Consider the following 111,209-nt stretch of genomic DNA (forward strand, 5'->3'; position numbering starts at 1 on the left):
ATATACCGGGTAACCAGTATCCCCCGGTGTGAAATAATATTTTTCATGATATTGCGGGCCATCTGGAATATGATTTTTCCTCGTTGTTCCCAAGTGTTTGCCTGTTTCATCAAAAACCGCTGTACTATTAAAATAAACTCCTTTAGCTGCCCATTCATAAAACGGAACAATTAACACAATTTCTAGTTCTCTAGCAAGTTCCTGCATTTCTGTAATGGCTTCATGTTTATGAGAAATCGCTAACTGATAATGATCCACCGACACGGTCTGGGCAAAATATTGTGCATGATAAAGCTCCTGTAAACAAACAATATTGGCTCCTTGTGCCGCCGCTTCTCTAACCTTTGCTATCGCCTTTTCAATATTATTTTCTACTCTCTCGTCACACGTTATTTGAACCAATCCAATTTTTACTGTACTCATCGTGAAACCTTCTCAACTTTTTCATGAACAATTTTTCCGTCTACCATGGTAAAGATAACTTTCGTATTTTTAATTTCCACATATGGAACAGCAAATAAATTTCGGTCAAGAACAATAATATCCGCAAGTTTACCAGCTTCAATGGTCCCAAGTTCATGTTCGCGGAATGAACCATATGCCGGTGCAGCCGTATAGGCAAGGAGTGCATCCTTTAGAGCAATTCTCTCCTTCCCTTCCCAAACAACACCTTCATCATCCAATCTGGTAACGGCACGATAGATCCCCGGAAATGGATTCAATTTAACAACTGGATAATCGGTTCCAAAAACCACATTTGTACCATGATCCATCATCGTCTTTAATAAATAGTTATAATTCATTCTTTCCGGTCCAATTAATTCCTGATAAACATCCCTGGTTGTGACATTAATATGCTCCGGCTGAACAGAGGCCATTACACCCAATTGATGAAACCGTTCAATATCATCGGGATGGATCATTTCTACATGCTCAATCGCATGGCGGGAATCCCTGACCCCATTTTCCTTTTGCGCTGCTTCAAATGAATCTAAAGCCAATTGAACTGCCCCATCACCAATACAATGGAACCGAACCCGAAAGCCTTCCTTATCCGCTTCAACTGTCCATGTTTTAATGGTCTCTTCCGGAAAAACAGTACTTCCCCTTGTTTCCGGATTATTCGTATATGGCTCTAATAAATAAGCGGTATAGCTAGTGGTAACGCCATCGGCAAACTGCTTAAAACCGCAGAATTGGACCATATTGCTTTTATATTTTTCTCGTAAACTTTTAGCCAGCACCAGATCACCATTTAAGGGAGCAACAAAATGAACGCGTGTCGTCAGTTTTCCTTCTTTTTCATAGTCAGTAAAGTTTGCAAAAAAATACACAAAATTTTTTGAGAGTTTATCTCTGTATTTTACGATATAAATATTAGAGAGGTGTATTTATGTGGAATTATCAAAAATGTAACAATAGTACCTTTATTCAAAGACTAAAGAGGAAAAAAGAAGATGCATTAGAGTACGTAATTGAACAATACCTTAGTTTAGTAAAAGGTGTTGTATTAAAAACTCTTCCGTACCAGAAAAATTTTGGAATAGTTGAGGAATGTATAAATGACGTGTTCTTAGCTGTTTGGAATAATGCCGACCAATTTGTAGGTAACGAGGAGGATTTTCAAAGATGGATTGCTGTAATAGCCAAATATAAAGCTACCGATCAACTTAGAAAGCTAATAAGAAATCGGGAAGACTGTGCCGCCTACGCAGTTACAAGAGAGTATTTCTACTTTAGAAGAAGAAGAGCAATTTTTAAATTATGTCTCTATTTTAAAAGAAATCGATCGAAACATATTTATTATGAAATACTTACTTGGTTTTAAAAACAATGAGATAGCTGAGAGGCTTAACTTAACAACTCAAGCTGTTGAAAATAGGCTATATCGGGGAAAAGAAAAAATAAGTAAGAACTTTTTAAAGGAGTTCAATACAATATGAAAAAATTATATAAGTTTTTTAATTCAGTAAATCTGTCAGATAAAGACATGGTTGAGGTACCAATTGAACAACCGGAGATAGAAACAACAAAAAATAGAGTGTTGATATCAATCAATAAGCAAAAGGATAAACATTCTCGAATTTTAGTTATACTTGCGACTTCGGCTATCGTTTTACTTTCTTTTTCTATATTAAGTTATGTTAAACCAACAAATGCCAGTAAGATTCCTATCTTGGGTAATTTATTTTCGTTTTTTCAAAGTCCAGAGACAAAAGTGTTAGATAGCTATCACGAGAACGCTACAACATTAAATTTGTCTGTAGAGAGTAACAGTAAAAAAATAAACTTAAATGAAGCTGTATATGATGGAGATATGCTAACTATTTCCTTCAACTTGAAAACTAAAGAAAATTTAGGTGACTATATAACAGGAAATCCCGTAAAAATAAACGGTGTAATAATCAGTAAAGATACTACACTCCTATTAAAAAAGATGGATAAAACTGATTATGCTGGTCTTGTATTTGTAACAGTACCGCATGAATTACAAAAAGAGACTTTAAATGTAGACTGGTCTTTGAAAGAATTATTTAATCCATATAACGAGGTACAATCAAATGGCAAATGGTTCTTTAACTTTTCTATAAACAAAATTAGTTCTCAAAAATTTTCTATTAATGAAATAAAGAACAAGTTTCCTTTGATTATTAATGTTAAATATTTAGAGAAAACACCTATTTCAATGAAACTAAAATATAGTATTAAATTAAGTGATACATCTTTTAAACAACCCAATATTGGTTTTGAAATAACCGATGATTTAGGAAATAAGTACAGCTCATTTTCCAACTCAATTAGTCTTGAGGATGACAATACTTATGATATTAACGAAATATACTCTAAATTAAATGAAAAGGCTAAGAAGTTATACTTTAAACCAGTTGCAAGTGTCTATGATAAGAATGGAAAATTAAATTGGATAAAAATAAATTCTTTTCAATTGGATCTTAAATAAGGTACTCTTCATGGTAAACATTAAAGAAATTTATCTCAAAAAAGGAGTTTATTTATGAAACTCAATCTCAATTTAATATCGCTCATTATTTTACTATTTGCCCTAACTGGTTGTACTATAAAAGATTCAGGAAATACAATAGACAATTCTCCCATTTATACGGGCAGAAAATAAACCATTGGCGTTTTAGGTACTCCTCCAATTGTAAGAGAAAAAAATGTTCAATTTAATGTAATTACCTTCCGTGACTTAGAACAACTTAATTTATCAAAGAAATTTGATGCAATTTTTATCATGAAAGAGAACCTTCGTAAAGCCGCGGAAAGTAAATATGCAAGAATATATAAGAGTGCCGGCATACCATTTTTCTTTATACAGTCTAAAAAATCATATATCCCCTTCATCGATAAAGAAACATCGTATGACAGTTTTCCCGATTCACATTCCAAAGATTATGCAACAGGATATCTTGAATTGAATAAAGAGGGGCGATATTGGGGATACGGATTATACAATAATAAAATAAATGGACCTAATATTAAGGATGTATATTCACGCATTTTTAAAACAATTGACGAAACTAGCAGAACTCTACCTTCTAGTGAATAAAAAGTTTGGGGCCTCACACATATCCCTGTTAAGCAAGTATGAAAGGTTTACAGAAATTTTTGTAATTCAATAGAAACTGCAGTAAAAAAGTATAAAGAGTTAACCTAACACCCGGTCTGAGGAAATTAGTTTTGAAATACAAAAAACCCGAAATAAGGTCAAAATTTGACTTAATTTCCGTTTTTTACTTTTAAGACAAATTTTAGTAAATAATAATATTTTTAATCTCTTTTAATGATAGCACCCCTGTCACTATCCCTTCTAAGCACATATTAATTTTTTAGATTATCCATGTAACAAAACATCCATTATGTTACATTCACTTTTTTCTTCTGAATCTAAAAAAAGCTGTTAAAAGCAACATCCCCTAACCCTGTGGAATACAGTAATACCAAGGTTGCCTAGAAGACAAATGAATTACATTAACTCCTCCTTTAGCATATAGAACATTCAGTTGGAAGAAGGGAGTACTGTCAAGTGCTTTCTTGAAAGTAGCACCTTATCCAACTCCTTGCTGAAGGAGATGTCAATTTTTATTACTGTCTATTTGACAGGGATATGCTTAAAATAAGATGAATTTCTTTTTTATATGGCTATTTTGATTTTGGAATCTCTATGGTAAATGGTGCTAACTTTTTCATACCGATAAAGCTTGAAAAATTAAAGAGCAAAACGGTATTTTCAAGTTTAAAGTTTTCTATTTTTCTTTCTCCGCTTAAGTCGAAAACGGATTGAAAATGCGCAGTATTTTTATCAAGTAAAGTAACCTTGTTCCTTTTCATTCCATGATTTTGCGGTGGAAACCCCGAATCCATCTGATCTAAGTAATCTTTATCGACCAATGTAAATGCATAACCTAAATTATGGGTGATGATTTCTAACTTGCCTTTACTTAACTTCTTCGGCTGACCTAAGAAATAGTAATCCAGAATCAATTTATCCCCATCCTGTTTCACAGAATTTACCTTTATCGCCAAATCTGTTCGCTTACTTTTTAGTGTAAAAGATGGAGTATCTAGTTGCCTTTGCACAAGCGGGTCTTCGATGGACAATTCTGGATATATGGTAAGAGAAGTTGCACCAACTTCCAGTTTATTCATTCTCTTTCGTAATGTTTTGTGGTACCCATCGTTTTCTTTCGATTCCGCTATTATCGTATGGTTATCAAAGTGGTAGACATGTCCTTTGTTATCTACTCCTTTAAAAAAGTAAATCCAATCATCTTTATATTCAGTAGTCGTTTCATATACCAGTGTAGACGAAGCTTTAGCAATTGAGATTTCCTTTAGTCCGATTTTAACTCCTTCTTCCGGATAGTTTTTCTCCTGCTGAATCGACACGGTTTTAAATTTCTTTTGCGAGATGGGAATATCAAACTTCCAGTCCCCTTTCGTACTATTTATATAATGAATCGTTAGAGGCAGTTTGAAGTTTTCTTTAATGGTTTTATAGGGATACTTGAACTGCCAATGAAAATCTAAGCCCTTTCCTTTTGGTTTTAATCCCATTGACATGCCATCTAGCCATGGATCATGGTCCCCTTTATGGTTTTCAAAGTTTACATCAAAACTGACTTCATCTTCTTCATTTTTATTAAATTTTAAGTCCCCTTCTACATGTCCTGTAATCGAAATGGCATTGCCATCAAAATAGGCACTGGTTAGTTTTACAGTTACACCATTCTTGGTAAGGGATTGATTTAATGAGGTAACTAGGTTTTGCTTCGCTAGATTCATTCCCATGGAATCACCAAACTCTTGATAGATCTGTCCAATAAAAGGTGCTTTCGCCAATACTTTATTCATACTGGGATTCACAAAGCCGGAGCCAATGGTCATTCCGATTAAAGCTGCCGCCGCAACTCCGCTGAAGATTGCTTTCTTTTTTGAGGAAAATGAACTTTTGTTGGTCTTTTTCATTCCGCTCTCGATTGCTTGAAAAACTTTCTCTTTTGGTACATAAATCTGATCAACTGCACCCTTAAATTCCTGCTTTTCCATGACTTTTCTCCTCCCCGTTGAAATACTTTTTTAAAGTGGCTTTCCCTCTACTTAAATAGGTTTTCACGGTTCCCTCAGGAATTTCCATTATACTGCTAATCGTTTTAATCGAATAATCGTGGTAGTAAAATAGAATAATAGCAGTTCGATAGTTTTCCTGCAGCTGACCAACCGCCTCTATAAGCTGCAAGGAATTATCTTGATTACTTTTTTCGGCCAGACTTTCATTCTCCAACTGTTCATCTGTAATAGGAACTACCTGATTTCGCTTTTTTAAAATTTGACCCGCACAGCGAATGACAATTCTCGTGAACCAGGTCATAAAATACTCTGGATTTTTCAACGTGTGAATGGAAATAAAAGCTTGATAGGTTGCCTCTTGAACGACGTCTAAGGCGTCCGTTTCATTATGTACATACAGAAATGATGTCCGATAGATTTGTTCATAGTGCTGCTTGATTAAGATTTCAAAAGCCTTTTTGTTGCCGTTAATGGCTTTTTTAATGACCTTCTGTTCTTTTGTTTCCAACTCGAATCAACTCCTTTCATTTATTAGTGGAAAATATAGGAGGAAAAAGTTTCAAAAATTTTAAATAGAAAAAAGAAACAGGTTTCTACCCTGTTTCTACTATATATACATGTTATTCGATTTCCTCTTCATCCAAAAATCTTACCATTTCCAAGTGCTCCCCATAATTTGAAAATTTATTACCATTTAAATCATCAGGGAAAACCACATTATTTTTCGAATTAAAGGGTAACCAGCCAAAATTGAGCGGTTCATTGCTAAAGAGGTAATTTGCTTGTTTCACTGACTCTTGTTCCATCATTGAATTCAATACCGTTACCCATTCCTTAGGGATTTGCAGGACCCCATAATGTTTAGCATCTAATGAAACTTTCTTCTCCATTTGAATCTTTGGAAAATAGTTTTGTTTTCCTAATGTAACTAAAAATCGCCTGTCTCTTAACAAATAAAATTTTCCATAACTTAGTTTACTTCTCGGACCAATATTCCAAATGAAATAAAACGTTTCTGGGTCATCTAAATGAAGTTTCAATAATTGTGGTTCTCCTCCAGTGTTAACCGATTCAAGCTTCCATTTTCGGTTTTTCCATTCCCAGAAACTAGTACTGTATCTACCTGTTTTTGATATAAACGGAACAAATGTATGTTTTTCATCTATAAAGATTGTGTCTTGAATCTTGCTAGCCGCCGCTTCCGGGAATAGATGATTAATCCTAGCAATTAAGTGATTTTTGTTTGGGAATGGACTGGGATTCGAATCATAATGCCCATAGACCATAACGGATAGTATAACTATGACTGCTAAACTGGCGGCAAGCAATAAGCTTCTTTTCAACAACTTTACTTCCCTCCTTGTAACAAAGAATACTTGGAGCGAAAATAAAGCTGCTCTTGTGGTGTAATGATTAATAATCCTTTACCATCATTTTCAACATAAACCAATGCCTTCAGACCGCTGCCAAATTTCGGTGCGGTACCAATAAGCTGATAGGGATATCGTTCATATTTTTTTTTTGAATCCATGATGGAATAATACCATTGTTCACTATAAATATTTTCTTGCTTCATTGATGCAAGCTGTATTTGCAAATTTTCCTTATTAAGTGAATCATCATTTGCCGGTGAATAGATTTTCATAATCGAAGCATGGTCAATATTCGAAATAAATGTTGAGACGTTGTTTTGAGGATACAATGCCTGCTGAACAAGGCCCGACCCCAGAGATATAAGTAAAAAAATAAAATTGGCCCAAAACCCTAGCCAAGCAAATGGGCGATAGGTCTGCCAGCTATCTCTTCTTAATATCCAGTATAAAATCGACACACCAAGCGGCAGGATTGGAAACTTAATCAATGTACCATACATATTCCAATTTATCGAAAATGAAAAAATACCGATAAAAATGACAAAAATCGCCTTCCACGTCGTTGGTTTAACACGATGTTTTTTATAAATCTGATAGGCAATTATTCCAATAATGATCCAAGCAAAAGCTCCCATTATAAAACCTGCAAGTGTAAAAGTAAAATCAAAATGAAAAATACGAAAGCACCTCCCCTTATATAGAAAGGAATATTTTAACATATAATTAAAACTACAATACCATATAATTCTCCTAGCAATCTATAAAAAAATAAGTGTCCCAAAATTACCCTCGGGACACCGTTAGAGTCTTATTTCCGCAATTTATCAATTTCATCTGCCACAAATTGCACCTGCGTTCCCACGATGACTTGGATGCTTTGCGGTCCAATTACAATCACACCTGGAATACCTGTCGCTTTAATCTTGTTTTGATCTACAGCATTCATATCTTTTACTTCAACTCTTAACCGGGTCACACAATTTTCTACAGAAGTAACATTTGCGTCTCCGCCGAGTCCTTCATATATTTTAGCAGCAAGGTCGGCGAATTTACTTCCGTTTGTAAGGGTCCCCAATGCGTCTTCATCTAATTCCTCTTCTCTTCCAGGAGTCATTAAGTTAAATTTTACGATAATGAAACGGAACAAGAAATAATAGATCACTGCAAAAACTAACCCCTGAACCAGCAGCATGTATGGTTGATTGGCGATCGGAATTTTTAGGCTTAAAACAAAGTCAATCAACCCGGCGCTAAAGCCAAATCCGGCGGTCCAATGGAATAATGCTGCAACAGCAAGAGAAATACCTGTTAAAACAGCATGAACTAAATAAAGGACTGGTGCAACAAACATAAAGGCAAATTCTACCGGTTCTGTAACTCCAGTAAAAAAGGAAGCGAAGCCTGCTGCCATCATTAAAGAGGCAACCTGTTTCTTATGTTTCGTTTTGGCAGTATGATACATCGCAAGCCCTGCTGCAGGCAGCCCAAACATCATCACCGGGAAGAAACCCGCTTGATACATACCGGTAACACCTTTCACACCTTTACTAGCCCAGAAGTTTCCGATATCGTTGATCCCTGCAATATCGAACCAGAAAACCATATTTAAGGCATGATGCAATCCTAGTGGAATTAATAATCGGTTGAAGAAACCATATAGACCTGCGCCAAGGGCACCTAATTTACTAATCCCTTCTCCGAAAGAAACCAATCCGGTAAAGATTACAGGCCAGACAAAGAATAAGATGAGGGAAACCACTAACATGGCAAGTGAAGTCATAATTGGCACAAGCCGTTTACCGCTAAAGAAGGCAAAAGCATCAGGTAATTTCACATGACTAAAACGATTGTACATGCTTGAAGCAGCTAGACCGGAGAGTATCCCCACAAAGGCATTTCCGATTTTTCCAAAAGCAGGGTCGACTTTTGCCGCATCAATACCTTGCAGCATCGCAACAGAGTCACTTGAAAGCAAAGTGGTCACGACCAAGTAAGCAACCAACCCGCTCAGTGCCGCCGAACCATCCCGCTCCTTTGCCATTCCTAATGCAACACCGACGGCAAACAGAATAGGGATATTCCCGATGATTGAACCCCCTGCCTTAATTAAGAAAGCTGCAATGGGACTCCCGGATCCCCAGCCGGTCGGGTCAATCCAGTAGCCAATCCCCATTAGGATGGCTGCTGCCGGCAATACTGCAACTGGCAACATTAAAGAACGACCAATTCTCTGCAGATATTTCTTCATGTTAATTCCTCTTGTTAAAAGATTCTAGAAGCCTAACAACCCATTAACATCAAAAAGTACTTTAACAATAAGAATGAATAATGCCCTTTAACTATTAGATTACCCTTGGTTCTATCTCCGCCACAGACCACCCCCTTAATTGACATGGCTTAAGATCAAATCATAATTTTTACTATTTTATTACCTCATTCTATTTAAAATACATATTTAGCCAAATTCATAGTTTGCGAGAAAAAAATAAGGCAAAGTGACTACAACTGCTCACTTTGCCTTCTGCAATGAATTCTGAAGTTTTTTAAACAGAAAAGGATAGCTGCACACCCATGCCTATCCTTTTTAATATTAAAACATTTGAATGATTTTCCTTGCAGAATCTACCCCGTTTTCAATACAGTCCGGGATTCCAACTCCATAGTAGGAACAACCGGCAAGGATGATACCTGGGTAATCTGCTGCCATTTTGCTTTCAAGTGCTTCGACACTTTTCGGATGAGTAATCAAATAATTCGGCATTTGATCGGTCCATTTAGTGATTTCACTCGAAACTGGTTTTGCGTGAATTCCAAGGCTTTTGCGAAGATCGCCAAGGGCAACCTCGAGCAGTTCTTCTTTATCCATTTTCTCTAAAGAGGTAAATGAAGGATGGCTGCTTTTGTAAAAGAGTCTGACAAGCAGGTTTCCGGATTTTGAGGTATGTTCCCATTTCCGGCTTGTCCACGTACAAGCGTTGCAGGACAATTCATCCGTATTCGCGGTGATAAAACCCGTTCCATCTTCGGGAAGTACGCTGTCAGGCACATCAAAGCCAAGATACGCACTAATCAACGAACTATTTTTCAACCCTAAAAATTTGCTTTGAAGTTCCTGATCAATGATTAACGACTCAGCGGCCGTGTTCGGAATACTTAGCACGATGTAATCCGCTTCGATGATTTCCCCATTGTTTAGAAACATTTGATAACGGCTGCCCTCTTTTTCAATTTTATTGACTCTTGTATTTTTAAAAATTTCAGTTTCATCCAGCTTTTTCTCATACGCGTCAATAAACGAACCTAAACCATTTTTAAAAGAAAGAAACTTCCTTTCCCCACCTTTAAATTTCTGTTTATTGGCTTCGAGTCCTTTTATGATGCTTCCGTATTTTTCCTTATAATCGATCAAATATGGGAGGGTAGATTTGATCGTTAAGTCACTGAGCTTTCCGGAATAGACGCCGGAGAGAACAGGCGCAATTTGTTTTTCAACCAATTCCGTCCCTAGAAAATGCTGCAGAAAGGAACCGATGGAATCATTTTTAGTGAACGTTTCATTTTTTGTATAAAAATCCTTCAGTGCTGCTACTTTTCCTTCAGGAGAAACGAGGGTGCTCTTCGCCAGTGATTCAATGCTTGCCGGAATTCCAAAAACAGCATCCTCTGGAATAAGCTTCAATTCTCCATCCGTGTATATATAGGAACGGCCTGTGGCATTGTAAACAACTTCTTTTTCTAAACCAAGTTCCTCAATCACAGTTATTGTTTCCATTTTACGCTCCACAATGGAATCCGCTCCCGTTTCGATCACAAATCTATTTTGTTTTACTGTTCGGATTTTCCCGCCCAGCTGATTGGAGGCTTCAGCCAGAACCAGCCTGATATCTGCCCCATTCGCTTTCTTCCATTTTTGTAATTCATACATAACCGATAACCCCGTAATACCGCCACCGATCACTACAACTGTTTTCACTGCTGCCACCTCTTGTGTAATTCCATATTTAGTCCTTTAGAGTTTACCATACCCTATAATTATTATTTTGGCTAAAAAAAGAAAAAACGGGCTTTCCCAAAAGGGTATCCCGTTTTACCAGATTGAGGTTCAATTATACGACTTCATTGATCCCCTCTTTGTTTTCTATATTTTTATAGGCTAGTTTACTATTTTTATAACCAAACAAGAAATAGAATATCAAACCGATTATTAACCAGACACCAAATCCAATCCAAGCTATTTTTGACAAATTAGTCATTAAGTAACCGCATAACAGTACGGATAGAATAGGTACCACAGGTACAAATGGTACTTTAAATCCACGCGGTAAATTGGAATGGGTTTTTCGAAGAACAATAATCCCTATTGATACGACAATATACGCAAAAAATGTTCCGATATTAACTAATTCCGCCAACTTATTCAAGGGAATAAATCCTCCAAACAGAGAAACCAACAATCCAGTTACCCAAGTGTTGGCCACCGGGGTTTTACTCATCGGATTTACTTTAGACATAGTTTTAGGCAGTAATCCGTCTCGGCTCATGGCAAAGAAAAGGCGTGTTTGAGAATATAGTAATACTAATAATACGGTTGTAATACCTGTAATGGCTCCAATGGAAATAAATCCGGCTGCCCAATCCTGGTGAATAAAGTTTAAGGCGAATGCTACCGGGTTTTTCACATCTAGTTGTGTATAGGGAACAATACCGGTTAAAATCAACGACACAACGATATAAAGCACGGTGCAAACTGCAAGCGAAGCAATGATGCCGATTGGCATGGTCCGCTGTGGATTCTTCACTTCTTCCGCTGCTGTAGCTACTGAATCAAAACCGAGATAAGCAAAAAATACCGTAGCTGCTCCTGATGCAACACCTGTAAAACCAAAGGGCATGAAGGGTGTCCAGTTGCTCGGTTTTACGTACCAAACACCAACAGCGATAAATAGTAAAACAACCGCAAGCTTTACAATTACCATGATGTTATTGATTCGCAAAGATTCACGTATACCACGGGAAAGCAAAAAGGTAAGTAACATCACAATAGCAACGGCTGGAATGTCAATATATGTTCCTTTTTCCGGATTGTAAGCACTAGAAATGGCTGTAGGCAAATGAATACCAAACCCGTCTAACAAACCTTGGAAATATCCCGACCAACCGCTTGCTACCGCTGAAGCAGCCAACCCATACTCTAATACGAGTGACCAGCCTAGAATCCAAGCAATCATTTCACCAAAAGTAACATAGCTATAAGTGTAAGCACTACCGGAAAGGGGGACCGTTGAGGCGAACTCCGCATAGCAAAGAGCGGCAAATACGCAAGCAAGCCCAGAAAGAATAAAGGATAAAATCAGTGCGGGGCCTGCATGCTCGGCAGCAGCAACCCCTGTCAATACGAAAATTCCCGTACCAATTATACACCCGATGCCCAGCATCGTTAAATCCATGGGACCAATCACTTTGTCTAGCGCCCCATCTTTTTTTTGAGAATGTTCAAGCATATCAGAAACAGATTTTTTACGAATTAAGTTCATCTTATTCCCCCACAATTAGAAATTAACTATGATTTGATTCCATTACCCTTTTTAGTGCAGAGATAAAAGCCCGGTTCTCTTCTTCTGTTCCAATCGATACACGAATGGTTTCTGGATATCCAAGTAGAACACCCGATCTTACAATAATTCCTTGTTTCAAAAGAGACTGAAATAGCTCATCTCCTGAACGGTTTATCTTTACCATCAGAAAATTTCCTTGGGAAGGAAAATAATCTAACCCCATCTTTTCGAGTTCATTCTCCAAATATTTTCTTCCTTCATCATTCTTTCGCTTGCATGTCTCAACGAAATCTAAGTCGTCCAATGAAGCAATAGCAGCCACTTGAGCCAAACGGTTTGTATTAAAAGGTTCTTTTACTTTGACAAGCTCTTGAACAATGGCCGGATGCATCATTCCATACCCGATTCTTAATGCAGCCAATCCATAAATCTTAGAGAATGTCCGCAGAATAATGAGATTTGGAAAATCATCTACTAACGGTACAGTTTGTAAATAATCTTTGTCCGTGACGTACTCATAATAAGCCTCATCAATAATAAGCAAAATATTTTTTGGAACTTTTTCAATAAACGCGCGTAACGCCCCAGCAGAAACAATCGTTCCCGTTGGGTTGTTCGGATTACAGATAAAAATCATTCTTGTATTCGTTGTAATTGCCTCTAACATCCCTTCCAAATCATGAAAACCATTGATTAATGGAACCTTAACCGGCTTACCGCCCTCAATTAATACATTTGTTTCATAACGTGGAAAAGTAACGTCAGCCATAATTACTTCATCACCGGGTCTAATATAACTCCGGGTCAATAAACGGATAATTTCATCCGAGCCATTTCCTACTAGAATCCTCTTCCTATCTATTTTTAATTGATGTGCTAACTTTTCTGTTAAAGCCGGTGCCATACCTTCCGGATAAAGACCTGCTTGATGGATCTCTTCCATCATTGCTTTTTTCGCCTTGATTGAACATTCGTAAGGGTTTTCATTGGAAGCCATTTTGATGATTTTATCTAAACCTAATTCGCGCTGAACTTCTTCTATTGGCTTACCTGGAACATAAACACCCAGATTCTCTATTTCTTTTCGAGTGGGAATTTTATCAATCATAATCATGGATTTACCTTCCTTTCATAACGAATTACTTAACCTGCTCTACCAATTGAAAACTACCTGAAATTTTATTCAGGTAACCAGCTGCTCATATAATCTGTATCTTCCAGCTCATGTGACTTTTTCACAACATAAAGCGGCCTGAATGTATCTACCATGACAGCAAGTTCTTGTGTTTCTTTTTTACCAATACTCGCTTCAATTTTGCCTGGATGTGGTCCGTGCGGCAGACCGCTTGGATGAAGAGTAATAGAACCCTCTTCAATACCACGCCGGCTCATGAAGTCACCGTCTATATAATAAAGTACTTCATCACTATCTACATTACTATGTACATAAGGAGCAGGGATGGCTTCTGGATGATAGTCAAATAGCCGGGGTACAAATGAGCAAATTACAAAATTATGGCCTTCAAATGTCTGGTGAACGGGAGGCGGCTGATGAACGCGCCCTGTTATCGGTTCAAAATCATGAATGCTGAAGGCGTAAGGATAAAGATAACCATCCCACCCGACCGCATCTAATGGATGAAAATCATACGTGTAGGATGTGATCATCCCTTGAGCCCGTACTCGTATTTCGAATTCTCCTTTTTCATCCTTCGGCTCTAATCTTTCCGGAGTCCGAATATCGCGCTCACAAAAAGGTGAATGTTCAAGCAGTTGGCCAAATTCATTCCGATAGCGCTTTGGTGTTACGATAGAGGAACCTGATTCAAGGATAAAAAAGCGGGCTTCTTCTGATTCTAAAACAACACGATAGGTTGTCCCAATCGGAATCACCAGGTAGTCACCAGGACCAAAGCTTAATTCTCCAAATATACTTTCAATTTTTCCTTCTCCCTCATGAACAAATAACAATTCATCGCCTTCACCATTTCGATAAAAATAATCCATTTGACGATTAGGACGTGCAACACCTAGCGCTACATCCTCATTTGCCAGGAAAATTTCACGGGCTTCTAGAAAGTCTCCACCTGCTTTTGTATTCCATGTACGAAAATGACGGTGTTGTAACGCTCCCTTTTCTTCAAATTCATAGCGTACATCACGGATTTTTTCTGCCTTTTTTACTTGGGTTGGCTGATTGATGTGATAAATAAGTGACTGAATACTGGAGAAACCCTTTGTGCCCATCAATTGTTCGTAATACAAGTTGCCGTCTTCTTGACGGAACTGTGTATGACGTTTATGAGGAATGCGACCCATTTTAGCATAATATGTCATCGTCTAAACTCCTTTTGATTTGTTTGATTTTTTGATAGGCTTTTAGATTTTTACGGGTTGAGTGCCTAATATCTTGGCTTCAGAAAAAGCCGGCAAAATTTTTCCGGATACTTCACCAAAACCAATTCGATAGCCCTCTCCTTGACACCAGCCGCTAATCGTTATGGTGTCTCCATCTTCTATCCAGCTTCGTTCACTGCCATCTTCGAGTTGGAGTGGTTCTGTACCACGCCAGGCAAGTTCAAGGAGGCTGCCTCGTTCCTCACGATTAGGACCGCTGATGGTTCCTGAAGCTTGCAGGTCACCCGGGCGGATGTTACATCCAGTGATAGTATGATGCGCCACCTGCTGGGCAATGGACCAATACATATTGTCAAAGTTGGTTTTTGTAATCCTTGTTGGCTTTTCTGCGTTTTCTGGAGTTAAATAAACTTCAAGATCGATATTAAATGCACCATCCTTTGTTTGTTTTAGGTATGGTAACGGCTCTGGTTCTTGTTTTGGACCTTTAGTGCGAAAAGGTTCAAGTGCTTCTAACGGTACAACCCATGGCGAGATGGATGTGGCAAAATTTTTGGCAAGGAAGGGGCCAAGCGGCTGGTACTCCCAGGCTTGAATATCGCGTGCACTCCAGTCATTCATAAGAACGAGCCCAAATACATGATCTTCAGCTTGATGAACTGGAATGGGTTCACCCTGGGTGTTGCCAGGTCCGATAAACCAGCCTATTTCAAGTTCAAAATCAAGCTGGGTAGATGGTCCGAACACTGGATACTCTGAATCTTTTGGTTTTCGCTGACCTAAAGGGCGGCGAATAGGAGTCCCACTAGGAACGATAGAACTGGATCTTCCATGATACCCGATTGGCAAGTGTGTCCAATTTTTCATGAGAGCGCTTTCTTTGCCTCTAAAAATTGTTCCTACATTTGTTGCATGCTCTTTGGAAGCATAAAAATCTGTATAGTCTCCAATGTCAACCGGAAGAAGCATTTCTACATCAGTTAAAAAGTGAAACGCTTTTGAACGAAGATCTAGATTATCACGTAAATCCGGTGTATTTTCATCCAACAGGTATTGCAGTTTTTTTCGCACAGCAGTCCAGACTGGACGGCCTATTTCTAAGAAAGGATTAAGTGTAGAAGCGGAAAATATTTTCTTTGCTTCTGCGCCTGTACCATTTAATAAACCAGCCTCATCGATTACTGATAAGTCAAGAACATAATCACCAATGGCTGTACCAATTCGAGGGTTTTGACTATTCTTTTGAAAAATACCATATGGTAAGTTTTGAATCGGGAAATGTGAATCTGGCTTTGTTTTGATAAAGGAATGTTTCATGGTGTTTCCTCCCCCTGAAATATATTCAACTCTCCCAGTTCTTCCCGGGGCTCATCAAAGCTGCAGCTGCCGTACGACGCAGCAAAGAAATTACGGGCGTCGTTGATTTCAGACGAACTGACGGTAAATTGACGCCAGGAGAGTGTGTCTTTTGTAAATGAAAAATTTGCTTTATTTTCGTCAAGCAGTATAGCTTGAATGGTTTCTGTTTTAACAGAGCGGCAATAAGCCATAATGGAAGCAGTAAATACATTCACAAAACCATGCATGAATGTTTCTACTTCTTCTCGGTACTGGCGTATCGGATGATGCAGACCGGCTGTGAATTTTAACGCCAGACCTCGTTTCTGGCATTCATAAATCATGAATGCTGCATGGTTGGCGGAAGGAAATAAATTTGCGGTTGTCCCGCCCATTCGAATCTTGGCACCAAAACGTTTCACAGACTTTTGATTTATCGTCTGGATGGTGTCCAAAGTTTTTAAAATCTGGTCATTCGTCCCAGTTATTTCACAATATACGGGATAATTCTCTGTTTGTTTTTCAAGTTTCTCAAGGAATGCAGGATCAACATCTAAAGAATGCGGAACTTCAATGGCTTCTATGGTTCCAGCGGTTTGAAAGGTTTCTAGAAAGCATTGTATTGCTTCTAAATCTGCTTCCAATTCCCCGGATTTAGTTAAAATAACAGACAACCGGAGAGGAAATGGATCATTAAATTTTGCTGCAAACGGTTCGAGCTCCTCCAAACGAGATGCGGGAATCACAAACGGGCCAAGCATCCAGCTGTCCAATTCGTGGATATATGAATGATAGTTTAAGATTGCTTTAGAAAGAGGAAGGGCTGCCGGTGGGAACAGTCCCGCATAATCAATAAGCTCTGTCATAAAATGACTGATTGCATTCTCTTTCCATTTTAAATTTACTTTTGCAAGCATATCTAACACCTCCTATTCCAGAGGCCATACTGGTTAGATACCGGTATGGCCATTTCACTTAAATATTTCCGCGAAGTTCCTGCTCACGTTCAATGGATTCAAATAGAGCTTTAAAGTTTCCATCACCGAAACCAAGCGCACCTTTTCGCTGAATAATTTCGATAAATAACGTAGGTCTGTCAACGAGCGGTTTAGTGAAAATTTGAAGCAAATAACCTTCATCATCACGGTCTACTAAAATATTAAGTTCTTGTAGTCGTTTTACATCTTCATCAATATCACCAACGCGATTTGCAAGCTCTTCATAATAAGTACTAGGAGTATTCAAGAACTCAACGCCATTCTCTCTTAGTGCAGCAACTGTACCAATAATATCGTTCGTTAAAAGGGCAAGATGCTGAACACCCGGTCCATTATAGTAATCGAGGTATTCTTGAATCTGAGATTTCCGTTTTCCATCGGCAGGTTCATTAATAGGGAACTTAATACGTCCTGTTCCATTCATCATTACTTTTGACATTAGAGCAGAGTATTCTGTTGAAATGTTTTCATCATCAAAATGTTTAAGTACCGCAAAGTCGAATACCTGTTCATAATAATTTACCCATTCTTCCATTACTTCTACATTACCAACCAGGTGGTCTACACCGATTAAACCTGTAGACTTTGCTCTAAAGCTGTCCTCACGCAATTCATAGCCCGGCATAAATACGCCTTTATAGTCAATCGGTTCAACAAGCGTGTGAATCGTATCACCGTATGTACCGATGATTGCTTTTTTCACTTTACCATATTGGTCTTCTTCCACCCATGGTTCCCTTATAGCAATACCACCGCGTTCAATCGCACCAGCATATGTTTTTTCTAAATCTTTTACTAGAAGGGCGATATCTTTTACACCTTCGCCATGTTTTTTAATAAATTGGGCGATTTCCGTACTATCTGATAATGTACCTGTTAAAACTAATCGAATCGCACCTTGTTCAAGAACATAAGAAACACGATCGCGGGAACCTGTTTCAAGTCCTCTATACGCAACAAGTTTGAAACCAAAGGCTTTTGCATAATAATAAGCAGCTTGCTTTGCATTTCCAGTATAGATTTCTACGTAATGAACATTCTTCACCGGAAATAATTCCTCTTTTTTTGTTTTAGGTCTTGCAATCATTTGTTCTGCCATCTTTACCTCTCCTTTTCGTTTAACAAATTGAATTTTCTAAATTTACTGCCTGTTATGTTTAATATCGTATTAAAAATATAAACACTGTGCAAACATGTGTTTTAACGCGTTTGATCTTTGATGTTTTAATAGTTTATCGCGGTACAGCTTGCTTGCGTTTAGGGGTATTCTTGCATGGTTTTCTTTAACTACTTAAAATGGTGCCAATAAAGAAAAGGAGAGGAAACATGAAGATTAACATAAAGTTTTGTCCTTGTAATTTTGAAGACGAGCTGGAGATGACAAAAGAAAAGTTAAGGAATCGCAGCGATCTGGAGGTAATCGAAGAGAGATGCTTGTTGTATTGCGGGCAATGTTTAGTTCAGCCATTTGCCCTTGTTAACGGTGAAAACATTGTGGCAGAGGAACCCGTTCGTCTTTATGAGAAAATTGATTATTATGTTTCGAAGATTAAACAAGAGATTAAGAATCCATCGTTAATTTAAATAGACTATTTACACTTTATTGCGGTAAATGGTCAATGTTTTAAAGAGTAACCGCGGTTAAGAAAATGTTTGCTGAATAGTCTAATTTATTATACAATTTTAGAAAAAATACAAATTTCACCAATAGAATATAAACGAGTAAAGAATTTTTTCAGATTGTAAAAAGCAATGGAGGTAACCATGTATATAAAAAAACTACCTGAGGATACCGTAAAACAGTTATTTAATGCTATCCTTTCTTTACAGACAAAAGAAGAGTGCATGGCTTTTTTTGATGATTTATGTACTATGAATGAAATGAAGGCTTTTATGCAAAGATTAGCTGTTGCAAAAATGATAAGGCAAGGTGCGACCTATATAGATGTTCAGATTGCGACTGGAGCCTCATCGTCTACTATAACTAGAGTTAAGAAGCTATTAGATTATGGTAATGATGGCTATTCATTAGTATTTGATCGTATAGAGACTTCTCTGAAGTCTTAAATGGGGTCACTTTAGCACCTGTAGTTTTATAACTACTCTTTGTGAAAGAGCAGGATTCACTCCTATAAATAATTTTGAGGTGGATTCGAGTTTATTAGCAGAAATAAAAAAGGGAATTGCATCACCGCAATCCCTTCGTTAATTAAAGCTCTGTTTGTTCAAGGTATTCGTTTTTTAATTAGTACAAATTAATCGACCCTACATTTCCCTTCAGGGTCTTAGACAGCACAAAAAGCCGCCATTTTTGGCAGCTGGAAGCTATCTAAAATCTATTTTTCAAGTGGAAATTCCATTCGAAATCCCTTTATTCCCAGGATCCCGTATTTAATTTGACCATTGTTTCAGAACTTGTTCTTTTGCTATACGATAAACTTCTTCTTCTGTTTGATCTTTGGTAGCTATTACGTTGGTTTGATAAACTTTATCTTTATATGTTACATAGATTGTATACTTGTACATTTTGACCTATCTCCTTTACATGATAATGATTCTGATTTTTTCTTTCACTTCTCTTAATCCATTTAAATTTAGTGATTCCTATAAATGTTTTTTAACTATTTTATATTTTACAAATAAAACGAAAATGATTAAAGCTAAAAAAAAGGTCAAGATTTGACAAGTTCTCAACTTTTTTAAAAAAGAATATATTCCCTAGCAACGGTATTGACTGGCAAAGTCAATAAAATCAACAAACTTTTTATGATTCTAATCACTAATGTATGATTGTTACACCATTTAAAATGCAGAAAATTGTCGAAATATTTATACTAAAAAAGACCCGCTCCTTATATCCATCTTGAATTTCTTTAGTTTTAATCCTTTAAACTAAAAATCCCAAAGTTAAAAAAACACCTTAGATTTGTGAAGAATTACTTATTTCCATTTTAAATCTGTCATATTTAAGAAAATTTTACATCTCTAATATAGAGGTGTTTTATTTATGAGAAAAAAGCTTATTTGGTCATTTATTGTTTTGATCCTGGTTGTTTCTATCTATAATCTCATCATCAGAACAAGAACGGTCACTTATATGGGTGAAAATAAAAATTGGTTCATTAAAATTAACGCTAAATTAGTTGGACTTAATAGAAGTTATAGTATTGAAGTTAAATATAAAGGAAAAGCAACTATACAAAATGCAGATTTTAATATTCATCCACGCCATTATGATCTAGGCTTTCACTCGTTTAATAAAAATGGTTATTATTGGGTGTGTAAGGATGACTGTGGGTATTATGATAAAGATTCTAAACTTCTCTTTTTTATAGTTTGGAAGGAAAAGAATGATACAGAAGAAAAAATGAATTTTATTGACTTAAGGAAGATTAACAATTAAAAGAGTAGAGCTATCATATAAAACCAGCGGGTGGTAACCTTAATAAATGACTTGACTGTCAAATGAGCTTCAGATTATCCGAAGCTCATTTTTATGTTGACTAACTAAACTTTGCTGTTATGCATTTTTTGAATCTGAATTTCAATTCTTTCACTTAGAAAAGTTGAACCAAGGATCAGAATTCCGCCAATAATTTGCAGGAGGTCCATGCCCTCGCCTAAGAAAATTGCCGCGAAAATCACCGCTGAAATAGGATCGATATAGCTTAATACAGCAATCCTTTGACCCTTTAGTTCTTTGATGGAGGTAAAGTAAAGGAAATAAGCAATCCCCGTATGGATGATCCCAATAATGAAAATAAAGATAATCGATTGTGAAGTTAGTTCGGTAAGATTCAGATTTTCCCTCATCATGACATATGGAAATAGAATGATAGAGGCCACAAGTAACTGAACAAGCGTTGTTTCAAAACCGGACAAGTTTTTTATAAATTTATTGATTAAAACCACACTCGCATAAAAAGCTGCGGCTGACAAGCCATATAAGATTCCCGTTAAGTGATGATAATTGCCATCCCCACTGTCGCCGCCAATATTCACCACTAGGAATAATCCAATCATTGCGGCTATGATGCAGCCAACCTTTGCAGGGGTTAACCTTTCTTTTAAAACCAACGGCGATAGTGCCATAACAAAAACCGGTGCAAAATAATAGCTTAATGTTGCATTTGATACGGTCGTATACCGATAAGATTGAAACAAAAGAATCCAATTAAAGCCGACTGCCACTCCGGAAAGAATTAAAAGGACAAGATTATTTTTTACTGCCTGTATTGAAGGTTTTTGTTTTGCAATCATAAAGAAAAAAATTAGAAATACACTTCCAATGATTCCTCGTAAAAGAGCAATTTCACTTGAGGATAGATGAATGTTTTTCACAAAAATGCCAATGCTCCCCCAAATAAGCATCGCAGTTATATTTTTTAATTGACCTTTCACAGTATACCCCTTCCTGGCATCACGATTAAAGTAATAATTTAAGAATATTCTAATATTTGGAAGGTTTCAAGATTTAATTTTCCTTTAGCCGGTAGATGAGAAATCGCTCATTCGGATTGTTCTGGTAAAAATCCGGAAGAATAATTTCTTCTTGAAGTTCAAAAGGTGTTTGATTGTCGAGATAATAAATATAATTCTCCGATGGATAATATAAAACTAAATCGATTTCACGAGATGATTTTTCTGCTGAAACTAAGATATTGTTTACGATTTTTATAAAGATTTGAATCGTAAAGGGATTAAAGAAATAAAAACAATTGTCTAAAGGGTTAATCAGATACTCTTCAGCAAAACAGCATTGAAACTGAATTTTTTCTGTCCGGAGCTTTGCTTTTTGCAAATAATACTCTCGATTGGCAATTGCTTCGTGATATAATACCTCGTTCATTTCTATTCCAATTACCGTTGGATGAAATAAATGATGGGTATAAAAAAGAAGCCTCCCTTTTCCACAACCAAAGTCTACAACCCGATCACTGCTTTTCAATTTATATTGTTCAAATAATGTTTCTAGCGCCTGATAAGGCGTTGGCTCGTAGCGATGATAATGAAACGATTTCGTGGGAGCCATTTGGTCCCCGCCAGTTTTAATATTCAGTTGTTTGTCATATAGATGTTCTTTCATGGTTTACTCCTAAAGATGTTATTAGTGCCTTGGCCCCCAAAGCATGACAAATACTCCAATTAAACAAATCACTGCCCCGATCCAATCATATGTATCAGGAGTTTTTTTATCAACACTCCAGCCCCACAGAACAGAAAGTATTATAAATACACCGCCATAAGCAGCATACACTCTCCCAAATGTAGGAAACTTCTGGAGCGTAGGGATAATTCCATAAAAAATTAACACGATGCCGCCGATAACCCCGTACCAAAACGGCTTTCCGTCGCGGAGCCATAGCCAAATAAGATAACCTCCGCCAATTTCTGCCAGCCCTGCTAAAATGAATAACATAATGGTATAAATATCAATTCCCCCTAAAAATCTTGTGCTAAAATAATAGAGATAATTTTCAATGAGAACGGTGGGATATTTATTTTAAAAGATAAAATCAAAAGCCTCCCAACATCACCAGGAGTCTATCTCATGAAAGATTCCCACGGCAATATTATATATGTTGGCAAGGCAAAAAACCTAAAACGCCGTGTTCAATCCTACTTCCAAAATTCAAATTCCCATTCACAAAAAATTGTAAAACTAAAAAATAACATAAAGGATTTTGACTATATCCTTACAGATACTGAATTTGAAGCTTTTATGCTTGAATGTCATTTAATCAAGGAAATAAAGCCATTTTTTAATCGAAAAATGAAAAATCCGCAAGCTTATACCTATATAGTGATTAAAACGGATGGAAAAGTTCCGAAGATTGAAGTTACCAAGGACATCATTTTAAATAAAGACTATTTATATTTCGGACCTTACATCAACAAATCCACTGTAGAAAAAGCAATCCTAAGTTTAAAAGAATTTAATCAAATACTTTGTACGAATCCAAATAAAAAGAATGCACCCTGCCTGAATTATTCATTGGGTTTATGTAATGGCATTTGTCTAGGCCATCCCACAGCAATCGAACAATACCATAACAGCATAAGAAACATAATTGCTTTATTAAATGGTACGGATATGAGCATTCTTGAAGAAATGAAGGAAAAAATGGTTCAGGCTTCGGCAAACTTGGATTTTAAAATGGCATCAAAATATCGAGACTTTATTGAATCCATTACCTTTATTATGAATAAGGAAAAAGTGATTGAATTTACGGAATCAAATAAAAATATAGCCGTGATTGAATATTTAAACGATCGCTCATTTAAACTTTTTCTCATTAAAGGAAATAAAGTTCTTTACAGTAAGAAATATCGTTTTACACGTATAAAAGAGATGTGTTCATTCATTAAAAAGGACATTTTGACTTGTTTTAAAAATGAAGATTTGGATGAAGCCTATAAAGTCAGTAAGGATGCGCTTGATGAAGCTCAGATTATTTACAGTTATTTGAAAAGCAGTCAGTGTAACTATTTCATTATTCCTAATAACTCCAATGTTTTCAAAAATGGTGAACTTGATCGTGCATTATTAGAATTATTACTTAAAAATGAAAATCACTTTTTATAGACAGTTTTTCTCCTAATCAAGGAGTTTTGTCTATAAACTCCACTTTTATAGACAGTTCTCCGCTTATCCAAGGACTTTTGTCTATAAACTCCACTTTTATAGACAGTTCTCCGCCTATCCATCTGACTTTTGTCTATAAACTCCACTTTTATAGACAGTTCTCCGCCTATCCATCTGACTTTTGTCTATAAAATCCACTTTTATAGACAGTTCTCCACTTATCCATCTGACTTTTGTCTATAAACTCTACTTTTATAGACAGTTCTCCGCTTATCCATCTGACTTTTGTCTATAAACTCCACTTTTATAGACAGTTCTCCGCCTATCCATCTGACTTTTGTCTATAAACTCCACTTTTATAGACAGTTCTCCGCTTATCCATCTGACATTGTCTATAAAATACACTTTTATAGACAGTTCTCCGCTTATCCATCTGACTTTTGTCTATTAAACTCCACTTTTATAGACAGTTCTCCTTCATCCATCTGACTTTTGTCTATAAACTCCACTTTTATAGACGGTTTTTACCAATCCAAGGAATTTTTGACTAAAGCTGCCTAAATTCTGTTTAGCAGCTCTCTAATCCCATCCACTAAATCAAATGGCATGACCCCATAATGGGATAAGGTTTTTGCTTTTTCTTCCCCGGCTCTTGCATGTAAATAGCTTGCCGCAATCATTGCATCTAATGGTAAAGCTCCTTGGGCGAGAAATGAGGAAATCAGCCCCGTCAGCACATCCCCGCTTCCGCCCTTTCCTAGAGCATCATGGCCGTAAGGATTGATGTAAACTTCCCCATCGGGACTAGCAATAATCGTTCGATGTCCCTTTAAAAGCAAGTATACTTGGAATTTTTTCGCAAAACTTTTAGCAGTTTCAATCCGATCCGCTTCTACTCCTTTTACTGGTCTATTTATTAAATTAGCCATTTCCCCCGGATGCGGAGTCAAAATCACATTTCCTTTATAAACACGAACAAGCTCCAATTGGTCCCGGAGTAAATAAAGGGCATCTGCATCCACTATAATCGGTTGGTCGGTTAACGCTCCCATCAAAGACTTAATCCATTCTTCTCCACCAGTAAATCTGCTTATTCCTGGTCCGATTGCAACACTATCAAATTGCTCCAGCCGAGGTCGAAGCTCATCAACGGCAGCAATGGCAAAATGGCCATCTTCATCCGGTAATGGCACTAATAACGATTCAGGATTTTGAGTAGCTGCCATTGGATAAATGCTTTCCGGAATGGCTAACGTAACCAATCCTGCACCCGAATGCAGCACAGCTTTTGCCGAAAAAATCGGTGCCCCCACATAATGTCGAGACCCTCCAAGAACAAGTGCATGTCCAAATGTTCCTTTATGGCCATTCTTCGGACGAACTGGCACTGCAGCTTTAGCTAACGATTCCGTAATCAGCCTTGGTAGCTCTAGTCCTAAATCTTCAACAATCGAAGGTGGCACAGAAATATCAGCAGCCTTCCATTCCCCAACATACAAAGGACCATCCTGCAAAAAAAAGCCCTTTTTCGGAAAAACAAAAGTAATTGTTTTTTCAGCCTTAATCGCGACTCCTTCGACCTTACCGGTATCACTGCTCACCCCCGAAGGGATATCGACCGAAATCACCATTATCTCTAATTCATTAACCGTAGAAATAATTTGATTAAACGGTTCTCGAACAGGACCGTTCACCCCGGTCCCCAAAATCGCATCTACAATAATGTTTGCTTGAGCTAATTCTAATCGAAGAGCCTCTACCGTATTTTCATGAAAATAGAAAATAGGAAGCTTCCGATTTATGTACACATCAAAGTGAACCTTTGCATCCCCTTTTAACTTATCAGGTTTTACCAATAAACAGAGCAGCGTCTTTAACCCTAAATCAAACAGTCTTCGGGCAATCACAAAACCGTCTCCCCCATTATTCCCCCCGCCTGCAAGGATGATAATTCTAGGATTTTTACAGGAGGTGCTTGCAACGATTTCCTCGACCACTCTTGCTCCGGCATTTTCCATCAAGACAACACCAGGTAACCCAATCTTTTCCATTGTAAATTGGTCCATTTGCTGCATTTCCTTTTGCCCTGCGATGAACATTTTTAACACGCCCTTTTTTAGCTGGTAAGAAAGTATAAGTGCAACTACACCTCATGAACCGCCCTATGGGGTTCGCCAATCGGCGAGTTTTCTTTATCATTATAAGAAATTCTAACAATCGATGCATCGTCTCTTTTTTTTACAGCAGATTTACATCTAATTAACTATTCCTTAGTATTTTCAACTTAGAATATAGATAAAGATATAAATCCCTACAACAGTTTTCTCACCAAACTTTTCAAATGGAGGCGATACAATGCAAAATTTACTAAATGGTATATTCGAATTGTTTCTGGTCATTTGTTTTGGTAAGATTTTTTATTACTCCTTTTTTGTCCCTCGAAAAAAGGAATTCTAATGCAGAAAAAATTAAATAGGATTTGGCTTTTTTTTTTTTGCAAAAAAATAAAACACCCTCCTATCTTAAGAGAGTGTATTTTTGGGATTACAAAGAATCGATTCATTGTATTAAGTTGACTAAAGGTAGGATAGCATATTTTCAAATACCTCACCCCAGTTTTTCGCTTTAGCAACCTGCTTGCGAATAACCATATTCCTTTCTTGATTCTTCCAAACTTCTAACTTTTCACATTGATTGATAAATTCACTTGGATGATTGTCTTCTATATAGGTATATACGGAATCTTGAGCATATTTTTTGGTAGAAGGCAAATTAATCCCTACAACAGGTTTACCTGCTGCCAGAAATTCAAATAATTTTAACGGGAATACGGCCTGATTGTATTGGGAGGGTTTATAAGGCATGATCCCGATATCAATTAAGTTCATATATTTCGGAACTTCAACCGGAGAAACGCTGCCGGTCCATAAAACGTTCTGTTCCGTTAATAACTTTTTAAAATCAGAATCTTGATTCGTTCCATCCGGACCAACGAACAAAAACAGCCACTCCGGTTTTTTTCTTGCCACTTTTTGGATTAGCTCAAAATCAAGCTTAGGTTTAATTCCTCCGATAAATCCCAAAACGGTGCCATTAAAGTTTTCCGGAAGAACATTTTCAACTTGAGTATGTTCGTTCGCGAATAGATTGAATTCAACCCCATTTTCAAATGTAAAAACTTTTTGAGGCGAATCTGTTTTTTCTAAAATTTGGTCTCGTAAATATTCAGAAGTGCAAAAGATGGTATCTGCCTTCTGAATAATCCGATTTTCTGCTTTTGCAATAATGTTCTGTCTAAGAGTAGATACGAATGAATTTTTCCCGTTCATGGGTGAAGCCCATAAATCACTGCAATCATATATAACCCTGTCCCATGAAAAGAGATCTGAAAGTAATGGGAATCCCGGAAAGGTATACCAAAGATTGATGGTATACTGTCCTTGGAATTTTTTTAAATAGGAAAGGAAAGGGGACAGTTTTGATTTATAGAATCCATCCATATAGCGTCCAAACCGAAACATCTTATTTGGTAACAAATCTTGTATCGACCATTGTCCTATCCCGTTTGGCAGTGTTTTAGCAGTAACATCCTTACGAATTGGGCTTGGACAAAGCCAAATCACTTCTCTCGTATCTGGTTGTTGCTGCAAAAATTCCGCAAGTCGATGCCTGCGATAACGGAGCCCATCATTTTCCCATTCCCCTGTGGCTACTATAATATGTATATTTTTCATCTGTCCCATCCCTTTTTAGATTCTCTTAACTACTGCATGATAGGCATAATGAGAGAAACACCAAAATGCTTTTAAAATATTTAATTTCTCAATCTTGCGATACACAAACCAGTTCATCTTGGCTGCTTTCCATTTGTTTTTTGAAATGGAAGGATTTCCAATTCGGTAATCAGCCAAATTTTCATTTAATCCATAGGCGCTAAATCCCTTTTTTAAAATCGCTAGCCACATCGCCAAATCCTGCCTTGTTCGAATATTAGGCATTTGAATTTGTCCAACCTTTTTTCGGTCAACCATCACAGTTAAACAACCAATAATTGTATTCTTTAACATATCATCATAGGTAATTTTTTCTGGTGCTGATACGTATTTATTCAAAAGAACACCATCATTACTAATAAATTCGTACCCCGTAAAAGTGAAAGCATAGTCATTTTTCTGCATAAAGGTTAGTTGACGCTCTAATTTATCTGGCTTCCAACAATCATCACTATCTAAAAAGGCAACATACCTTGCTTGTGCCTGCTGTAAGGCAAGATTTCTGGCAATCGCGGCACCACCATTTTCTTTCGAAAAAATGACTCGTATTCTTTCATCTTCCTCAGCATACCGTTTTAATATGTCCGGTGTATTGTCAGTTGAGCAATCATCTACAATAATCAATTCCCAATTCTGAAAAGTCTGCTTCAAAACAGAATCGATCGTTTTATCGATAAATTTACGCGCATTATACGAAGGGGTAATAATCGAAATGATTGGTTGCTTTTGAACCATAAAGGTCTTCCTCCTTTTATACTGACTTTTCCCGAACCAGTTCAGGAATCAAAACCCAAGCACAAGCAAGAGTAATTCCGATTAAAATTCCCGCTACCGCCCGTTCTTTTGAGTTGAGAGCTTTATTGTCCGTCATTACTTCATTTGGATCTGTAGATTGTAGTAATGTCGACGGTTCAATTTTTAAAAGAGTTGTTTTCAGTTCATAAATAAATCGCTGTTGATCAACTTTTGTATCTTCGCTGACCTTTTCTTGACTTAAATTATTAATGGAATCTTGAATAATTTTCTTTTTCTCTTGAAAACTTAATTGATCCATCTTTAAAAATGCCGTTGAAATTTCATTCATTACCTCCATTGCATTTTCCTTTGGAGAATCAGTATAAGAAAGTTTAATGATTTTATCCGATATAGCCGTTAATTGTAATTTGCTTAAAATCTCAGCTCGCTTCTCTTCCGATAGATCTGGTAAATTTTCTTGATAGAAAGGAGCGTTGGTTAATAAAATCATTACGTTTTTAGAATTATTCAAATCATCATTTTCATAACTCCCTAATGAAAGCGTCGTTTCGGCAGTATACGTGGATGCTTCTTTCCCAACAGGAAGAAACCAGCCCACCAAGCCGAGAACAATTGGAACTGCTATTAAAATTAAAAAATATTTTTTACTTCTTGCCGCAAGTCTATTAACGATTAATTCCATTTCAAAGCGTACTCCTTAGCTTATTTTCATCCAAATTTCTATTTTTGTTCTTATATACATTCACCGTAGCAATTACAAACCCCAGGAAAACCCAATGGAAATAAAGGTTACTCACGGAGCTCGGACTAATACTGGAAATAAGGAAGGCAATTTGCCCAATCATACATGCTTCAACGATTCCCTTTTCCTTCCCATCCTTCGTTTTTCTGAAGGCTTTATATAGACAATAAAATAGATAAACATAGGTAAAGAGGTAACCTAAAAATATAATCATTCCAAAGTTCCCCAAAATTTCCACAAGCCAATTATGCACTTCAACAACATGGTTGGTTTCGTAAATGGCTTCATTTTTCAAGTAGTACGGAATATTGCCCGCCCCTACACCAAATCCAAATGTATCTAATAAAAAGTGGAAGGCATTTTTCAATAAATTCAGCCTTACTACATTCGATGAATGGCCATCATTTGCTGCAAATATATTTGACACCTTGTCGAAAAAAATCACGGAACAAAGAGCCATTGCAACCAAACCGATGATAAATGTCACCTTCTTTAAAAAGGAAGGCAAGTGGATAAATAAATAGAAAATCAAACCTACGAAAACACCAAGTAAACTAGCTCGTGATTCAGTTAAATAAATGATGTAAACACATAACAATCCAAGCAATATTGTCGAGGTCTTGATCCACACATTGCGGCTATTTTTGGCTGCCGCTACATAAAATGAGAATGAAATAGTTAGAAACGTAGCAAAGTCGTTTTGATTAAAAAACACCGCTGTTGGATAAGACAACTTATATTCAGGCCCTCCATAAAGCGTTGAACTTGGGAGCTGAATATGTGTAAAATGATTGACTAAGCCAATACACAGCAGAATCATTGTCATGAATAACCATATTCCATAGAATAGTAGCAATCTGGATATTTTTGTGAACGTAACTACTGCCAAAAAAACAAATAAGATACCAGTCCCGAGCAGCAATAAATACTTAATCCCATCTACGTATGATTTCGCCCATAAAAGAGAAACGGTTCCGTAGACAAGCCAAAACATCAAAAAGTGCAGAACTTCTTTTACTTTTATTTGCTTCCAATATTGAGAGAAATTCTGTTCTTTTACAACGGACACAAGAAAGAGAGCCGCTGCAGAAATCAATATCAATCGATATAAAAACAAACTAAAAAAACCAAAATGAATACTTAATACAGACTGATTGAGAAAGGTGGTCATTACCAATAAAAACATCACACCACAAAACAGCCGGTTCGTTTCTACATAAGGTCTTACCATTAGGAAAGCTGGCGTACCAACTCTTTGTGCAACACTGTGATTACCTTCCATAAAACCTTTTTCTCCCTTTTATCTCGATCTATTTTAAAATTGGGATTCGTTTATTCTTAAAAGAATATTGAATCGTCTCTTTTAAACCATGATTAAGTTCAAAAGAAGCCTCCCAATTTAACAGAGATTTGGATAGCTCATTTGAAAGGACACTATCCCGGATATCCCCTTGACGCACTTGCTTATAAATGGGCTGCACCTTAGAACCAGCAGCCTCCTTCATCATTTGAAACAGAGTATTAATAGAGATCGACGTCCCTGATGAAACATTCACGCAAATATTTTCTTTTACCGTTAATGCTTTTACATTTGCAGCAGCTACATCTTTTACGTAAATAAAGTCTCTGGTTTGCTCTCCATCCCCATAGATGATGGGTGAGACATTGTCAGTTAAGCGATCTGAAAAGATGGCTACTACCCCGCCTTCGCCTTTTGCATCCTGTCTAGGTCCATAAACGTTGCTATAGCGCAAGATGCTATATGGCAAACCGTGGAGTTTATTTGCCAATTTCAAATAATGCTCTACGGTCAATTTTGTAAGCCCATAAGGTGATTCTGGACTTGTTGGGTGGTCAATGGAAACAGGCAATTCAATTGGATTTCCATACACAGCGGCAGAAGACGCAAAAACTATTCTTTTAACATTCGCTTTAATCGCAGCCTCAATCATATACAAAGAGCCTTTCACATTAATATTTTCATCATATAGAGGATTGTTTACAGATTCTGCTACACTGACCTGGGCTGCTTGATGAATTATATAGTCAGGACTTAGGGACATAATTAAGTCCACAACATTAGGATTCGTAATATCGTAATGATATAGATCGATAGGTAGGTTTTCGATATTCTCGTTACGGCCTGTCGAAAAATTATCGATGACGATCACTTGAAACTCTTTTTGAATTAATTCCTCTACTATATGGGAACCAATAAATCCAGCCCCGCCTGTTACTAGTACTTTTTTCATTTTGAAGAACCTCCTAAATTGCCTTTGACGCGGCAGATTTCTGTCGAATTGCTGGTCTCCCAACTGAAAGATAAGTGAAACCCTGATCTCTCATCGTCTCCAAATCAAAGACATTTCGTCCATCTACAATAAGCGGCTGTTTCATTAGTTCCTTTACTTTTCCTAAATCTAATTCTTTTACATCTTGCCAGTCTGTTAAAATGACACAAGCATCAGCATTTTTAATCGTTTCATACACATCTTCTGAATAGGAACACTGATATCCAAGCTGCTTTTTCGTTTCTTTTATCGCTATTGGATCAAAAGCCCGGACATTTGCTCCTTGTATTGCTAAATAAGGAATAATATCCAATGCCGGTGATGACCTTATATCGTCCGTGTTTGGTTTGAAAGCTAATCCAAGAATACTAATGGTTTTTCCTTTTAAAGATCCTATTGCATTCTCCAGCTTTTTCACTAATTGAACCCGTTGTCCCTCATTGGTTTCAATAACAGACTTAATTAAATTAAATTCATATCCACACTCTTTGGCGATATGTAGAAGTGCTGCAGTATCTTTTGGAAAACAAGAACCGCCAAATCCCACTCCTGCTTGTAAAAATTTACTGCCAACCCGGCTGTCTAAACCAATTCCTTCGGAAATCTTAGTCACATCAGCACCGACACGTTCACAAATATTGGCGATATCATTAATAAAGGATATCTTTGTAGCTAAAAAAGCATTGGCCGCATATTTAATTAATTCCGCTGTTTCCAAGGAGGCTCTTACGATATTGGATGTAAAGGGCTGGTGTAGCTCCGAAATGATTTGAAACGCCTTTTCGCTACTTGCGCCAATTACCGCCCGCTCCATATTCATGGAATCCTTAATAGCAACACCTTCACGTAAAAATTCAGGATTAGATACAATATCGAAAGGAACCTGATCATAGGTATTTTCTTGGATGATGGATTTTATCAGTTTTCCGGTACCAACAGGTACTGTGCTTTTCGTAACAATTACTTTGTAGCCATTTAAATTTTCCCCAATGCTTTTGGCCACCTGTTTTATATAAGTTAAGTCAGCTTTCCCAGAGGATGTCATTGGGGTTCCGACAGCAATATAAATCACTTCGGCCTCTTGAATCGCTTGCGTTATATCATAAGTAAAATGAAGGGTGCCTCTCCGTACATTTTTATCGACAAGTTCTTTTAATCCAGGCTCATAAATCGGCATAACCCCTTGGAGAAGATCATTAATTTTTGATTGATTAATATCGCAGCAGGTTACCTCATTTCCAACGTCTGCAAAACATGTTCCCGATACAAGACCTACATAGCCAGTACCAATCACCGTAATTTTTTTCAATTATCATCGATCCCTTCTTTAATTTAATAGGCTTCTATAATTCTCTTTCAGTTGAACAGCGTTCGTATGAGAATAGTAATTTTTTTGCACCTGTTCATAGAGATCCCGCAGAATTCTTGGTGTATAGAGGTTTCTATTTAAAATATCCTGAATTCGCTGTACAAGACTCGATACAGACTTCGGTTCGATTAATAAATCCCGGTGTTCACCAAATAAATCTGGGACACCGCCCACAGCTGTACAAATAACGGGAATCTTTAAGGCAATGGCTTCAAGTACAACGGTCGGCATCCCTTCCGTATAAGATGGAAGAGCAAACACATCGCTCGCAAACAAGTAATCTCTCACCCTCATATTGTCAACCTGCCCCGTAATGAAAAGCCTGCTATTGAATTCCGGGTTCTTGCTTAATTTTTCTTTAGCGGGTCCATCGCCAACAAACAAAATAGCAATCTCATTTGATAGGAAGTCTAATGCTCGGGCAAGTTCAAAAACTCCCTTTGCTTCTGTTAACCTGCCAACAAACGTGATAATCTTTTTATCTTCAGGGAGCCCAAGCTGTCGTCTCATTTGTTGACCAGTCTGGTCCGGCTGTTGAAATTGTGAAAGATCAATTCCAATTGGAAGGACAAGGCTTTCCCTTCCAGCAAGTTCTATTGTTTTCCTTTGTAAATCACCCGCAACGGCTACAACGGAATCGGCTGTCCGAACGGATTGGAGAAATGCTTTTTTAGAAAAAGAACTGTAAAAGGGATATACGTTTACATCACTGCCATGCAGCGTTAACATCCATGGCAGCTTTTTTTCCGCCGCAACGATTCTTGCCGCACCGCCCGAAGGCATTGCAAAATGTGCATGAATTAAATCAGGCGCAAGTTCATAATCAATCAAAGTTTTCATGATTACTGCCGCAATCCGCTTATCCGGCTGAGCCCATCTGAGCTGGCCAGGAAGCGCTAAATAATAGGGACGGTATACCATAACTCCCTTTCTCTCATATTTAGAAGGGATATCTTGATTCACTTTATCTACATTCCGAAAAGGCCGGATGAATGCTGGACTGCGCGGTACTGGGCATATCACGGTGACATCCACTCCTAATCGGTGTAATGCCTGAACCTGTGTTTCATGAAAGACTCCACTACCGGGCTGACTATCACTTGGATATGCACTTGTGATCCATAAAACCTTCATCATCATCGTCCTCTAGCTTGTTTTTTTATGAACCTTGAAAAATAATTTGGATATACTTTAAGCAATAGCAGCAAGTATAATGCAGCACTAAAGCTCACTGAGATTGTTAACGGCCAAATTGCTGATGTTTGAAAATACCAAGTGCTAAGTGCTTTCGTAAAATACGCAAACATGGTTATTAAGAGTGATAAGAGAAATGGTACGAAAATGGTCTTCAGATAATGCTTCCATCGTAGCTTTATTAACCAAGTTAGTAACCATCTACCTATTAAGAAATTCACGATACTCACCATTACATAGGTCCAAGCTACTACCTTTAGATTGTCCGATGCTACTGCGAGAAATAAAGATGTACCATAAAGGAACAGCACGCCAAAATCCCAATAAAATGCAATATTGGCCTTTCCTTTTGCAAGAATAATAGAGCCATTCGGATTCATTAAAACTCTCAGAATGCCAACGATGGACATGATTTGCAAAATCGGTACGGCTTCCATCCATTTTTGACCGAAGATGGATGGGATAAAGACATTCGAAACAGCAGTCAAGCCCATTAAAAGTGGAAAAGAAACAAGACTTAAAAGCTTCGTCATGTGTAAGAACCCATCATTTAAAGCAGCTTGGTTTTGCTGATTTTTCGAAAAAACAGGAAAGGCCACTCTTGTAATAATTGGATTAATTTTCAGGACAGGGATGGTAACGATTTGATAGACTAGGTTATATATCCCCAGCGCTTCTGCCCCCATAAATCGTCCGATTAATATAACATCTATATTTGAGCCAATCCGATTGACGATTCTCGATAATAGTTGAAAAGCTCCAAATGAAATAAAGCTTCTGCATGCTGAAAAATCAAATACAAAGGAAGGACGCCATACCCGTTGATAACAGATAAAGTAAAGAATCCCTTTTAACCCATAAAGCACTACTTGTGAAAGACAATAGGCATAAATGGGAGTTATCGTAAGAATGAGTATCACCAAAGTAAAAAAAGAGATTAGAGTTGCCGCTGCCTCAATCACACCGAGCGTGTTAAAACGTAATTCTTTTTGTAGTAAGTATTGGCTTTGTTGTCCGATTGGAGCGATTAAAAACATGATCGCGATAATCCGAATTAGATCAGTTAATTCCTGTCGATGAAAGTACATCGCAATAAAAGGACTAGAAAGTACTAAGATAAAAAACAGTCCAATTCCAGCCATCATATTTAGCCAAAATAAGGTCGATAAGGTCCTATTTGGTACTTCTTCTTTTTGAATAACGGCTGACCCAAGACCTAAATCCAACACAATTTGTGCAAACATAACAATGGTTGTGATCATTCCGACTAATCCAAATTGCGAAATGCTCATGATTTTTCCAAGTAATGCAAACTGGATGATTTGTAAAAATGTAATGAGCAGTGTTGATATTCCCGTCCACTTTATTCCCTTATGTAGTTGATCTCTAATGGCTGCCATTTGTCTTCCCTACCTTCGTTAACGCGCACCTTCACCTGTTAGAATCACTTTAAAAGTTTTCAAAATAATTTTAAGTTCAAGGGAAAATGAGAGATTCTGAATGTATTTCAAGTCATATTGAAGTTTTTCTCCCGGAGAAATATCGTATCCTCCACTAATTTGCGCAAGGCCTGTCAGACCCGGTTTTACTAGCAGTCGATTCGAAAATCCACTGATTTCGCTCTCAAATTTTTCTGCAAAACAAGGTCTTTCCGGTCTTGGACCGATGATGGACATATCGCCTTTTATGACAGAAATGAATTGTGGAAGTTCATCGATCCGCGTTTTTCGAATAAATGTCCCAACTTTTGTGATGCGCGGATCATTGACCTCAGCCCACTTAGCTCCCTCTTTTTCAGCATCATTTCTCATTGAACGCAGTTTTATCAGATTGAACCGTTTCCCATTTTTCCCCATCCTCTCCTGGACATAAAATGGTGAACCCGGTGTTTCAAGGACGATAAGGATTGAAAATATAACAACAAGCGGAAACGCGAGAAATATCCCTATAGTCCCGAAGAGAACGTCGAAAGCTCTTTTTAAAAAAAGATATTGCTCCGCCTGTTTTGATAAATAGAGTTTAGAGGTTTGGGTAATAGTGTAATCATGGTAAAGATTAAAGCTCCTTTGAGTATTCACAAACAAACCCACCTTAATAAGATTATTTAATTCGTTAAGCGGCCCGATATGAAAGATTATAGGGAGAGAATTTGGAGGTATCGTTGAGTTGGTGTAAATAATTGATGAACAATTGTGAATCTTCATTAAGATTGTTAACTTTTTGTAAAGAGATTTACAAAAAGTAGGGAAAAATACCGATATAAAACATAAAATCCGACCTTTTCAAAAGTCGGAATTTTAATTAAGCATATTTAGCTAACTTTTGTTCTTTGACCACATTAGAATAATGTATTAATAAATTTCCAAAAATCGTTTCCCAGTTTTGGGATAATGCAAAATTTCTTCCCTCCCATCCCATTTGAATACGTAAACTATCATGATGTAACAATTCCTGAATAGATTTGGTAAATTCCCCCACGTTACCAGGTGTGCATAGGTAACCTGTAACACCTGGTTTTATAATATTTTTCACCCCGCCTGCATTGGCTCCGATTACAGGCGTTCCACTGGCTAATGCTTCAAGTACGACATTTCCAAACGTTTCGGTTGGAGAAGGAAAGACAAACAGATCCGAAACGGAATAGATTTCTGCTAAATGTTCTCCTGTTAAGAACCCTGTAAATTTCATATTTATTGGTGCTTTTTCTTGAAGTTCTTCCCTTAACGGACCGTCACCAATTACGAACCACTCAATATTTTCGTTTATTTCAGCCGGTATAGATTTAGAAATAGCTAGCAGTGTATTTACGTCTTTCTCAGGCGCTAACCTGCCAACAAAGGTCAAGAGATATTTTTTTGAAAGTCTATATTTCTCACGAATAGTCTTTTTATCATAAAAAGGCTGAAAAATTTTGCAATCTACTCCCCTTGGCCATATTTCTAGATTTGTAAAACCATGTTGTTTAAGTTGGGAAAATGTTTCTTTTGAGGGAACGAACACTTTGGCACAAGTATGATGAAACCAATTCATGTATTTCCAGAGGAACTTAGAAAGAAATTGAAGGTCATAATAGTTTAAATATTGATCGAAATCAGTATGATAGGATCCAACAAGTGGTATGTTTAACTTCTTTGCAAAATAAACCCCAGAAAGGCCAAGACTAAATGGGGTAGTAACATGGATTAAATCCGGAGAAAACTTTAATAATTCTGCTTTGATGTGCAGAAGATTCGGAAAAGCTACACGGCACTCAGGATATAAGAAAAAGGATAGGCTTTTAAAACGATGAATATGGCTGGCAGCATAGTCTTCATTGTCAGATTCAGGAGCAAAGATTTTAAAAGTGATGTTTTTGGCTTCTAAATATTCAGTGAATCTTTTTAAGGTTCGAGCCACCCCATTAATGTCCGGATAAAAGGTATCAGTGAAAATGGCTATTTTCATATATTCCCTCCTCATCATACTTTCAAAAACAGAGTATATAGAAACAAAGAATACCAGTTAAACTTCCAAGGATGCCGCCAGCAATTACGTCTGAAGGATAGTGTAGACCCAAGTAAATTCTAGATACTCCTACACAAATCCCTAAAGGAATAAGGGCAAGAGCTAACTGTGGAATAAATAATATATAGGGGATGACAACGGCAAATATCGCAGTTGTATGCCCCGAAGGAAAAGAATGGTCTTGTAATGGGTTATCAGGAAACTTTGTTTTTTCGATCATTAAATAGGGTCTTTTTCGTGGGAACATCTGCTTCACAATTTGAACAGGTATGTGACTTGCTGATAACGCAACTGCACTTGAAATAGCAATCAGTCTTGTCTCTCTTGGTAATAAAATCAAAAGGAGAAAAGTAGAAATGATGGTAAATTTCGCTCCGCCAAGATGTGTAATGGAACGAAAAAAAAGATTTAATAGCTTTTTATCAAAATGACGATTTACCTTTTGAAATATTCTACATTCGAATCCATAAAACACATGCAACATTCTACTCATAATCAATTCCCCTTTTTATCGGTTATCATTCTATCTCTACTCTACTGGTTAACATTAAAGCGCATATTTCATCATTTCTGCACTTATGATGTCCGTGATGATGGTCGGGATTTTTAATGGCTCATAAATTTGTTTTATCATCGATGCAGCCTCTTGTTTTTCAGCGCCAATGATGATTCGCTCCCCATAGAAAAAATCGTTAATAGCAGTACCCTTCCGCAAAAACTCCGGATTGGAAACTACGTCACAACAAAGATTAGGAGGTTTGCTTCTATCAATAATTTTGTTAACTAAATCATTCGTTCCTATAGGGACGGTGCTTATGATACATACAACCACATTATTTTCGATAAAATGGGCAATCGTATTTGAAACTACATGGATGTTTCTTAAATCAACAGAATCGTCTTGTTTATTTTTTGTTCCGACTGCAATAAAAATGACTTCAGCATCTGAATAAGCTTGATAAGGGCTCATTGTAAAATGTAGATTTCCGTTATTAAGATTTTTTTCTAAAAGAGGAGCAAGCCCAGGCTCATTAATTGGAGTACGACCGTTTTGAAGCAAGTCAATTTTCTTTTTTCGTATGTCTATGCATGTCACCTGATGTTCTAATTCAGCTAAACCAGCGCTAGTTACTAATCCAACTAATCCTGCTCCTGCAACGGTAATTTTCATCCAATCCCTCCACACGTTTATTTATCTTTATTGTATTTGATTTATGTGGATTTTTTCTAAACCAGGTGTAAAAGGATTGTAAATAAAATGTAAATAAATTGGATGAAAAAAATCCCTGAATTTTGTATTTCAGGGATTAAACAATTCCTATACTTCACTTGTATAATTTACTGATTCAAGAAATTAATTGCTCCTCTTTTTTATACGATACAGAAGAACTTTTTCGCAGTTGATGTAACCAGCGATAGCAAATTGGAATCATAAATAAACTGATAAAAGTCGAACTAATCATTCCTCCTACAACGACAATTCCAAGCGTTTGCGAGATGACTGAATCTAATCTCGACGATAGTGCAAGTGGAAACAGAGTTAAAACCGTTGTGAGTGCCGTTGTCAGGATTGGTCTAACGCGAGATAGTGTTCCTTGTACAATCGCTTCTTCTAGTTTCATCCCACTTGCCATGTTCCTTTCGATTTTATCTACAAGGACAATCCCGTTTGTAACGACAATTCCTGTTAGCATCAAGAGTCCCACTAATGCAGCCAGATTCCATTCCAATCCAAAAATAAACATACCAATAACTGAACCAATAAACGCGAATGGAATACAAAATAGTACCGAAAGCGGCGCTTTCCACCCTCGGAAAACAGCACTAATGATTAACAAAACAAGCAAAATGGAAAAGAATAAAGCAAGCGTCATTTCATAAATCATTTCATATACCTGCTGCGGTGCACCTGCAAAAGAATAGTGAACACCCTCTGGCAACGGAGTTTTCTTAAGAGCGTTTTTAACCTCCTTCGTTACTTTTCCAATATCACTGGAAATGATGTTGGCAGTAACCACAGCGTAAGGTTTTCCATCCTTCTCTTCGATCACGGATGAACCTGAAGGGGTAAGGATCGCGAGTTGGTCTAATGTCACTTCATGACCGTCTCTAGTCTGAAATCTCTCCCCACCCATCAAAGAAAAAATATCTTTCCCAGTACTTTTTTGCACATCAGAATGAATCACAATTGGAAATGTATTTTGGTTAATGGAGATTACTCCTTTTGTCCCTTCGGCGGTATATTGCTGGATTCGAGTTAATACATCGTTCAGCTTAACACCATATTTTTCAATCGCCTTACGATTCAGAGTAACCTCATACTGAGTGATCTGATTTTCTGTATCGGCAACTCCTTGTACTGACAGACCCGGTACAAGCTTAAGCTGGTTTCGTATCGTTTGAGCCATCGTTTCCAATGTTTGACTATCCGATCCTGTAAGATTAATCTTTAATTGTGAATCATCACCGGCAATACTTTGATTCGAAACCGTGTAAACTGCTTTGCTCGATAGGGAGTTTAATTGTTTCTGCAAATCCAGCATAAAGGTATTAGCGTCAATATTTTTCTTAACAGTTATCGACAAATTTGCAATATTTAGCTTCTGAATCCATCCTCCTCCTGCATCAAAAACATCATCGGATTGTGGGGTGAAAGATGAACCTAATCCGGAAGAAAATGAAGCTACTTTAGGATTTTTCTCCAATAAAGCCTCCACTCTTTTCACTTCTGTATTTACTTCAGTTAAGGCAGTATTTTGCGACATTTCCACTTGAATTCCCAGTTGACCTGTACGATTAGTCGTTGGTAAAAAATTGACTGGGAGAAAAGCTGCTCCCACAGATGTGAGCAAAAATAATGCCAATGTGATCAGCGCTACTTTCCCCTTTTGTTTGAATACCCATGTAAAAATTTTATTTCCAAATGGTTCTAGATAATCTTTTACGGCGACAGGTTCTCCCCGCCAAAAAAGATGGTATAGAGCCGGAACCACCATGATGGAAACAAACAAGGAAATCACTAATGCGATGACAACCGACCAGGCAAAGCCAGAAAACGCAGCACTCACCATGCCGCCAATAAGGGCAATCGGGAGATAGACCGCAATGGTTGTTGCCGTAGAAGAGACAATCGCAGGAATCATTTCGGCTACAGCGCTCGTTAACAAATGAATGCGATTTTTCTCTTTTGTCTCATATACTTTTCGATTCATGTTATCAAGGACCACAATCGAGTCATCGACCACTCTACCCATTGCAACAATAAGTCCAGATACGGTAAGTAGATTAAGACTAATTCCCATTGTTTTTAATAAACCGGTTGTTGCTAATAAACAGATAGGTAATGAAATAGCAATTAATAGGGTTGAACGGGCTTTACGGAAAAATAGAAAGACACATATGACCGAGAATAAACACCCCAACAAACCTTCTTTAATGAGACCTTTTAAGGATGAATTGACCTGTTCTCCCTGATCAAATTGAATAGCGAGTTGTATATCCTTATTTTTCAATGCCGGAATATCCTTTATTCTGCTTTTAACACGTTCGGATACATCCGTAATATTGGATGAAGGAGTTTTTAAAACATCTAAAAGGACACTGGGTTTCCCGTCCGTTCTTGAAATCGTCTGCAAATTGACAATCGAGTTTGAGATGTCAGCTACAGAAGATAGTGGGACAATTTTGCCTTCTTGAGTATGGATTGGAAGCCGCATCAAGTCTTGCCCCGTCAACCCCCAACCTGAAACTTGAATGGGAATAGAGGTCTGTGCGTTTGACACCTGACCTTCCAGTCCAGTTGTATAATTTTCTTCGAGTGACTGTTTTATGTCCGCAACAGATATGCTTGATTTTTTTAAATCGTCCGTTCGAAGATTAACCGCATAGCCTGCCATTCCGCCACCAGAAACAAGAACATCTTTAACACCGGGAACAGTTTTTAAGCGATTCACAATATCTTCTTGAATGGCTGTTCGGAGTGTATTTTCCGTGATATTGTCAGAAGAACTCATTAGACTTATTCTCATTATTGGAAGAGAATGGGTACTTAGTCGTGTGACTAACGGTTTTTCTACATTGGAAGGGAGTGAAATCCCCTCTAAAACCTTTGATACCTGTTCCTCAGCTTGCTTCATATCAAAATTCATTGGAAAGTTTAGACTGACCAGTGAGCCCCCATTAAAAGAATTTGTCTCAATATCTTGGAGTCCGTCTACTACTCTTACAGCCTGTTGGATTGGCTCCGTAATCTTCGCTTTTACTTGCTGAGCTTGGTAATTTTCTGCACGTACTGTGACCATTAAGGTTGGGTTATTCATTTCAGGGAGGTAATCCCGTTGAATATGTATGGCAGACATCCCACCCCAAACGAGGATGAGGACAATTAAAGTGACAATAAGAACGGCACGTTTTATCGTTTCATCTATGATTCGGTTCATATCAATTTTTTCCGGGCTAAACTTCCGGAAATGTTCCCCCCTTTTTGACTAAAAACTAAAACTCCTAGATTTAAAAAATACAGATTATAACAATAGCTACCCGTTTGGGCAGCTATTGTTAGATTCGGTTTGTATCTATTAATCACGCCACATTAGTCATTGTCAGCAGGTGACGGTGCAAAACTTTCTGGCTGTTCTGCCACTTCGTCTGGTGTGTGAACCTTTTTCTCACCAGGATATGGATGATCAAATCCTTCTGTTGCGTACCAAACCGAATGGTTCAACATGTTTGCGTTCGTATCATCCGGAGACGCATGCCGACCTGTTAATTTGTTCTTGTTTTTATTGGACCATTCTGTCCATTTTTTCGAAAGTTCCTTGGCCTCCGGTGTTACTTTATCTGTATTTGCAAGTGCTGCCGTATTGGAATTCGGCGAACCATTTAAGGTATCAAGCGGAATTTGATTTGCTTCAAAATTGTATGGTGTAAAGTCAGGATTATTGGTAAATATCTCACTCATCGGTTCTGCAGCCGCATCATTTTGGTTCATCGCAGGAAGTCCAAGAATCTGCTCGATACCGCGAACCATGTTGATGACTGTCCAGTAGTGGCTGTCCGTAATGCCTTTTTTCACCCAAGGGCTGATTACATACGCCGGCTCACGATGACCGTCTACATGATCCAACCCATTTTGTGCATCATCCTCTGTAACAAAGATGACGGAATCCTTCCAGTATTTACTGTGGGAAATCAGGTCCACAATTTTACCGACAGCTAAATCATTGTCTGCCACCATGGCTTGTGGTGTTGGAGAACCTGTTGCATTGCCTGCAGTATGGTCATTCGTAATCCACAATGTGTTCAATGCTGGTAAATCATCATTTTTAACATGCTTTTCAAACTGTTGCTTAAAAATTTCAAAACGATACTGGTCCGGGATGTTCATATCAAAGGTTGGAAATGTTTTATGCGTAATCGGTCCAAGCGACGGAATATCATAGGTTACCTGATAGTTTCCAATTGGGACATGAAGGTCGCCTTCCTTCTGACCAAAGAGCTTTAATGCATCGTTGTACCAATCTGTCCAAGTGCCGAATGGTGCTGAACCAACAAAACTAATGGTATCTTCCCCGAAGTTTTCTACGGATACTCCATGTTTAATGGCTTGGTCCCATAGATGTCCTGTAGGTGCATAGGCCATCGGATCTCCAGCACCACCTGGGTAGCTTCGAACATTAGCAGTATCGGTTTCTTTATCTTCATAATCGGTGTTGGTTCCTTGCATAACCCATTGATGTCCACTGGCAGATTGGATGCCGGAAACATAAAAATTATCTAAAAGCGGGAAGGTTTCGGCTAATTTATGGAAGTTTGGAGTGACCGTTCTAGGGAATTGCGTTAAGGCCGGTTCGCCATTTCCCTTGCCTAAATCACCAAGGACTTGGTCATAGGTACGGTTTTCTTTGATAATATAGAATACATGTTTAATAGTAGAAGGCTCACCCACACGTTCAGGCATGGCAACTGGTTTCTTATTATGTCTTGGTTTTGCATTCAAGTCTTTCTGGCCAAACCAATTGTTATTTGCATATACCTGTTTGGTTCCTTTAATGAGATCCTCTTTTGTAGGGAACGGAATTAACGAAAGGGAACCCATTTGTGCATAAGAAGAGTGACCTGTTACTGTAATTCCTTGAATTGATAAATCACGCGTTGGTCCACGGGAACCGATTCCGTCTGCATTCGCAACTACTAGATTCTTATTTTCTTGATCTACTGCTAAATCTACCGGGAACCATGCAGTAGGTAATAGTCCTTGCAGTTCCGGAGTTTTATCAGGTCCCTGCCAATCATAAACGGCAATGGCATTATCCCGGCCCAGGCTGACCATTAACTTGTTATCAATTAACTTGACTGCATTCGGAGCAGCTCCCTTTGCCGCATCCGGGTATGGTTCAATATCAATGGTTTGGACAACGGTTTTTGATTTCGTGTCAATAACAGAAACGGTATCACTATTCGTATTGGTTACAAATATGTACTGACCTGACTGGGTCACCCGCTCTGGCTGGACGCCGACTTCAATATTTTTTTCTACCTTATTGGTTGTAAGGTCAATGACAGAAACAGTTCCTGTAGTAGTAGCACCGGTTTTAGGGTCAACCACCACTTGTGTTCCGGATGAATCCACTGTTGTGTCGCCTGCTTTTGCAATTCTACCTCCTTGGTTTGTTACGTATGCCGTATTCCCGTCTACTAAAACACTTGTAGGTGCATTTTCTACCGGAATTTTAGCCGTTACTGTACCTGTTTGCGGATCGATTACCCCAAGGCTGTTGTCCCGGTTTAATGCTACCAGTAACTGACCTTGTGGTCCTACCGCTAAGTCAAGCGGATTGATATTTCCACCAACAGCCGGTTTTGGAAGATTATAAGTTTTTTGGATTGAAGGCTTACCGTCATCAGCAATGGACATTACGACAACCTTGCCAGTACCGCTCTTAGAACCGGTTGCATAAAGCTGGCTTCCGTCCTTGGAATATGCTAGTCCCCACATAGTAGAAAGCCCAATGGAAAAATCTGTTACAGTCATTTTTCCTGTTGCCAAATCTACCACATTGATGCCTTTTCCACCGTAATTGTTTCTGCCAACGATTGTTACAGCCGTCTTCCCATTTGGATGAATCGCAACAGAAATTGGGTTCCCGCCAAATTCGATTTGTTTTCCCGTAGGCGTAATTAATTGGTTTACAGGGGTCTGAACAGAACCATCTGCCTGTTCCCCTACAAGATTGCTTCCAAATGCCCCATCCTGTGCAGCATAAACACCGGCAGAACTAAGAAGGAAAGCACCTAAGGTCAACCCAGCCAGAAGTCTTTTCTTTTTTCTAAACTTCTTTAACATCATTTTCACTCCAATCTATTTTTGGTACAGAAATAGATTACTCCTAATTTATGAATCTCTTTTTCAGTAATTGTAAATTACAACTAAAGAAATACCATACTTTTGAACTATACTGATATACCTATTTGTAAAGTTTTAATATAGAAATTAACCAATATGTTACATATCTGGAATATCACTATTTTTAGTAAAAAAGAACCCAATCTGGGTTCTTTTTCATCAAGTTCATTTCAAATAGCTAAAATTTGTTTTGTAATTAATTCACTCTTATGGAAACAGAAGTGCTTTTATTACCAGCCTGATCCTTAGCAAAAACTGTCAAACTAGTCCCTTTTTTCTTAGCTTTCATTTTGATTTTGTAATTTCCTTTTGAATCAGCAACTGCTTTACCTAAATAATTTTTTTCATTATATAGAGATACTGTTGAACCCACTTCTGCTTTCCCAGTAACATAAGTAGATTTAGAGGTTACTTTATTGATGGATGGTTTACCAGGAGCTGTCTTATCAACAACTTTAACAATAGTCTCTTTGCTAACATTCCCAGCTTGGTCAGCAGCAGTTACTTTAATTTCTGTTCCTGCCTCTTGTTTAGTGATCGAAAACTTAAAGTTTCCATTTTTATCGGCAGTAGTAGTTTTTAGCTTTTTACCATTAATATAAAGTGTTACAGTTGCATCCGCTTCTGTTTTTCCTGTTACGAGAGGAGAATGGTTTGTAACCATATTAAGGGTTGGAGCCTTAGGTGCAATAAAATCTGGGATATTCGTAAAGGAAGGAAGACCAGAGATATAGCCTACTCCGCCCGTTTTATCGATACCAATTCCTTTTTCCATAGCTTCAATTAATTTTGCTTGATCAACAGCTGTAATCGTTTTTCCTTCTAGTTCATCCCCAGGATGCTGGAAGTTACTCATGATATAAGAGAAACCGTTTCGGTCATCTGCTGCAAAAAGGCCTGTTGATTCCGCCCCAGCAGGGTTAGATAAAATTCTCGTTAGTTCTTTTGTATCAACATCATACGCCCATAAATAGTTATTTGTATGCATTCCGCTATCTTCACCAATAAAAAGTGTTCGCATCGCTGGAGAGTAGCTAAGATTGTCCGGATTGGCAACTTTATCAACATTTGCCGTATTGCCATATGAATCAGCTGATGCCATATCTTCACCAACCATTAATCCAGACATGGAGGCTGCTACATATTTACTTAGGATGATGTTTCCTTCTTTATCTCTTTGTCCGTTCTTTAAATCCAATTGATAGGTTACACCTGATTTAATTTTTGGCAATTTAATATCGTCTACAGGATCACTAGGGTTCGCTTCCATTCCTTTACTTTGATCCGAAATCGCTACGTAAACTTTATTATCCTTTTCATTTAGTGTAACACCTTCCATTTTGTTAAATTCAGATGTCGCACCAAGAATTGCAGCATAACGACGGGATTCTAAAAAGGCAGCTGCTTTTTCCATTCCAGGCTTAACTTTTAAGTACTCCGTTTTGCCATAAGTGTATTGTTTAATGGCCGCAAATCCTTCTTTAGGAGCATCAGAGGTTTCAAAAATATCACTGAATGTAACCCCGCTATCAATGATTGCTTTGATTTCGTTATCTGAAGCATGCCCAAGTTTAATCCATTCTAAGTCACCTGAGCCACCGTTTTCAGTACCAGTTTGATGGAACTTAGCAGCGTATAAAGTTCCTTTTGATAAATCTTCCGCACGGTCCGCCACATACATAAACAGAGTAGTATAGGAACCGTCATCACCAAAGAATGCCGTGCGTTTATCAGGCATCATTTTCATCAATTCATGCGAGAAACGGCCAATGCTATAATGTTTCTCTACTTTCGTTTTGCCATTTTTCTTCACTTTGATTTCTGGAACATACCCATAAAAATAAGGATTAGCTTTAGATGAATCCCCAAAATAAAGTTTCGCAAAGCTTTCCACTTGAGCTCTTGCAGATGATTTAGGATCCGCTTCAAAGGTGCGGGCATCTGGCTCGTATTCTTCTGAACCTAAATGAGTGTTCCATGGTGAAAGAGATCCGTTACAAGGAATCCAAAGTCCATTGACACTGGAGAAGTCAATTTTCTTTACTTCCTTTGCTTTTAATTCACCGGTTTTACTATTTTGATCCAATGTAGTTAAGGACATGGAAGCTGGGACAATTCCGTATGCAGATTTACCTGAAGCATCGAATGTTTGGTATTCATAATGTGTAACCATATAAAGCTTTCCGTTAATCGGATTTAGTAAGCTGTTCGAGTCTGGAGCATCCGAAACGAAATGTTGCGGATTTCCCGGTACACTCGTGTCAACGATTGGGTCTCCATAATAATCGATTGGCGTTCCTGCAGCAATTAGTTCACCATTGTTATCTGCAACTTTATCTTCAGATTTAAATAGTCTTTTATATGACAATGGGAACTTTTTCACTTGACCATTACTGTATTTTACATCTACTGATGCTGTGGTATATGTATCGACCATTTGTTGAATGGTAGTTGGTGCCGGCATTCCGTTAAATTTAACTGAATCAATTTTTACTTGGCTGTTTGCAGCTGCAGCCGCAGGCGTTAGTGCAGGAATCGTTAATGCTAATCCTAAGGCAATTGCCGCGCCTTTTTTTCCAAAAAGCTGTTTCTTCATTTATTTTCTCCCCCTAAGTAAAAAACTTTTTCCTGATAACTCTATTAAATAAGAGTTTTATTAAAGCAGTATTTCTACTTTGTTAAGTCATTTCAAAATTCCATTAAACTTTTGTAAATTCATGGGAATAAAGCAGTAAAACAGGAAATTTCATGATCTGTCATATAAAATGAAAAAGCTGCGGGACCTCTTCCTACCCGCAGCTCTGATCTATCTCTATTTCCTTTCATTCAACTCATCCATCAACTGTTTTGTCCTTTTGGCGTTTCCTTCGGCAAAATTTTCGAGGCGTTCTTTTAATTCATCATCGCCATGAACCCTCTCGGCTGATATTAGATAGGTACGCATTAAATCTTCTTCGATCTCAATGGAATGTTCAAGGACTTCTTCAAGCTTTTCCTTCTCTTCTCCCTTGTCTCTATTAAATAAATTGGCACACATGGGGAAAACCTCCTTTTTCTTTATGGTTCTCCCTAAGTTTCCAGGATATTCATATCCAGTTATGGCTGAACAGCAACCGCAAATTTCTTATAATTATAGGATTTTTCAAACTTGATGCAGACACCCAATATTTGCCCACATTTAATTGATGAGCAGGAACAAATTTGTGAGACCATCCAATCAAGAGATTACAAAAAGCTGAAAACCTTATGAAGGAAGATTTACAGGCCGATTTGGAATTTTGTTTGCACGGATTAAGAAAAGCCTGCTCCCCCGATTAAATTTGAGAGAGCAGGCTTTTTTTATTATTGCAGCACGTTTTTTAATTCCCCAATTGACTCAATTGAAACGACCATTTCATCACCAGATTTTAACCAGTTTTGTTTTTCCTCTGGATATCCTAGGATGACACCATCGGGAGTCCCTGTAAATATAATATCTCCCGGCTTTAATGTCATGTGCTGGGAAATATAACTTACTAAAGTGGCACAATTAAAGATCATATCTCTTGTATTTGCTTTTTGACGAACCTCTCCATTTATTCGGCATTCAATCGTTAGGTTTTTTGGATTGATTTCCTCACTTGTCACAACATATGGACCAATAGGGGCGAACCCGTCTGGACTTTTTCCAAGCAGCCATTGACCGGTTTTGAATTGCCAATCTCTTGCGGAAATATCGTTACCGGCGGTATAACCAAAAACGTAGGATAATGCCTCTTCCTCGGAAACATTTTTAGCTGTCTTGCCGATTATAAGAACAAGTTCTGCCTCATAATCCATTTTTTCTACACCATCCGGTGGAATGGTAACAGGCTCTTGGTGGGCCGCTAGTGTATTGTTGAATTTACTGAATAAAATGGGTGAAGTTGGAACATCCATATTGGACTCTTTTGCGTGATTAATATAGTTTAAACCTATACAAATAATTTTTTCCGGATTGCTTATTGCCGGAGCGTACGTTAAAGCTTCTTCAGAGGTAAATAATTTGGGATTTTGCTCATGTATAGCACGTTCTACTAAACTAGTAACCTTTGCAATCCCTTTATCCGACAGCGCGATTAACTCTTGCAGATTCACAGGAACAGATTGTTCAAAAGTTTGCGCTGCTTCTTTTACATCTAAAATCCCAAAATCCGTTTTCACTCCTAAGCGCATTTCATCGTTTTTCATAAATTGCAGCAGTTTCATGGCAACGTCTCTCCTCGATATCCTTCGATTTTTTTGAATTATCTCATATATTCCATCTTGGAACATCCCGATTTCAAAATCAACTATTATAACCCCCGTATAGACTACCGATTTCTTCAATTCAGTTAACCTATCGTCGCGTAGAGCCCTGATATGCTACCGAACCCCTTGCTTTTTCTTCCTTTCGGTCGCATAGAGACCTGATATGCTACTGAACTCCTCGCTTTTTCTTGCTGTAGGTCGCGTAGAGCCCTGATATGATACCGAACCCCTTGCTTTTTCTTGCTTTCGGTCGCGTAGAGACCTGATATGATACCGAACCCCTTGCTTTTTCTTGCTTTCGGTCGCGTAGAGACCTGATATCTATGTTTCGGTCGCGTAGAACACTGTTAAGCGACCGAACTCCCATGTTTCGGTCGCTTAGAAAATGGCATGCTCAGTTGAGAGACAATCCTACAGGATTTAACTAGCACCTATATTCTGCTCGATTTCATTTAGAATACTCTCGAGTGATGTTACGACACCCTTTTCATCTTTGTAACTAATGTGTTTTGGCTGAAAATGTACAGGAGAGTCGATGCCGGCTGCCGCTGCAACCCGAAATAAACCCTTTCGTAATGTGACAAGATAATTCACAACTCGATATTTCTTTTCATCAATAACAAGTGCCTTTTGCAGGTCGGGATCGGTTGTGGTGACCCCAACAGGACATGTATTGGAATTACATTTCAATGTCTGAATACACCCAACTGTTATCATAAAACCACGGGCAATATTCACTAAATCAGCTCCCATGGCCAGCGCAATGGCAATGCGGTCAGGGGTAAACAGTTTCCCCGATGCAATGATTTTTACCCGCTCGCGAACACCGTATTTGTGAAGAGTTGACACCAAAATCGGCAATGCTGACTTGAGGGGTAAACCTACGCTATCGATCAATTCTTGGTAGGATGCTCCTGTGCCGCCTTCTCCACCATCCACCGTAATAAAATCCGGCCCTTTTCCGGTTTCCTGCATATATTTTGCCAATTGTTCTACACTGTCATTCCCGCCAACAACAATCTTCATCCCAACCGGTTTCCCCGTTGTCTCACGGATTTTTTCAATAAACTCACACATCGAAGGAACATCACTGAACTGATGGAAACGGTTCGGGCTATCTACTGACTTATACGGCTCGACTTTCCGAATTTCAGCAATTTCCGGAGTCACTTTTTCACCATCAATATGACCGCCACGCGTTTTCGCACCTTGGGCTAGTTTAAGTTCAAATGCCTTCACCTGCGGAATTTCACTTTTCCGCTTCAACTCGCCCCAATCCACTCCTCCATCTTTATCACGGATTCCAAAAAGACCGGGGCCAATTTGCATAATAATATCTACGCCGCCTTCTAAATGGTAAGAGGATAAACCGCCTTCACCTGTATTCATCCAGGTCCCTTTCGCCAAGGCAAGACCTTTGGAAAGGGCAGTAACAGCGTTTTTTCCAAGAGCACCATAGCTCATTGCAGACATACCGATTAATCCTTTTAACACAAAAGGCTGCTTACAATTTGAACCTATCACAACTGCATCGTCATCATGCAGTAAATAGGCAACCGCCTCTTCATCCTCCCATTTTTCCTTTCTTTGTGAAAAAAGCGGATCTCTCAATAACAGATACTTTTTTGTGTTCACTTTTGTTTCACGGTCCATTTTTGACTCTTCCGATAATTTCGGAAACATATCATTACGAACATAAAAACCTTCTTCCTCAAAATCACGTTTCGACCCGAAGGCGACAACGTCCCGTTTATACTTGGCACTTTTTACGATATGTTCATATTCATCCCTTGAAAAAGGCTTTCCTTCTGTATCGCCGTTAAACCAATATTGGCGAAACTCCGGACCGACTTTTTCTAAAAAATATCGCATCCGACCTAAAACTGGATAATTCCTTAAAATGGAATGCATCTTTTGATTTCGATCCAACATTAATAAATATAAAAGTAAAATCAAAAGTCCGATCAAAATAACCGCAAAAATAATAAATCCAATAATCGTGAAGATATCCGCAATATTCATCCAAATCCTCCTAGACATGAGTAGAATTCATTATAATTTGCTCCAGATTGGAAAAATTTATGCTTTCCAATGTTATAGGTATTTGACTTTTTATGGTTAATCATGTAAAATGACTGATAGTCAGTCATAATTGGAGGCCGATAAATGGATAATAAAAAAGAAAGAATCATACATGCCGCGATTGATGTTTTTTGCGAAAAGGGAATTGAAAAAACAAAGGTCTCGGATATCGTTAAAAAGGCTGGCATTGCCCAAGGAACATTTTATATCTATTTTTCATCCAAATTATCCGTAATGCCATCCATCGCTCAAGTAATGGTGGATAAAATGATTACTGAGATTAATAAAAAGGTAAATAAAACTGACTCTTTTCTTGATCAATTAAAGAGTGTAATTGAAGCTGTATTTTCGATTACTAAGGATTATCGGGAAATCCATGCGATGGTTTATGCCGGTCTTGCAACCGCAGAATTTCTTCAGGAATGGGAAACCCTCTATTCCCCTTATTATGCATGGATGAGTGAATTTCTGAGTCATGCAAAAGATGCGGGTATTCTTCGTAATACGATTGATCCAGATCAAACGGCTGTTTTACTTATTGGCTTGATTGAAACCGTCGCCGAACAAACTTTTTTATACTCTCATGGAGATCGAGATATGGCGGATATCAAGAAAAAGGAAGTATTGGAGTTTGCGCTCCATGGATTGGGAGTTATAATCTAAACTTTAATGAATGGCTAATTTTTATTAGCCACATTATTTATTACCACAAATGACTGAATGTCAGTCATATCCGAATAAGGAGTGTTATTATGAATAGGTCATGGATTTACGTAATCCTAACCTGTCTATCAGAATTTCTTTGGATCTACGGCTTTCACAATGCAACTACCTGGTGGCATTGGGTTTTCATTGCCGGGTTCATTCTGCTGGATTTTCAATTTCTCGCAAAAGCCTGTGAAAACCTTCCAACTGGAACCGTTTATGCCATTTTTGCAGGAGCCGGTACGGTGGGGACATTCTTAATGGATGTTTTTCTTTTCGATGAAGAAGTCAGCTTCCTAAAAATATTTTTTATCCTCCTTGTTATCGGTGGGGTAGTGGGACTAAAAATTTCTGACAATATCAAATCGGAAGGAGTCGATCAATAATGGGTTGGGTATTTGTATTTATAGCTGCAATGAATGAATTAATCGGTGTCTGGGGGTTGAATCTTTTCAGTAAAAATCGAACTGTTAAAAATGGAATCATCTATATTGGCGGGCTTGCTGCCTCGTTTGCCTTTATATACGCTTCGTTTGAATATTTACCGGCAAGTGTTGCTTATGCCGTATGGACAGGAATCGGCACAGCCGGTACTGTAACCATGAATATGATTTTCTTTGGAGAAAGAAAAAGCCTTCCGCGTATTGCCAGTCTTTTTGCGATTTTGATTGGGGTGACGGGGCTGAAGGTAATCTCATAATGAAAGGGCTGATGTAGAAGTTATTACTTCCATATCAGCCCTTTTTTATTAAGCAATATCTTGCTTTTTATTTAAATCCTCAAGCGGTACACGTTTACCCATTTTAAAAAGATAAAAGCTGCCCGCAACAATCGCGAGGAATACCAGACCTACAATCAAAGAAACACGAGTGTCAGTATTAATCCACATTCCCACAAGGACGAAAAGTAAAAATGCAATCGTTGCATAATTGCTAATTGGAGAAAGTGGCATCTTGAATGAATGGCTGGACATTTCAGCCGCTTTTTCTTTTCTAAATTTAAGCTCACTAATGATTATGACAACCCAAGGCACCATTCCTGGGAGAACACTGGCACTATAAACATAAAGGAAGAGACCTTTTGGAGCAATATAGTTCAAAATTACCCCAATAAATAAGCCGATCAGTGTTGCATAAATGCAGTTTGCCGGAACCCCATTTTTTGAGATTTTAGCAAAACTTTTTGGCGCTTGGCCGTTTATGGCTAAAGTATAAAGCATTCGACCTGCACTATAAATTCCACTATTAGAACCGGATAAAGCTGCTGTGATGACAACAAAGTTAATAATACCCGCAGCAGCTGTAATGCCTACCTTAGCAAAGGTCGAAACAAACGGGCTGCCAATTGTCCCTAATTGATTCCAAGGATACACAGTAACAATGATAAAAATTGCACCAATATAGAAAATTAAAATTCGCCAAATGATATTATTAATTGCCTTTTTTAAGGTTGTAGTCGGATTTTTTGCTTCCCCTGCCGTGATACCGATGAGTTCCACTCCCTGGTAGGCAGCTACTACAAGAGATAATGCAAAGAAGAATCCTTTAAAGCCGCCTGTGAAAAAGCCGCCATGTTTCCAAATATTCGATAACCCGATGGCATGTCCATGGTTCCCTAATCCAAAAAATATTAAACCAAGACCTGCAATAATCATGAGGACAATCGTTACTACTTTAATAAGAGAAAACCAAAATTCAAATTCTCCATAAAACTTTACTGAAACTAGATTCGCCAATCCTAAGATGACCATCGCAATGATTCCTGGCAGCCATTGAGGAAGATGCGGAAACCAATAATTCATATACATCCCGATTGCCGTAATTTCGGCCATTCCAACAAGAACCCATTGAAACCAATAACTCCAAGCCGTCATATAGCCAGCTAATGGATGAATATACTTATGAGCAAAAGTTGCAAATGATCCGGTGGTTGGCTCTAAATAGAGCATTTCACCCATTGCGCGCATAATGAAAAAAATAAAGATTCCGGCAATCGCATAAGCCAGCATGACAGATGGGCCTGTCCATTTAATCGTACTCGCTGATCCCATAAACAAACCAACGCCGATGGTGCCGCCTAAGGCAATCATTTCAATATGTCGTGCCTCTAATCCTCTTTTCAACTCTTTATTTTCCACACATTTCCCCTCCTGATGAATAAATTAAATTATTTAATTTTTACTACTTTCAGAAATTTGATAATATAACAATAATAATTTCACTTTAATAAACGCTTTCAATATTATTCGAAACACTAAACAAACTTAGATAATAATTAAATTACCCACTTTAAAAATATTATATAAATAATAAAAAGTAAAGACTTGAAATTTTTTAAAAATAATAATTTTTCTTTCATGTGTGTATTTCTAATATTTTATTTTATGGTTTCACAAAATAGAGTAATATAGTAAACACATAAAAAGCATCTGCATTTATTCGCAGATGCCTTTTTCCTTCTATACGTTTCTAATTATACCTGCCCAGTGCCTATACTCTAACTGTCCAGCCAAACGGATCTGGTTCAGTTCCATTTTGAATTCCAGTCAATGAATCATATAGCTTTTGGGATAATGAACCAATTTTTCCGTTATTAACAACCATTTTTTCGTTTTTCCAAAGGAGTTCTCCGATTGGTGAAATCACGGCTGCTGTTCCTGTCCCGAAGGCTTCCTCTAAGGTACCTTCATGACATGCCTGCTGAATTTCTTCGATTGAAATTTTCCGTTCTACAACCGGTACATTCCAATATTTTAAAAGCTCAAGAATCGATTTTCTGGTGATTCCCTCTAGAATGCTCCCATTTAGTTCAGGGGTAATAACTTCCCCATTGATTTTGAAGAAGATATTCATACTTCCCACTTCTTCAATGTACCGCTGTTCTTTCCCGTCCAGCCATAGAACCTGTGAGTAACCATTCTGGTAGGCAATTTCTCCTGCCTTTAAACTGCTTGCATAATTACCAGCCGTTTTCGCATTCCCTGTTCCGCCTTTTACAGCACGAACATATTCACTTTCGACCGCAATTTTTACTGGATTAATCCCTTCTTTATAGTAAGCACCTACTGGCGATAGAATAATCATAAATCGGTAGTTTTTAGAAGGTGCAACACCGAGATGTGGTTCTGTCGCTATCATAAATGGACGAATATAAAGGGATGTACCTTCTACCCCAGGAATCCACTCCCGGTCAATGGCGATTAATTGTTTCAATGCGCTTAATGCTAATTCCTCATCAATTGGAGGCATACATAAACGGTTATTTGAGCGATTTAACCTTTTCATATTTTCATCCGGTCTAAATAACAAAACTTGCTCATCTTTTGTTAGATAGGCTTTCAGTCCTTCAAAAACCGTTTGGCCATAATGAAAAACCATTGCCGCAGGGTCGAGGGTAATGGGTTGATAAGGAATTATTTGCGGATCATGCCAGCCCTTTCCCTCTGTGTAATCCCAGACAAACATATGGTCTGTAAAAATGGTTCCAAACACAAGATTGTCAAAGTCTGGTTTTTCTTTTCTTGTTGAACTCAGTGTAATCTCAATTTGTAATTCTTTCATCTTCCTATCTCCTATCCAGGTTCCTATCCACCATTAATCTTTTATCATGAATTATATTTACATAATAATGATAATCTTATGACTATTTTACAACATTTAATTCCTTTCGTGTTAAAAAATAAATCAAACAAAATTTAATCATTTCTGGAAAATGAAGTGGATATGCTTCTTTCATAGGAAAAAAATCATTCATATTTTGAACGGTCAATAACAGCGGTGTAGATTAAATAGATCACTAAGCAAATCGCCGTTGTTAAAAAACCCCATCCTAGAGTTAATTGATCAATGATTAGGTAATTGTTACATAATTGGACGGGGGATTCAATGTATAACCATCCCATCCCAAAATATTTAATGGTAAAAAATACAATTACAGTATTTTTCCCCCTCGAACTAAGTTTTTTCCAACTATCACGGAGAGAGATTCCTGCTAAGAATGGTAAACTGATAAACTTAAATATTTCCGCACTTTGTATCGTTAAGGTTTCATCCATCGTTTTCGGTATCGTCCAATAGACAGCTATGAATAAAAACAATAATATACCGGGAACACCATTGCTATTCCATTTTTCAAAAAAGCGGGGAAAGCGTATTTGGAATAACCGCGCCATTAAAAATCCTGAAAAGACCAAAAGGGGCATTTGCATATGCATATGCACAATCATAATCGATTCTAAAAAATGAGCAACAGGGGGAATCATTAAAACAAGATATAATAGCAAACCGTAAATAAACTGTTTCATCGATTACTCCCCCGTTTTATTTTCTAGAATGTTCGAAAGCGTTTTGGCAGCTTCATTCATTTTTTTATAATCCATCACATTCACTAAACGGCCCTTTGGATCCACTAAATAAAATGCTACATTGTGAGTGAAATTTCCCTTACCGTCTGGAATGACAATGACCCCAAACTCTTTTAATAAAAAATCCAGCTCCGTCTTATTTGGAATTCTCGCCATTCTCCAAGTTTCCCCATCAGCGTGAAAAGCGTTCTTATATCGATCTAATGCAGTCGGGTCATCCCGTGTCGGATCAAAACTAATACTTAAGAAAACAATATCTCTGCCAATATATTTTTTCGGAAGCTTGTGATATACCTCTGACATGTTCATTTCTAATTGGGGACAAACACTTGTACAAGATGTATATAAAAATGTAATAAATACATATTTTCCTTCAAATTCAGAAATCGAATATTTCCTCCCATTGCTATCCTCTAAGGTTACATTTGGGAAATTCGGTTTATTCTCGATTAGTTTGTTTACCCTTGCTGTTTCCGCAGTAAAGGCATGAAATCCATCAGTACCCGTGTAGAACAAAACAAAACCAAATAATATAACAATAGAAACGGCTAATTTCGTATGCCAATGCTTGATCACGGAGATCACTTCCCAAACCTTTTGTTTTTACCTTTGTGCTTTATTCATATATGGTATAAAGAGATAGCCCAACCCTTGAGCTATCTCTTTTTTCAACCTACGATTACCAGGTTCTAAATGGTGGTGAACCCGGAGGTGCATTTACAATAAATTCAGTTAATGGGATGACATAGGCCATCGCAACGACAATCAGCATGATAACAATCCATAGTCCCCAACGCTCTGTCAAATATGGTGTTTTCGTTGCATTCTCTTCTTCCTCAGCAATTGGGAATTCTGTTTCACCTTTTGGTGCAAAGAACATCATATTGATTACAGCAACTACTTGGAGAACCACACCAATCATTAACAAGGTTCCTCCAATAGCTAAGAACATTAAATATGGACTCCAGCTTAATGCGGTTGCGTTGTCACCATAGGTTGTGAAAGAAGTTCTCCGTGGGGAACCAAGTAATCCAACCCAGTGCATCGCTCCTGACATACAGATCATTCCGATGGTCCAAATCCAAGTTTGGATCAAACCTAATTTATTGATTTGTGGTGTTAAAACACGTTTTGAGATATAAGGAACTAACCAATAACTAATACCAAAGAACGTCATGACAACAGACATCCCAAGTGTTAAGTGGAAGTGTCCGACAATCCACATGGTATTATGAACAACTTGGTCTAATTGGTTTGTGCTTTGGGCAATACCACCTGCACCAGCAGGAATAAAGGCAACCATTGCAATAAATGGAGCTAGGAAACGAACATCTTTCCAAGGCATTTGTTTATACCAACCGATTAGGCCTTTTCCGCCTTGCTTTCTAGCAGTACGTTCAAATACGGCAAACAACGCAAATGCGGTCATTAAGGATGGGAATCCAATCGCTAAACTCATAAATACGTGCATAAACTTAATCGATTCTTTAATACCAGGGTCAACGATTTGGTGGTGGAATCCACCGGTAATATTCATGATGACTAATGCAATAATAACAACCCGAGTTAGCATGTCACTCCAGCGTTTTCCGCCGATGATTTTCGGAACACAGACGTACCATGCGGAGGTTGCGGTTAAATACCAGATGTTCACTAATGTGTGTCCAAAGGCCCAGAAAAGTGTACGAGCTACCATAACATTAATCGTCTTAACCCAGCCGAAGGACCAAGGAATAATCATGACGATGACTTCAATCGCCACAGGCAGGGTACCAAAGAATAGAAGAATAAATACACCAGTTGCAAAGTAAGAAAGAATCGGAACATGCTGTCCTTTGTGCTTCTTTCTCCAATCAGCCACATTGATAAAGGCTCCAAATGCACACATCCAAACGCCTACAACAATTAAGGCAAGACCAATATAAAACATCGGTGCGGCAGCCATTGGCGGATAGAAGGTGTACATGACGGATGCATCGCCCATGATGATGGGAATAACAGCTAAAACAAATCCTACAATTTTCAGGCCGAAACCGATCCAGGCCATCATTCGTACTTTCGGCAGAAGCCCGCCTAAGTTATGTGAAAGAGCTGCATAAAAATAACCAATGGTAAAGAATGCGGTTAAAACTACTACTAATAGTAAACCATGTGCGGTTAGAACCTGGTAATAGTTCACCCATGATGGTAATTCCAAAAGTCCTGCACGATTCAGTCCTTGCACAAGTCCTAAAATTCCACCGAGAAGCAATGCTGCAAATGCGACAAATATATATGTTTTCGTAAGTCTGGCATCTTCTAAACTGATACCTAGCACTTGATTGACTTTTCCGTTATTTGTTTTTAAAATTCCTTTTTGCGGTATCCCTGTTTCCACTTAACTTCCCTCCTTTATTTCACCTTAATGGTGGTACTCATCATTTGGTGACCTGCTCCACAGTATTCATTACATAACACTAAATAAGTCCCCGGCTTTTCAAACTTTTGAGTGATTTTTTGAATATGTCCCGGTACAATCATTGTATTTAAGTTCGTTCCAGCCACTTCGAATCCGTGTACCACGTCTTTTGAGGTTAGGGTAAAATGAACAGTCGACCCAGCAGGTATTTCGATATTTCCCGGATTAAAACTAAAGGCTTGTAATGTCATAACGACTTCGTATTCGTGTTCACCTATTTGTTTAACTCCAGGTTTATCGAATGGCGCTGTTTGATCGACTTTTTGTGGATCAATCGTTTCCATATTACTAGGTGGTCCCATTTCTAAGGCAAATGCTTGATATCCGGTAATAAGCATGAAAATCATTATCATTCCGAAGCTTAAGGTAAGCCATATTTTTTCATCAAGATGCATTTTCATTTCTTTCCCCCCTTATACCCTGGACATATAGAGTCCGTATAATAGTAAATAAGTTGCAAGGATGACAACTCCAACTACCCCAACGGAAATCCATGTCCCTTTTAGTGGTGCCTCTTGCTCTTTTTTCTGGTTAACTTTTTTAACTCCCACCTAAAATCAACCCCTTTAGTTTTCTTACTTACATCTTAATTTGGAATTCATTTTACAGATATGAGGTGAATCACACATTGATTATAATTCTCATCTAGAATGGAAAAATGAGGAAAGATTTTAATTTTGGAGGATATTGATTCTCTTTGACCTTAATTGGCCCATACCGCGCTATTATCACTTTTATATGAATTTTTACCGTGAAAATATTATTAATTGAAAAGTAAATTGGGTACACTTCCGTAATAATGACAATTTAATGAACAAATTCTTACTCAAAAAAATAGGCCTTATCAGTTTGAATTGATAAGACTTTTCTTTACTTAAAATATTGGTAATGTCACAATAATCATTAACAGATACATAATCGTTATATAATTGACTGAATAAAGAAATACGACATGAGCCCATTTATGGTCATCTTTAGTAAAAAACCCATAAATACTCACACCCAGCCACCCTACATTAAGTAATGTGGAAATGACAATAAAGGATAAACCAAGCGATCCTAAATAAAAGGGCAAAGGCAACAAACAGGCACTATAAACAAAAATTTGCCTCTTTGTCATTTCAAATCCACGAACTACAGGAAGCATGGCAACTCTTGCCGCTTTATATTCATTATACTTCTTCATTGCAATTGCAAAGGTATGCGGCATTTGAAAAATAAACAAAATCAGAAATAAAATAATGGGGACGATATGGTAGCTGGTTTCAATCGTTGTCCAGCCGATTACAGGAGAAACAGCACCTGAAACAGCACCAATTACGGTATTAAGTGTATATCTCCGTTTTGACCACATCGTATACAAGATTACATAAGTAAACCAACCGATAAATGCCCAAACAGCCGCTTCAATGGTGGTGAAAAGCAATAGGGCAAGACCAAGTATGGTTAAGATGATTCCCATCGCCAATACCGCTTTCAGTGAAAAATGACCTGTTACGGTAGGACGATTTTTCGTTCTGTCCATTACAGAATCAATATCAACATCGTACCAGTTATTGATAATGAGAGCTCCAGCCATCACCAAGGTGCTGCCAATCATCGTTAGCAAAAATAACCCCCAATGATTGGTTAATGATTCATTGGTAAAATAAAGTGCCAGCCAAAACCCAGTAAAAACAGGTAGAACATTTGCGATTAACACCGGTGCCTTTACGATCAACCTTAAATCCGCAAAAAAAGTAGAAGTATTTCTTTCCTTCGCTAAAATAGTGTTCATTTAAAACCGTCCTCTAGAAAGTGTTTGAAAAAGTTATTATTCGAACATGAAGCTAAAATAAATAGTCACTCTTTCATAGTAACATATTTTACTTTCAGGCTCCCTATAATCTGTTTCTAACATCACCACCATTTTCCAATGCGGTGAATTAGAAACTTTAGATATGATAAAATGTTATCAAGAGATTATTAGTGTTTATAATGAAATTAAGGTAGAGCCAATATAAATAGCCGTCCCCCACATTACAATTGCAGAGACTTTATTTAGAATGATTAAAATTCCACCTGATTTATCCAAATTCCCAATCAATCTCCCCATTATTCCTAACCCGGTAAACCATATCCATGAAACTAAAATACACGCTGCGGCGAATGCAATTTTTTCCCCGCCAGCATAATGTAATGAACTTGTTCCGATTACACCAATTGTGTCCAGAATGGCATGAGGATTAAGTAAAGATACAGATAGGGCAAAAACAATTTGTTTTTTAGTGCTTAAAGAATCACTTCTCTGGTCCTCGATGGATGGCTTACTCCTCCATGAAACCATTCCCATATAAATTAAAAAACAAATACCACCTAAGATTAAGAATATTTTTAACCAATAGAACTCAAGAACAGCAACAGACACTCCAAAAACAGCTAAAGAAATTAAAAGAGTATCGCAAATGGATGCTGTAATGATTACTGGTAATGCTCTCAAAAATTGGGGCTGGATGGCACCTTGGTTAAATACAAATACATTTTGAACCCCTAAAGGAAGAATTAATCCGAATGCTAATATAAATCCATGAACAATAGCTTCTAACATTTCTACACCTCTCGTATTCTTTGTAGTTTTCATTTTATAAGGAAAATTTGAATAGGTCTCCAACCAATTGGTTGGAATATATACCATCCAATATTGTATGATTAACTAAAAACGAGGGGGGGGCAGTTCAAATGCCGGAAGAATGGTTGTTAAACACAATATCCTCCGTTCCTCTTTACCAACAAATTTACGAATATATAAAAGGAAAAATAATAAATGGGGAATGGTCTGTAGGGACTAGACTTCCTTCACAACGGGATCTTGCGAAAAAATTCCAGGTTAATCGAAGCACTATTGTATATGCTCTTGGCGAGTTACTAGCGGAAGGATTAATCGAATCAAAGGTAGGAAAAGGAACCATTGTTGTAAATAATACATGGAGTTTACTTGCCTCTACTCAACCACCTGATTGGAATAGTTATGTCAAATCAGGTTCCTATGAACCGAATAAGCAATTCATTCAAGAAATCAATAGGGTCGAAGCGAATCCAAATATGATCCGCCTCGGCACAGGAGAACTTTCTCCAGATTTATTGCCTGTTGCAAAAATTAAACAACTCTTTCAAAAGCAATCTTCAAAAACTATTTCTCTGGGATATTCAGAACCCAAAGGTAGCCTATACCTCAGAGAAATAATCAGTGAATATTTAAAATCTAAAGGAATTATGGCCTCGCCTTCTTCCATCATGATTGTTTCCGGAGGAATCCAGGCATTGCAATTAATTTCTTTAGGCTTATTACCGCGCGGCTCAACTATTTTCCATGAAATTCCCTCTTACCTAAATTCAATCCATGTATTTCAGTCAGCAGGGATGAATTTGTTTGGGATTCAAATGGATCATGAGGGAATTCTTACAGAGGGGATTGGAAAATTTAAAAGACAGCATAACGGTGCATTACTTTATACCATTCCTTCTTTTCATAACCCAACAGGTATTTTAATGTCTTCCAATAGACGGGGGGCATTACTGAATATATGTAAAAAAGAAAGATTACCTATTATTGAAGATGACGTTTATGGAGATTTATGGTTTGATGGTCCACCACCGTCACCACTAAAGGCAGCGGATGACCAGGGATTGGTTTTATATATCGGAAGTACGTCCAAGACCTTTGGTCCTGGATTGAGAATTGGTTGGATTGTTGGCCCTGAACCCGTCATCGATCGTTTATCCGATATTAAAATGCAAACTGATTATGGGGCGAGTTCCTTATCACAATTTGCCGTTGCGGAATTCCTATCAAGTGGTCTATATGATGAAAACATTAAAAAGGTTAGGGATGAACTAAAATTACGTTGTAACTTTACGATTGATATACTAAATAAGCATTTTAAAGATTTAGCAACTTGGAATCAACCTAAAGGCGGCTTTTACATATGGCTTTATCTCAAAAAAACAATTTCGGTTCAAAAATTATTTAAAATGGCTTTAAATGAGGGAATCTTGCTAAATCCAGGCAATGTATATGATCGAAATGATCAACAACATCTTCGCTTGTCCTATTCCTATGCCCCATTACGCCATCTAGAAAAGGGATTAATTAGACTTTCAGAACTCATTAAGAGTCTTTCCTATTAATTAATGGGGGCCCACCAACAAAGAGCTTTTGCGTTGGGAAGGCTCCTTTTTTATTGAAATGCTTATAAACAATGCATCATTTCTTCCGCTTCATCCCATTTAACCGAAAACCCTTGTCCCTTTGAACAAAAGATGGAGGAAGAAGTATAGTCTGGATCCGCATTTTTATCATACCTAATCCGTTCGATTACTTCCTCCGCATTATGACAGCAGTCATAGCCAGCAAAGGTTAGGCTAATTCGTCCTTTCCCTTGTGTAAAAGAGGCTAGTTCCATGCTGTAGTTCATAAACGTCTCAACAGGAACGATTCCAGTTAGGATTGCTTTCTCTCCATCGGTCATCGGAGTATCAATACGGCCATAGGCAGCCTGCACATCTGATAAAACACGGCCCATTTGATTACTAGTAACTATAATCTTAAAGTGGTAATAAGGTTCGAGCAGGATGTTATTTGCCTTTTCCAATCCCTGTCTCAATGCGCGGTATACGGCCTCCCGAAAATCCCCGCCATGCGTATGCTTGTTGTGTGCCCTTCCCGTTAATAGCGTTACCTTTAAATCGGTAAGCGGCGAACCGGTAAGCAGACCGTGATGTTCCCGTTCAACTAGGTGCTGCCCTACCAGGTTTTGCATGCCAATGGATAAATTATCGGTATGGCAGCTGCTTTCAAAGAGGATTCCGCTGTTTCGCTTTCCGGGCTCTATTTTTATATGTACTTCCGCATAATGTCTTAGTGGTTCAAAATGACCATACCCAATTACCTCGTTTTCAATCGTCTCCTTATAAAGAATCTCTGGCTGTTCAAAAACAATCTTTAAATGGAATCTTTCAAATACGATTTGCTCAAGTACTTCTAATTGAATGGTCCCCATGACATGAAGATGAATTTCCTGCAGGCGTTCCTCCCAAGTTACATGGAGAGAAGGGTCTTCTGCATCCAGCATCAGAAAATATTTTAAAGCTTCTTTCGGATTCACCCCGGGCTCGAATACCACCTTGGATCTTAGGGTTGGTACCATATCATATACTGCTTTTTCCTCCAAGGCGCCTACACCATAACCAACAGAAGCATTAGTGAGACCGGTAACTGCAAAAAGTTCCCCCGCAGAAACTTTGTCTATTTGTCGATAATGACCGCCATTATACGTACGGATTTGAGTTACCTTTTCCATCTCTCCATTTCCATAAGTGATCTCATCCCGTACCTTTAACGAGCCTTTTAATGCTTTAATAAAAGTGACTCTTGTACCATTTTCATCATAGCGGATTTTATAGACCCGGCCTGAAAAAGGTTCGCCGCTATCAAAATCTGTAACCGTCAATAAATCAAATTTTTCCAGGAAGCTTTTCACACCAATATCCTGAAGTGCTGATCCACTTGCACAAGGATAAATTTGAGCAGCTTAAATCATGGATTGCATTTTTTGAAGCCATAAATCTGGTTCATACCCATTTTCCATATAATACTCGAAAACTTCTTCGTCCCTCTCGGCGATAAATTCAATCAATTCATCTGACATTTTTCCATCAATGAAGGATGTTGAAATTTCGCAAATATCCTTTGTAAAATTGCTGCGAATTTCTTCTAATACGCCATCGACATTTGCTCCGGTACGATCAATTTTATTAATAAAGAAAAAGGTTGGCACATGGTGTTTTTTTAAAAGACTCCAAACCGTTTCTGTATGTCCTTCAATTCCTTCAACTGCACTAATCAAGATAATTGCAAAATCCATCACTTGGATGGCCCGCTCCATTTCCGGAGAAAAATCCACGTGCCCCGGGGTATCAATTAGATAATAGTTCGAATTTCTATATTCAAACATACCTTGGTCAGCAAAAACAGTAATGCCGCGCTGTTTTTCAATCTCATGGCTATCAAGAAAGGCGTCCTGATGATCAACCCGACCTAGTTTTTTAATACTTTTTGTATGAAAAAGCAGCTGCTCAGAAAAAGTCGTTTTTCCTGCATCCACATGTGCTAAGATACCAATTGTTTTGTTCATATTCCAGGGTACTCCTATTCTATTGTTACAGTTATCATCTAAACCATTATATCAGTATTATCAGAGTTTCACTTTGAAATGAAAAACATAAGGAGCCAGGCGTTTACCCCATAAATCTATAGGATCTATTAATTTATCCTTTTGAAAGTTTTTATATTATTGTTTTTTTATATTCTATTTCGCTGAAGATCTTAAAAAATATGTTGATTCTTTGACAGACTTCACTTCTTCTTTCTTAATCAGATATCATTAATTGTGACAAACTAAATACTTTCTGTTCCATATTTTACAACCGCCAATCCGTTTTCCACTTTCGTTAGAAAAAAATAGACCAGAACCTTCCTGTTCATCAAATTTCCAGCCTTGGCTTTCTATTGTTTCAATAAATTTTTCTTGACCCTTTCCCTTATCATTCAAGGTAAGATACCAGTTTTTATTATTGTGAGTTGTTACTAAAACAATATCATCTTTAGATTGTTCTAATTTATCAATAGCTTCACTTGTGCTGATTGAATTAACAGGAAAAGGCTCCTTATGTTGTAACAAAAATAAAGCTGCAATTACAAACAATACCAGAATAACAACCCCTATTAATATTTTTGGATTCAAGGATATTCCCATAGTTTTCGCCTCCCTTTTAAACATATCAAATTCCCCAAACAAAAAAACAGCTTTTTCCAAATTTTCCAATTAACATCGTTTTTAAGTATGTTTTTGACCATTAATTAGAAATTCAACCATGACTTTAACACATCCTAAAAATAAAGAATAGCCTCACCAATTAGGTGAAGCTTTGCCTTATTCCCTATACTGTATTGCTAATCCCTTTAAGAAATTCCTAGCGTATTTATCTCCGCATACTTTGTAATTCTTATGTCCTTCTTTTCTTAATAGCGCGCTTAATTCTCCTTTTGTGATCGTGACACCTGCATCTTCTAATATTTCAATCATATCTTCACTTGTTAGGGATAGTGCAATTTTTAACTTCTTTAGCAATACATTATTAACACTTCCATGATCCTTTATGGTCATAGCTGGTCTTTCCGGCTGTCCTGGTTTTGGATCTTGTTTTCCTCTTTTAAAGATAATAAGTCCATTTAAAAATGACTCGAACATGAAATTATTGCATTTGATAATATTTTCATCTTCCTCTAAATCAACATCATCGTAATCGTCCTTAGATTTTGTGAGGACCTTTAGCACTTCTTCCTTTGTTAATTCAATGCCGCCAAGTTTAAAAATCTCTATCATATCGGTATTTTTTATATCTAGAGCATATCTTAATCTAATTAAGATATCATTATTGGTCATACTCATCATTAAACCTCCTAATACATTAACTAATATCACCAAGAATAGTCCTTACTATTGTATCTCAAGCACTTGCCAGCAATACAATAATTACCCATTTAAGACAATCCCCATTAAATTAATAGTTTAACACTTTAAAGACATGTTTCATAGTTTTGCCTGTTGACCACAACTTTCTAATCATAAAGAAAACTCGCCGACTGGCGAGCCCCTAAGGGCGAAGACAGAGGCGTAGTTGCACTTATGCCTGATAGGAAAGTTATACTTTCCTATCGGCAAATAAAAAATCACAGACTATCTGCCTGTGATTCACTGTAAAGGAAAGAAACCGTCGATATGTTCAACCGCTTCGGGAAGTGTAAGACAGATTTTCCGCACACTATCAAGCATGCTAGCCGCCTCTTGTGTTTTCATGCTTTTTTCACCTATCTTTGGAGCCTATTTGGCATTCGTATCTGGCTGATGAATTCCAATGACATTCCCTTCGGTATCTATATAGTATCCCTGCCACGCCATTCCTGGCAAAGCATATTTGGGCAATGCAACTTTACCGCCATTTTCAATAATTTTTGATTCCGTTACATCGTAGTTTTCCACTCCCATTGTACAAACAAAGCCATTCACCGCCTGATTTGATTCCGGCGGAACACTTTGACGCTGCATCAATGCACCATTGATTCCTAGTTCATTTTCATCGCCGGTCACAGCTCCAAAGTAAGGCATCCCTGCATACTCACTCCAATCTTGAAATGTCCATCCAAATACCTCTCCATAAAACTTCTTTGCCCGTTCCATGTTATTCACATGAACTTCAAAATGAACTAATCTTCCCATGATTACCTCCTACTTTTTATAAAAATTTTTTCTTTAAACATTTCGGTTTTTCGCTTCCGATTTCCTCCCTATTATCGTGAAGAATATGGAAAAATATTCAATCATTATAAGTATCAAGGGGGAGTTCAATGGCAGGCATGACCCTATAGGACAATTTTTGTTTGTACATAACAAAAACCCAGTATTTTAACTGGGTCGAAAATTTATATTAAACTGTTTATCTTAATTTAACTTAACAGTTTCAGTAATATGATAGCCAATATTACAGTTGAGGCGCCGCCGATTCTGGTAGAAACTTGGGCAAATGGCATCAAGGACATTCTGCCTGAAGCCGATAGAATCGCCACATCACCCGTTCCCCCTAATCCACTGTGGCATCCTGTAACAATCGCCGAGTCGACTGGGTACATTTTCATCAGTTTTCCGACAAAATAACCTGAGCTGATCATGGCCAAAACAACAGCAACACAAATAATGACATAGGCAGGTGTTACAATTTTTACAACATCCTTAAGTGGAATATAAAGCATTCCTAATCCCACCATTAACGGCCAGGTCAAACTGCCTGATACAAATTTATATAAGTGAAAAGCACCTTGTTCCATTTTTACCGGCATGACTTTCATGCTTTTTACAACCGCGGCTGCAATAATCATTAACACTGGACCCGGAATACCAAGAAATTTATTCCCAAGACCACCTAAGATAAAGAAACTACAGGCAATGAGCAGTCCTGCACCCATTAGTGGAAAATCTATTGGCTTATCAATTGACGTTGCTCTCGTAATGCCATCGCCGCCCTTTGTTTTCACTAACACTCCATTACCGGTTAGTTCAGGTTTTTTCTCGCCCAAGCGTGAAAGAATACCGGCACAAATAATAGCTACTGTATTTCCGATGACCGCAGCAGGGATTAATTGGCCTACAAAGGTTTCAGAGGCTTTTCCAAGCACTTGTCCATAACCTATTGAAAGAGGCAAAATTCCCTCTCCAATTCCGCCGCCGATAATCGGAACAACGATGTAAAAAATAGTATGTTTAATGCTATATCCAAAAAGTAAGCCAACCAAAGCTCCAACGACTACTGCGGATATCGTCCCGACAATAAGCGGTACAAACATGCGGGTAAATCCTTGAATCAACACCCTCCGATTCATGCCAAGAATACTACCCACTACTAAGATTGAAATATAAAGATACAAAAAGTTGGATGTTTTCATCAACTGAGTAACGGCATTCATCCCCGTTGTATTGATCACATTAAAAAAGACCAATATAGAAGGAACTAAGAGTGATAATATCGCCGGACCGCCAATATCTTTTAGGATTGGGATTTTCATTCCGATATCCCCGAGAAAAATCCCCATTACCATAATAACGGCGAACCCACCGAGCATATCTGCCGGAAGCTGTTTATAAACAGCAGCTGCATAGACAACAACTGCGATAATGATATAAAGCGGAAGCGGTACTACCCCAATTTTGACACTGCCAAATTTGGCTATAAAGCTTTTCTTTTCTTCACTTTCCTCCGATACCGCAGTAAGCGGTTCCAGCTTTCTTACCGGTTCCATACGTTCATCCCCCTCTTGATTTATAGTTCTATAATATTCTGTCTAAAAGCGCTTTCACAGTTTGTGTAAGTTTAGAAAGTATTTTTGTAAATAAAAAAAGCGGAAGCGCCTTGTTCAGTCTAAGGCAAGTGCTGGAGGACCTGACAGTGAAGTCGTTCTTTGACTTCATTGGCAGGGCCGAAGCAACCTAGGAAAAAAGCAGTTCATTTTTTCCCTCGAGGGGCTAGGCGCTGGAGCTGGACTATAAAAAAAGTAAGCAGTCTTTAAACTGCTTACAGAAAGTTTTTGATGAGATGTTCCTTAAATCGGTTGAATTCATGCTGATACACAGGCCTTCCAACCGTACCATAAATCACTTTCACTTCAAGGATACCCAATTCTTTTAAAAAATTTAAATATTTACGAACGGATACGCGGGAGATTCCTACAAGGTTTACCACTTCCTCTGTTGAAAACGGTGTATCCTTTAACTCCTGAATCGCATCCCAAATTTGTTTTAATGTATCTTTTGTGATCCCCTTTGGAAGTTCTTCCATCAGCGGTTTATCCTCTCGATGCAAAAGCTGCGAATCGAGTACCTCCTGGCTGATCACTGGCTGTGTTTGAATCACCGCTGCTTGATCTTTATAAGATGACAATGCCATGTTAAAACGGTCAAATTCAAACGGCTTAATTAAATAATCAACGACACCATGCCTTAAGGCTTTTTTGATTCGTTCCATATCCGATGCAGCCGAAATAATCACCACATCTGTCTCTTTATCCTTTTCTCGGAGATAGGTTAACAGTTCCAGACCCTGTTTTCCCGGCATAAAGATGTCTAAGAGTATCAGATCGATTTCTTGTTTTTCCAACAATCGAATGGCCTTATCCACAGAAGGTACCATTGCTGTTAATCTAAATCCATCCATTTTCTCAAGGTATCTCTTATTTAATTCCGCTACCATTGGGTCATCTTCTACAATCATTACACGGATCATTCTGCTAACCTCCCCTCTGCTTTATACGGTAGATATACGGCAAAAACCGTTCCCTTTCCAGGCTTGGAGGAGAGAATTAATTCCCCTTCCAGCTTATTAACTGACTGTGTGACAAGATACAATCCGAATCCCCGGTTCCCCCCTCTTGTAGAGAAGCCTTTTTGAAAAATTTGATTTTGTAACTCCTCGCTCATCCCTTTTCCTGTATCTTTTACCTCAATGGTTAAAATATCATCGCCATACTCGAACCCTACCGCTATTTTTTTGTTTGGACAATTATTTACAGCCTCAATCGCATTATCCACTAAATTACCAACAATAGTAATAAGGTCGTGGGTTACATCAGGGTCCGCCGGCTGCGGAAGCGGATGGTCACAGGAAACCGATAATTCCACCCCTGATTCTCTTGCATAACTTAATTTTCCAATGATAAATCCGGATAGCACAGGATCTTTTATTTTTTTTGTCACAAAGCTGATTTCACTTTTCCGATGTCCTGCCATTTCATTAATGTATTGTACCACTTTATCATAATTACCCATATGGACCATCCCCAGAATCACATGGAGCTTGTTCATAAACTCATGCGCCTGGGCCCGAAGTGCGTCGGCATAGATACGTACTCCTGTCAATTGTTCAGCGAGCAGTTGTATTTCTGTTTTATCCCGAAAGGTAGCAATCGCTCCCACTACTTTATTTTCAACGATCACCGGAACTCGATTCGTTAAGATGGTAATGCCATTTAAATTTTGTTCTACATCCAATTCGGCTTTACCGGTTTTTAATAAATCGCTTAGGCGGGTGGAAGACATATATTCTCCAATACTTTTCCCCATTGGGTTTCCTTGCAAGCCTGCTTTTTCAAACAGTTTTAAAGCCGCCCGATTCACAAGCGTTACCTTGGATTCTTGATCAACAGCTAGAATCCCCTCGCGGACGGATTGCAGCATCGCACTTCGCTCTTCCAATAACTTGGAAATCGCAAACGGTTCAAGTCCCAATAGGATTTTTTTAATATATCTAGCCAGCATGACTGCTCCCAATATACCAATTAAGATGCCAATCACTGTCCCAATAAAGACTCCGGTACGGCTTTTATGAACGGCCTTTTGGATATTATTCAAGGAAATCCCGACAGCGACCGCACCAATTTGCCGCCCGCTTTCGTCCTTTATGGGTGTAAAATAGCGTAAAGAAGGCCCAAGAGAGCCTTTTGAAGTGGATGCGTACTCTTTTCCTTTCAGGACAGGCCCCTGATCCCCGCCTTTAAACGGTTTTCCTACCATTTCAGGATCAGGATGGGACTTTCGAATCCCTTTCATATCCATCACCACAATAAAGTAAACATTTGTTACCTTTCTCATTTCATTTGCGAATGTTTGAATCTCCGTTTCATCCTGTTTTCCACTCATGGCATCAATGACAAGGGGACTATGGGCAACCATTCGTGCCACATTTCCCGCTTTTTCGGCCTGACTCTCCTCCGTCCCGGAAGCCACCCTCGAACTGATTAGCAAGTCCGTAATTAAAAGGGAAAGGGCAACCACTACACATACAAAAACAATAATGACCGACTGTAAGCTCCATCTTCCTTTTCTCATATTTTCCTCCAACTTTTTAACAGCAGCAGAATCCCCACTATTTCCATTACTTATTTCTAGTATGTGGAGTATATCCTTTAGAAACACAAAAAGGCCGCGAAGCTTCCTGTAAGGAATAGCTTCGCAGTCTCGCTAGTTGTCTTTAACTTATGAGCAGGATGGCCCCTGCGACAATGGGTGTAAGAACCATTGCACTTTTTAATACCGGCTGTGGAGCAAGTCCTGTAAACTTAGCCCCGGCATAAGAGCCAATCATCGTTCCTGCCACTATCTCACAGCTAGGATGAGATAGTCTCCCTTAAATAGTTATGCTTTTGGAGTTTTACAAGCACTGATTATTTTTCACCAACCCGCTCTAATAAACGCTGCTTGATTTCTTCTACATTTATACTTCTTTGAGCCACCCCTGTTTCCATCGCTGCAGATGCAACAGCGGCGGCTACATGTGCTGCAACCCTAGGGTCAAATGGATCGGGAATCACATAATCTGCATGAAGTTCTATATCGGAAATTAAATCGGCTATCGCATAAATAGCAGCAAGTTTCATTTCCTCATTAATTTCTTTAGCCCTAACATCTAATGCTCCACGGAAAATCCCAGGGAAGGCAAGGACATTATTGACTTGGTTTGGAAAATCTGATCGGCCAGTTCCCACAACAAGGGCTCCTGCTTCCTTTGCTTCATCCGGCATAATTTCCGGCACTGGATTAGCCATTGCAAAAATAATTGGGTTCCGCTGCATGGAACGAACCATTTCCTTTGTTACCGCCCCCGCTGCGGACACACCAATAAACACGTCCGCCCCCTCAAGGGCATCCGCTAATGTTCCTTGTTTTTTCTCCCAATTTGTGATTTTCGCCATTTCTTCCTTAAATGGATTCATTCCAAACGGCCGTCCTTCATAAATGATGCCTTTTGTATCACATAAAATGACATCTTTAACTCCCATGTGAAGTAAGAGTTTCACGATTGCGACTCCTGCTGCACCAGCACCATTGACGACTACCTGAATCTCTTCAATTTTTTTATCTGCCAATTTTAATGCGTTTATTAAACCAGCGGCTGTTACAATCGCAGTGCCATGTTGGTCATCATGGAAAACAGGAATATCACAAGCCTTGCGCAGTCTATCCTCAATTTCAAAGCATTGCGGCGCGGCAATATCCTCCAGGTTAACCCCTCCAAAGGTTGGTTCCAGCAGTTTAACCGTCTCAACAATTTTATCCGTATCGGTGGTTGCTAAACAAATCGGGAAGGCATCCACATCCGCAAAGGATTTAAATAGCACTGCCTTTCCTTCCATTACAGGCATCGCTGCTTTTGGTCCGATTTTTCCAAGCCCGAGAACCGCTGTTCCATTTGAAACAACTGCAACCAGATTTCCCCTTGAGGTATAATCATAGACCTTGGTCTCATCTGCATGAATGTCCAGGCAAGGCTCGGCCACACCAGGTGAATATGCTAAACTTAAATCGTTTGCATTCTGGACAGAAACTTTTGAATAGATTCCAAGTTTTCCTTGATTTTCCTTATGCATTTTTAATGCTGCATCTCGTAAAGTTGCCATTTGATATTCCCCCATCGTTATAAAATTTCAAACCAAAGTAGAACTTTAAAAGTTTTTTGTAATGATGTTTTAACTGGGTTTATAATCTCATTAGGTAAACGTTTCCATTAATGTGGGCCCTTGTTTTTCTACCTATATCTTAGTCTCCCGGTTCAGATTTTGATAGATTTTGTAATTAAAAAAAGCAAAGGATCACCTAAAAAAAAGGTGCCCAAAAGTTCAACTTGAACTGTGACACCTTCAAATTTATATTTAGTTTATTCCCGTGGTTCACGACATTAATTTGGACGGATTAGATCGGCTATTAAAATATACCGCTTTGGTGCGTCACCAATGTATGAAAATGGATAACAAGTCGTAACTGTCAGTGTAGCCCTAGGTTTCGGGACTATCACTGTTCGGTCATCGGCATCAACAATCCGAGTTCTTATTACTTTATAAGTAAACTCTCCTGCAGTTGTCTTTACGATTAATAAATCACCCTTACCGATTTTACCAAGCTGCTTAAACACGGTATCCCGGTGACCCGAAAGAACAGCATTATCCTTTTCACCAGGCAATACACTGCCTGCATAGTGACCAACTCCCCTTACCAGTTCATCTTCATTAGCCCCATGAAAAATCGGTAGAGTTTTGGAAATCTTGGGAATCAATAATTCACCAATCCGCTCCCCGATTTTAGGGCGGACTGGATAAAGAGGCTTCGGTTCTGTCTTTGCTTTTACTACTTTTGGTACCACTTTTTCCTGTTTATTTACTTTTTGTTCTGTAACTGTTTGATAGAACATAGGCTTAACATTTAAAAACACAATCCATAGGCCTGCAAGGACTAGTAGGATGCTGATCCATTTTCGTGCCGGGATTTTCATCCTCATTAGACTTGCACTTTCCTCTTACGATACAAGATGACACCCAAAAGGGTCAATATGGAACCAACCAGTACTCCTTCCATATAATTGCCTGCTGTATTTGGCAGTTTCCCACCTTTAATCGTATGCGGCTGCTCTGCCTTAGTTCTTTTTACAGCGGTTTTAATTTTTTTAACACTCTTTTCAACTTTTTTCATATCCTGAACCGTTTCGTCGATCAGTTCGGAATTAAGCATATCTGCAGGCAATAAGGCATCTGCAAGAAGCTCACCCTTATTATTATAAAGCTCAACTAACAATCCATATCCCCCTGCATCCTTCATCTTAACAAGCTCACTCATGGTAACTGGTTTCTTTTCGCTTCCTTTAACCAAATAGAACTTCGGATTTAATTCAACTATGTTTAAAATTTCTTCCGCAATGCTGACCAACTCGGCAGCCTGTCCATCTGTAAGCTCACTTGTATTTTCTAATGCAATGAATGGCTCAAGTCGCTTTTCAATGGACGCCATTTTTTCTTCAACTGCAGCCTCATCTAGATTGAGGCTTTCAAAGTGGGACATCAGTGCCATAATTTCATCTTCAGTAATTCCTAATTCGGAAACAATATTCTCTATTTCATTACCACCGATATAAATGGCAATAGCCATATCCAGATCTTCAATGGATTCATAATTGTCCAGTGAATCATCATTTTTTGCTAATAATTCCTTTAATTCTTGCATGGTCATTCCATAATCTTTAAGCAGTCCATTGAGGTTTTCATCCGTAATCGGAGTGCCGCTTTCCTCTGTATAATAGGACACTGTAGAATCAAGGGCATTTATATATCGAAAGACATCCTGAATGTTGTCCCCTTCTTCCATTTCCCCGTTATCAATAAGAAAGGCAACAAGGTCATCTTCATTCTCAAACTCGTAATCTTTTATTAATTTCTGTAGGTTTTCCTCCGTAATGGGCTCACCAAGTGTTTCTTTTAGTTCATCAATCGTAGAAAAGTCTTTCAAGCTCATATCATAGAAGTATTCTAGATAAGATTCTAAATCTTCTTCTGTCCAGTTATTTTCGTTTAAAAATGCAGTTAGTTCATCTGGTGCCACTGCATTGCCCACTGCCGGAAAACATCCAAACAGAAGGACGGCTGCCAATAAAATCTTTTGAAAATTATTCAATTCTACTTCCCCCAATAATTTTTTTATAATAGAAAAAAGTGTTCCAATTATGTATTTTAGAGGGAAAATAGTAGGTTAGATAGTGGATTTTGACATGATAAACCCACGGACTTTTGGAACGTTTTATAGTAAAAAAGATTCGGTCAACTAAATCTTTTTTACTATAAAAATCCCCTTCTTTCGGCTTGGTGCTATTACCCATGTTTTAAACGGCTATCATCGTTTCAAAAATTACAGGAAAAAGTCCTGCAATCCGTTTGAAATTGATTGTCGGCAGTATTACTTGTTTTCATTTTTCGTGCATCCCGCAAACTACACTGGACACACTCATATGAAAGCAGAAGGGTTCGAGAATTTTAAAATTTCTCGAACCCTCCTTATTATTCTATCAACATATACTAACCATTTTATTTATTGTATTTCAATCATAGGAAGCCATTGTTTGAAATTCTTCACTTGCTTGCGGAGTTACGTAAATGGTTCTGCTAGGAAACGCAATTTCTACTCCCTCTGCCTCTAATATTCCCATGATTTCTAAATTGATTTCATGTTTAATTTTAACATGTTCTGACCAAACGGTAGAATTCGTGAAAAAATAGACAAGAACATCGAGACTACTCTCATTATAATGATCAAATGCCACCATAACCGTATCCGGATGAATTTCTTCATGATTGTTCAACATAAATTCCATTCGATTGACCACTCTTTGAATTTGTTCTTTAGTGGTTCTATAATTGAGTCCCAAGTGGAACGTGATTCGTCTCTTTCCCATACGGCTCCAGTTGGTAATGGCTTCATTAGCAAGTGTTGCATTGGGAACAGTAACGAGAGCCTGGCTGAAAGTGCGAATTTTAGTACTTCTGAAATTGATATCCTCTACTATACCCTCAACGCTCGGTGTTAAAATCCAATCCCCGATGGAAAAAGGTTTCTCTGTTACAATGACCACTCCACCAATTAGATTCCCAACTGCTTCTTTGGCAGCTAAAGCAAATGCCAGCCCGCCTAAACCAAGACCTGCCACCAGGCCATTTACGTCATAATCAAATTCCTGACCAATAATACTGATGCTAATGGCAATCATGATAACACGGATGATTCTACAAATAAACGGAATGAGTATTAAATCAATTTTATTGTTCAGCTTTTGATTTACGCTTATTAATAACCCTGATGTGGGAGAGGACAAATTAAACAATCCCCATGTAATTAATACGATCACCATTGAACGTATTAATTTTAAAAACAATGCATTTTGTTGTTCCATAAAAGGGAAATAATCCATGGCTAGGTACAAACCGATAATAATGAAGAACCATCCTAAAGGTCGTTCAAAACCTAAACATATTTGCGTAATAAAATCAGTTGGTGTTTTTCTAGACATTTTTAAAATCAACTGAAACACATATTTTGTAAATAGGTTTCTAAATAAAATAAATAAAAGCAAAATCCCTAAAGAAATTCCTAGATTTTTTAACATGTCATAGTCAAGCTTCGACATTGAAAAAGCCATTACAAATGAATCAAAAGACATTTCTAAAATACCTTCTCCCTTTTCAGATTCCTATTTTAGTCATTACGATTGACGGAAAAATAAGTTCCAATAACACCTGCTTTTCAAGCCATTACATCATAACTTTTTTAACAAGATATTTGAATACAACCAAAGTCTCAGATTAAATCTGAAACAACTCAGATCTTATATTGGAAAGAAGACAGAATAAGGGTTTGACAAGAAAAGACTCCTTATTCCCTTTAGAAGATGGAGTTACCCTCTATTTACCTTTAATATTTATCAATGGTTGCAGCTGTTACCATTTTACGATTGGTAGTTTTTTTGTTCATGTTGCTTATCTCCTTTAAGGATTTGTCAAGGATGAGTATCTTTTAATTGTTTTCGATTTTACTCAGTATATAACCGGCTTAATGTTGTCTTTCACTGTTATTTTGCGAAACACGGTAAAAATGTTGCCCGATTTATCTTTTACCGTGTAAGTCAGAACATAGACTCCTTTTCCTATTGAATTTTCGATTTGAATCAAGGACCAAAAGGAACAAAGTACCTAAACATAAAAGACACAAATGCAAAAACTGAAATTGTACATATGCAAGCTAAATGCGAGAGAATGTACAGGATCTTACTTTTTCCTTCAATGAAAAACGAATAGAAAAAGCCAAATAACGGGTTCAGTATTAAAAATGGTAAGGAAATAGCGATGGTCACTTTGCCAATCATATGGACAATCTTAGAATCGACTCCTGATAATCTCAATACACAAAAGAGTAACACAGACACAACAATTGTAGCGATAAGGGAAGTTAATGCAACCTTTGACGTCTTACGGAAAAACTTCTTCATTATAAATCTCCCTTTTTCTTATGTTTTAATGATATATATTCTCTACATGGAAATGATTTCCTCCCTTAAGGTCATCCTTACGATCATTAAAACCTCTACCCATTCGTTCATTAAACTAAAAAAGGATTGAAATTCCATGAACCGGTGTTCAATGGACTCTCAATCCTTTTATCTTTCCAACTGATTGATCCTAAAAGTGCCACTCGAACCGTCCCCGCGGCACTTCCTTTTATCTTTCCTACTGATTGATCCCAAAAGTGCCACCCGAACCGTCCCCTCGGAATTCACCCTCGGAATTCAAAAATCTCATCAGCAGCTTGGTGATACCCACCAGATTTTTGAAAGGATTCCCTAATAGTTGCAACAGCTTTATGGAAAGATGGCTGGTTTAACACATGATCTGCGGCTTCACGCAGTTGATTTGCAGTTAAGCTTTGCATTTCTAATTTAATACCGGCTCCAATATTGGCAACTTGCCCGGCAATGATCGGCTGATCGGCGCTTTGTGGGATTACAATGAGCGGTACCCCGAAATAGAGACCTTCATGAGTACTGTTCATTCCACCATGTGTGATAAATAATTTAGTGTATTTCAGCACTTCAATTTGTGGAACATAATTTTTTACAATGAAGTTTTTAGGAATCTCCCCTAATTCAGATAGTTGAGTTTTTTCCCCAATAGACATGACAACGGTATATTCACTGTTGTCAAATGCCGTAAAACAAAGCTTATAGAAATCAATTGCTTGGTTAAATACAGTACCCAGTGAAATGTAAATTAGACTTTTACCTTCAAGTGCAGTAAGGTCGAAGTTTTCCTGTTTCAACCGTGAAGAGATGGATGGACCTACAAATTTGTAAGTTTGGTCGAATGCTTCTCCAAAAGGTTGAAACTCCCTCGTAGTATAAACAATTGTAAGTGGTGCAGGGTTACAAAAAACTTCGTATGGAGATTGGACCTCTACACCATATTTATCCCTCACCATTTCCGTCAAACGATGAAATTCATCGTATATTTCTACAGGAATTTTTTGAGAAAGCTGTTCCAACATTTTATCGAATGATGCTTTTGTCTGCGCAAAAGAAGTACAAGAATTGATTGCCGGAAGGTTAAGGATTTGGGCAAGCATACGACCACAACCAAACATAGAATCGTGGATGATGTAATCAAAATGCTCTCCCTTGATCTGTTCAAGCACGCTAGATATGACGATATCTGCCGTAAGTAAAAGGCCGTTGATTCTTTCGAGTAAATAGTTTCTTCCACCTGAGATAAAGGCTTTTATAAATTTTTGACCGTCAATTGTTCGTACAGTAGCACCTGTCTTCTCCATACGCTCTCGAAAATCTTCGATTGTAAAGTATACTACCTCTTCTCCACGTGAAATAAGCTCTTCCACAACTCCAATCGTTGGATTGACATGTCCTTCTGAACCGCCATTAATAAATAAAACCCGTGCCATTATTTATCACTCCTTAGGTAGAATATTTTTAGATTTTGTAATCGTAAGAATTATAATCCCATACCATTGCTAACTCAAAGCCACATCCTTGAATTTACGAGTTTAAAATAAATATAGCTTATTTATCCCCCTAATAAAAATAACTAACTCAACCATGGTTTGGAAAAGGAATAAATAAGTACGATTCACCCTAACATTAATAACATCGAAACCCTATAGTCCAAATGGAACAATTAAATGTAAATATTTCTCCAAGGACATTCGACAGACTTCTACTTTTTTCCTAAATATTTTTATGAACCAATGCCTAATTTACCATATTTAGCAACCTATTCTATGATAAAATACCTATATATCTAAAAGCGTCGTTAAGCTTTTTTAAAAAAATTCAATTTTTTAATTAAATATTTTATTCCAAACACTTTCTATTCAATAGTTATATTGGGAGCGAATTTCATGTTTTGGTTTTGGAAAAAGAATTGGTTGATTTACTACACACTTTTTCAAACTCTTGGCTATTATATCTGGATTTATTACTGGAAGGATAATGAGAGTCTAAGAACAATAGGAGGAAATATCTTCTCCATTTTAGCACCACTCTTTTCGTTCATTACATTATTTCTTGTTTATAAAAAACTGAAAAACAATGATAAATATTTTTGGTTGCTCATGTCTTTAGGAAGCTTCAGTTATGTAATAGCAGAGGTAATTTGGGATTATTATGAAAATTTCTTACGAGTAGAGGTTCCATTTCCTGGCTGGCCCGACCTGTTCTACATGCTTCAAATTGTTTTTTACCTTTTAGCCTTTCTTTTTAAAATCTGGTATAAGAGAGATGGCTTACATCTTATAAAGTTCATCTTTGATACTTGTATTATTATGACTGTAGCCATTACCTTTAGCTGGTATTTCATCATAAAAGAAATTCTAACCCAGCACCATGTATCTACTTTATTTAAGTTCGTTTCAATGGGGTATCCCATTGGAGATTTGATTCTCATTCTGGGTGCGGTCAGTTTCTTAATGGGTTCAGAATATTTTTTCCCTTCTAGAGTTTTATATTTAATTTTGGGAAGTTTAGTAATTCAGGTATTCGCTGATTCAGCCTTTTTATACTTATCAGCTAAATCTCTCTATGTATCAGGAGGTCCCTACGATCCTTTATGGGCACTGTCACTATTACTAATGGGGATTTCAGGCACCTATTACCGTCCAGATAATAATAAAAATTATTTCCAAGACATAAATAAAAAAAAGAAGACCTATTTCATAAAAGATTTTTTCTCCTTCCGGTTATTATTGCCTTATTTAAGTGTTATCTTTTTATTTATGGTGATGATTATACAAAGGAGAGAGATCAATAGTTTAATTGTAGGGTCTGCAGTAGCCATTTTTCTCGTTATTTCCAGACAAATTTTTACACTATTGGAAAATCAGACATTGTTAACTAAGTATCATACTCTTACAGAAGAATTAGAACAGAAGATAGAGGAAAGAACAGAAGAACTAAGCAATAAAAATCAACAACTCATTACTGCTGTGCACAAGATGAAGCACATGGCCTACCATGATGTGTTAAGCGGTTTACCAAATAGAAGGCTTTTTTTAGAGCATCTGTCCATTGCTATAGCTGACGCAAAACGCAATTCATATAAATTAGCAGTTGTCTTTATTGACTTAGACCGTTTCAAAAATATCAATGATACATTAGGACATGATTTTGGTGATTTACTCTTAAAACATGTTTCAAAGCAAATGTTAAATTGTTTACGTAAGATGGATACGATCTCTAGACAAGGCGGCGATGAATTTACAATATTATTAAACGAAATCTCAAATGAAACGGAGATTATTCAGTTAATCCAACAACTCCAATCGATCGTTGCAAAATCTATTAGAATTAAGGGACATGAATTGCATGTTTCCATGAGCATTGGTATTGCCGTGTATCCAGCGGATGGAAGCAGTCCCGAAGAGTTAATGAAACATGCAGACATGGCAATGTATAGTGCAAAAGAAGGGGGCAGAAACAGCTTCAAGTTCTTTTCTACAGAAATGAATGATAATATTTCACGAAAAATGCAACTTGAGAATGGGTTACGCAAAGCTATTGCCAATGATGAGTTTATCCTGCATTACCAACCCCAGGTAAATATTGAAACTGGAAAAGTAATTGGGGTGGAGTCTTTAATACGTTGGAATCCGAGGGATGCCGGTCTAATTTCACCAGGTGAATTTATCCCATTAGCAGAAGAAACCAGACTTATTATCCCTATTGGTGAATGGGTCCTTTACAATGCATGTAAGCAGGCCAAAATTTGGCATAATTCTGGATATAGTAATCTAAAACTTGCAGTCAACCTATCACCTTTACAATTCCTACATGAAAACTTAGTCAATATGGTTTCTACTATTCTTAAGGAAACTGGATTTAATCCATACTTTTTAGAGATAGAGATTACAGAGGGCGTCGCTGTATATGATGCAGAAGAAGCTATTTTAAAGATGCAGGCTTTAAGAGATTTAGGAGTTCGAATTTCTATTGATGATTTTGGGACAGGATATTCCTCTTTAATATACTTAAAAAGGTTTCCCATTAACACGTTGAAAATTGCGCAACCATTTATCCAAGATATCATAAGAAACTCCAGCGATAAATCACTCGTCAGTGCTATGATATCTATGGCTCATAGCCTTGGCTTATCCGTCATTGCCGAAGGAGTTGAAACAAAGGAGCAACTTCATGCTTTAGTAGACCTCGATTGTGATGAAGTACAGGGATATATATATAGTAAACCACTAACTGCCCGGCAATTTAATGCAATGATTGAAAGGGACTTTTTAGCTGATCAAATTACACTCAGCCACTAAAGGCGAGGTAATCTATTGTTATTGCTTGTTTCTTATGAAAATAGTGCTAAAGATGAACACAAAATAAATTTATGTTGTTATGAAATATTTTTATCACATGAGTTCAAATATAAACGAAAGGGAAAAGGAATTCTTATTTTATGAATTTCCTTTCCCCTTTTCCAAATTCATAAATTGTCTCCTTTAATCCATCCAACATTTCCGAAAACATAAAACACACTTTAAAATTTAGTTATTTTGCCAAAAAGCAATGCATCATAATATTTATCCTCTATAAAATAGTGGTCTTTTAATCGCCCTTCTAACTCATACTCGTTCTTTTCAAGTATCCGAATAGAACCAATATTTGCATCCACAACACTAGCATGGAGTTTGTGAAGATTAAGTGATTTAAATGCAAAGTCACTCATCAAGGCAACACTCTCTGTTCCATACCCCATCCCCCAATGATCTTGATGAAAAACATAACCAATTTCAGCTTGGTTTGCTTCTTGATCAAAATTGAAAATCATGGCTGTCCCTATAATTGCCTGTGTTGATTTTTGAACAATGCTGGCATATAAATGAGTTCCTGCCGACTCGCGTTTTAACATTTTTTCAATGTGCTCACAAGTTTCATTCAAAGTATTCATTAAATTCCAGCCAATAAATCTTGAAACATCTTTATCTGACGCATAATTATGTATTTCTTGAAGGTCATGTATACTTAGTCCTTTGAAGTAAATATTTTCACCTTCCAATGAATGAAATAAACTATTATTCATCTTCCTCAGTCCTTTAAATATAAATTTGTATCATCAAATAGTTGAATCAATTTCATAATTCCTTTTTTTAAAGAAGCACAGTCCTTCAGAATTTGGTTGCTTTTTTAATTTTTATTTCGGCTGTTTTCGTAAACTTTGTTGCTATTAAACAAAAAGAGAGAAGAGGTTGATTTCCGCTACAATCAACTTTCACATAACCTATTTAAAAACAACAATCTTTTAGAAAACAGCCATCTTTTAAAATCCCTGTTATCACTTAACACGATTGTCAATATTATTTATTAGCAAACCAAACTGCATAATTAGAAATGATATTTTTTTCCTTCATGGGACAAATCAATAGCTTCTAACTCACATAATGGAAAATAAACTTTCTTCCTACCAAACCTTGCATGTGCAATAATTCCATACTTGTCATCAATATCATCTATTGCAAGTACTTTTAATAAATCTCCCTGCTGAATAATTGAAACATACTCTTGCACTTCAAATATTTCAGCTTTAAAAGGGAATGTAACCACCTGCTGAATACGTATTCTCCATGCCTCTAATATATCAGATTCACTTTCTAAACCTCGAATAATTTTTCCATGTATGCTGAGTGTTTGTGGCAACACATGGGGGTGCTGATGGGTTTACAACGTTAATAAAAACACTTCGAGGAGAAAAGGGCAGAAAAATCTGGAGAATTCGCAATGTGGAGATAGAAAGGAAAATAGTTACATATGAAAGTAATTGCTACTATAGTCGTGATAAGTATAATGCAGCGAAAAAGAAGAATTCAGTAAACCATCTTAAAATATATTAGCCAAAAAACACGCTTACACTCCCTTCTTTTTGCGCTGTTGCTAAACAGTTTAGTATAAATTTTTGGGTTTGTTTTTGATCCCAAGTTAAGAAATCACTTTCTGACTGGGAATCACCATTAGCAAATAAACGATTGTAGGCATTCACAGCTTTTTCAATTTGTTGTATTGAAAAAGTAGAACTTTCGCCTGATCCACTTACTCCTGCATAGAAATTATTTGCATCCAGTAAACTGTAAAGTATGGTAGCATTATAATTCCCCATGCTAAAACGTGCATAAGCAATTTCTTCTCCTGCTTTATTGTATCCGGAAATATCGTGGCCCATTAATGATCCTCCTTCAAATTTGAATTTATATACCAGAAAGCCTAAAATGATAATAAATAGTTTACTTGATTTATCACTCCTTTCAGGTTTGTTTTTTAAATAAACGAATTTATTAAAAAAGTATGAAAAAAGGGTGTAATGGTAGAATACCGTGAAGATTCAATTTAAAGGGTTGTTCAAAATTGTGGGGGGCATTCATCGTTGTTTTCATTCTTCGGGGATTACATATGTACAAGGTGTTGAAAAATGTATGTAAGAGCTAGAGGCAATATGGGAGTCTATATATAATAATTTCATGAACCATAAAACTTGTCAACAACCAATAACTCGACAAATTTCGAGCATTTTAGCAATAACTTCAACATTTGTATATAGGATATCACTGTTAAAGCCATATGGAGATTGTTAGGAAATAGAATTAATTATTTGAAAAGTTACATTGACAATGCTTCAGAAGTGTCCATATTCAAAACTGTTTTGTTATTCCGTTATATGAAACATGAAAAGGCAACGCCCTATTGGGTTAGTTGCCCTCTTTTAAAATGAGTTGCGAGATACATTCCACATGATCAAAGTACATGTGGCAACACATGGGTGTTGGTGGGTTTACTTTATTTAATTTTCCCTAATTCGTCTATAAAGGCCGGCCTTTTTCTATATAAGTCCATTAGTTCATTTATCAATTCCATTTGCATTTGTTTACCCGCAAACTTTTTAAATCTGGTGATCTGGTAACATACCCCTTGATAATCTCTTCGATTTGATGAAGTACTCGCCGTAGATTTTATATATTCTTTATAAATATCGTTACTTCTTCTTTAAAATGTTTGACTAGCTTCTCGGCATAACCTTCTATATATCTAGAATTGACTCTGACAAATTCCAACATTTCTTCAAAATCATTTTCTTCCTCAATTAGCTTAAGGAATATACGGCTGGTATACCATCCCTCACATGTTTTCAATTCATGTTTTAAGTTTGTATAAAAGACATATATCGATCGCTAGATTTTCCATCGAGCATAGACTCGATTTTAATTCTCAGCTGCTCCCTAAGCATTTCATCATCAGCAAATTCAAAACAAATATTGAGTAAATCAATCTGGTAATCTACCCATCCATCAAAAACCTCGTTATCAATCTGAGCTAATAGTTTCTCAAATATTTCTTCACTTTGATGGCCTATCTCTTTGCACTCAATTGCAATTTCCCCAATTACCTGTAGTGTTTCCATAACAAGAGAACCGATATCCCCGCCGGAATCATCGGCATATTGGAACGCTCCGATTGCTTCCTCAAGTAATAGTATTGCAATCTCCAATGCTAAAAGTAAATTTTCAGTATTCCTCGCCTTTTCTACTATATCTTCCATTTCGCTTACAAAGTTCCCTGTATCCCGATATTTAATAAACCCTTCTCTTCCTGTATATTTTCTCACAATCGAATCGACTAACTCCTGACAAGCCTCAAGCTCCTGCTGATTGTCACCGTTTGAGTACCTTACCATGAGACTATTTTCCAACGTAGCGTCATTTTGCGCGATATTTATAATAATATTTACCAATTCTGCTTTCGAAAGATTATTTAAGACTTCTTGAAGCGTAAATCGCTTATAAGAATTATTCGTTACCTTGTCATTATCGGCTTCTTGATTCAACATTTCAAAAAGTTGAAAATATGCTGCTACTTCGTGTTTACATACTGGCCCAAAGTCATAGGGACAATCACACTTGGAATCAAAAATCTCTCCGTCATCCCCGAGTTCAACGACTACTTCATAATCATCGCTTCCTTCAATTTGGAAAATATATTTGTTATTGCCGTGTTGAAAGGCATCAATGATATTTCCTTCAATATAATAGCCATACCTTTTATACAATACACAAACACACTCCACATGCGTAGAGTGTATGTGGCAACACATGGGGTGTTGATGAGCTTACACTTGTTTTAAAAAATTTAGTTTAGAACTCAACCAATTCTTTCATTTTTTCTACATTTATTCCCAAATGGGAATAAATCATATCTTACCTCCAGGTTCGGTTGTATAATAGACTCTTACCCAACTGTTATACCCCCAAGTAAATATAATTCAATAATCTCATTTTATTAAGATGGGGCAGACTTCAATTTAGCCCAAAAATCGAATTACATTTTTCACAAAAAATAACTTCATGATAGAAAAAGCGGCCAAAATCTAGTAAGATATCCACATGTGACATTAGATAAGGGGTTAAAAAAATGAGCGTATTAAACGTACAAAATTTAAGTCACGGTTTCGGTGATCGTGCGATTTTTAATAATGTGTCTTTTCGACTTTTAAAAGGAGAGCACGTTGGTCTAGTTGGGGCAAATGGTGAGGGTAAGTCTACTTTCATGAATATTGTTACTGGGAAGTTGCAACCCGACGAGGGGAAAGTTGAGTGGTCACGAAAAGTTCGTGTTGGTTATTTAGATCAGCATGCTGTACTTCAAAAAGGTACTACGATGCGTGACGCTTTAAGTACTGCTTTTCAATATCTTTTTGATGCTGAATCAGAGATCAATGAACTTTATGCAAAAATGGGTGATGAAGGTGCAGATATCGATGCATTACTTGCAGAAGTTGGAGAGCTTCAAGAAACTTTAGATAGTAATGATTTCTATCGAATTAATGCAAAAGTTGAGGAAGTTGCTCGTGGTCTAGGATTAGACGATGTTGGACTCGATCGAGATGTAGATGATCTTAGCGGTGGGCAACGTACGAAAGTTTTGCTAGCTAAGCTTTTGCTAGAAAAGCCTGAAATCCTATTACTAGACGAGCCAACGAACTATTTGGATGAACAGCATATCGAATGGTTGAAGCGCTATTTACAGGAATATGAGAATGCATTTATCTTGATTTCACATGATATTCCATTCTTGAACAATGTTGTTAACTTGATCTATCACATGGAAAACCAAGAGTTGAATCGCTATGTTGGTGACTATGATAACTTCTTAAAAATTCATGAAATGAAGAAGCAACAGCTAGAGTCTGCTTACAAGCGTCAACAACAAGAAATTGCTGATTTGAAAGATTTCGTTGCTCGTAACAAGGCAAGTGTTGCGACTCGTAATATGGCGATGTCTCGTCAGAAGAAGCTCGATAAAATGGAAGTAATTGAATTAGGGAAAGAGAAGCCGAAACCAGAGTTTAACTTCAAAGAAGCTCGTGCAGCTAGTCGTTATATTTTCACGGCTGAAGATCTTGTTATTGGTTACAATGAACCACTTTCTCGCCCTCTGAATTTGAAAATGGAACGCGGACAAAAAATTGCATTCGTGGGTGCAAACGGTATTGGTAAGTCTACTCTTTTAAAAAGTATTCTTGGGTTGATTAATCCAATTTCGGGTAAAGTGGAACGTGGTGAGTATCAACACATCGGTTACTTCGAGCAGGAAGTTAAACAGTCCAACTACAACACTTGTATTGAAGAGATTTGGAGCGAATTTCCAAGTATGAATCAGGCTGAAGTCCGTGCTGCTCTTGCAAAATGTGGATTAACGACCAAACATATTGAAAGTAAAGTCGAAGTCCTTTCTGGTGGCGAAAAAGCCAAAGTTCGATTGTGTAAAATTATAAACACAGAAACGAATTTATTAATTCTAGACGAACCTACCAATCACTTGGATGTGGACGCAAAAGAAGAATTGAAGCGTGCTTTAAAGACATATCGCGGAAGTATTTTGATGGTATCCCACGAACCTGATTTCTATCGTGAAATTGCGACCGATATTTGGAATTGTGAGGATTGGACTACGAAAGTGTTTTAAATAAAGATTAAGGGGTACCCAATGAATAAAATTTCACTTGGGTACCCCTTTTTATAAACCATCCAAAATTTTCAATAAAAATATACTTTAGATTTCTTAAAAAAGCTCATCCAAACTAAAGTTAGAATCTATTTCAATATTAATTTTGCAACAGCTTCCACATGGCTTGAGTGTCGACTGTAGATTATCATAATAATAAAATTGATGTAGTAGTTTTTCACTTAAATGATTTCATATATTATTACTGATATTAACTCTGTCAAGGTGGGACGCCTTTATCCTCCAATTTCCCATAACATCTGGAAGTCACTTGAAATAAGGGTTTTCGGATTTCTTTTTAACTGTCTCAAAACCACTCTTCATTATTTTATTTCGCTGTTTTCGTAAAGTTTGTTGTTTTTTAATAATTAACCCAAAACCTGATAAAATGATATAATCATGATAGATAATTGTTCTAAAAAGAGGGAAATATGGAAAAATCCAGTATATTATTCCAACAAAAAGGAGATGGTTTAATGAAAAATCATAAATTAGAATACATAAAGATTGCATGTTTAGTTGTTATAGCAGTAAGTCTATCCGTTATTGCTTGGAAAACTGTGAGCCAAGTTAACGTGTTACAAGAAATTCAAGAAAGTCTAAACCTTATTGGAATTAGAGTTAATGAACTTAAATAACAATTGGCACACAAAGAACCCATAAAGGGTTCTTTTTTAAGCCCTTCTAAACATTTCAACGGTATTATAACTTGATTTTTGGCAAGCTGAAATAAGCATATGTTCTACTCGTTTTTCGAGAGACAAATGCTTTCCTAATTCTAACCAACGGAACCAGTAGAGGTAATTGTCAAGGAATTTAGTCGCAACTCCTTGAAATCTACGCATCCAGGTTTTCAAATGGCTGTGAAAGCTATTAACGTGCTGTATATGGTAAATTCCTTTCTTCACTCGTTCTTTTTTACTGTTGTTTATTGGTTCGTGAACCAAGCCCTTTATCTTAGCGAATTTCTTGTAGTTTTTTGCTGTATCTGTACATAAAACAGCCGTTTTCGGAATATATTCACCTATCAGTTCATCAATTTCTGTTGCTTTTACACGACCAGTTCCAGCCTTTCGAGCAATAGAATTTCCATTTCGGTCTTGTGCCACAACAACAGCAATTTTGAGGTCAGAAATACCCCTTTTTTCGTCTTTGGTAGCTCGTTTCTTAGGCTCACGATGAGTAACTTCTCTACCTTTCATAGACTCACGAAAAAAGGTTTCATCGCTTTCAACGATACCTTCTAATTGATTAAATCTTTGTAAACTCAATGCATTCAATATTTTGTGTCGCCAATAGAATGCGGTAGAAACGTGTATTTTCAATCGTTCGGCAATTTTCGGTAATGTTAAACCAGCAACCATTAGTTCAACATATTTCACCCATTTTTCAGGATAACGAGAACCTGAAAACGGAGTATTGGTCATATCATTGAAAGACTTTCCGTAATCTTTACAAAGATAGCGTTGTCGGGTACGATATTTGCCATTTCTTTTCACAGATGTACTTCCGCATTGAACACAAGCAAGACCACTGCTAAACCGACTTTCACGAATGCGATTTAGAAGTTCAGTGATTTTCTTCGGGTCATCTGAAAATAGGTCTTGTTTCATCGCTTCAAACAATGCTAATTGGTCTGATTTTGAAAGTTCGCTAAAGTTTTCATATACATCTAACCACATACCGTAAACGCCTCCTGACCGCATTATATCTACAATCTATTATTATGGTCAAGAAAGCAACAATCTATACAAAAACAGCGTTTTATTTTTATCTCGTGACCACAATGTGACCATAAAAAATAGACTTAAAATACACAATAAAAAAAGGCAACCTCATATAAAATGTACCTTTCTTCAATTTTATTTTTTGCTACATATTTCAAATGTCCAAAGTGTATGTGACAACACATGGTCGTTGGGGAGGTTATACATAAATATAAAAAAAGGATACCAAGTGGAGCAGATTTATTATAGGGATATCATTAAATCATAATAGAAAAGAGCGCAATATTCCTCGCTCTTTTCTTCGATTTATTCATAATAATTAAGGTAACTTCCTATTTAATCTTTTTTTTTGCTTTTTTCGTATTTTGCCCAATAAGCAAAGAACGCTAAAATAGCAATACCTCCTATGATTGATCCGCCAATCTGTATATATTGTGTGGTATCCCAAGACATTAGCTCAACCCCTTAAATTTATTTCATGGACTCATCATTGTTAAACGTCACATGACCATCTGGATAAACATAATAAATTGTGTGGAATGGTACATATCCGGTTACAATATAACTTGTCTTCATTTCAAAACTGAAATTGTAATACAGTTTTGCTGGATTTCCTGTTGCAGGACTTAAATAAGAGGAGTCTACTCTTTGACCATAGCCTTTAGCATTATTTAAAGAAAGATTGTAGCTTGTGATTGTTACAGATGAACTTGTGTTTATTTTAATATTTATAGTCCCATTAATATCACCAACATATGTGTAACCATAGTATACGTATTGGTGTGCATTGATGGAGTCAAGAGTAGACATTGGACTTACTAAATCAGAAATAGAACTTTTCTTAAATTTACTGAATGAGCTTACAACTGTAAAATTTTTCCATTAACATTGCTTGTAGTAATTTTTGCGTCTTGCCCACTCTTTTTTAATTGATCGAGTTTTTGGATTACAGGTGTTGGAAGGGTGGTACTTGCTTTTGTCAACGATGGTGAACCACCAAACAATCCAAAAATAAAAGCCCCTGCTACAATCATTGAAGTAATCCTTTTCTTTTTCATTTTTTCTTTCCCCTTTACATTTTTGTGATATCTATTACTCTTATTTGTAGAATAATAGGATATCTTATTAGTAAAGTTATGTATAAAATTACAAAATCATCCATTCATTTAAAAAAATATGAAATATTATAGCAAAATATGTCTTTTTCTTGAACAATGACTTCACCATTTTTTTGTGGTGTATTTGTCAATAAATCTTATGATTAGTAGATAATTACGGAAAAGCATTACAAAATAATGCTAATATCCTTGAAAAGCTAGATGAAAGATTAAAGAAACAAAAAAGCAAAGATGAAAAGCAAATAAACACAATTATGACTGAAATTGATAAATTGAAAAAGAGAAAAAAGAAGGCACTTGATGATTATTACGATGAAGTTTTGTCAAAAGAGGATTATGATGATTATACTTTAACCATTAACCAAAACATAAATGAGTTATTGGAAAAAAAGCAAAAGCTAGAGTCAAACATGTCATCAAAAGATGCACAAGTGGCTCTTATAAAGAAAAGCCTAGATGAATTTTTAGAATTTAATCAATTAACCCCAGACATTCTTCATTGACTAATCGACCGTATCGAAATAAAGGCAGATGGGAGTCCGAGAGTCTTTTACAGGTTCTCGAACCCACTGCTATTTATTTGATTAATTTTATCAACGCACAGCACTCCACGTGTGCCGTCTGCGGAAACATATCCACCGGTTGAATGTACTTCACTTCATATTTAGGGCTCAAAGTTTGAATATCCTTTGCCAATGTAGATGGGTTACATGAAACATAAATCAATTTTTCCGGTTTTACCTGCAAAATGGTTTGGAGCAGCTGGTTGTCGAGGCCGGTTCTTGGCGGATCCACAACCATAACATCCGGTTTCCATCCCTTTTTCACCCATTTTGGCAAGACCTCTTCCGCTTTCCCAGGAACATATTTTGTATTAGTAATCCCGTGGCGTTTCGCGTTTTTCTTCGCATCCTCAATCGATTCCGGAATCACATCCATCCCGCGGATTTCTGCTGCTTGGTCCGCCAGCCATAACCCAATCGTGCCTACACCGCAATACGCATCGACCACTTTTTCCGTACCGGTAAGCCCCGCAGCCTTCTTCACTTCATTATAAAGCTTAACGGTTTGCGTTGGATTCAACTGAAAAAATGTTCTCGCTGATAATTCGAACTGCAGGTCCCCCAATGTTTCTTGGATGACCTCACTACCGGCTAACGAAACCGTCTCCTCACCAAAAATGAGTGAGGTTTTCTGACCGTTAATGTTTTGCACAATCGACTTCACATTCGGAAGCCTTTTTTGGATTTCCGCTATCAAAAGCTCTTTTTTGGGAAGTTCTTTTTGTGAGGTGATTAAAACAACCTGCAGCTCTCCTGACTGCACACCAACACGGGTGACAATCGTTCGAACGATTCCTTTACGCGTTTTTTCATTATAAATCGGAATCTTTAATTCCTCTAAAATTCGTTTTACCTGTGCCGTGGCTTCATTTGTTTTTGAATGCTGGACAGCGCATTGGTCAATATCAATTAACAGGTGCGAGTTCAAGCCATATAAACCGGCTAGGACTTTTCCATCTCTCTGCCCTACTTGGAAACTGCTTTTGTTGCGGTATCCCCACGGGTCTTCCATGCCAATTGTTTCTCGGATATCCAATTTGTTGGCATCCAGCTTTGTATGGCGTTCAAGCGACTGAATGACAATATCACGTTTTTCCTTCAGCTGTTGATCATATCCTAAATGCTGAAGTTGGCAGCCTCCGCATTGATCATATACCGGGCAGAGTGGCTGAACACGATGCGGTGATTTAATGCGGATTTTTTTAATTGTTGCTTCGGCAAATTTCGGATTAATTTTTGTCGCCTGAACGACTACCTCTTCCCCTGGTAGCGCCCCTGGTACGAAAACTACTTGCCTTTTAAAATAACCGACACCTTCTCCGTTGATACCGAGACGCTTAATAGTTAACGGAAAGGTTTGATTTACTTCTATTTTAATGTTTTGCTCTGTTTTCATGTTTTTCACGATTCCATCCATTTTTATTTTCATCGTATTATAGCATGTTTTACCTAGGAATGGGAAAAGCCGAATTCCGTTGAGAAATTCGGCTATTTTTTGTAATTGTCAAGGCTTTTGAATTTGTAGCCTCTGTTTTTTAAATCCTTAATCACTTTTTCCAACGCATCGGCATTATCCTTTGAAACAGTGTGTAAAAGCATTACGCATCCGGGATGAATTTGCTTGATGATATTATCATAAGCATATTGCGCGCCTCTCTGCTGATTCACATTCCAATCCACATAGGCAAGCGACCAAAATACATGCGTATATCCAGCGTCCATAGCAACTTTCATTGTTCTCTCGCTAAAAACACCTCTTGGTGGACGCAGATATTTCATTTCCTTTTGTCCGGTTAATTCCTTTGTTTTCACCTTTACGGTATCCAGCTCCTCTTTGATTTTAGCATCACTAATGGTTGTCATATCGGGATGATGCCAGGAATGATTGCCGACAATATGGCCTTCTTCCACCATTCGTTTTACGAGATCAGGCTGTGAAGTTAAGTAATGACCGGTAACAAAAAACGTTGCTGGCACCTTTTCTTTTTTCAAGACATCGAGAATTTTCGGTGTGTAGCCATTTTCATAACCGTTATCAAAGGTAAGGTATAAGATCTTTTTTTGGGCATCACCTTTATAAAAGGCCCCATATTTCTCAAGAAGCTGATCATACTGTGCCCCGGCCTCGGGCGGCTGTTCATTCACTGCTTTTTTAAAGCCCCAATGAATGGGCTGATTGGAAACAGCTCCATATGTAACACTTGGAACGAGCATAAGCAGCATTCCAAGGATGGTCAATATTTTTTTCATCCATGTTTCCCCCTTTTTTGTTTTTTTTAGTGTTTGTTTTAGTCGGGAAAACATAATTGGAACTTATAGGAAAGGTTTTGGTTGGTGGTAGATGCGGCCTTTGTTAGTGCCAGAAAAGGGAAAATTCAAATGAGAAAATAAATAAGCCGCAGCTCTTGGTGATGGAAGCTGGAGAAACCAGCATAATTCGGCATTGGTAATAAACGGTTTTATCAGGAGGAAATAGTCATAGATAGCCGGAAGATGAGCGTCTTTTGATATCGTATTACAAATGGGGCATACCCATTTTCTCCCCTTATACCGCATAGGAAGATACAAACATTTTGGACACAGAACACCCGGGATTAATTCACTTGGGTAAATATTGTACAGTTGGAGGACATCACTTTGAAGTGGTGTATGTTTATTTAAAATTTGTCTTTTTATTTTTCCCATTAATTTCTGATCAAGATAGTCCTTTTTAAAAAACTTTTCATGTTCTGCAATTTTTATTAAAAGGTTTTCGGCCCTGCACACTTTCTTTTCTGCCTCTGAATATCCGGGGGTTATATGTAAAGCGGCTTTTGAGTTTGTAAAACAAACGAGATGATCTAAGGGGATTATCGGTAATTGACTTTTTTCAAAAAAGTAATTTAATAAAATTTTATGGCGGGCAACCTGTGATAATGGATTAGAATATACCTTTTTATTTTCATTTACCTCTTGAGTTAGTTGATGACGCTCCAAAAGAAGGGAACCGGAATAGTTTTTACTATCAATGATTAGTCCTGATTTTTCAGAAAGAAGAAAAGCATCGATTTGGAAAAAGGATTCACCGTGTGGGAGTCGTATGTCGTGGAAAATATGGTACTTTTTTAGAGGAAGCAAGCTTAAATAGTAGTGAAGAGTGTTTTCCCCTCGATACCCCGATCTTAAATTTATCAGTTTTTCTTGAACAGCGGCCCTACTTGGATGATTTTTAGGTATTCTTCGTTCAAGAGCCTCATGTTGCTCCAGTAAAATCGGTTTTATAAGGTCTTTTTCAAACAAAAAAAATCACTCCTTTGACTTTTAAGATAATTTTATCGAAATTTGGAGTAAATTTTCGCTGTAAAATTAGACAACTTTTTGACTATTTTATTTTATCAACACTTTTTGGACGGATATCAACACTTTTTGTAATATATCGACACTTTTTTAAAAGATATCAACACTTTTTCATGATATATCAACACTTTTAGACGGATATCAACAATTCATAACTAAAAAGGGGATAAGCACCCGCTCATCCCCCTAATCACCAAAATTATTTAAAAACCGGTTCCTTAAACTGGGCCAATTTTTCCAATGAAGACTTATCCACATCAGCATGTAAACTGTTTCCGTGAGAATCCATCGTTACAACCGCAGTGAACCCTTCAACTTGAAGGTGCCACATCGCTTCTGGAATACCGAATTCCATAAGGTCAACGCCTTCAACAGATTTGATGCAGTCTGCATAATACTGAGCTGCGCCGCCGATCGCATTCAAGTATACGCCGCCATGTTCTTTCAATGCAGCCAATGTTTTTGGACCCATACCGCCTTTACCGATAACCGCACGAATACCGAACTTCTTCATGATATCGCCTTGGTAAGGCTCCTCACGAATACTTGTTGTTGGACCGGCAGCCTTCACATGCCAGTCACCCGCTTCATCCTTTTGCATAACTGGTCCACAGTGGTAAATCACTTGTCCATTTAAATCCACTGGTGCATCGTGATCCATTAAATGTTTGTGAATCGCATCACGGCCGGTATACATCATTCCAGTAATCTGAACAACGTCGCCAACCTTCAAGTCACGGATTTGCTCTTCCGTAATTGGTGCTGTTAATGTAATCACGTCTTCAGATTTCGCCGCTGCAGTTTCTTTTTCGGCTTCAGATTGTGCAAAATCAATGAATTCCCCGTCCTGGTACATCCACTCATTGATATCACCTGTTTCAGCATTTACCGCAACTCCCATGCGTCGGAATGCCCAGCAGTTATAAGCAACAGAAACATAGAAGCTGGCAGGAATACGGTTCATAACGCCGACTTTACAACCTAAAAGAGTTGCCTCGCCGCCGAAGCCCATTGTACCAATGCCTAGTTTATTTGCATTTTCCATCACGTATTCTTCTAACTTGCGAAGGTCTTCGTGTGGGTTCGCATCTTCAATAGAACGGAATAATTGTTCTTTCGCTAAATCATAGCCGGAAGAACGGTCGCCGCCGATCCCAACGCCGATGAAGCCAGCGCTGCAGCCTTGTCCTTGTGCTTGGTAAACGGAATGCATGATGCATTTACGGATACCATCAAGGTCACGACCGGCACGGCCAAGTCCTTCTAGTTCACATGGAAGGCTATATTGAATGTTTTTATTTTCACAGCCGCCGCCTTTTAAGATCAGACGAACATCAATATAATCCTTTTCCCATTGATCAAACTTGATGACTGGTAAGCCAGCACCAAGATTATCTCCGCTGTTTTTACCAGTTAGAGAATCAACAGAGTTTGGTCGTAATTTTGCTTCTTTTGTCGCCAATACAATCGCATTGCGAATCGCTTCTTTTAATTCTAATTGGTTTACCCCAACAGGAGTTTTAATTTTAAAAGTAGGAAGACCTGTATCCTGGCAAATGGGTGATACTTGGTCGTCTGCCATTTTAATATTGTTTGTAATCGTTGCAAGGCTCATTGCTGCACTTGTGCCGGCATTTTCTTGTTCCTTGGCAGCTTTAACAGCGCGGCGAACATCTTTAGGCAGTTTGGTAGAAGTTTCTACAACAAGCTTGTACATGCTTTCTTGAAATTTTTCAATATTCAATTCGAGTACCCCTTTCCCTTTGTCCCACTGATTTATCTTTTTTAATTTTATAACTATTCGACGCAATCCATTATACTCCTATACGCCTAAGAATTAAAGGATAAGCTTGAAATCGTTTACTTGGTAGAATGAGGTAAACTCAAAAAAATGAGCCTGCTTTTAAACAGACTCATTCGCTTTCACGGTGATTAAATTCCCGGCATTTTGATTCCATATCATCGAGCATGGAAAGTAAGCGGTCAATATCCTCAAGATCCGTATCTTCCGGATCAATTGCATCTAATACATCAAGGAACATATTTAATCGTTGTTTTAAAAAACTTACTTGTAGGTTTTTATCTTGTACAGGACTTCCCAAAGTACTTCACTCCTTTCGTGAACATTATAGCAAATGTTTCACTTGATTACAGTTTAAATTGGGTGATTGTTCCTTTAAGTTTTTCTGCTTGTTCTTTTAATTCACTGACCAGTCTTTCTACATCCATAATGCTTTCTGTTTGCTGGTTCGTTACAGATGTAACTTCATGTGCGCAGGCAGAGGTTTCTTCCGCGATCGCTGCAACTTCACTGGACTGACGGGAAAGCTCTTTAATTCCTGTCATTTGTTTATTGACAAGAGTTGCAATTTCTGATGTTGAAAGAACCATTTCATTCACACTTGTAGTCATTTCTTCAATCGCTATATTTGTTTGGGTTCCTTTAGCGACTTCGCTATTGACCGATTGCACTTGTTCAGTCATTTGATTGACGACATTTTGAACTTCTTGTTGAATATTCTTTATTAATTTGGTAATTCCTTGAACAGCATTTGCACTTTCATCTGCAAGTAAGCGAACTTCATCCGCTACAACCGCAAACCCTTTGCCGTGCTCTCCAGCGCGTGCAGCCTCTATGGAAGCGTTAAGAGCCAATAAATTGGTTTGATCTGCAAGATTACCAACAAGTTGAATGATTTGTTCCACTTGTGAGGCATTATCCTTAAGTCTTATTACGGTCTGGAGAGAAGCTTGATTACTTAAGGATAGATTTTCAATTCCCGAAATTAATGATTGGATAACATTTTTTGATTTTTGTAAATCTTTAACTACTCCCTCCGATACAGACTCAGAGGACTTCGCTTTTTCCTCAACCTCCAAGGCAATCTGGATCACTTCATCAACCGATTGAGCGGTTGCTTGTATAGCAGCGGCTGAACCTTCTGCTCCCAAAGAAATCTCATTGATTGCTTTTGCAATCATATTCGCCTCCTCTGAAGCTGTTGCAGATTGCGATGAAATCGTAATGACCTTATTATTAGTTTCATTAAAATTTTCATCAATATTTTGTACCATCTCTCTTAAACTAAAGAGCATTTGATTAAAAGCCATGCCAAGTGAACGGATTTCATCATCTGCTTTCGATACTTCTGCATCCTCACTAATGTCGCCGCAGGCTGCCATTAATGCCTTTTTTTCCAATTTTTGCAAAGGCTTTGTTATAAGACCGGCGGCAAGAAAGGCCAGGATACCGGACCAAATAATTCCAAGTGAAAATGTTAGAATGGTAAAAGTAATTTCCCCCATTCCTATATTTTGTTTTAACATTGGATAAAAAACATAAATAAAAAAGGCACTTGTTGAGTATGTAATCACTGCCAATACGATAATAAAAAGAACGAGCTGTTTTCTAATGCCAAACCTATACTTTATTTTCTCCTGCAATCTTCTGTCCCCCCTGCATGGTAAAGCAAATCCGATAATTCTCTTTATATTCAACATTATATGATAATTTCCGCCAATACCATAGATTAAATTTGACATTATTCGTAAAATTGTCATTATAAATGAAAAAGACCCCTACCAATCATACCGTAGGAGCCGATTGAAACAAACTCTTAACGTGGGTGTTCGGGTGCTACGAAACCAAACGATACATAATCCTGAACCGGAATCCATGCGCCAATCCCCTGTGAGGTTACATTTTTAATCACAATTAACTTTTTACTTCCCTTTAAAATAAGATAGACTTCCCCGTAAGTGACCTTTCCCTTTTCACTTACCCCCGGTGCATAGGCAAATAAATAGCCTAAGCGGTTAGCCGGAATATTATACACATGGTCATTTTTCGTACCACCGCCAATAACCGTTTCAAATGCAAGTGGCAGACGGGTTTTTTCCATTGCCGTTAGCAGCATCATTTTCTTGACCATTTCCGCATCCGGAATTTTGGAGGTCAAACCGCCACGGACAATTTTCTGTGATTCTTGGACATAGTGAATCTTGTATGGTGACTTGCCGCCACGGTTATCAAAAAAGTTCGTGTTAATTTTTTGATACTCCCAATTTGATGATGTTTCCGTTGATTCATAGTTCAACGGCCATTGTCCCAAATAAATGATAGCACGATAGCCAATCGCAAACGGGGTGCTATTGATGCTGGATTCATTTAGCATGCGAATCAAATCAGGGTTTTGAATTTTAATCCTTGAAGATTCAATTAATTTCTTTGTTAAATCACTAGGCTGCAAAAGCGGCAGATCCTGTGTCGAATTGGGATAAGTATTTTCCTTCGAAATATTTCGAACAGAGGATGGGACAGTATATTTAACTGCCTCTCTTTTCACCGCAGCTTTTTCAGCGAAAGCAGTTGGTAAAATTGTCATGATTAATAGCATGGACATAAGGACAGGGGCTAATTTTTTCACTCAAAAAACTCCTTTCAACATATGCATTCATTCGTCTGCTCATAGTTTTTTCGGAGTTCCTTAATATTATCCATTTTGAAAAATAATTTCTGTTCAATTCCTTTTACTTTCCAGCCGTGTTTAGAGAAATGATACAGAAATGTAATAATCTGAACATTTACAAAATTCATACATTGTTTTATAATAAACTTAACCTTTTAATAAAGGAGGGCAGCAATCAATCTGCTAACCAATTATCATTAAGGAGGTTGGGATCCCCGACTTATATGAAATTCAACACTCGTGTTTTTTTCAGGTTCGTTCTTAACTAACATGAAGGTTGGTGATTGATGGTCCCATAGAAAAGCGAGATTGATTTTAGCCTATTTAGAAAATGGTCATTATAGTACATGAAGCGTGAATTACCCGTACATGAGAATTTAGAAAAAAGAGACTCTAAGTCATTTGACTTAGAGTCTTTTCTGTTACAACAGAAAAAATCCAATCCCCAATATCACATAAGCCGCAATTAGGGTCAGCCCTTCGAACCAGTTGGATTCCCCGTCGTTAGAGATCACGACCATAAGCAAAACGGATGAGACCATTGCGATCAGTTCCTGCCAGCTAAATAGAAGCGGCATCGAGGTTTCAAAGAAAAGCGAAATAATGACCAGAACGGGCAGAACAAACATCGCGACTTGCAGGGTTGAGCCAATAGCGATTTCCACTGCAATATCCATTTTATTTTTAAAAGCCATCAAAACAGCTGAAGCATGTTCCGCCGCATTTCCAACAATCGCCACAATGATAATTCCTATGAACATCTCTGTCCAGCCAAAGGATTTCGCTACAACCTCAAAAGTATGAACAAGATGTTCAGAGATATAGGCAACCGCAACGGTGGCAATTGCCAAAACTGCAATTGCTTTTCCTTTCCCCCATTCCGGAACTTCTTCCGAATGAACGGCATTTTCATTATCATGATTGTAAACGCCCCGATGGGTAACAAGCTTGAAAAATAACGCGGCTAAATAAAGGATAATCAAAATAATGGAAATTCCTACACTTAAGGTCAGTTTTTTTCCCTCATCCATATTCATTGAAAAAACCTCTGGAATAACAAAAGCAATCATGACAGCAAACATGAGCAGTCCTGAATTATGGCGGGCATCGTAAATATTAAATTCCTGACGTTTGTATTTAAGTCCTCCAACAAAAAAGGATAAGCCGGCTACCAGAAGCAGGTTTCCTAATACGGAACCGGTTAACGAGGCGAGGACAATACCGATGAGCCCGGCCTTTAGAGAAAAGATGGAGATAATTAACTCAACTGCGTTACCAAAGGTGGCATTTAAGAGGCCGCCAATTCGTGGACCAGCCACAATCGCCAAACTTTCAGTGGCTCTGCCCATAAAGCTTGCCAATGCAATAATGGTTATACAATAAATAATAAATAAAAGGATACTAGACCAATGTAACAGTGTTCCTATTATTGAAAGTGGCACTCCAATGAATGTCATGAGCATAAATACTTTATTTGTCACGGCGTTCCCTCCATCTAAAATTTTTTCCACAAATACCACTATTCTCCTGTTAAAAACCCCACCAATGAGAATACACTATTTTGCAGCTTATTAAAAGTTTTGATTATTTTTTTGCTTGCAAATACTGGATTTTCCCGTTACCATCAGTTAAATACGATCATTTTTAGAAATAAGTAAGAGGTAAGTTTTATGCAAAAAAATCATTTTCATTTTTGGATCTTAGTTAGTATTGTTGCTATATCCGGTTTTTCTCAAGGAATGCTACTACCGCTCATTGCGGTCATATTTGAAAAAAATGGTGTTTCTTCATCCTTAAACGGACTTAATGCCACAGCACTATATATTGGAATTCTTCTGGTTTCCCCTTTTATGGAGATGCCATTACGAAAATATGGGTATAAACCCGTGATTTTATTGGGCGGAGGACTTGTAGTTGCCGCACTCGCCTTTTTTCCCATTTGGCAATCCTTTTGGTTTTGGTTTATTTTGCGTTTACTAATTGGAATCGGTGACCACTCGCTCCATTTTGCTACCCAAACCTGGATTACTTCTTCCTCGCCACTTAATAAAAGAGGAAGAAATGTGGCCTTATATGGGTTATTTTTCGGAATTGGCTTTGCAGCTGGTCCGCTGATGATGCCTTTGGTGAATATAAATGAGTCCCTTCCGTTCATCGTTTCGTCTGTTCTTTGTCTGATTGGCTGGTTCTTTTTATTGGCTCTCAAGAATGAATACCCTGAACAGGATGCAGGAATCAATTCATTTTTAAGAACAATTAAGCGCTTTAGCCAGACATTGAAATATGGCTGGGTTGCTTTTTTACCGCCTTTCTCTTATGGTTTTCTGGAATCATCCTTAAACGGCAGTTTTCCGGTCTATGCCTTACGAACGGACATCAATGTCGCAAGTGTTTCCATCGTTTTATCGGGTTTTGCCATCGGCAGTATTGTGACGCAACTTCCTTTAGGAATGTTAAGTGACCGCTATGGACGGAGAAATGTGTTAATAACCGTGTTAATTCTTGGATTTCTGAGTTTTACTGCCGCAAGCTTCCTTGAACATTCCTTAACGGGTCTATTTATATGCTTTCTTTTATCCGGGATGGCCGTCGGTTCCACGTTTTCTCTTGGGATTAGCTTTATGACGGATCTGGTTCCCAAAAACCTATTGGCAACAGGAAATTTGTTATGCGGAATCTTTTTTAGCCTGGGAAGTTTAAGTGGTCCGATTATTGGCGGTTTGTTTATCCAATTTTTCCAGAACGTAAATTTCTTCTATATTATTAGTACGATGCTCCTTGTTCTATCCCTGATTATTTATCTTTTTGGAAAAAGAACGGTTCCGGTTCTTGAAGGTCAAAAAAATTAAGGTTTATTTATGCAGCAAATGCATATCTGCGTCATAGTATATGTGGTAGAATGAATTAAATAAAGAATAATTCTAAATAAGTATTTGCTGTCATCAATTTGATGACAGCTTTCGTATTTTTTATGGGTAGTGAGGATGATTCTTTTTATCAACCGGTTTTTAATATAAATTTCTAATTAATAATAATTATCATACGTAAAAATTAAAACATCGCAAAATCCCACTAATAACAATAAAAACGTATGAATATCATTATCATTTAAATTATTATTTTATCAATTAGAATTGACCAGCATTTTGTCTTGCAGTATAATCAGATTTAAGGAGGGGGAACATAATGGATTCTGAAGTAAAGACACTTTCAAATAATCAACACCAACTTCAAAAGATTGGTTTCATAGAAAAAATGAAGCCTCATGCAGAATTGATTGCCGCCGCAGTGAGCGGGATATTAATTGCTGCAGGATGGCTATTGGATAAATACGATAACGAGGTCGATTCCATCATTGCTTATTTACTTGCTTTCGTAATTGGCGGATTTGCCAAGGCGAAAGAAGGCATCGAAGAAACCTACGAAAATAAAGAGCTGAATGTAGAAATGCTGATGATTTTTGCAGCAATTGGTTCAGCAATTATCGGCTACTGGACGGAAGGAGCCGTGTTAATCTTTATCTTTGCCGTCAGTGGTGCCCTCGAAACCTATACCATGAATAAGAGCCATAAAGAAATTTCGTCGTTAATGGAGCTTCAACCTGAAGAAGCACTCCTAATAAAAGACGGGGTGGAAAAAAGAATCCCAACTTCCGATCTTCAGGTAGGAGATCAAATTCTTGTAAAACCAGGGGAGCGGATTCCTTCTGACGGGATGATCGTAAAAGGGAAAACCAATATTGATGAAGCTGCCATCACCGGAGAATCGATGCCTGTTTCCAAAGGAAATCAGGAGGAAGTCTTTGCGGGAACAGTTAATATGACAGGCTCCATTACTGTTCAAGTGACCAAAGCAAGCAGTGATACTCTTTTTCAAAAAATCATTCAACTTGTTCAATCAGCACAAAGTGAAAAATCTCCTTCCCAGCTTTTTATTGAACGCTTCGAAGGTACTTATGTAAAGGTCGTTCTAGCTGTTGTAATCTTAATGTTTTTCATTCCCCACTTTTTGTTGGGCTGGAGCTGGCATGAATCGTTTTACAGGGCGATGATTTTGCTAGTGGTTGCATCCCCGTGTGCATTGGTTGCATCCATTATGCCTGCGACCTTATCCGCCATTTCCAATGGGGCGAAGCACGGAATCTTGGTAAAGGGCGGGGTCCATCTTGAGAATTTGAGCTCGCTTGAGGCCATTGCCTTTGATAAAACCGGAACTCTGACAAAAGGAAAACCTGAGGTAACAGAGATCATTGTAAGGGGTGACCTAGATCAGGAAGCTCTTTTATGGAAAGCCGCTTCGATAGAAAATCAATCCAACCATCCTCTTGCACAGGCTATCGTCAAATATGCAAAGCAACAGCTGAATCGGGAGCTTATTCAGCCTGATTCACTTGAAGACCTACCCGGCTGGGGGGTAAAAGCAAGTGTCAACGGTGATCAGTGGAAAATTGGGAAAGCAGATTTTGTTGGAAAAGAAACAGCTGAGGCATTCGCAGAAGGAAAAGCAAAAGAATTGGCCAGCCTTGGAAATACCCTTGTTTTCGTTGAAATCAACGGTGCACTTTCTGCAATGATTGCCTTGAAGGATGTTGTCAGGAAAGAAACAAAGATGGCCATTGATCAATTAAAGCAAAAAGGGATTTATACCGTAATGCTAACAGGGGATAGTCAAACAACAGCAAGGGCGATTGCCGCTGAAAGCCATGTTGATCAATTTTTCGCTGAATGCCTACCGGAAGAAAAAGTGGAGCAACTGAAACAATTAAAATCCAAGTTCAAAACAGTGGCAATGGTGGGTGACGGGATCAATGATGCCCCTGCCTTGGCAATAGCAAATGTCGGAATTGCGATGGGTGAAGGCACAGATGTTGCCCTGGAGACAGCAGATATTGTCTTAATGAAAAATGATTTGCCCCGGATTGCTGAGGCCGTAAACCTTTCGCAAAGAATGAATAAAATCATCAAGCAAAATGTGGTCTTTTCTATATCTGTCATCATGCTTTTAATTGCTTCAAACTTTTTTCAACTGCTGGATTTGCCGTTTGGAGTAATTGGTCATGAAGGAAGCACGATTTTGGTTATTCTAAATAGTTTACGGCTTTTAAAGTCATAAGGAAGACCGGGTGAGAGCCCGGTCTTTTTTAATTTCCCAACAATTCAAAGCGCCTAGACGCTACCACTTTTCTAGTGGTATCCGTTTGAGCCGTTCGCAGACCCAGAAGTTTTTTGTTTAGGATGATTCTTTTTCCCTTTTTGTTTTGTACCGCCATCTTTTTTCGTCTGTTTCGTCATGGTGTAAGCCTCCCTCAAATTGTAGGTAACCCCCAATCATAGTTTGAACAAATCCACCATTTTCATAATAGAAAAATAAGGAGGACTTAACAGTTTTTCTTACTTTTTTCACTATAAAAGGCATTGATTTCCCCGCCTAAAATGATGATGAAAGCAGATAAATACAACCAAATCATTAGTACAATAATGGCCCCAATACTACCATAGGTAAGCGAAAAATCACTAAATTTCCCGACAAAAAAGGATAACCCCACGGAAGAGATAATCCAGCCTACTGTGGCAAAGGCCCCTCCAGGAATCGCACTTCTACACCGTAACTTAACATTCGGGGCAATCCAATACAGACCCGTAAAGATTAAAAACAAAATAACCGCACTAACCGGATAGCTTAAAGTATCCCAAACATTTACAAATTCGTCCGAAAATCCCACTTGGGAAAATACAAATATTCCAATTTTCCTTCCGAAAACCGGTAAAATAATCGCAAGAATAAAAACAATAATCATCCCTAATGTTAAAAGAATCGCCGTTCCCCTAACAACAATGAAGGAACGGTTTTCTTTCACATTGTAGGCCTTATTAAACGCTCTGACAATCGCATTAATACCATTGGAAGCAGACCAGATTGTACCGATAATACCAAACGAAAGCAGGCCGCTATTCCGATGATTCATGACATATTTAACATTTTTCTCGATTAAATCCATTGCTTCTGCAGGAGCAAACCCTTTGATTACTCCAAGCACATTTTGATGGGGAATAGGAATATACGGAAGTAATGTAAAAAGAACAATGAGGAGAGGAAACAAGGATAAGAGAAAAAAGTAGGCAAGCTGGGCACTTAATCCATTCAAATCATCTTCTTCAATCCTGTGCCATAGTAATCGAATTAAAGATGAACGAACATTTCCTCTCTTTTCCACTCTTATCCCTCCTTAATAATTTTAATCTTCTTTTATGACGGCATCCATAAGATCTGAGTCCTCATGATCTGTAAAGGCATCTTTGGTTTCCTTTACCATATCGGTTACTTTTGAGTGAGTTCACGAAGTTCTTCCACCTTCTCTGTGATATAGGAGATATCCTCACTTACGTCCTCAACGGTTTCTTTTATTCTGATTGCTGTTTCTTTTATTTGTTCGGCAACCTCTTGCGGATGCTTCACAATATAAAGTCCCTTTTTGGATACATTGAGAATATTTTCCTTCATTACTTCCCGTGTATCTTTATCTAAAAGGCTGATTGCGCCGCCTGCCAATGCTCCATAAAGCATTCCTTTCCAAAATTGATTCCTCTTTTTCACCTTAAACTCTCCTTCTTTCGTACAAATTATCATCTCAACATCCATTTTGCGATAAGCCCATTCCCTATGCAAGTTTAAATCGAAATATTTAATATTCTTTCATAAACATTCCCCTTTTGTAAAAAAACAAAACACTATTTTTATTGACAGATAGTCGTTATAATGAAAAGATGAGAGTAAAAATTCGGAAAGGGTGTCCGGAATGAATTTATCACAAAAATCTACTGAAAATGTCGAATATATGATTGAACAAATAAAAGAAAAATTAAAAGTTCTCAATCTGGGTGCAATTAAACCAACTCATTTTGACGAGGATATGTACGAAGATTTAAAAGAAATTTATGAATTGGTTATGAAGAAAAATTCCTTCAGTCCCAATGAAATGCAGGCACTCGTTGAGGAACTTGGGAACCTAAGAAAAAATAAGTAAGCAGATCCATAATGGATCTGCTTTTTATTTTTGTTCAGTCAGGATAATCGGACCTTCTTTGGTGATGGCAATGGTATGTTCATATTGAGCGGAATACGTTCCATCAACGGTTCTTGCCGTCCAGCCGTTCAAATCCATTTTCGTATGGTACATGCCGATATTGACCATTGGTTCAATGGTAAACACCATTCCTTCTTTAATTCGCGGTCCTTTCCCCGGTAGGCCATAATGTGGAACATCCGGTTTCTCGTGAATAACGGTCCCAATACCATGACCGATGAAATCCCGTACAACCGATAGTCCTTCACTTTCTACATATTTTTGAATTGCGTGTCCAATATCTCCAATTCGATTTCCCGGAATTGACTGTTCAATTCCTTTATAAAGGGCCTCTTTTGTGACCTTTAATAAGTGGTCTGTTTCGGAAGAGACATTTCCAACCGCATAAGACCATGCAGAGTCGGCCAACGCCCCATTATAGTTTACCACCATATCGATTGTGACAATGTCCCCTTCTTTCAAGGGTTCTTTTCTTGGGAATCCATGACATATTTCATCATTAATACTCGCACAGGTGGCAAATTCATAGCCTTTATAACCCTTTTGCTCAGGTGATGCATTATTTTTCCGTAAAAAATCATCAACAAACTCTTCAATTTCCCAAGTCGTAACACCTGGTTTAATTAATTTGGCAATTTCTTTATGGCATGAAGCAAGAATTTCTCCCGCTTTTTTCATCGCTTCAATTTCTCTTTGTGATTTTAGGACGATCATTATATTCCCTACCTTTTTATGTTTTTCAGTAAAACAGTATCATTTTAACGGATCTTTTTAGCCAGAATTTATTCATTCTAAGTTTATATTATCCCTATCCAGCCTTTTTTTCAAAGAAGTGATTTATGAACTAATACATTTTAACTTATATGGTTAAAAATCCGTCGTTCGTAATATGGAACTTTTTTATCCCTTTTGGTAATATTATAATATAGATTATCTTTATTAGGTGTGTGAGATGCAATGATTGGAGAACGTGTAAAAAAACTACGTTTAGAAAAGAAAATGTCTCTTTCCGAGCTTGCTGAACAGGCAGGAGTCGCAAAGTCTTATTTGAGTTCCCTTGAAAGAAACTTGCAAACAAATCCATCCATTCAATTTCTCGAAAAAATTTCAGCGGTCTTAAATGTTCCTATAGATTATTTAATCCATGAACAAATCGACAAAGACGAATTGGACAGCGAATGGATGAAAATTGTAAAAGAAGCAATGAGCTCAGGCGTTTCCAAACAACAATTCCGTGATTTCCTTGAATTCAACAAGTGGCGGGCTGATCAAAGCAAAAAATAAGTAGAATTTCTTAAAAAAAGAAAGCATTCCCAAAAGGATTTTTCATCTTTTTAGGAATGCCTTTTTTGTATGTACCTTAACATCATCCTGAGCAAGAAATGTTCGAACGGTTTCCTTTGTAATTCCAAGTTTTTTTGCTTCGAGAATTAGCGCAATCCATTCCTCATCCATTACATCCATTGTACGTTCTGTGTTTACCAACTAAACTCACCCCTAAAATACATATCGTATTCCAGGCAACCCGGCCATCCTAGCAAGATAATCATCTTACCTTAGATCCTCGGCTTTGCGTCCCTCTTTTTCAAAAGGTTTGCCTTTTTCTGATTGTAATATTCACTAAATGACAATCAATCATTTATTTCCTGCTTAGGACTAAATACTTAATCCTTTATGATACGTTTATTATAAATAGTTCTTTTTTAGTAGGGTGTTAGATTTTGTCAGTTTATTATCATTTTCAAACTACTTTTTGCCCCAAAATATTCAATTTTCAGACAAAAAGCTGCTTAAATATTAAAAAACGCATCATTCATTTACAAACAAACCATATTTTTAAAGAAAAAAGAGGGGGTTTTTGTCGAATCCCCTCTTTTTTCCTTTTATTTGAAATGATAAAATGGATTAAAATCCTTTTTGCCCGGGTCCCCTGCAGAAATATCGTTGAAATGCATGGGTTAAATTTTGATTGTTTAATTCGGGATTTACGGTTTCTTTCGACCGGATGGTTAAATAGGAACAAGAAAGACCAACTTTGCAAGAATCCTCAGTATTTAAACCTTTTAAATCTCCATAAATGATTCCGGCAATAAGCGAATCACCTGCACCTGTTACATCCGTAACCGGTACCTCTGGAGCCACTAATGCTCCGGCTTCCCCGTCCTTGGTAAAGTAAATTAATCCCTGATTCCCTCTACTAATTACGACCTTTTTAACGCCCTTCTTTAAAATTTCCACCGTTGCTTTAAAAAAGTCTCCCTCCGTCTTTATTTTTGTATTCGATAAAGCTTCTGCCTCTTTTTCATTAGCAACAAGCCATGTAATCCCTTCAAGTGAATGGGGTAACTTCTCAGTTTTTGAAACTGAGACCGTAGCAATGCAAATAGGAATATTTTCATTCCTGCAATGTTGGATCACAAGTTCAATGATTTCTGCAGGTAAATTTGTATCGAGTAACACGATTTCAGGTCGGTATTGCGGCCATTTTTTTTCAATAAAATCCTCTTCCGTATAATCATAAATAGCCATATCAGCAAATGCGATTGCCATTTCACCTTCTTCATCAAGTACAGCTGTATAGTTACCAGTTGACTTTCCCGGCAAGGCTTCCAAAAGGCTTACATCAACATATTCTTCTGTCGTTTTACGAAGCCACTTTCCTTCTTGATCATCTCCAACATAACCAAGTAATGAACTATTCAGACCAAGACGCCCAAGGTTTTCAGCGATATTCCGTGCTACTCCGCCACAGGACATCGTACTCTTTGCAGGGTTCGATGTTTTAAAGGTAAGGTGATTTATAGTTTGTATTTTACGATCAATATTGGCTCCGCCAATACATAGAACATTCATGGTTTCACACACTCCTCTGGGACAGGTAAGGAAGAATCAGAATTCGACAAAAATCCTCTCCATTATTACTAGTACGATGCAAACCTTGTAAAAACCTTTGGATAAAATTGTATATCACTGTAATTTGCGCAAACGGTTTCCTAAAAACGTGAGTAAATCAAGGTTTCAGGAGACCCTAACATATTTAAAAATTTTTTAGACTAAATATATTTGTCTAAATTGTGACATTTAGCATATAATGACAACAAAACATAAATATTCAAAATATTCTAAAACTGGAGGTGCAGGAAAAGATGACTCTTCTTCATGTTTTAAATTACTCCATTCCCATTGGCTTTATCATATTTTTCGGTTTTCTCCTTGATCGTATGTGTAAATCTGATAATCCGGAACAAAAAGCTGGTGATGAGTGAAGTCTAGTAAAATAGATTTCACCAAAGCCAGCTTTTTTTTATGCAATAAAAAAAGTAACAATTGAAAGTAACACAGATGTTATCAGCATTGCAATTAACGGGCGGGCTGCTTTTGTACGGAGGTCCCGCAAACTTACATTCAAACCAAGACCGACCATTGCAGAGGTCAAAATAAAGGTGGTAGCCGTTGCAACCCCGTCTAACGCTGTTTTTGAAACCGGAATGGATTTACCGAGGACATAGCTTCCAAGCAAACTCATGAAAATAAATCCAATTAAAAACCATGGGAATTCAATTTTCGTATTACCTGTATTCACTGTATTTTTCCGTTTTACCCAAAACATTAAAATAAAAGATAATGGAACTAGCAGAAGCACCCGCCCTAATTTTGCCAGTAATGCAATCGCCAAGCCATCAGGACCCGCTGGAGCACCCGCTAAAGCGACATGGGCAATTTCGTGAAGGCTAGTTCCACTCCAGATTCCATAATCAATGGCTGATAACGGAAGTATAGGACGCAGGATGGTATAAGTAATAGAAAAGATCGTTCCAACTAGTGCAATAATCCCTACTCCAATCGCTGTATCTTCTTCCTTTGCTTTAATAATGGGGGAAACAGCTGCAATCGCTGCTGCTCCGCATACACCGGTGCCGACCCCAAGCAGTAGGGAGAGAGTTGATTCAGCTTTTAATAATTTTCCGAGCCAAACAGTCAATAATATAGCAAAAGTAATGACAACCACATCGCGTGCAAGCAGTCCGAGCCCTTGATGAATCACAATATCAACATTTAGTTTTAAACCGTACAAAATGATGGCAAAGCGTAAAAAGCGTTTTGCAGAAAATTGAATACCAGCTCGAATTTTTTCCGGATAACCAAAAAATTGCCGATAGATTACCGCAATGACGATTGCGCAAGCCAGCGGTCCAACATGATCAAAACCAGGGACTTTTGATAAAGCATAGCCTAGTGCTGCAACAACAATGGTAAAGGCGATTCCACCTAACCATAAACCGACGGATGGCTTAGGTTTCGGATTTCTTTGCTGCAGATCGGCCTGTTCATAAACAGATAAAACTTTAGCATTCACGTTCTCCATTTTTTTATCACCTCATTTAATTTCTAATTTCAGGATACTCCCCATACGTGTATAAGGAAAATAATGATATATAATAAGGATGATAAGTAAATTCATATACATAGGGTTTGAAGCGGGGGTAATAGGATGGATCAACATTTAGAAGTGTTTTTAAAAGTTGTGGAAAAAGAGAATTTTTCTAAAGCTGCCGAAGAGTTGCATATGACGCAGCCAGCGGTTAGTCAATATATCAGAACACTAGAAGAATCTATCGGGGCGAGGCTGCTTGAAAGGAGTAATAAATATGTACGTCTCAATAAAGCTGGGGAGATTGTCTATCATCATGCAAAAGAAATTTTGGCGCTTTATACAAAAATGCAGTCACTAGTGGATGATCTGACAAATGAGGCAAGCGGGCAGATTTCAATTGGGGCAAGCTATACATTTGGTGAATATATTCTTCCGCATATTATCTCAAGAATGCAATGGCAGTACCCCTTGATTCGTCCATCTATCAAGATTCAAAATACCAAGGAAGTAATTGAGCTAGTGAGAATGCATCAATTAGATATTGGCATTATTGAGGGCTTTTTGACAGATGACCATTTAAGTTCAGAAGTACTTTCGGAGGACAAAATGGTGATTGTTGCACCGCCAACACATCATCTTTTATCCAAAATTGGGCAAAAACAAATTTCAGATTTGGAAGATGAAACGTGGATTCTAAGAGAAGAAGGTTCGGGTACAAGGGAAGCGGCGGAAAACTTTTTTCGCTTACATGAATTTTCTCCAAAAAAAATTATGGAATTCGGCAGCACCCAGGTGATAAAAGAGTCCGTTGAGGCCGGGCTGGGGATAAGCCTATTGTCACGCTGGGCAATTGAAAAAGAGCTTGTCCATAGTTACATCCGGATTATTCATGTTGAGGGGTTGCCTTTTAAACGGAATTTTTCAATGATTACCCAGTCTGCATATCAAACAAAAGCTTTGAAGACATTTATTGAAATAGTGAGGGCGTATTTGGGGGAATTCTGAGTGGGATTTTCTTGTTGGCCGCATAGAACCACTCTATGTACCGGGTTGAGATTTTCTCACCATTTCGGTCGCATAGAGCCTCTCTACGCTACCGAGTTACACTTTTCTTCTCCATTTCGGTCGCATAGAACCTCTCTACGCTACCGAGTTTCGCTTTTCTTCTCCATCTCGGTCGCATAGAACCTCTCTACGCTACCGAGTTACACTTTTCTTCTCCATTTCGGTCGCATAGAACCTCTCTACGCTACCGAGTTACACTTTTCTTCTCCATTTCGGTCGCATAGAACCTCTCTACGCTACCGAGTTACACTTTTC

The 111,209-nt window shown here is 37.7% G+C and carries 100 protein-coding genes, 1 pseudogene and 1 riboswitch (1 of these 102 only partly in view); of the genes and pseudogenes, 21 read left to right on the plus strand and 80 right to left on the minus strand.

Features of this window, described 5'->3' with window-relative positions; translation table 11 throughout:
- Both J2Y67_RS07235 and J2Y67_RS07240 read right to left on the minus strand, forming a co-directional pair.
- Positions 1–423: the 5' end (the start) of a carbon-nitrogen hydrolase gene (locus J2Y67_RS07235; RefSeq protein WP_310172276.1), read on the minus strand. The gene continues 537 nt to the left of window position 1, outside the view; only the first 423 of its 960 coding nucleotides appear in the window; the start codon lies at positions 421–423; its stop codon lies beyond the left edge, outside the window.
- A complete protein-coding gene (locus J2Y67_RS07240) occupies positions 420–1,334 on the minus strand; it encodes an amidohydrolase (RefSeq protein ID WP_310172281.1) in 915 nt (304 codons plus the stop codon). Before J2Y67_RS07240 ends, J2Y67_RS07235 begins: the two co-directional genes overlap by 4 nt.
- Positions 1,335–1,393: 59 nt before the next feature.
- On the opposite strand from J2Y67_RS07240, the gene J2Y67_RS07245 reads away from it, so the two are divergent.
- The 4 genes from J2Y67_RS07245 (at position 1,394) to J2Y67_RS07260 (ending at position 3,568) form a co-directional block, all read left to right on the plus strand.
- Entirely contained in the window at positions 1,394–1,828 is a 435-nt protein-coding gene (locus tag J2Y67_RS07245; protein ID WP_310172284.1) for a sigma factor, read from the plus strand.
- Positions 1,806–1,943 (plus strand): RNA polymerase sigma factor, encoded by a 138-nt coding sequence (locus J2Y67_RS07250; protein WP_310172287.1) that lies wholly within the window; start codon positions 1,806–1,808, stop codon positions 1,941–1,943. The genes J2Y67_RS07245 and J2Y67_RS07250 overlap by 23 nt, the downstream gene beginning before the upstream one ends.
- Complete coding sequence (locus J2Y67_RS07255) at positions 1,940–2,959, plus strand: DUF4179 domain-containing protein (protein ID WP_310172290.1); 1,020 nt, start codon at positions 1,940–1,942, stop codon at positions 2,957–2,959. The genes J2Y67_RS07250 and J2Y67_RS07255 overlap by 4 nt, the downstream gene beginning before the upstream one ends.
- Positions 2,960–3,253: 294 nt before the next feature.
- A complete protein-coding gene (locus J2Y67_RS07260) occupies positions 3,254–3,568 on the plus strand; it encodes a hypothetical protein (protein ID WP_310172292.1) in 315 nt (104 codons plus the stop codon).
- A gap of 593 nt (positions 3,569–4,161) precedes the next feature.
- Here J2Y67_RS07260 and J2Y67_RS07265 read toward each other — a convergent pair.
- From J2Y67_RS07265 to hppD, 12 genes are all read right to left on the minus strand, one after another.
- Positions 4,162–5,568, minus strand: a complete 1,407-nt coding sequence (locus tag J2Y67_RS07265; protein ID WP_310172295.1) for a DUF4179 domain-containing protein — start codon at positions 5,566–5,568, stop codon at positions 4,162–4,164.
- Positions 5,549–6,097 (minus strand): sigma-70 family RNA polymerase sigma factor, encoded by a 549-nt coding sequence (locus J2Y67_RS07270; RefSeq protein WP_310172298.1) that lies wholly within the window; start codon positions 6,095–6,097, stop codon positions 5,549–5,551. Before J2Y67_RS07270 ends, J2Y67_RS07265 begins: the two co-directional genes overlap by 20 nt.
- Before the next feature lie 112 nt (positions 6,098–6,209).
- Positions 6,210–6,935: a hypothetical protein gene (locus J2Y67_RS07275; protein ID WP_310172300.1), complete on the minus strand. Its 726-nt coding sequence runs from the start codon at positions 6,933–6,935 to the stop codon at positions 6,210–6,212.
- 2 nt (positions 6,936–6,937) lie between these two features.
- A complete protein-coding gene (locus J2Y67_RS07280) occupies positions 6,938–7,597 on the minus strand; it encodes a hypothetical protein (RefSeq protein WP_310172302.1) in 660 nt (219 codons plus the stop codon).
- Between the two features lie 173 nt (positions 7,598–7,770).
- Complete coding sequence (gene nagE, locus J2Y67_RS07285) at positions 7,771–9,210, minus strand: N-acetylglucosamine-specific PTS transporter subunit IIBC (RefSeq protein ID WP_310172305.1); 1,440 nt, start codon at positions 9,208–9,210, stop codon at positions 7,771–7,773.
- 342 nt (positions 9,211–9,552) lie between these two features.
- Positions 9,553–10,935, minus strand: coding sequence for a protoporphyrinogen oxidase (gene hemG / locus J2Y67_RS07290; RefSeq protein ID WP_310172307.1), 1,383 nt, complete (start codon positions 10,933–10,935; stop codon positions 9,553–9,555).
- A 133-nt stretch (positions 10,936–11,068) separates the two neighbouring features.
- Positions 11,069–12,496: an amino acid permease gene (locus J2Y67_RS07295; RefSeq protein WP_310172310.1), complete on the minus strand. Its 1,428-nt coding sequence runs from the start codon at positions 12,494–12,496 to the stop codon at positions 11,069–11,071.
- Between the two features lie 22 nt (positions 12,497–12,518).
- Positions 12,519–13,625 carry a histidinol-phosphate transaminase gene (gene hisC, locus J2Y67_RS07300; protein ID WP_396954057.1) on the minus strand — a complete coding sequence of 369 codons (1,107 nt, stop codon included), beginning with the start codon at positions 13,623–13,625 and terminating at the stop codon, positions 12,519–12,521.
- A gap of 71 nt (positions 13,626–13,696) precedes the next feature.
- The gene (locus tag J2Y67_RS07305; RefSeq protein WP_310172315.1) at positions 13,697–14,854 is read right to left on the minus strand and encodes a homogentisate 1,2-dioxygenase; all 1,158 of its coding nucleotides are present in this window, start codon (positions 14,852–14,854) and stop codon (positions 13,697–13,699) included.
- Between the two features lie 42 nt (positions 14,855–14,896).
- On the minus strand, positions 14,897–16,192 hold the full coding sequence (gene fahA / locus J2Y67_RS07310; RefSeq protein WP_310172317.1) for a fumarylacetoacetase: 1,296 nt from the start codon (positions 16,190–16,192) through the stop codon (positions 14,897–14,899).
- Entirely contained in the window at positions 16,189–17,130 is a 942-nt protein-coding gene (locus J2Y67_RS07315) for a hypothetical protein (RefSeq protein ID WP_310172319.1), read from the minus strand. The genes fahA and J2Y67_RS07315 overlap by 4 nt, the downstream gene beginning before the upstream one ends.
- 58 nt (positions 17,131–17,188) lie before the next feature.
- Positions 17,189–18,310: a 4-hydroxyphenylpyruvate dioxygenase gene (gene hppD, locus J2Y67_RS07320; RefSeq protein WP_310172321.1), complete on the minus strand. Its 1,122-nt coding sequence runs from the start codon at positions 18,308–18,310 to the stop codon at positions 17,189–17,191.
- Between the two features lie 227 nt (positions 18,311–18,537).
- Between hppD and J2Y67_RS07325 the strand changes: the two genes are divergently transcribed.
- Together J2Y67_RS07325 and J2Y67_RS07330 are read left to right on the plus strand one after the other, a co-directional pair.
- Positions 18,538–18,795 carry a DUF1450 domain-containing protein gene (locus tag J2Y67_RS07325; RefSeq protein WP_310172324.1) on the plus strand — a complete coding sequence of 86 codons (258 nt, stop codon included), beginning with the start codon at positions 18,538–18,540 and terminating at the stop codon, positions 18,793–18,795.
- A 180-nt stretch (positions 18,796–18,975) separates the two neighbouring features.
- Positions 18,976–19,278 carry a YerC/YecD family TrpR-related protein gene (locus J2Y67_RS07330; RefSeq protein WP_310172326.1) on the plus strand — a complete coding sequence of 101 codons (303 nt, stop codon included), beginning with the start codon at positions 18,976–18,978 and terminating at the stop codon, positions 19,276–19,278.
- A 324-nt stretch (positions 19,279–19,602) separates the two neighbouring features.
- On the opposite strand, the gene J2Y67_RS07335 is transcribed toward J2Y67_RS07330, so the two are convergent.
- Positions 19,603–19,737: a BA3454 family stress response protein gene (locus tag J2Y67_RS07335; protein ID WP_310172328.1), complete on the minus strand. Its 135-nt coding sequence runs from the start codon at positions 19,735–19,737 to the stop codon at positions 19,603–19,605.
- A 481-nt stretch (positions 19,738–20,218) separates the two neighbouring features.
- Here J2Y67_RS07335 and J2Y67_RS07340 point away from each other — a divergent pair, with 481 nt between their 5' ends.
- Positions 20,219–20,614: a hypothetical protein gene (locus tag J2Y67_RS07340; protein ID WP_310172330.1), complete on the plus strand. Its 396-nt coding sequence runs from the start codon at positions 20,219–20,221 to the stop codon at positions 20,612–20,614.
- A 104-nt stretch (positions 20,615–20,718) separates the two neighbouring features.
- On the opposite strand, the gene J2Y67_RS07345 is transcribed toward J2Y67_RS07340, so the two are convergent.
- From J2Y67_RS07345 to J2Y67_RS07355, 3 genes are all read right to left on the minus strand, one after another.
- A complete protein-coding gene (locus J2Y67_RS07345; protein WP_310172332.1) occupies positions 20,719–21,612 on the minus strand; it encodes a DMT family transporter in 894 nt (297 codons plus the stop codon).
- A gap of 73 nt (positions 21,613–21,685) precedes the next feature.
- Positions 21,686–22,297 (minus strand): class I SAM-dependent methyltransferase, encoded by a 612-nt coding sequence (locus J2Y67_RS07350; protein ID WP_310172334.1) that lies wholly within the window; start codon positions 22,295–22,297, stop codon positions 21,686–21,688.
- 21 nt (positions 22,298–22,318) lie between these two features.
- A complete protein-coding gene (locus J2Y67_RS07355; RefSeq protein WP_310172336.1) occupies positions 22,319–22,630 on the minus strand; it encodes a YnfA family protein in 312 nt (103 codons plus the stop codon).
- Between the two features lie 96 nt (positions 22,631–22,726).
- Here J2Y67_RS07355 and J2Y67_RS07360 point away from each other — a divergent pair, with 96 nt between their 5' ends.
- Complete coding sequence (locus tag J2Y67_RS07360; RefSeq protein WP_396954058.1) at positions 22,727–23,797, plus strand: GIY-YIG nuclease family protein; 1,071 nt, start codon at positions 22,727–22,729, stop codon at positions 23,795–23,797.
- Between the two features lie 557 nt (positions 23,798–24,354).
- Here J2Y67_RS07360 and J2Y67_RS07365 read toward each other — a convergent pair.
- From J2Y67_RS07365 to J2Y67_RS07455, 19 genes are all read right to left on the minus strand, one after another.
- Positions 24,355–25,896 carry an NAD(P)H-hydrate dehydratase gene (locus J2Y67_RS07365; RefSeq protein ID WP_310172342.1) on the minus strand — a complete coding sequence of 514 codons (1,542 nt, stop codon included), beginning with the start codon at positions 25,894–25,896 and terminating at the stop codon, positions 24,355–24,357.
- 477 nt (positions 25,897–26,373) lie between these two features.
- A complete protein-coding gene (gene tuaH, locus J2Y67_RS07370; RefSeq protein ID WP_310172345.1) occupies positions 26,374–27,540 on the minus strand; it encodes a teichuronic acid biosynthesis protein TuaH in 1,167 nt (388 codons plus the stop codon).
- 6 nt (positions 27,541–27,546) lie between these two features.
- Positions 27,547–28,305, minus strand: coding sequence for a teichuronic acid biosynthesis protein TuaG (gene tuaG, locus J2Y67_RS07375; RefSeq protein WP_310172348.1), 759 nt, complete (start codon positions 28,303–28,305; stop codon positions 27,547–27,549).
- Between the two features lie 16 nt (positions 28,306–28,321).
- Complete coding sequence (locus tag J2Y67_RS07380; protein ID WP_310172351.1) at positions 28,322–29,008, minus strand: hypothetical protein; 687 nt, start codon at positions 29,006–29,008, stop codon at positions 28,322–28,324.
- Between the two features lies 1 nt (position 29,009).
- Positions 29,010–30,350 (minus strand): teichuronic acid biosynthesis protein TuaE, encoded by a 1,341-nt coding sequence (tuaE, locus tag J2Y67_RS07385; RefSeq protein ID WP_310172353.1) that lies wholly within the window; start codon positions 30,348–30,350, stop codon positions 29,010–29,012.
- 28 nt (positions 30,351–30,378) lie between these two features.
- Positions 30,379–31,320 carry an NAD-dependent epimerase/dehydratase family protein gene (locus J2Y67_RS07390; protein WP_310172354.1) on the minus strand — a complete coding sequence of 314 codons (942 nt, stop codon included), beginning with the start codon at positions 31,318–31,320 and terminating at the stop codon, positions 30,379–30,381.
- A gap of 13 nt (positions 31,321–31,333) precedes the next feature.
- The gene (tuaD, locus tag J2Y67_RS07395; protein ID WP_310172356.1) at positions 31,334–32,668 is read right to left on the minus strand and encodes a UDP-glucose 6-dehydrogenase TuaD; all 1,335 of its coding nucleotides are present in this window, start codon (positions 32,666–32,668) and stop codon (positions 31,334–31,336) included.
- Positions 32,669–32,686: 18 nt separating this feature from the next.
- Positions 32,687–33,862 (minus strand): teichuronic acid biosynthesis protein TuaC, encoded by a 1,176-nt coding sequence (gene tuaC / locus J2Y67_RS07400; RefSeq protein WP_310172358.1) that lies wholly within the window; start codon positions 33,860–33,862, stop codon positions 32,687–32,689.
- Between the two features lie 2 nt (positions 33,863–33,864).
- Positions 33,865–35,322, minus strand: coding sequence for a teichuronic acid biosynthesis protein TuaB (gene tuaB, locus J2Y67_RS07405; protein WP_310172360.1), 1,458 nt, complete (start codon positions 35,320–35,322; stop codon positions 33,865–33,867).
- A gap of 18 nt (positions 35,323–35,340) precedes the next feature.
- A complete protein-coding gene (locus J2Y67_RS07410; protein ID WP_310172362.1) occupies positions 35,341–36,000 on the minus strand; it encodes a sugar transferase in 660 nt (219 codons plus the stop codon).
- Between the two features lie 223 nt (positions 36,001–36,223).
- Entirely contained in the window at positions 36,224–37,366 is a 1,143-nt protein-coding gene (locus tag J2Y67_RS07415) for a glycosyltransferase family 4 protein (RefSeq protein ID WP_310172364.1), read from the minus strand.
- Between the two features lie 22 nt (positions 37,367–37,388).
- On the minus strand, positions 37,389–37,910 hold the full coding sequence (locus tag J2Y67_RS07420) for a phosphatase PAP2 family protein (RefSeq protein ID WP_310172507.1): 522 nt from the start codon (positions 37,908–37,910) through the stop codon (positions 37,389–37,391).
- A 63-nt stretch (positions 37,911–37,973) separates the two neighbouring features.
- Positions 37,974–38,597, minus strand: coding sequence for a nucleotide sugar dehydrogenase (locus tag J2Y67_RS07425; RefSeq protein ID WP_310172367.1), 624 nt, complete (start codon positions 38,595–38,597; stop codon positions 37,974–37,976).
- Positions 38,598–38,772: 175 nt separating this feature from the next.
- The gene (locus J2Y67_RS07430) at positions 38,773–41,865 is read right to left on the minus strand and encodes an efflux RND transporter permease subunit (RefSeq protein ID WP_310172369.1); all 3,093 of its coding nucleotides are present in this window, start codon (positions 41,863–41,865) and stop codon (positions 38,773–38,775) included.
- Between the two features lie 152 nt (positions 41,866–42,017).
- Positions 42,018–44,771: a bifunctional YncE family protein/alkaline phosphatase family protein gene (locus J2Y67_RS07435; RefSeq protein ID WP_310172373.1), complete on the minus strand. Its 2,754-nt coding sequence runs from the start codon at positions 44,769–44,771 to the stop codon at positions 42,018–42,020.
- Positions 44,772–45,027: 256 nt separating this feature from the next.
- Positions 45,028–47,427, minus strand: a complete 2,400-nt coding sequence (locus J2Y67_RS07440) for an Ig-like domain-containing protein (RefSeq protein WP_310172374.1) — start codon at positions 47,425–47,427, stop codon at positions 45,028–45,030.
- A 216-nt stretch (positions 47,428–47,643) separates the two neighbouring features.
- The gene (locus J2Y67_RS07445; RefSeq protein ID WP_310172376.1) at positions 47,644–47,868 is read right to left on the minus strand and encodes a hypothetical protein; all 225 of its coding nucleotides are present in this window, start codon (positions 47,866–47,868) and stop codon (positions 47,644–47,646) included.
- Between the two features lie 305 nt (positions 47,869–48,173).
- Positions 48,174–49,058, minus strand: coding sequence for a fumarylacetoacetate hydrolase family protein (locus tag J2Y67_RS07450; protein WP_310172377.1), 885 nt, complete (start codon positions 49,056–49,058; stop codon positions 48,174–48,176).
- A 462-nt stretch (positions 49,059–49,520) separates the two neighbouring features.
- Positions 49,521–51,122 (minus strand): FMN-binding glutamate synthase family protein, encoded by a 1,602-nt coding sequence (locus tag J2Y67_RS07455; RefSeq protein WP_310172380.1) that lies wholly within the window; start codon positions 51,120–51,122, stop codon positions 49,521–49,523.
- Positions 51,123–51,266: 144 nt separating this feature from the next.
- Here J2Y67_RS07455 and J2Y67_RS07460 point away from each other — a divergent pair, with 144 nt between their 5' ends.
- The 3 genes from J2Y67_RS07460 (at position 51,267) to J2Y67_RS07470 (ending at position 52,587) form a co-directional block, all read left to right on the plus strand.
- The gene (locus J2Y67_RS07460; RefSeq protein ID WP_310172382.1) at positions 51,267–51,845 is read left to right on the plus strand and encodes a TetR/AcrR family transcriptional regulator; all 579 of its coding nucleotides are present in this window, start codon (positions 51,267–51,269) and stop codon (positions 51,843–51,845) included.
- 89 nt (positions 51,846–51,934) lie between these two features.
- Positions 51,935–52,273 carry a DMT family transporter gene (locus J2Y67_RS07465; RefSeq protein WP_396954056.1) on the plus strand — a complete coding sequence of 113 codons (339 nt, stop codon included), beginning with the start codon at positions 51,935–51,937 and terminating at the stop codon, positions 52,271–52,273.
- Positions 52,273–52,587: a DMT family transporter gene (locus J2Y67_RS07470; protein ID WP_310172384.1), complete on the plus strand. Its 315-nt coding sequence runs from the start codon at positions 52,273–52,275 to the stop codon at positions 52,585–52,587. Before J2Y67_RS07465 ends, J2Y67_RS07470 begins: the two co-directional genes overlap by 1 nt.
- A gap of 48 nt (positions 52,588–52,635) precedes the next feature.
- Here J2Y67_RS07470 and J2Y67_RS07475 read toward each other — a convergent pair whose 3' ends face one another.
- The 9 genes from J2Y67_RS07475 to J2Y67_RS07515 all read right to left on the minus strand — a co-directional run bounded on the left by J2Y67_RS07475 (position 52,636) and on the right by J2Y67_RS07515 (position 61,295).
- Positions 52,636–54,024, minus strand: a complete 1,389-nt coding sequence (locus tag J2Y67_RS07475) for an amino acid permease (protein ID WP_463675862.1) — start codon at positions 54,022–54,024, stop codon at positions 52,636–52,638.
- A 352-nt stretch (positions 54,025–54,376) separates the two neighbouring features.
- Positions 54,377–55,447, minus strand: coding sequence for a branched-chain amino acid aminotransferase (locus J2Y67_RS07480; RefSeq protein WP_310172386.1), 1,071 nt, complete (start codon positions 55,445–55,447; stop codon positions 54,377–54,379).
- 185 nt (positions 55,448–55,632) lie between these two features.
- On the minus strand, positions 55,633–56,190 hold the full coding sequence (locus tag J2Y67_RS07485) for a hypothetical protein (protein ID WP_310172388.1): 558 nt from the start codon (positions 56,188–56,190) through the stop codon (positions 55,633–55,635).
- A gap of 3 nt (positions 56,191–56,193) precedes the next feature.
- Positions 56,194–56,826, minus strand: coding sequence for an SCO family protein (locus J2Y67_RS07490; RefSeq protein ID WP_310172390.1), 633 nt, complete (start codon positions 56,824–56,826; stop codon positions 56,194–56,196).
- A 103-nt stretch (positions 56,827–56,929) separates the two neighbouring features.
- On the minus strand, positions 56,930–58,627 hold the full coding sequence (locus J2Y67_RS07495) for a cbb3-type cytochrome c oxidase subunit I (RefSeq protein WP_310172392.1): 1,698 nt from the start codon (positions 58,625–58,627) through the stop codon (positions 56,930–56,932).
- A 14-nt stretch (positions 58,628–58,641) separates the two neighbouring features.
- Entirely contained in the window at positions 58,642–59,109 is a 468-nt protein-coding gene (locus J2Y67_RS07500; RefSeq protein ID WP_310172393.1) for a cytochrome c oxidase subunit II, read from the minus strand.
- A 12-nt stretch (positions 59,110–59,121) separates the two neighbouring features.
- Positions 59,122–59,259, minus strand: a complete 138-nt coding sequence (locus tag J2Y67_RS07505) for a cytochrome c oxidase subunit 2A (protein WP_133337487.1) — start codon at positions 59,257–59,259, stop codon at positions 59,122–59,124.
- A gap of 323 nt (positions 59,260–59,582) precedes the next feature.
- Positions 59,583–60,485 (minus strand): heme o synthase, encoded by a 903-nt coding sequence (gene cyoE / locus J2Y67_RS07510; RefSeq protein WP_310172398.1) that lies wholly within the window; start codon positions 60,483–60,485, stop codon positions 59,583–59,585.
- 195 nt (positions 60,486–60,680) lie between these two features.
- Positions 60,681–61,295, minus strand: a complete 615-nt coding sequence (locus tag J2Y67_RS07515) for a LysE/ArgO family amino acid transporter (RefSeq protein WP_310172399.1) — start codon at positions 61,293–61,295, stop codon at positions 60,681–60,683.
- A gap of 131 nt (positions 61,296–61,426) precedes the next feature.
- Between J2Y67_RS07515 and pdxR the strand changes: the two genes are divergently transcribed.
- Entirely contained in the window at positions 61,427–62,875 is a 1,449-nt protein-coding gene (gene pdxR, locus J2Y67_RS07520) for a MocR-like pyridoxine biosynthesis transcription factor PdxR (RefSeq protein ID WP_310172400.1), read from the plus strand.
- 62 nt (positions 62,876–62,937) lie between these two features.
- Here the strand turns inward: pdxR and J2Y67_RS07525 are convergent.
- The 13 genes and pseudogenes from J2Y67_RS07525 to J2Y67_RS07585 all read right to left on the minus strand — a co-directional run bounded on the left by J2Y67_RS07525 (position 62,938) and on the right by J2Y67_RS07585 (position 78,615).
- A pseudogene (locus tag J2Y67_RS07525) lies at positions 62,938–64,881 on the minus strand (GTP-binding protein).
- 249 nt (positions 64,882–65,130) lie between these two features.
- Positions 65,131–65,562 (minus strand): hypothetical protein, encoded by a 432-nt coding sequence (locus tag J2Y67_RS07530; RefSeq protein ID WP_310172402.1) that lies wholly within the window; start codon positions 65,560–65,562, stop codon positions 65,131–65,133.
- 117 nt (positions 65,563–65,679) lie between these two features.
- On the minus strand, positions 65,680–66,198 hold the full coding sequence (locus J2Y67_RS07535) for a YehS family protein (RefSeq protein WP_310172405.1): 519 nt from the start codon (positions 66,196–66,198) through the stop codon (positions 65,680–65,682).
- Positions 66,199–66,630: 432 nt separating this feature from the next.
- A complete protein-coding gene (locus J2Y67_RS07540) occupies positions 66,631–67,026 on the minus strand; it encodes a VOC family protein (RefSeq protein WP_310172406.1) in 396 nt (131 codons plus the stop codon).
- A 227-nt stretch (positions 67,027–67,253) separates the two neighbouring features.
- Positions 67,254–68,600 carry a 2-hydroxycarboxylate transporter family protein gene (locus J2Y67_RS07545; RefSeq protein ID WP_310172408.1) on the minus strand — a complete coding sequence of 449 codons (1,347 nt, stop codon included), beginning with the start codon at positions 68,598–68,600 and terminating at the stop codon, positions 67,254–67,256.
- A gap of 272 nt (positions 68,601–68,872) precedes the next feature.
- Positions 68,873–69,580: a response regulator gene (locus J2Y67_RS07550; protein WP_310172410.1), complete on the minus strand. Its 708-nt coding sequence runs from the start codon at positions 69,578–69,580 to the stop codon at positions 68,873–68,875.
- Positions 69,577–71,181, minus strand: coding sequence for a DcuS/MalK family sensor histidine kinase (dcuS, locus tag J2Y67_RS07555; RefSeq protein ID WP_310172412.1), 1,605 nt, complete (start codon positions 71,179–71,181; stop codon positions 69,577–69,579). The genes J2Y67_RS07550 and dcuS overlap by 4 nt, the downstream gene beginning before the upstream one ends.
- Before the next feature lie 142 nt (positions 71,182–71,323).
- Positions 71,324–71,449: a hypothetical protein gene (locus tag J2Y67_RS07560; protein ID WP_310172414.1), complete on the minus strand. Its 126-nt coding sequence runs from the start codon at positions 71,447–71,449 to the stop codon at positions 71,324–71,326.
- 67 nt (positions 71,450–71,516) lie between these two features.
- Positions 71,517–72,749, minus strand: a complete 1,233-nt coding sequence (ystJ, locus tag J2Y67_RS07565; protein ID WP_310172418.1) for an NADP-dependent malic enzyme — start codon at positions 72,747–72,749, stop codon at positions 71,517–71,519.
- A 278-nt stretch (positions 72,750–73,027) separates the two neighbouring features.
- Positions 73,028–73,624, minus strand: a complete 597-nt coding sequence (locus tag J2Y67_RS07570) for a class D sortase (RefSeq protein ID WP_310172419.1) — start codon at positions 73,622–73,624, stop codon at positions 73,028–73,030.
- Positions 73,624–74,790 carry a processed acidic surface protein gene (locus J2Y67_RS07575; RefSeq protein WP_310172423.1) on the minus strand — a complete coding sequence of 389 codons (1,167 nt, stop codon included), beginning with the start codon at positions 74,788–74,790 and terminating at the stop codon, positions 73,624–73,626. Before J2Y67_RS07575 ends, J2Y67_RS07570 begins: the two co-directional genes overlap by 1 nt.
- Before the next feature lie 421 nt (positions 74,791–75,211).
- Positions 75,212–76,327 (minus strand): mechanosensitive ion channel family protein, encoded by a 1,116-nt coding sequence (locus J2Y67_RS07580; protein ID WP_310172426.1) that lies wholly within the window; start codon positions 76,325–76,327, stop codon positions 75,212–75,214.
- Positions 76,328–77,436: 1,109 nt separating this feature from the next.
- Entirely contained in the window at positions 77,437–78,615 is a 1,179-nt protein-coding gene (locus J2Y67_RS07585; protein ID WP_310172427.1) for a macrolide family glycosyltransferase, read from the minus strand.
- A gap of 456 nt (positions 78,616–79,071) precedes the next feature.
- Between J2Y67_RS07585 and J2Y67_RS07590 the strand changes: the two genes are divergently transcribed.
- Positions 79,072–81,486, plus strand: a complete 2,415-nt coding sequence (locus J2Y67_RS07590; protein WP_310172431.1) for a DUF4084 domain-containing protein — start codon at positions 79,072–79,074, stop codon at positions 81,484–81,486.
- A gap of 221 nt (positions 81,487–81,707) precedes the next feature.
- On the opposite strand, the gene J2Y67_RS07595 is transcribed toward J2Y67_RS07590, so the two are convergent.
- The 4 genes from J2Y67_RS07595 to J2Y67_RS07610 form a co-directional block, all read right to left on the minus strand.
- On the minus strand, positions 81,708–82,250 hold the full coding sequence (locus J2Y67_RS07595; RefSeq protein WP_310172433.1) for a GNAT family N-acetyltransferase: 543 nt from the start codon (positions 82,248–82,250) through the stop codon (positions 81,708–81,710).
- A 302-nt stretch (positions 82,251–82,552) separates the two neighbouring features.
- A complete protein-coding gene (locus tag J2Y67_RS07600) occupies positions 82,553–82,864 on the minus strand; it encodes a calcium-binding protein (RefSeq protein WP_310172435.1) in 312 nt (103 codons plus the stop codon).
- Positions 82,865–83,054: 190 nt separating this feature from the next.
- Positions 83,055–83,384 carry a hypothetical protein gene (locus J2Y67_RS07605; RefSeq protein WP_310172437.1) on the minus strand — a complete coding sequence of 110 codons (330 nt, stop codon included), beginning with the start codon at positions 83,382–83,384 and terminating at the stop codon, positions 83,055–83,057.
- A gap of 972 nt (positions 83,385–84,356) precedes the next feature.
- Complete coding sequence (locus tag J2Y67_RS07610; protein WP_310172439.1) at positions 84,357–85,262, minus strand: SWIM zinc finger family protein; 906 nt, start codon at positions 85,260–85,262, stop codon at positions 84,357–84,359.
- 362 nt (positions 85,263–85,624) lie between these two features.
- Between J2Y67_RS07610 and J2Y67_RS07615 the strand changes: the two genes are divergently transcribed.
- Both J2Y67_RS07615 and J2Y67_RS07620 read left to right on the plus strand, forming a co-directional pair.
- A complete protein-coding gene (locus J2Y67_RS07615) occupies positions 85,625–87,178 on the plus strand; it encodes an ABC-F family ATP-binding cassette domain-containing protein (protein WP_310172442.1) in 1,554 nt (517 codons plus the stop codon).
- A 470-nt stretch (positions 87,179–87,648) separates the two neighbouring features.
- Positions 87,649–87,855 carry a hypothetical protein gene (locus J2Y67_RS07620; protein ID WP_310172444.1) on the plus strand — a complete coding sequence of 69 codons (207 nt, stop codon included), beginning with the start codon at positions 87,649–87,651 and terminating at the stop codon, positions 87,853–87,855.
- Positions 87,856–87,891: 36 nt separating this feature from the next.
- Here the strand turns inward: J2Y67_RS07620 and J2Y67_RS07625 are convergent, their stop codons facing one another.
- From J2Y67_RS07625 to J2Y67_RS07635, 3 genes are all read right to left on the minus strand, one after another.
- The gene (locus tag J2Y67_RS07625) at positions 87,892–88,899 is read right to left on the minus strand and encodes an IS1595 family transposase (RefSeq protein WP_310172445.1); all 1,008 of its coding nucleotides are present in this window, start codon (positions 88,897–88,899) and stop codon (positions 87,892–87,894) included.
- 516 nt (positions 88,900–89,415) lie between these two features.
- Positions 89,416–89,754, minus strand: coding sequence for a hypothetical protein (locus tag J2Y67_RS07630; protein WP_310172447.1), 339 nt, complete (start codon positions 89,752–89,754; stop codon positions 89,416–89,418).
- Between the two features lie 50 nt (positions 89,755–89,804).
- Positions 89,805–90,002, minus strand: coding sequence for a hypothetical protein (locus tag J2Y67_RS07635; RefSeq protein ID WP_310172449.1), 198 nt, complete (start codon positions 90,000–90,002; stop codon positions 89,805–89,807).
- 314 nt (positions 90,003–90,316) lie between these two features.
- On the opposite strand from J2Y67_RS07635, the gene J2Y67_RS07640 reads away from it, so the two are divergent.
- Positions 90,317–90,565, plus strand: a complete 249-nt coding sequence (locus J2Y67_RS07640) for a hypothetical protein (protein ID WP_310172451.1) — start codon at positions 90,317–90,319, stop codon at positions 90,563–90,565.
- Positions 90,566–90,638: 73 nt separating this feature from the next.
- Here the strand turns inward: J2Y67_RS07640 and rlmD are convergent, their stop codons facing one another.
- The 8 genes from rlmD to cax all read right to left on the minus strand — a co-directional run bounded on the left by rlmD (position 90,639) and on the right by cax (position 99,911).
- Positions 90,639–92,021 (minus strand): 23S rRNA (uracil(1939)-C(5))-methyltransferase RlmD, encoded by a 1,383-nt coding sequence (gene rlmD, locus J2Y67_RS07645; RefSeq protein ID WP_310172516.1) that lies wholly within the window; start codon positions 92,019–92,021, stop codon positions 90,639–90,641.
- Positions 92,022–92,113: 92 nt separating this feature from the next.
- Positions 92,114–92,848: a delta-lactam-biosynthetic de-N-acetylase gene (gene pdaA / locus J2Y67_RS07650; RefSeq protein WP_310172519.1), complete on the minus strand. Its 735-nt coding sequence runs from the start codon at positions 92,846–92,848 to the stop codon at positions 92,114–92,116.
- A gap of 90 nt (positions 92,849–92,938) precedes the next feature.
- On the minus strand, positions 92,939–93,904 hold the full coding sequence (locus J2Y67_RS07655) for a nuclease-related domain-containing protein (protein WP_310172454.1): 966 nt from the start codon (positions 93,902–93,904) through the stop codon (positions 92,939–92,941).
- A 256-nt stretch (positions 93,905–94,160) separates the two neighbouring features.
- On the minus strand, positions 94,161–95,705 hold the full coding sequence (locus J2Y67_RS07660) for a fumarate hydratase (RefSeq protein ID WP_310172456.1): 1,545 nt from the start codon (positions 95,703–95,705) through the stop codon (positions 94,161–94,163).
- 169 nt (positions 95,706–95,874) lie between these two features.
- The gene (locus J2Y67_RS07665; RefSeq protein WP_310172459.1) at positions 95,875–96,063 is read right to left on the minus strand and encodes an SE1561 family protein; all 189 of its coding nucleotides are present in this window, start codon (positions 96,061–96,063) and stop codon (positions 95,875–95,877) included.
- Between the two features lie 46 nt (positions 96,064–96,109).
- Entirely contained in the window at positions 96,110–97,405 is a 1,296-nt protein-coding gene (locus tag J2Y67_RS07670) for a methyl-accepting chemotaxis protein (RefSeq protein ID WP_310172461.1), read from the minus strand.
- A gap of 173 nt (positions 97,406–97,578) precedes the next feature.
- The gene (locus J2Y67_RS07675) at positions 97,579–98,364 is read right to left on the minus strand and encodes a YfkD family protein (RefSeq protein ID WP_396954059.1); all 786 of its coding nucleotides are present in this window, start codon (positions 98,362–98,364) and stop codon (positions 97,579–97,581) included.
- A gap of 488 nt (positions 98,365–98,852) precedes the next feature.
- A complete protein-coding gene (cax, locus tag J2Y67_RS07680; protein WP_310172466.1) occupies positions 98,853–99,911 on the minus strand; it encodes a calcium/proton exchanger in 1,059 nt (352 codons plus the stop codon).
- Positions 99,912–100,100: 189 nt separating this feature from the next.
- Between cax and J2Y67_RS07685 the strand changes: the two genes are divergently transcribed.
- Positions 100,101–101,279 carry an MFS transporter gene (locus J2Y67_RS07685; protein WP_310172469.1) on the plus strand — a complete coding sequence of 393 codons (1,179 nt, stop codon included), beginning with the start codon at positions 100,101–100,103 and terminating at the stop codon, positions 101,277–101,279.
- A gap of 337 nt (positions 101,280–101,616) precedes the next feature.
- Complete coding sequence (locus J2Y67_RS07690; protein ID WP_310172472.1) at positions 101,617–103,542, plus strand: heavy metal translocating P-type ATPase; 1,926 nt, start codon at positions 101,617–101,619, stop codon at positions 103,540–103,542.
- 265 nt (positions 103,543–103,807) lie between these two features.
- On the opposite strand, the gene J2Y67_RS07695 is transcribed toward J2Y67_RS07690, so the two are convergent.
- Both J2Y67_RS07695 and J2Y67_RS07700 read right to left on the minus strand, forming a co-directional pair.
- Positions 103,808–104,644, minus strand: a complete 837-nt coding sequence (locus J2Y67_RS07695) for a YihY/virulence factor BrkB family protein (protein WP_310172474.1) — start codon at positions 104,642–104,644, stop codon at positions 103,808–103,810.
- A 104-nt stretch (positions 104,645–104,748) separates the two neighbouring features.
- Positions 104,749–105,024, minus strand: a complete 276-nt coding sequence (locus J2Y67_RS07700; protein WP_310172476.1) for a YtxH domain-containing protein — start codon at positions 105,022–105,024, stop codon at positions 104,749–104,751.
- Between the two features lie 202 nt (positions 105,025–105,226).
- On the opposite strand from J2Y67_RS07700, the gene J2Y67_RS07705 reads away from it, so the two are divergent.
- Complete coding sequence (locus J2Y67_RS07705) at positions 105,227–105,454, plus strand: DUF1128 domain-containing protein (protein WP_071355115.1); 228 nt, start codon at positions 105,227–105,229, stop codon at positions 105,452–105,454.
- Positions 105,455–105,478: 24 nt separating this feature from the next.
- Here J2Y67_RS07705 and map read toward each other — a convergent pair whose 3' ends face one another.
- Positions 105,479–106,228 carry a type I methionyl aminopeptidase gene (map, locus tag J2Y67_RS07710; protein WP_310172479.1) on the minus strand — a complete coding sequence of 250 codons (750 nt, stop codon included), beginning with the start codon at positions 106,226–106,228 and terminating at the stop codon, positions 105,479–105,481.
- Between the two features lie 243 nt (positions 106,229–106,471).
- Between map and J2Y67_RS07715 the strand changes: the two genes are divergently transcribed.
- Positions 106,472–106,798 (plus strand): helix-turn-helix domain-containing protein, encoded by a 327-nt coding sequence (locus tag J2Y67_RS07715; protein ID WP_310172482.1) that lies wholly within the window; start codon positions 106,472–106,474, stop codon positions 106,796–106,798.
- A gap of 42 nt (positions 106,799–106,840) precedes the next feature.
- On the opposite strand, the gene J2Y67_RS07720 is transcribed toward J2Y67_RS07715, so the two are convergent.
- The 3 genes from J2Y67_RS07720 to J2Y67_RS07730 form a co-directional block, all read right to left on the minus strand.
- Complete coding sequence (locus J2Y67_RS07720) at positions 106,841–106,999, minus strand: anti-repressor SinI family protein (protein WP_310172483.1); 159 nt, start codon at positions 106,997–106,999, stop codon at positions 106,841–106,843.
- Between the two features lie 31 nt (positions 107,000–107,030).
- Positions 107,031–107,123, minus strand: a riboswitch (cyclic di-GMP riboswitch).
- Positions 107,124–107,419: 296 nt separating this feature from the next.
- Positions 107,420–108,367 carry a carbohydrate kinase family protein gene (locus tag J2Y67_RS07725; RefSeq protein WP_310172486.1) on the minus strand — a complete coding sequence of 316 codons (948 nt, stop codon included), beginning with the start codon at positions 108,365–108,367 and terminating at the stop codon, positions 107,420–107,422.
- Positions 108,368–108,818: 451 nt separating this feature from the next.
- Positions 108,819–109,880 carry a YeiH family protein gene (locus tag J2Y67_RS07730; protein ID WP_310172489.1) on the minus strand — a complete coding sequence of 354 codons (1,062 nt, stop codon included), beginning with the start codon at positions 109,878–109,880 and terminating at the stop codon, positions 108,819–108,821.
- Between the two features lie 126 nt (positions 109,881–110,006).
- On the opposite strand from J2Y67_RS07730, the gene J2Y67_RS07735 reads away from it, so the two are divergent.
- Positions 110,007–110,894: a LysR family transcriptional regulator gene (locus tag J2Y67_RS07735; RefSeq protein WP_310172492.1), complete on the plus strand. Its 888-nt coding sequence runs from the start codon at positions 110,007–110,009 to the stop codon at positions 110,892–110,894.
- The last annotated feature ends 315 nt before the right edge of the window (positions 110,895–111,209 follow it).

The organism is Neobacillus niacini (genome assembly GCF_031456445.1).
GTDB lineage: Bacteria > Bacillota > Bacilli > Bacillales > Cytobacillaceae > Neobacillus > Neobacillus niacini_I.

Bases quoted from the DNA above. Each gene is read 5' to 3' on its own strand.
- J2Y67_RS07245 (WP_310172284.1), top strand. From the start codon at position 1,394: ATGTGGAATTATCAAAAATGTAACAATAGTACCTTTATTCAAAGACTA.
- J2Y67_RS07250 (WP_310172287.1), top strand. From the start codon at position 1,806: ATGAAATACTTACTTGGTTTTAAAAACAATGAGATAGCTGAGAGGCTT.
- J2Y67_RS07255 (WP_310172290.1), top strand. From the start codon at position 1,940: ATGAAAAAATTATATAAGTTTTTTAATTCAGTAAATCTGTCAGATAAA.
- J2Y67_RS07260 (WP_310172292.1), top strand. From the start codon at position 3,254: ATGAAAGAGAACCTTCGTAAAGCCGCGGAAAGTAAATATGCAAGAATA.
- J2Y67_RS07265 (WP_310172295.1), bottom strand. From the start codon at position 5,568: ATGGAAAAGCAGGAATTTAAGGGTGCAGTTGATCAGATTTATGTACCA.
- J2Y67_RS07280 (WP_310172302.1), bottom strand. From the start codon at position 7,597: ATGGGAGCTTTTGCTTGGATCATTATTGGAATAATTGCCTATCAGATT.
- nagE (WP_310172305.1), bottom strand. From the start codon at position 9,210: ATGAAGAAATATCTGCAGAGAATTGGTCGTTCTTTAATGTTGCCAGTT.
- J2Y67_RS07295 (WP_310172310.1), bottom strand. From the start codon at position 12,496: ATGAACTTAATTCGTAAAAAATCTGTTTCTGATATGCTTGAACATTCT.
- hisC (WP_396954057.1), bottom strand. From the start codon at position 13,625: ATGATTGATAAAATTCCCACTCGAAAAGAAATAGAGAATCTGGGTGTT.
- J2Y67_RS07305 (WP_310172315.1), bottom strand. From the start codon at position 14,854: ATGACATATTATGCTAAAATGGGTCGCATTCCTCATAAACGTCATACA.
- fahA (WP_310172317.1), bottom strand. From the start codon at position 16,192: ATGAAACATTCCTTTATCAAAACAAAGCCAGATTCACATTTCCCGATT.
- J2Y67_RS07315 (WP_310172319.1), bottom strand. From the start codon at position 17,130: ATGCTTGCAAAAGTAAATTTAAAATGGAAAGAGAATGCAATCAGTCAT.
- hppD (WP_310172321.1), bottom strand. From the start codon at position 18,310: ATGGCAGAACAAATGATTGCAAGACCTAAAACAAAAAAAGAGGAATTA.
- J2Y67_RS07325 (WP_310172324.1), top strand. From the start codon at position 18,538: ATGAAGATTAACATAAAGTTTTGTCCTTGTAATTTTGAAGACGAGCTG.
- J2Y67_RS07330 (WP_310172326.1), top strand. From the start codon at position 18,976: ATGTATATAAAAAAACTACCTGAGGATACCGTAAAACAGTTATTTAAT.
- J2Y67_RS07335 (WP_310172328.1), bottom strand. From the start codon at position 19,737: ATGTACAAGTATACAATCTATGTAACATATAAAGATAAAGTTTATCAA.
- J2Y67_RS07340 (WP_310172330.1), top strand. From the start codon at position 20,219: ATGAGAAAAAAGCTTATTTGGTCATTTATTGTTTTGATCCTGGTTGTT.
- J2Y67_RS07350 (WP_310172334.1), bottom strand. From the start codon at position 22,297: ATGAAAGAACATCTATATGACAAACAACTGAATATTAAAACTGGCGGG.
- J2Y67_RS07355 (WP_310172336.1), bottom strand. From the start codon at position 22,630: ATGTTATTCATTTTAGCAGGGCTGGCAGAAATTGGCGGAGGTTATCTT.
- J2Y67_RS07365 (WP_310172342.1), bottom strand. From the start codon at position 25,896: ATGTTCATCGCAGGGCAAAAGGAAATGCAGCAAATGGACCAATTTACA.
- tuaH (WP_310172345.1), bottom strand. From the start codon at position 27,540: ATGGGACAGATGAAAAATATACATATTATAGTAGCCACAGGGGAATGG.
- tuaG (WP_310172348.1), bottom strand. From the start codon at position 28,305: ATGGTTCAAAAGCAACCAATCATTTCGATTATTACCCCTTCGTATAAT.
- J2Y67_RS07380 (WP_310172351.1), bottom strand. From the start codon at position 29,008: ATGGAATTAATCGTTAATAGACTTGCGGCAAGAAGTAAAAAATATTTT.
- tuaE (WP_310172353.1), bottom strand. From the start codon at position 30,350: ATGGAAGGTAATCACAGTGTTGCACAAAGAGTTGGTACGCCAGCTTTC.
- J2Y67_RS07390 (WP_310172354.1), bottom strand. From the start codon at position 31,320: ATGAAAAAAGTACTAGTAACAGGCGGGGCTGGATTTATTGGTTCCCAT.
- tuaC (WP_310172358.1), bottom strand. From the start codon at position 33,862: ATGAAGGTTTTATGGATCACAAGTGCATATCCAAGTGATAGTCAGCCC.
- tuaB (WP_310172360.1), bottom strand. From the start codon at position 35,322: ATGGCAGCCATTAGAGATCAACTACATAAGGGAATAAAGTGGACGGGA.
- J2Y67_RS07415 (WP_310172364.1), bottom strand. From the start codon at position 37,366: ATGAAAATAGCCATTTTCACTGATACCTTTTATCCGGACATTAATGGG.
- J2Y67_RS07420 (WP_310172507.1), bottom strand. From the start codon at position 37,910: ATGTTGCATGTGTTTTATGGATTCGAATGTAGAATATTTCAAAAGGTA.
- J2Y67_RS07425 (WP_310172367.1), bottom strand. From the start codon at position 38,597: ATGAAAATTACCGTTGCAGGAGCAGGATTAGTTGGATTAGTAACTAGC.
- J2Y67_RS07430 (WP_310172369.1), bottom strand. From the start codon at position 41,865: ATGAACCGAATCATAGATGAAACGATAAAACGTGCCGTTCTTATTGTC.
- J2Y67_RS07435 (WP_310172373.1), bottom strand. From the start codon at position 44,771: ATGTTAAAGAAGTTTAGAAAAAAGAAAAGACTTCTGGCTGGGTTGACC.
- J2Y67_RS07440 (WP_310172374.1), bottom strand. From the start codon at position 47,427: ATGAAGAAACAGCTTTTTGGAAAAAAAGGCGCGGCAATTGCCTTAGGA.
- J2Y67_RS07445 (WP_310172376.1), bottom strand. From the start codon at position 47,868: ATGTGTGCCAATTTATTTAATAGAGACAAGGGAGAAGAGAAGGAAAAG.
- J2Y67_RS07450 (WP_310172377.1), bottom strand. From the start codon at position 49,058: ATGAAACTGCTGCAATTTATGAAAAACGATGAAATGCGCTTAGGAGTG.
- J2Y67_RS07455 (WP_310172380.1), bottom strand. From the start codon at position 51,122: ATGAATATTGCGGATATCTTCACGATTATTGGATTTATTATTTTTGCG.
- J2Y67_RS07460 (WP_310172382.1), top strand. From the start codon at position 51,267: ATGGATAATAAAAAAGAAAGAATCATACATGCCGCGATTGATGTTTTT.
- J2Y67_RS07465 (WP_396954056.1), top strand. From the start codon at position 51,935: ATGAATAGGTCATGGATTTACGTAATCCTAACCTGTCTATCAGAATTT.
- J2Y67_RS07470 (WP_310172384.1), top strand. From the start codon at position 52,273: ATGGGTTGGGTATTTGTATTTATAGCTGCAATGAATGAATTAATCGGT.
- J2Y67_RS07480 (WP_310172386.1), bottom strand. From the start codon at position 55,447: ATGAAAGAATTACAAATTGAGATTACACTGAGTTCAACAAGAAAAGAA.
- J2Y67_RS07485 (WP_310172388.1), bottom strand. From the start codon at position 56,190: ATGAAACAGTTTATTTACGGTTTGCTATTATATCTTGTTTTAATGATT.
- J2Y67_RS07500 (WP_310172393.1), bottom strand. From the start codon at position 59,109: ATGAAAATGCATCTTGATGAAAAAATATGGCTTACCTTAAGCTTCGGA.
- cyoE (WP_310172398.1), bottom strand. From the start codon at position 60,485: ATGAACACTATTTTAGCGAAGGAAAGAAATACTTCTACTTTTTTTGCG.
- J2Y67_RS07515 (WP_310172399.1), bottom strand. From the start codon at position 61,295: ATGTTAGAAGCTATTGTTCATGGATTTATATTAGCATTCGGATTAATT.
- pdxR (WP_310172400.1), top strand. From the start codon at position 61,427: ATGCCGGAAGAATGGTTGTTAAACACAATATCCTCCGTTCCTCTTTAC.
- J2Y67_RS07535 (WP_310172405.1), bottom strand. From the start codon at position 66,198: ATGAGTATGACCAATAATGATATCTTAATTAGATTAAGATATGCTCTA.
- J2Y67_RS07540 (WP_310172406.1), bottom strand. From the start codon at position 67,026: ATGGGAAGATTAGTTCATTTTGAAGTTCATGTGAATAACATGGAACGG.
- J2Y67_RS07545 (WP_310172408.1), bottom strand. From the start codon at position 68,600: ATGGAACCGGTAAGAAAGCTGGAACCGCTTACTGCGGTATCGGAGGAA.
- J2Y67_RS07550 (WP_310172410.1), bottom strand. From the start codon at position 69,580: ATGATCCGTGTAATGATTGTAGAAGATGACCCAATGGTAGCGGAATTA.
- dcuS (WP_310172412.1), bottom strand. From the start codon at position 71,181: ATGAGAAAAGGAAGATGGAGCTTACAGTCGGTCATTATTGTTTTTGTA.
- ystJ (WP_310172418.1), bottom strand. From the start codon at position 72,749: ATGGCAACTTTACGAGATGCAGCATTAAAAATGCATAAGGAAAATCAA.
- J2Y67_RS07570 (WP_310172419.1), bottom strand. From the start codon at position 73,624: ATGAGGATGAAAATCCCGGCACGAAAATGGATCAGCATCCTACTAGTC.
- J2Y67_RS07580 (WP_310172426.1), bottom strand. From the start codon at position 76,327: ATGTCTTTTGATTCATTTGTAATGGCTTTTTCAATGTCGAAGCTTGAC.
- J2Y67_RS07585 (WP_310172427.1), bottom strand. From the start codon at position 78,615: ATGGCACGGGTTTTATTTATTAATGGCGGTTCAGAAGGACATGTCAAT.
- J2Y67_RS07590 (WP_310172431.1), top strand. From the start codon at position 79,072: ATGTTTTGGTTTTGGAAAAAGAATTGGTTGATTTACTACACACTTTTT.
- J2Y67_RS07595 (WP_310172433.1), bottom strand. From the start codon at position 82,250: ATGAATAATAGTTTATTTCATTCATTGGAAGGTGAAAATATTTACTTC.
- J2Y67_RS07605 (WP_310172437.1), bottom strand. From the start codon at position 83,384: ATGGGCCACGATATTTCCGGATACAATAAAGCAGGAGAAGAAATTGCT.
- J2Y67_RS07615 (WP_310172442.1), top strand. From the start codon at position 85,625: ATGAGCGTATTAAACGTACAAAATTTAAGTCACGGTTTCGGTGATCGT.
- J2Y67_RS07620 (WP_310172444.1), top strand. From the start codon at position 87,649: ATGGAAAAATCCAGTATATTATTCCAACAAAAAGGAGATGGTTTAATG.
- J2Y67_RS07625 (WP_310172445.1), bottom strand. From the start codon at position 88,899: ATGTGGTTAGATGTATATGAAAACTTTAGCGAACTTTCAAAATCAGAC.
- J2Y67_RS07630 (WP_310172447.1), bottom strand. From the start codon at position 89,754: ATGTCTACTCTTGACTCCATCAATGCACACCAATACGTATACTATGGT.
- J2Y67_RS07635 (WP_310172449.1), bottom strand. From the start codon at position 90,002: ATGAAAAAGAAAAGGATTACTTCAATGATTGTAGCAGGGGCTTTTATT.
- J2Y67_RS07640 (WP_310172451.1), top strand. From the start codon at position 90,317: ATGACTGAAATTGATAAATTGAAAAAGAGAAAAAAGAAGGCACTTGAT.
- rlmD (WP_310172516.1), bottom strand. From the start codon at position 92,021: ATGAAAACAGAGCAAAACATTAAAATAGAAGTAAATCAAACCTTTCCG.
- pdaA (WP_310172519.1), bottom strand. From the start codon at position 92,848: ATGCTGCTTATGCTCGTTCCAAGTGTTACATATGGAGCTGTTTCCAAT.
- J2Y67_RS07675 (WP_396954059.1), bottom strand. From the start codon at position 98,364: ATGTCCATGCTATTAATCATGACAATTTTACCAACTGCTTTCGCTGAA.
- J2Y67_RS07685 (WP_310172469.1), top strand. From the start codon at position 100,101: ATGCAAAAAAATCATTTTCATTTTTGGATCTTAGTTAGTATTGTTGCT.
- J2Y67_RS07690 (WP_310172472.1), top strand. From the start codon at position 101,617: ATGGATTCTGAAGTAAAGACACTTTCAAATAATCAACACCAACTTCAA.
- J2Y67_RS07705 (WP_071355115.1), top strand. From the start codon at position 105,227: ATGAATTTATCACAAAAATCTACTGAAAATGTCGAATATATGATTGAA.
- map (WP_310172479.1), bottom strand. From the start codon at position 106,228: ATGATCGTCCTAAAATCACAAAGAGAAATTGAAGCGATGAAAAAAGCG.
- J2Y67_RS07715 (WP_310172482.1), top strand. From the start codon at position 106,472: ATGATTGGAGAACGTGTAAAAAAACTACGTTTAGAAAAGAAAATGTCT.
- J2Y67_RS07725 (WP_310172486.1), bottom strand. From the start codon at position 108,367: ATGAATGTTCTATGTATTGGCGGAGCCAATATTGATCGTAAAATACAA.
- J2Y67_RS07730 (WP_310172489.1), bottom strand. From the start codon at position 109,880: ATGGAGAACGTGAATGCTAAAGTTTTATCTGTTTATGAACAGGCCGAT.
- J2Y67_RS07735 (WP_310172492.1), top strand. From the start codon at position 110,007: ATGGATCAACATTTAGAAGTGTTTTTAAAAGTTGTGGAAAAAGAGAAT.